Origin of the sequence: Mesorhizobium sp. B2-3-12 (assembly GCF_006442205.1) — a bacterium.
Taxonomy (GTDB): domain Bacteria; phylum Pseudomonadota; class Alphaproteobacteria; order Rhizobiales; family Rhizobiaceae; genus Mesorhizobium.
Map to the genome: position 1 here is coordinate 279,727 of NZ_VFVR01000002.1, position 113,463 is coordinate 393,189.

Sequence of the window (113,463 nt, forward strand, 5' to 3'; positions counted from 1 at the left end):
GTCGCGGTCGAAGGCGCCGGCCGCATCCGAGGCCACCATCTTGCCGTCGCGCATCACCACGATGCGGTCGGCGTTGCGCAACACCTCGCCAAGCACGTGCGAGATCAGGATGCAGCTCTTGCCGCCGGCGACGAAGCGGCGCACGAAGGCCAGCAACTGGCCTGATGTGTGCGCGTCGAGCGACGAGGTCGGCTCGTCGAGGATGACGAGGTCAAGCCGGTCCTGCGTCACCGTGAAGGCGCGCGCCACCTCGACCATCTGGCGCCGGCCGATCGACAGGTCGCCGACGATGTCCCAGGCCGAGATGCCATGGTCCGGGAAGATTTCGTCGAGCTTGGCGGCGATCAGCTCGGCCGCCTTGCGCCGCCAGCCGAAGCCGGACAGCGAAGCGTGGTTGATGCGCGTGTTCTCGGCAACGCTGAGATTGGGGCACAGCGACAGCTCCTGGAACACGCAGCGTATGCCGAGCTGCCGCGCCCGCGACACCGAGTAGCTTTCCTCGATGCCGCCATGCACGCGGATCGCCCCGCTGTCGGGCGTCAAGGTGCCGGCCACCATGTGCATCAGCGTCGACTTGCCGGCGCCGTTATGGCCGACGAGGCCGACGCATTCGCCTGATACGACATGGAAATCCACTCCGGCCAATGCCCTGACGGCGCCGAAATGCTTTTCGGCACCGTCAAGTCTCACGATGTCGCCATTGGCGGCGCCGGATCGTTTTTCGGCGCCGCTCGGTCTGATGACGTTCGTGTTACCCGCGGCCATGCTCAACGATATCCGCCCAGTGATAGCCGCGGCAACGCGTCTGCGACCCTCACTTGATGTTGGCTTTGATGGCCGCGATCGCATCTTCCTGGGTGTATTCGTGGGTGGCGACGCCGCCCTCCTTGATCTTCGGAAGGGCTGCCTCGAAATCGTCCTGGGTGAAGGCGAGATACGGCACCAAGAGATCGTGCGGAATGTCCTTGCGGCCATCGAGCACCTGCTGCGCCACCCAGAAGGCGAGCGTCGAGACGCCGGGCGCGATCGATGCCGACCATGTCTGGTAGCCGTCCTTGTCCTTCTGTTCCTTCCACCACTTCAATTCGTCCTGACGGTTGCCCATGATGATGGTCGGGCGCGGCTTGCCGGCCGCGGCGAAGGCCTGCGCGGCGCCATAGCCGTCGCCGCCCTGGTCGACGATGCCGACGATGTCGGGCAAGGACGGCAGGATGGTCGCCACCGCTTTCTGCGCCGTGGTCTGGTCCCAGTCGCCGGTCACCGAACCGACGATCTTGAATTCTGGATGCGCGGCCACGCCTTCGAGGATGCCGGCATGGATGGCGTCATCGATCGATGTGCCGGCCAGGCCACGGATTTCCAGCAAATTGCCGCCCTTTGGCTGGAACTTGGCCATCTGCTCGACTTCCTGCTTGCCCATGTCCTTGAAGTCGACGACGACGCGGTAGGCGCAAGGCTCGGTGACGGTGCCGTCGAAGGAAACGACGACGATGCCGGCGTCGCAGGCCTGCTTGATGGCGCCGTTCAACGCATCCGGCGAGGCGGCGTTGATGACGATCGCGTCATAGCCCTGCAGGATCAGGTTCTGCACCTGGGCGGCCTGCGTCGGCACCTCCTTGTCGGCGGTGGTGAAGACATCGGCCGCGCCGACGATCTTGTCATCGACCGCCTTCTTGGTGACGATGCCGTAGCTGTCGAGCATCGCCTGCCGCCATGAATTGCCGGCATAATTGTTGGAGAACGCGATCTTCTTACCGCTGGTGTCGGCAAAGGCCGTACCGGCGGCGACCATCGCCGCAAGCGTGCTGAGAACGAACAGTTTCTTCATGTCATACTCCTCCCGAGTGTTAATGGTCTGGTTGCCTGCTGATAAAAGTGCCGCGTATTGCGTTCCTGTTTTTTATCTATTGTCAGACAAAAGTGCATGAAGGGCCGGCGAGCTGTCAACTGCAATCCGCGAAGAGCCCGTGATCACTTTGCGGTGCGACGATTGAAAAAGCTTCGGCTGATGGGCTAGGCATGCGGACATGAGGCTGAAAGCATGACGGCGACGCCGATCGTTCCCCCTGGCGCACCGGGAATTCCGGCACGCTGGACGTCAAGCGCCAAGAGCGGCGTTGGAACAGCGCTTTCGCGGGCCGGCCGGGTCTGGTTCACCATCAGCCATGGCATATTGAACGAAATCTACTATCCGCGCGTCGACAGCGCCTGCACGCGCGACCTCGGCCTGATCGTCACCGGCAAGGATGGATATTTCTCGGAAGAAAAGCGCGATGCCGCGCACGCCATCGAGCCGTTCGAGGACGGCGTGCCCGCCTACAGGCTGGTCAACACGGCCGATGACGGCGCCTACCGGATCGAGAAGCGCATCGTGGCCGACCCGGCACGGCCGACGCTGCTGCAGGAGATCACCTTCACACCGCTCAAGCGGGCTGCCGAAGATTACCGCGTCTACGCGCTTCTGGCGCCGCATCTGGTCAATGCCGGCATGGGCAACACCGCCTGGGTCGGCGAACACGAGGGAAAGCCTGTCCTGTTTGCCTCGGGGCGCGGCACCTGCCTGGCGCTGGCCTCGTCGCTGCCCTGGCGTGGCTGTTCGGCCGGCTATGTCGGTTTCTCCGACGGCTGGCAGCAATTGAACCATGCCGGGATGCTCGATCCTGCATGCCGGCGCGCCGAGGACGGCAATGTCGCGCTGACCGGTGAGATCGGCTTCACCGCCACGAAGACAAAAGCCGTGCTGGCGCTGGGTTTTGGCGCGACGCCGGACGAAGCCGCCGAAAACGCCTGCGCCAGCCTGAAGCGGGGTTTTGAGCCGGCGGCGAAATCCTATGTCGAAGCATGGCGCGAATGGCAGGCGGCCCTGCTGCCGCTGGACCGCCACCGGACGCCCGGAGTGAACAGCTACCGCGTTTCAACCGCGGTGCTCGCAACCCACCGGTCATCGGCCATGCCGGGCGCGGCGGTGGCCAGCCTGTCGATCCCCTGGGGCTTCAACAAAGGCGATGACGACCTCGGCGGCTACCACCTGGTCTGGCCGCGCGATCTGGTCGAGACTGCGGGCGGTTTTCTCGCCGCCGGTGATGCCGCTTCGGCACTGCGGACTCTGGAGTACCTCGGTTCCATCCAGCAGCCCGACGGCCATTGGCCGCAGAACGCCTGGCTCGACGGCTCAGCCTATTGGCCGGGGATTCAGATGGACGAATGCGCCTTTCCCCTGCTGCTCGCCGATGCCCTGCATCGCGCCGGCCACTTGCCGGGTGCCAAGCTCAAGGCCTTCCTGCCGATGATCGAGCGCGCCGCCTCCTATGTCGTGCGCAATGGCCCCGTCACCGGCGAGGACCGCTGGGAAGAGGACGCCGGCTACAGCCCGTTCACGCTGGCCGTCGAGATCGCGGCGCTGCTTGCCGGCGCCGACCTGCTCGACGCCTGCGGCCGGACGACCGAGGCGGCCTATCTGCGCGAGACCGCCGACTGCTGGAACGATCAGGTCGAGCGCTGGACCTATGTCACCGGCACGGCCACCTGCAAGGCGGCAGGCGTCGCCGGCTACTACGTCCGCATCGCGCCGCCCAACGACCCCGATGCCGGCTCGCCGAAGGACGGCTATGTGCCCATCAAGAACCGCCCGCCGGGCGACACGGAACGGCCAGCCGAGGAAATCGTCAGCCCCGACGCGCTGGCGCTCGTGCGCTTTGGCCTGAGAGCCGCCGACGATCCGCGCATCGTCGACACCGTCAAGGTCATCGATGCGCAATTGCGCCGCGAGCTGCCGCAAGGACCGCTCTGGTACCGCTACAACAGCGACGGCTACGGCGAGCACGCGGATGGCTCGCCCTTCGACGGCACCGGCCAGGGCCGGCCCTGGCCTCTGCTCGCCGGCGAACGCGCCCATTACGAGCTGGCGGCCGGCCGCAAGGACATGGCGGCCAGCCTGCTCGACGCGCTGGAAGGGTCGGCAGGGCTTGGCGGCCTGCTGCCGGAACAGGTGTGGGACGGCGCCGACATTCCCGAGCGCGAGCTGCTGCATGGCAAGCCGTCGGGCAGCGCCATGCCATTGGTCTGGGCGCATTCCGAACATATCAAGCTGCTGCGCTCGCTGCGCGACGGCGCCGTCTTCGACATGCCGCCGCAAGGCGTGAAGCGCTACATCGAGGACAACACCCTATCGCCGTTCAGGACATGGCGCTTCAACAACAAGATCCGTGCGCTGCCTGAAGGCAAGACATTGCGCATCGAGCTGTTGGCGGCGGCGACCGTACACTGGAGCGCCGACAATTGGGCGACCGCCCGTGACAGCCAGACAGTGGAAAATGCCTTCGGCATCCACCTTGTCGATCTGCCCACGGCCGGGCTCCCCAGCGGAAGCACGCTGATCTTCACTTTTTTCTGGCCCGGCACCGGCGATTGGGAGAATGTCGACTTCTCTGTCATATCTGGCGGGCAGGATAGCCAGTAGATCCTTCTCCAGGGAAACCCCGAGACTCTTTCAGGAAACAGGGACGAAACCATGCAGATCGGAATGATGGGACTGGGCCGGATGGGCGCCAACATGGTGCGGCGCCTGATGCGCGACAACCACGAATGCGTCGTCTACGACATCAACCCGGCCAGCGTCGCCGCGCTTGTGAGCGACGGCGCCTTGGGGGCGGCATCCCTGGAGGAATTCGTCGGCAAGCTCGCCAAGCCGCGCTGTGTCTGGCTGATGCTGCCGGCGGCGATCACCGGCAGGATCATCGATCAGGTCACGGCGCTGATGGAGCCCGGCGACATCGTCATCGACGGCGGCAATTCCTACTACCACGACGCCGTCGACCAGGCCGCGAAACTGGCCACCAAGGGTATGCATCTTGTCGATGTCGGCACCAGCGGCGGTGTCTGGGGCCTGGAGCGTGGCTACTGCCTGATGATCGGCGGCCCCGACGTGGCGGTGCAGCACCTCGATTCGGTCTTTGCCACGCTGGCGCCGGGCCTCGATGCCGGCGCGGCGGCGCCGGACAAGGCCGCCGGGACCGCGCCTTTCGGCTACCTGCATTGCGGACCGAGCGGCGCCGGCCACTTCGTCAAGATGGTGCACAACGGCATCGAATATGGCGTCATGGCCGCCTATGCGGAAGGCATGAACATCCTGAAGTCGGCCAATGCCGGCAAAAGGCCGCGCACGGCGGACGCCGAGACCAGCCCGCTGGAAAACCCGCAATACTACCAGTTCGACATCGACCTTCCGCAGGTGGCCGAGGTCTGGCGGCATGGCAGCGTCATCGGCTCCTGGCTGCTCGATCTCACCGCCGGCGCGCTGAAGAGCGATCCGGGCCTCGCCCAGTTCGGCGGCCGGGTTTCGGATTCCGGCGAGGGACGCTGGACGCTGAAGGCAGCGATCGACACCGGCGTGCCGGCCCCGGTCCTGTCCTCGGCCCTGTTCGACCGCTTCTCCTCGCAAGGCGAATCCGAATTCGCCGACAAGCTCTTGTCCGCCATGCGCTACGCTTTCGGCGGCCACATCGAAAAGCCGAAGGCCGGCAAGTGACGGCGACAGGGGAGACGCGCGCATGAGCCAGGAACGGTCCGACACGCTGGTGCTCTTCGGAGCGACCGGCGACCTCGCCCACAAGAAGATATTTCCAGCCCTTTACCAGATGGTCGCCAAGGGCACGCTCACCGAACCGGTGATCGGCGTCGCCTTCGATGCCTGGGATTTGAAGCAGTTGCAGGACCGTGCCCGCGACGGAATCGTCAACGCGCTCGGCAAGATCGACGAGAAGGTGTTCGCCAAGCTGGCGTCGCTGCTGCGTTATGTCAGCGGCGACTACCGCGATCCGGCCACTTTCGAGAAGCTGAAGACCGCCCTCGGCAGCGCCCAGCGGCTGCTGCACTACATGGCGGTGCCGCCGACCATGTTCGAGACCGTCGTGCAAGGGCTGGAGCAATCGGGCACCGCGCATGGCGCGCGGCTGATGGTGGAAAAGCCGTTCGGCCACGATCTGCAGTCGGCGCGCTGGCTGAACCGGGTGCTGCACCTGGTGTTCGACGAACAGTCGATCTTCCGCATCGACCACTATCTCGGCAAGGAAGCGATCCAAAACCTGCTCTATTTCCGCTTCGCCAACGCCCTGCTCGAGCCGATCTGGAACCGCAACTTCGTCGAGAGCGTGCAGATTACGATGGCCGAGGATTTCGGCGTCGAAGGGCGCGGCCGCTTCTATGACGATGTCGGTGCGATCCGCGACGTCATCGAGAACCATCTGCTCAACATTCTGCTGCTGCTCGCCATGGAGCCGCCGGTCGGCCGCTCCGCCGACGATTTGATCGACGAGAAGGTGCAGGTGCTGCGCGCTATCAGGACATTGACGAAGGACGATGTCGTGCGCGGCCAGTTCGCCGGCTATCTCGCCGAGCCCGGCGTGGCGCCGAACTCGCCGGTCGAGACCTTCGCGGCCGTGCGTTTCTTCGTCGACACCTGGCGCTGGCAGGACGTGCCCTTCTTCATCCGCGCCGGCAAGAACATGCCGGTGCATGTCACGGAGGTGGTGGTGCGGCTGAAGCGGCCGCCCCTCGACGTCTTCGACCCAATCAAGCCCGCCGATCAGAATTACGTCCGTTTCCGCATCGACCCGCAGGTGATGATCGCCATCGGCGCCCAGCGCAAGGCGCCCGGCGACGACATGATCGGCGAACAGGTGGAACTCACCGCGCTCGACGACTCCAAGGGCGACATGCCGCCCTATGAACGGCTGATCGGCGACGCCATGAACGGCAATGGCCAGCTCTTCACCCGCCAGGACGCGGCGGAACTCGCCTGGCGCATCGTCGGTCCGGTGCTCGGCGACACCACGCCGCCGCATCTTTACGAACCCAAGACATGGGGACCGGCGGACGCCATGGCCGGCTTCGGGCCGCCCAATGGCTGGATCGACCCGGTGGCATGAGCGGAGGGAACAGGATGGCCAAGGCGGTGAAGCAGGCTGCGCCGGAGACCGGGCAGGTCGTCCTTTCGATCGACATTGGCGGCTCGCACGTCAAGATCCTGACCAGCGACGGCGGCACCGAACGCCGGACCGATTCCGGCCCGGACCTGACGCCGCGGCAAATGATCGACAAGGTCAAGACGCTCGCCGAGGGCCTGTCCTATGACGTTATCTCGATGGGTTACCCAGGCCCGGTGCGCCACAACAAGCCGGTGCTCGACCCCATGAATCTCGGCAAGGGCTGGGCCGGCTTCGATTTCGCCGCGGAGTTCGGCAAGCCGGTCAAGGTGGTCAACGATGCGCTGATGCAGGCCATCGGCAGTTATGAGGGCGGGCGCATGCTGTTCCTGGGCCTCGGAACCGGCCTCGGTGCGGCGATGGTCCTCGACAATGTCGGCCAGCCGATGGAACTCGCCCATCTTCCCTACCGAAAAGGCCAGAGTTTCGAGGACTATGTCGGCGAACGCGGTCTGGTGAAGCGCGGCAAGAAGAAGTGGCGCGGTCATGTCTTCGACGTCGTCAACCGGCTGCGCGCCGCCCTGCAGCCAGACTATGTCGTCATCGGTGGCGGCAATGTCGACAAGCTCGACGAATTGCCCGCCAACTCCAGGCGCGGCGACAACACACGCGCCTTCGAAGGCGGATTTCGTCTGTGGCGCGACAAGGCCCTGATCGTCTGATATTATTACAGTTTAGTATAGTCCTTCAAAATGCCGTGTTATGTCGCCCCGATAGATTGCATTGTGCAGATTTGCCGACTAGGTAGTCAGCCTCACTACATCGCGTCGCGCGCGACGCACAAAGACGACGCACTTTAATTTTGCGCATCATCCTTTTTGAAAACGGCCCCATTTTCGAGGTCATGCGCCATGGATGGAGGAAACAGATTGGACGACGAAAACAGCCACGCCAGCAAGACCCTCGACCTTCTCGAACTGACGGCCCATATCGTATCGGCCTATGTCGAGAAGAATCGCCTGCCCGCGTCCGGCCTTGCCGAACTGATCGCCAGCGTCAGCGCCTCGATCAGCGGGCTGAGCCAGCCGGCGGCCCCGGTGGCGGCACCGCTGGTCCCGGCCGTCAACCCGAAGAAGTCGGTAACGCCGGATTTCATCATCTGCCTCGAGGACGGCAAGAAGTTCAAATCGCTGAAGCGTCACCTCGGCGTGCATTTCGGCCTGACGCCGGACGCCTACCGTGCCAAATGGGGCTTGCCGTCGGACTACCCGATGGTTGCCCCCAACTACGCCGCTTCGCGCTCCGAACTGGCGAAGTCGATCGGTCTCGGCCGCAAGGCCGCCGTGGTGGTGCCCGTCAAGGGCAAGGGCCGGAAGGCCAAAGTCCCGGCCTGAGCAATCCCGCCTCAGGACGACTGGAACAGAAGCCTGCCGGCGAATCCGCCTTGGCAGGCTTCATGTTTTTGTGGCTTGGATAGGCCGGACAAGGTGCCTTGAGGGGGAGCTGATATGAACTACACCAGGATGGTGATCGAGAAGGAAGCGCCGGAGGAATACGGCTACGACCGTATCCGCTACAATCTCTCCGAAAGCTCGATCGCCGACCAGAAGCTTTCCGATATCGGCCTGTCGCTGCCCGACCTGACGCTTTTCTACGGCGAGCATCGCGGCGACAAGGACTTGCGCGCGCTGGTCGCGGCGCAGGATGGCGGCATCTCGCCCGATGATGTGCTGGTGACCGCGGGTGCCGCCGGCGCGCTGTTCATCATCTCGACCTCACTGCTGTCGGCCAGCGACCACCTCGTCGTCATCAGGCCCAACTACGCCACCAACATCGAAACGCCACGCGCCATCGGCTGTGCCATCAGCTTCATCGACCTCGCCTTCGAGGACGGCTTCGCCATCGATGTCGAGCGCATCAAGGCCGCGATGCGGCCGAACACCAGGCTGATCAGCGTCACCTGCCCGCACAACCCGACCGGCACCATGATGAGCCGCGCCGATCTCGACGCGCTGGTCGCGCTCGCCGACGCCAGCGGCTGCCATTTGCTGGTCGACGAGACCTATCGCGACCTCTCCTATAGCAGGCGGCTGCCCTCGGCTGCCTCGCTGAGCAAAAAGGCGATCAGCGTCTCGTCGCTGTCGAAAGCCTTCGGCATTCCCGGCATCCGCATCGGGTGGCTGGTCACCAGGGATGCCGCCCTGCAGGAAAAATTCCTCGCCGCCAAGGAGCAGATCGGCATCTGCGGCAGCGTCATCGACGAAGGCATAGCGCGCGGCATGCTGGAGCGCCGGGACGCGTTTCTGGGAAAGCTGCTGCCCGACATGGCCAGGCGCCGCGATATCGTCCAGACCTGGATCGACCGCGAACCGCTGGTCGACTGGGTGCGGCCAGAGGGCGGTGTCGTCGGCTTCCCGCGCCTCAATGTCGAGCCCGGCTTCGACCTCGACCGGTTCCATGTCAGGCTGCTGGAAGACCACGGCACCTATGTCGGACCCGGCCACTGGTTCGAAATGGAAAAGCGCTTCTTCCGCGTCGGCTTCGGCTGGCCGGCGGAGGCCGAGTTGAAAGGCGGATTGGACGCCATTTCGGCTGCGCTACGCGGGTAAATTCCGCGTGCGGAGGACGATGTGGATCGAAAGTCTCTTGATCCAGGCCTGAATTTAAAGCATATCCGCCCCGAACTTTATCCAGTTCCATTGGTCGAACAGCGCCCATCCGGGAAGTGCCCCGCGAGCCGATGCCCACCGCAACGGGGCCTCTTTCCATGATACCAGAACAAACTTTGCCGGAGCAGCGTTACGCGGCTTTCCGGCACAAGGCCTTCCTCAGCTACTGGACGGCGCGCTTTCTCACCACCTTCGCGACCATGATCGTTTCCGTCGCCGTCGGCTGGCAGGTCTATGACCTGACACGCGATCCGTTCGATCTCGGCATTGTCGGCATCGTCCAGTTCCTGCCGGCGCTGCTTCTGGTGCTGGTGACAGGTGTCGTCGCCGACCGCTTCGGTCGCCGGCTGATCATGACCCTGGCGACATTGGTCGAAGGCGCCTGCGCGCTGGCTCTGCTGGTTCTGACCCTGCGCGGCCTTACCAGCCCGCTGCCGATCTTCGCCGTGCTGGTCATGTTCGGCATTGCCCGCGCCTTCTATGGCCCGGCCTCCTCCTCCCTGTTCGCCAATCTCGTGCCGCAGCGGGATTTCGCCAATGCCATCGCCTGGAACTCTTCCGCCTGGCAGACGGCAACGATTGTCGGTCCAGTCGCCGGCGGCTTGCTCTATGGCGTGTCGGCGGAAGTGGCCTATGCCACGGCGGCAGTCCTGATGCTCGCCGCCGCGGTGCTCATCTTCACCATTCCCAAGCCCGCGCAGCAGACCGCCACGGACAAGCCGACAATGGAAACGCTGTTTGCCGGCTTCCGCTACATCTGGAGCGAGAAGATCGTGCTCGGCGCCATCTCGCTCGACCTCTTCGCCGTGCTTCTGTCCGGCGCCTCGGCACTGCTGCCGGTCTATGCCCGCGATATCCTACAACTCGGCCCCTGGGGCCTCGGCCTGCTGCGCTCGGCACCGGGTATCGGCGCCATCTGCGTCGCGGTATGGCTCGCCGGCCATCCGATCCGCGACCACGCCGGCAAGATCATGCTGAGCTTCGTCGCGGCGTTCGGCGCCTGCACTGTGCTGTTCGGCCTCTCGACCCTTACCTGGCTGTCGATAGTGGCGCTTGCCCTGCTCGGCGCCACCGACATGTTCAGCGTCTACATCAGGGAGACGCTGATCCAGCTCTGGACGCCGGACGAGGTGCGCGGCCGCGTCAACGCCGTCAACCAGGTCTTCGTCGGCGCCTCCAACGAGGTCGGCGAATTCCGCGCCGGCACCATGGCGGCGCTGATCGGCACGGTTCCGGCGGTGGTCATAGGCGGCATCGGCGCCGTCGCGGTCGCCGGCCTGTGGGCCTATCTGTTCCCGGCGCTGCGGAAGGTGCAGCATCTCAACAGCCGAAACTGATTGACATCGCGCTTCGCCGCCGGCTGCCACGGTTGGGAATTGTTTGACATCTGCCTTTGCAAGTTCGAAGCAACGCTGTAGTCGCTTTGCAAAACCGGGGCGCATCGGCGCAGCCGCGACTCTGTGCCAAGCCGCCGCCAACCAACCAAAGGACGATACAAGTGAGCGAACCGACCGTGGCCGAAGCGACTGAAAATATCTATGCGTCGCTCAGAGCGGACAATGCCGACATCGACGCCCATATCGCGGCGCTCAAGGCAGCGCTGGCGCGCGAGGGGATAAAACAGGCGGTGTTCGATCCTGCCAAATTGGCGCAGAGCAACCGCTCGGGCCGCAAGTTGATGCAGGCCTATTTTCGCCAGCGCGGCGTGAGCGTGAGCTTTTCGGACTAATTTTCCCCCTGCGAAAGCCGAAAGAGCACTGGTTCGGCTTTAACGCGCCACCGGCCCGCCAAAGATCATCCGCAAGAACTCGTCCAGCCAGCGCTTGAGGTGCATGTCCCAGATCAGCCGGCCGCCGAGATGGTCGCGGCCGGGCTGGGCGCCGGGCAGTTCGAAGCGGTGCGCGCCGCGCACCACCCAGCGCTGCATCATCACCCTGGTCAGTTCGCCATGGAACTGGATGCCCCAGGCATTGTCGCCATAGCGGAAGGCCTGGTTGGGATAGGTTTCGTTGGTGGCCAGCAGCGTCGCGTCGCCGGGCAGCGAAAAGCCTTCGCGGTGGAACTGGTAGACCATTTCGGGCCAGTGCATCAGTTTCCTGCCGGCCTCGGTCGCCTTGAGCGGATACCAGCCGATCTCGACCAGACCTTCGTCGTGCCCCTCGACCTTGCCGCCCAGATGATTGGCCAGCATCTGCGCGCCAAGACAGATGCCGAGCAGTGGCCGGTTTTCCCTGAGCGGGATTTGCAGCCAGTTGGTCTCGCGGCGAACGAACTCGTCCTCGTCATTGGCACTCATCGGGCCGCCGAACACCACCGCGCCGGCATGGCCATCCAGCGTTTCGGGCAAGGCATCGCCGAGCGGCGGGCGGCGGATGTCGAGGTCGAAGCCTTCTTCCAGAAGCATGTGGCCAACGCGTCCGGAGCTCGAATTCTCCTGATGCAGCACGATCAGGATCTTTGGCTTCGACCTCGTCTGGCGTGGCATGAGACGGCGAAAATCCTATTCGTCCGAGGATGTTCCAGTGGCGCCCGGCGCATGTGCGGCCGCCTTGCGGCGCGCCTCCACCCGGTCATGACGCTCGACACCGATCAGCTCGGCGACACGCCACACCGTATTGTCCTCGAGTTCATGCAACTCGCCATCGGCGTAGACGATCTCCCACATCAGGCCGATGAAGGCCTTGCGCCCCTCGGCATCGAGATGCCGCTTGAGCACGCTGGTGAAGGCGTAGAGGTCAATCGCTTCGTTGTCGGCGCGTTCACCGGCGGCGGCGAGCGCTTCGAGTTCGGCACCGCTGATCGAATAGCTCTGCGCCAGCACTGCCTTGAAGCGCTCCCATTCGACATCCTGGCGTACGCCATCGGCATTCATCACATGGTAGAGCAGCGCCGAAGCCGCGACGCGCGGATCGTCCGTGCTGGTATGGCTGCCGGAGCCGGCCGGCAAATCCCTGAGAAACGACAGAACGCGCTCGAACATCAATTCATTCCCAAACGGCCCGATGCCAAGTCAATCACCCGAAGGCCCAAATCAAAACAGCCGGAACCGGCGCGGCGACTTCTCCGCCTCCTCGTCCGGATCGACGCCTGGATCATCCGGCAGGCGCGCCAGCTCTTCCGCCGGCTCGACGGCCTCGGCATCCTCCGGCACCGCCGCGAACGCCGCCGCCGTGACCGGCGTGACATGATCCTCCCGATTGTCGGCTTGCTTGCTCTCGCTTTCGACGTCGGCATGATCGATGACGTCGATCGGCTTTTCCGGCTTGGCCGGCGCTTCTATGGCCACCACCGAAGCATCCGGCGCGTCGTCGCGGCTGTCGATCAACTGCCCGAGCCGTTCCATCGGCGCGCGCCACTCGAAGGCGTCGAGCCGGCCAGTGACCGGCGATACCGGCGCCCAGCGCTCCGAAACGACGCCGTCGGCGACCCAGGCCGGGTCGCGCGGCGCCCGCACCGCCTTGGAAAGCAACTGCCGCACCTTGCCCTGGTCGCCGGTCTCCGCCTCCTCGATGTCAGCGAGCAGCAGATAGGCGCCCTCGCGACGGTCCATGCGGATCGCGGCCTCCGCTTCGCGGCGGGCGGTCGACAAATCCTGCGCGTCGAGCGCGGCGCGCGCCACCGTCATCGACGATTCGGCGTGGTTCTTCTTCATTTCCTGCAGCTTCCTGGCCCGGTTGAGCCGGTCCAGCACCGCGTCGCCCGGGCGCGCGTGGGTATAGAGTTCCGCGATCTCCGGATGCGGCTCTGCTCTCCACGCCGTCTCCAGGATCTTGGAGCCCTTGCGCACGTCGTTCTGCTTGAACAGCGCGGCGGCGGCGGCAACGGCGGCTGGGGCGAAGTCGGGGGCGAGTCTGTTGGCCTCGATCGCCGCTGTCCGGGCGGCAGTGGGATCGCTGTCGGCGAGCGACTGTGCCTTGGCGGTCAACAGCACGGCGCGGCGGCGGTTGGCGGCGTCGCGTTCGATCTGCCGCGTCGACTTCTGCGCCTCGACCAGTTTCAGGGCACCGTCCCAGTCACCGCGCGCGGTCAGTTCCTCCAGCGTCGATTCGGCCGCCCACGCCAGTTGCGGCGCCACCGCGGCGGCACGGCCGGCATAGTGCCGGGCGGCGTTGCGGTCGCCCAGGCGTTCAGCCTCGAGATAGAGCCCGCGCAGGCCAAGCAGCCGCATTTCGGGGTCGTCGAGCATGCTCTCGAATTTTTGCCGCGCGCCTTCGTGGTCGCCTTCGAGCAGCGATGCCTGCGCTTCGAGCAGGTGGATCAGCGGCTCCTGGTCGGAACGGATCAGCTTGGCCGCCTCCTTGGTCTTCTTGCGGGCCAGCGCCCCGTCGCCGGCGCCGGCGGCGATCATGCCGGTCGACAGCGCCTGGTAGCCACGGTCGCGGCGGCGCACGCGGAAATAGCGCGAGATGGTGTAGGGGCTGTTCCACAGCGACTTGATCAGCCACCAGACGATCATCACCGCGGCGACGATGGCGACGACGGCGACCGCGGCAACCATCAGGCTGACCTGATACTGATAGCCGTTGAAGGTGACGACCATGTCGCCCGGCCGGTCGGCCAGCCAGGCAAAGCCCAGTCCGAGCGCGAAGACGACGACGAGGAAGGCGAGCAGGCGGATCATCGTGTTGCCCTCATGCCTTCATCGCGCCGGAGATCAGCGCGTCGACCTGGGTTTCGACCTCGATGCGCGCCTTCAGTTTGCCGGCGAAGTCGGCGCCCGCCGCCTTCGCGGCTTCCGGCAGCGTGTCATATTCACCGAGCGCCTTGGCATAGTCACCCTGGGTGACCGCGACCTCCATGCGCGCCACGGTTTCCGGCGCGCCTTTGCCTTCCACGGCCCCGATCGGCCGGACCTTGACCAGCGATTCGGCACTCGCCATCAGATTCTGCAAAAAGCCGGCATTCTGGTCTACCGGCGTGGCGGCGGCGACCATGGCGTTGGCGGCCGCATCCATCTGCGAGGCGATCTCGGTGCGGGTCGGCACGCCCTTTTCGGCATAGGGGCGCAAGGTCGCGAGCTCGGGTGCGTTGGGCGAAATCGCGGCCAGCGTATCGAGTTCGGCCGAAAACGGCGCACCACGGTCGAGCGCCGACTTCAGTGCGGAGGCCGCGATGGCGAGCGCGATCTTCGGCTGCGACGCCTGTGCATCGACCTTGCCGGAAAGCTGCGACAGCGACTGTTCGAGTGCCGAGAGACGGCCTTCCTGGTTCTTCGCCGCCTCCCCTGTCGATTTCACCAGCGCATCGAGGCCCGCCAGCTTTTCATTGAGCGGCCCGAGATCGACGGGAGCAGCACTGCCCGCCTTGCCGAGCGCCGCGACCGCGGTTTCTATTTGCTTGACCTTGTCGCCGAGAGCGGCGAGCCCGGCATTATCGCCGGCGCCGCCCTGTTCGACCGCCGATTTCAGCGCCGCGACGTCGCTCTTGATCTGATCGAGCGCCGACGACAGGCGATCGACCTTGGCCGATGCACCGCTGCCGCCGCCGGCTTCCCTCATGTCCGCGATTTCGGCCTTCAACGACGCAATCTCGCCATTGACGCCGTCGAGCGAGACACCAGCGCCAGAACCCGGCGCGCCGAGCAGGCCGGCGACTTGCAAGCCGCCCGCGCCGACCAGCGCGATGACACCACCGATGATGCCGGCGGCAATGCCGTTGAGGCCGCCACGCTTCGGCTGCCCTGCCATGGTTTCGCTCCTTGCGTCGGTTTTCCCCGTAGCCGCCTTGGTCTCTCCGGTCTTTGTGCTTGCGTCCTCGAAATTATAGTCGGAAGCCCTGGCACGGTCGGGCGGCGCGTCCGAACCGGGATAAGGCAACTCCGGCTCCTCGGATTTGCCCTGGGCATCCGCAGGCACATCCGCACCGGCCTGCGATCCGGCGGCATCGGCATGCTCCCAGGGTTCGAGATCGGTCTGGTCGGCATGCACGGGCTCTTCCGGCGTCTCTGGCCGCGAAGCGTTCGCGGCCTCCTCGGCCTTCGCCTCGTCGGTCTGGGCGGCATCCTTGGCAGCATCCTCGTCGACGATGCGCGACACGGCGCCCGGCTCCAGATCGATGGTCACCGGCTCGCGGCGGCCTTTCGAGTGTCGCATCTTCGGCGTCTTGACCATGCATGGGCTCCGCAAAATTCGCTTCGTCTCAACGCCCGGCGGCGCGTGATGGTTCTAAAAGGGTCTAGCACATCACCAAGCGGTGAAAAGGGGCGGTGTGATGACGCGGTTCAGGGCCATGCCCGCAAAAGCCTCAGCAGCGCCTCCTCGTCGGGCCGTGCGGCAATGCGCATCGCTTTGCCGGTGCTGTCCCCGAAGGCGGCTGCTATGCGCGCTGAAAGGGCGAAAACCCGTGTTCTTTGAAGGGTTTTTTGCAAGGCAGGCCGTTTGGCAAGGCTCTGCATCGCTGCCGCCGCCGTTGCCGAATAGAGCAGCACCGCATCTACCGGTTGGCCGGACAGCCGCGCGAGGATGGCCTCGTCCTGATAATCCACCGCCGCTGTGTCATAGGTCTCGATGGCCTCGACGCGGACTCCGGCCGCTTCCAGCCTCCGCTCGAACAGGGGAAAGCGCACGCGTCCGCAGAGATAGGCGATTGCCTCGCCGGGAAAAGCCGCGGCAAGGCCGTCGGCCAGCGGCCCGGCATCGCCGGGACCGTCAATGACGGACACGAAACCCGCCTCGCGCGCGGCCTCTGCGGTCCTGGCGCCCACGGCATGGCAAGGCAGCGCGGCAAGCGCCGCGACAATGCCCTTAGAGGCATGGCGCACGGCGTTGGCGCTGGTGATCGCGACCACCGCGGCATCCTTGGGGATCAGTCCGGCATCGACCGGCAAAGCCACGGTTTCGGTCAAGGGCAGGAGAAGCGGCTGAAAGCCCGCCTCCTGAAGCCGCCGCGCCGTGCGCGAGGCGCCCGGTTCCGGTCTTGTCACCAGGACGCGAAGCATTTCAGAGCCAGCCGTCGAAGAACTTCTCGCCGGCCTTGGCCCGCACCGTCCTTGCGGCCTCATCGCCGATGCGTGAAGCATCCTCGGCCGCCCCCTGCAACTCGACCGTATGCGACTGCGTGCCGTCGGGCGAGATGATCAGCCCGGCGAAAGACAGCTTTCCGGCTTCGATCGCCGCATAGCCGGCGATCGGCGTACGGCAAGAGCCGTCGAGCGCCGCCAGGAAGGCGCGCTCGCAGGCAAGAGCCTGTCCCGTCGGCACGTCGTGGATCGCCACCAGCATCCTTTCGACATCGCGGTCGCCAATGCGCGTCTCGATGCCGATCGCGCCTTGTCCGGGCGCCGGCGGAAAAATGTCAAGCGGCATCAGGTCGGTGGCGACATGCTCCAGACCCAGCCGTTTCAGCCCGGCATAGGCGAGGATGGTGCCGGCGGCGACGTCTTCGTCGAGCTTGCGCAGCCGCGTCTGCACATTGCCGCGGAACATCACCACGTCCAGATCCGGCCGCATGCGGCGGATCAGCGCCTGGCGCCTGAGCGACGAGGAGCCGACCTTAGCGCCCTGTGGCAGCCCGGCGATGGTCTTTGCCGCCTTGCCGACAAAGGCGTCGCGCGCGTCCTCGCGCGGCAGGAAAGCGGAGAGTTCCAGGCCGTCGGGCAATTGTGTCGGCATGTCCTTGGACGAATGCACGGCGAGGTCGATCGCGCCGGCGAGCAGCGCTTCCTCGATCTCCTTGGTGAACAGGCCCTTGCCGCCAGCTTCCGACAGCGGCCGGTCCTGGATGCGGTCGCCGCTGGTCGAGATGACGACGACCTCGAAGGCCTGCGCCGGCAGCCCATGCGCAGCCATCAGCCGCGCCTGCGTTTCATGCGCCTGCGCCAGTGCCAGCGGGCTGCCGCGTGTTCCTATTTTCAAGATTGTTTGCATGGCGCGCGGTCCGTGATAACCCCCGGCTGGCTTTGCGTTTCCGGGCACTCTCCTAAACAGGAACGCCCGGCTACACAATCTCTGGAGACAGCGACGAATTGATCCGCGTTCTGGGCATTGAGACGAGTTGCGACGAGACCGCCGCCAGCGTCGTGGCGCTGGAGGGCGATGCCGCGCCGAAAATCCTGTCCAACATCGTGCTCTCCCAGATCGAGGAACATGCCGCTTTCGGTGGTGTCGTGCCCGAGATCGCCGCGCGCGCCCATGTCGAGGCGCTGGACGGCATCGTCGAGGCAGCACTCGCCGATTCGGGCGTTGCGCTGGCCGATATCGATGCGATCGCGGCGACCGCCGGGCCAGGCCTCGTCGGCGGGCTGATCGTCGGCCTGATGACGGCCAAGGCAATCGCGGCCGCGACGAACAAGCCACTGATCGCCGTCAACCATCTCGAAGGCCATGCCCTGACCGCGCGGCTGACCGACGGGCTCGAATTCCCCTATCTCTTGCTGCTGGTTTCAGGCGGCCACACGCAGATCCTCGCCGTGCGCGGCGTCGGCGATTACCAGCGCTGGGCCACCACCATCGACGACGCGCTCGGCGAAGCCTTCGACAAGACCGCCAAGATGCTCGGCCTGCCTTATCCCGGCGGTCCCAATGTCGAGAAGGCGGCGCTGTCGGGCGACCCCTCGCGCTTTGCCTTCCCCCGGCCGATGAAGGGTTCGGCGCAGCCAGACTTTTCCTTTTCCGGCCTGAAGACGGCCGTGCGCCAGGCCGCGACGGCGATCGAGCCCTTGAGCGACCAGGACGTCGCCGACATCTGCGCCTCGTTCCAGGCGGCGGTCGCCGATGCGCTCTCCGACCGCGTTTCTCGCGCCCTGGCTCGATTTGCCGAGACATTTCCCGGCACGAAAAAGCCCGCACTGGTCGTCGCCGGCGGCGTCGCCGCCAACCGCACGATCAAGGCGACGCTGGAACGGCTTTGCACTGACGCCGGTTTCACCTTCGTCGCGCCACCGTTGAAGCTGTGCACCGACAATGCCGCGATGATTGCCTGGGCCGGCATCGAGCGGCTGCGCGAAGGCATGGCGCAGGAGAACGGCTTCGATTTCGTGCCGCGCTCGCGCTGGCCGCTCGACAGCATCTCGACGCCAATGATCGGCTCGGGCCGGCGCGGAGCCAAGGCATGACCGATCGAGCCGTGAAGAGCGCGGGCACGGACAGTCCCGGCAGGAGCGGCTGGCATGTCGCCGTGCTCGGCGGCGGCGCCTGGGGCACGGCGCTTGCGCTCGCCATGCTGCGCGCCGGCCATGGCGTGCGGCTGTTCGCGCGTGACCCTGAAACCGTGGCCGCGATCGCTCGCGGCGAGAACCCGCGCTATCTGCCCGGCATCGCCATCGCCTCCGGCATCGAGGCGACCAGCGCCATCGAGGCGGCGCTCGCCGGGGCCGATTGCGTGCTGGCGGTGACGCCGGCGCAGGCGTTGCGGGCGACGCTGGCGGCCGCCCGAGATCATATGCCGCCTGGCATTCCGCTCGTGCTTTGCGCCAAGGGCATCGAGCGCGACACCGGCGCCTTGCTGTCGGCGATCGCCGCGGAAATCCTGCCGCGAAACCCGGTCGCCGCCCTGTCGGGGCCGAGCTTTGCCAGCGATGTCGCCCGCGGCTTGCCGACGGCGGTGGTGGTCGCCGCCGGCGACGAGACCCTGGCCGCCGACCTTGCCGCCCGTTTCTCCGCGGAAAACCTGCGCTGCTATTCCAGCGACGACCTGATCGGCGTCGAAATCGGCGGCGCCTTGAAGAACGTCTTCGCCATCGCCGCCGGCGCTGTCACCGGGGCCGGCCTCGGCGCCAGCGCCCAGGCCGCCATGGTGACGCGCGGCTTCGTCGAACTGCGCCGCATAGGTGCTGCCTTCGGCGCCAGGCCCGAGACTCTGATGGGGCTTTCCGGCCTTGGCGACCTGTTGCTGACCTGCTCGTCGGCGCAATCGCGCAATTTCGCCTACGGGCTGGCGCTCGGGCAAGGCAAGGCGCTTGCCGGACTGCCGCTGGCCGAGGGCGTGCCGACGGCGGCCATCGCCGCCCGCATCGCCGCCGAGCGCAACATCGACACGCCCATCATAGCCGCCGTGGCGGCCATACTGGATGGCACCATCACCATCGGCCAGGCCGTGACGGCGCTGATGACCCGGCCGCTGAAGACCGAGACCAACGATTGACGACCATCAGGAGAAAGACATGCTGTTTGCACTGATTTGCAAGGACAAACCCGGAAGCCTGCAGGTGCGCGTCGATACGCGGCCCGAGCATGTTGCCTTTCTCGAGGGGCTGAACGGCGACAAGAAACTGGCCTTTGCCGGTCCGTTCCTCGATGCCGACGGCAAGCCCAATGGCAGTCTCGTGGTCGTGGAGGCGCCCGATCTGGCGGGTGCGCAGGCCCTATCGGCAGCGGACCCCTATGCCAAGGCCGGGCTGTTCGAAAGCGTCGAAATCCGCCAGTGGAACTGGACGTTCAACAAGCCTGCGGCTAGTTAAATCACGTCGCCCGCGACTGGGCCGCTAGGAGGAGAAAAAATGAACTACTGGCTGTTCAAATCGGAGCCATTCAAGTTCTCCTTCGAGATGCTGAAAGCCAAGGGCAAGGCCGGCACGCAGTGGGACGGCGTGCGCAACTACGCCGCCCGCAACAACATGAAGGCCATGCAGGTCGGCGATCTCGGCTTCTTCTATCATTCCAATGAAGGGCTCAATATCGTCGGCATCGCCGAGGTCTGCGGGCTGGCCCATCCCGACACGACGTCGGACGACCCGCGCTGGGAGTGCGTTGATATTCGCGCCTTCCAGGACGTGCCAAGTCCGCCGACACTGGGAGACGTCAAGGCCAATCCGAAGCTTGCCGAAATGGCGCTGGTGCGGCTCGGACGGCTTTCCGTGCAGCCGGTGACGCCGGCCGAATGGAAGGAAGTCTGCCGCATGGGCGGCTTGACGCCGGCGCCGTGACGGCGCTCACCCCCGACAGCGCCAGGCAGTTCATTCTCGACAACACGGCGCTGATGGCGCCGCCGCATGTGCCCGGGATTCTTCTGCATCTCGCCGACGAAGCGCACGATCTCTGGCAGCGGACCGAGGACGAACTGGTCGAAATCGGCCTGCCGCCACCCTTCTGGGCCTTCGCCTGGGCCGGCGGCCAGGGTCTCGCCCGCCATGTCATCGATAATCCCGATACGGTGCGGGGCAAGCGCGTGCTCGATTTCGCCTCGGGCTCCGGCCTCGTCGCCATCGCTGCCGCCAAGGCCGGTGCCGCGCAAGTGACGGCGGCCGACATCGACCCGTTCTGCGCCACCGCGATTCGCCTCAATAGCGAGGCCAACGGTGTTCCGATCGAATTCCTCGGCACGGACTGTATCGGCAGCGACGCCGGCTGGGACGTGATCCTGGCCGGTGACGTCTTCTATGACAAACCCTTCGCCGACCGGCTGATGCCATGGTTTTCGGCGCTCAAACGGCGTGGCGCCGAGATCCTGATCGGCGATCCCGGCCGGTCCTACCTGCCGCGATCGGGGCTGGAGCCGCTTGGCGTCTATCAGGTGCCGGTGACACGGGCTCTAGAGGATGCCGAAGTCAAGCGCACGACCGTATGGCGCCTGCTTGACGCCATCGCCGAACAAGCGTTTCCATAAACCGAACAGGAGGGGGGACTCATGGATTTTTCCGCGGTGAACTGGATAGCGGTGATTGCTGCCGCCGTGTCGCATGGCTGTTCGGTGCCGCCTGGTACATGGCGTTGAGCAAGCCCTGGCTGAAGGCCGCCAAGCTCAATCCGGCGATGATGAAGAAATCGCCGCTGCCCTTCGTCATCTCCTTCATCGCCGAGCTGCTCATGGCCACCATCATGGCGCTGGTCGTCGGCGCGATGACGGGTGGTGAACCGACCTGGCTCGCCGGGCTGATCTTCGGTTTCGTGCTCTGGCTGGGCTTTGTCGCCACCACGCTGTCCGTCAACCACCGCTACGAGAATTTCGGCTGGGACCTGACCCTGATCGATGGCGGCCATTGGCTGGGCGTCTTGCTGATCATCGGCGCGGTGATCGGCTGGTTCGGCGCCGCGGCAAGCTGAACGATGGTGATTTGATGCTGGCGGAAAATTCCGGATTTCCTCGCGACCTGGTGTTCACCCGTATCTGCCACGTCAAGAACGGCTACGAGGACAGGCGCCGCCACATCGTCAAGGAGTTCGAGCGGCGCGGTGTGCCGGTCTATTTCTACACCGACTGGGACCGGCCCGACATCACGCCGGAGATACGCGACGAATTGATCGCGCCCGGCTTTACCCATCCGGCAGCGGTCTCGCTGGCGCTCAAGCATGTCGGCATCTGGCGAGATTTCCTCGAGACCGACCAGCCCTATTGCCTGGTGTTCGAGGACGACGTGTTCCTGGCCCGCGACTTTGTCGCCAAGTTCCGGCAGGGGCTCTCCGAACTCGGCGATCCCAACCGCAAGGCCGTCATCTATCTCGGCAATGGCAGCAACTATTACACCCCGAGCTGGAAGCTGCGGAAGGGTCAAAGGCTCTATCCGGCGCTGCATGCAAGATGCGCCGATTCCTACCTGATTACGCGCCCCGTCGCCGAGGCCCGCTGCGCCTGGATCGAGCAAAACAAAATATCCACGGCGATCGATCACCAGATCGAGCAAATGGACGAAAAGCTCGGGGTTGAAATGCTCTGGTTCGAGCGGCCGATCGCCGAACAAGGCAGCGAGAACGGTGCCTTCCACACCTCCGTCGCCGGCAAGAAGCAGCCGCTGCTCTACAAAAGCCTGAAATGGAAGTGGAAGAAGTACACGAGGATGGTCTTCGGCCACAACGCCCGGTCCTGAATCGGCGTTGCCGGTCGCGGCGACCTACAGCTTGTCCGCTGTCCGCGTCCTGGCAACTTCCTCCAGTATCCACTCGCGGAAGGCAACGATGCGGGGATCGTCGGCCGTGGCCTGGGGATAGACCAGGAAATAGGCGAATTCCGGCGCAACCCTGATGCTGAGTTCGAAGGGCCGCACCAGCCGCCCCTCTGACAGGTCGTTTGCCACCATGGCGAAATCAGCGAGCGCCACTGCATTGCCGTCGAGCGCCGCCTGGACAGCATCCGTCGACGTGCCGAAGACGACTGTGCGGCTGTCGTCGAAATCGTCCACGCCGGCCGCCGCCATCCACATGCGCCAGTTCGGCCATGTCACGCCCTGGCGCGCCCATTCGATATGGGCAAGCGTGTGGTTGAACAGGTCGCGCGGTTCCCGCAGGGGCGGCCCGGAGCTCAACAGGCTTGGGCTGCACACCGGAATGATGATGTTGTCGAACAGGCGGTGCGCGCAAAGGCCCGGATATTTGCCAGCGCCGAAGCGGATCCCGACATCGACGTCGTCGAGGTCGAAATCGCGCAAGCCATAGGCGATGTCGAACCTCAGCTCGATGCCTGGGTGCTGTTTGCGGAAATTCTCGACGCGCCGCATCAGCCATTTCGCCGCGAATTGCGCGTCCAGCGTCACTTTCAGGAATTCGGTGCCGCGCGCCAGCTTGCGCGCCCGCATGACCGCCCGGCCAAGCAGGTCGAGCGTGTCGGTCGCCGCCTCGTACAGCACCGTGCCCGCCTCCGTCAGCCGGATGGTGCGGCTGGTGCGGGTGAACAGCACGAAGCCGAGCTGATCCTCGATTTCCTTGATCTGGTGGCTGACCGCGGCCGGGGTCAGCCCAAGCTCGTCGGCGGCGCGGGTGAAATTGAGGTGCCGGGCCGCCGCCTCCAGCGTCCTCAGCGCCCGCGTTCCCGGCAGAAGCGCCATCAACGCGTAACCCGACCACAGCGGCTCATGGAGCCTCGATCCTCAAATAAAACTTGACGATGAGAAAAGAACTACTCGTTTCCCGTTTGTTTTTCAATCGGGCATGATCGAAACATCAAAACACCATCAAACCGGATTTGATGTCCGGAGAGTACGGATACGATCATGTCTCACATTGCTCTTCACCCAGCATACATCGCTCGCCCCTCCTGGCTGTCGGCGGTCCGTGACTGGCTGCGTCAGGCCAGGGTCGCGGTCAACCTGCCACACCAGAATGTCGAGGACCTGTCCGATCGCCAGCTGCGCGACATCGGCGCCGCCCGCAAGGACATCGCGAAGGCCATGGACCGTGAACTCGCCGGATCGGGTTGCTGGATCTCGGTTGGCAGCAGCCAAGGAGGTAGGGGAGTAGGGGAGTAGGGGAGTAGGGGAGTATCCGGTCACTTCCGCATTCACATTTCCAGCCCTATTGGCTATTCACTGCGCACAAGTCCCCTACTCCCGTATTCCCCTACTCCCTTCTTTCAGGACGACCATGATGCAACTCAGTCTCGACCAGGCAACAGGACTGTGCCGGATGGCGGCACTTGGCGCCGGTGCCAATGAGGAAGCGGCGCAATCGCTCACGGCCTCGATCATCGCGGCCGAGGCCGAGGGACTGGCAGCCGTCGGGCTGTCGCATTTCATCGATTACCTCGAAGCGCTCGAGGCCGGGCGCATCGACGGCAATGCCGACCCCGTAATCACCCGGCCGGCGCTGGCTATCTATCTCTCGGACGCACGCGGCGGCCTGGCGCATACCGGCTTCGACCGCACCATCGACGACCTCGCCAAGGCGGCGAGACTGTTCGGCGTTGCCATCTTCTCGCAGAAGAACGCCTACACCTGCGGAGCGCTCGGCTATTTCACCGGCCGGCTGGCGACGCAAGGGCTGGTGTCCTTCGCCGCCACCAATGGACCAGCGGTTCTCGCCGGCTCGGGCTCGGTCAAGCCTGTCTACTGCACCAATCCGATGTCGTTCGCCGCGCCCGCCGCCGACGGCGCGCCGCTGGTCATCGACCAGTCGTCGAGCGCCACCGCCTTCGTCAACATCCGCAAGGCGGCGGAAGACGGCAAGAAAATCCCCGAAGGCTGGGCGCTGGATGCCAGCGGCAATTCGACGACCGACCCCGCCGCCGCCATGAAGGGCGCCATGCTTGCCTTTGGCGGCCAGCGCGGCGCCAACATCGCGCTGATGGTCGAGGTGCTGGCGGCGGGCCTGTCGGGCGCCAACTGGTCGCTCGACGCGCCGTGGTTCAGCGGCGGCCCCGACAGTCCGGGAACCGGCCTGTTCGTGCTCGCGGTCGAGCCGAAGCTGCTCGATCCAGATTTCGAGCAGCGCATGAAGGACCAGCTCGACCGGCTGCGCCGACGCTACGGCGTGCATGTGCCCGGCCGCGCCCGCGCCGAAGCGGCCGAGAAGGCCCAGGCGCGCGGCATCACCGCGCCCAAGGCGGTGATCCAGCGCATCTCCGAATTCGCCGAGCGCTATTCGGCCTGAATAATTTATTTTTTTTTAGATAGTTATCTGACCCTCCTTGCCTGCGGCGCGGTTTTTTCGCGTATGTCCTGAACCTTTTGTCACGCCCGGACGACCAACGTTTGTCCAGGGCAAGGCGAGCTTGCCCGATCCAGACCGGGGGAACAGCAAAATCAAATCGAAAGTCTGCTCCGCGTGAAAGGCATCGCCCTTCGCGTCCCGGAAAACACAACCTCAAATCAAAGGAAGATCATCATGACCAACACCAAGACCACCATCCTCACCGCCGTGCTCCTGCTCGGTTCCTTCATGGGCGCCACGCAGGCGGCCAACCTCAAGGCCGCACCGGTCAAGCCGGCCAACCCCGGCGTCATTACCGCGCCGAGCGGCGGCGCCACCGAAGACCACTATTGCAAGAACGGCCATGCCAAATTCGCCAATTGCAGCGCCGATTTCATCGCCGCCTGCAAGAAGGTTGGTGGCACCATGTCGGATGTTCAGGGCTGGGGTGGGCGTACTTGCTTCACGCCCTCCTGATACCGTCTCAGGTCAGGCCGCTCCGTCGGCCCCTGGCACCGCATGGATGTCATCCGGAAAACTCCGCTTCGGCGGGGTTTTCTGCGTTTGTCGTCCGTGACGCCAAACATGATTACGATAGTTAACTTTTGTTAACTTGACTTGGCTGGAACCCTCGGGCGTTTGCGAAAGGCACGATCACAAAACAGGAGCTCCGATGTCCGCGACCACCGACGCCCCCCATGGCAAGCTGATTATTCCGGCGCTTGGCCGCCTGTATTCCTCACTGCACGACGCCGGCGAAACAGTGATGCGCGCCGTGGCCGGCATCTTCCTGGCCGTCCATGGCTCGCAGAAGATCGTCAACCCTTTCGGCGCCGCCGAAATGGTCGAAGGCCTCGGCTTCTATCCCGGTGCCTTCTGGTCGTTGCTGCTTGCCTGCACCGAATTCTTCGGCATCCTGATCGCCATCGGGTTTTTGACGCGCCCGGCCGCCTTTGCCGGCCTGTTCGTGCTGCTGGTAACCGTCTGGTTCCACTGGGTCACCATGGGCCAAGGTTTCTCGGGCGCTGAAAAATCGCTCCTGTGGGCCGCGATCCTTCTGTTCTTCGTCATTCGCGGCGGCAACCGGCACTCGGTCGACGCCCGCCTCGGCAAGGCATTCTGACAAGCTTTGTTCGACGCAATTCCGGACGGAAAACCGCTTCTCACTTTTCCTGGAATTGCTTTTTTGTTTGACGCAATTCCGGACGGAAAACCGCCTCTCACTTTTCCTGGAATTGCTTTTTTGTTTTGACGCAATTCCGGACGGAAAACCGCTTCACACTTTTCCTGGAATTGCTTTGCGCGCAGAAGGGTGACGCGACGACGCGTCACCCTTTGCCTTTGGCGCAAAACGGACTATGAAACGGCTCAGCCAAGCCATCTGGAACGTGCGCCGGAGCCCGCCATGACCGAAATCCTGCAGACCCCGAAACTCGTCGTCGTCTTTGGCGGATCGGGTTTTGTCGGCCGCCACGTCGTGCGGGCGCTGGCCAAACGCGGCTATCGCATCCGGGTCGCCTGCCGCCGGCCCGATCTTGCCGGCCATTTGCAGCCGCTTGGCAATGTCGGCCAGATCCAGCCGGTGCAGGCCAATGTGCGCGTCCGCTGGTCCGTCGACCGCGCCGTGCAAGGCGCCGACCATGTCGTCAATCTCGTCGCCGTCCTGCATGAGAGCGGCCGGCAGAAATTCTCGGCCGTGCATGAATTCGGTGCTCGCGCCGTCGCCGAGGCGGCGCGCTCCGTCGGCGCCGGGCTTACCCATATTTCGGCGCTGGGCGCCGATCCCGACTCCGAATCGGATTATGCGCGCACCAAGGCGCTTGGCGAGAAGGCCGTGCTGGAGACGATCGCCAATGCCGTGATCTTGCGGCCGTCGATCAATTTCGGACCCGAGGACAGTTTCTTCAACCGCTTCGCCAACATGGCGCGCTATTCGCCGGTGCTGCCCCTGATCGGCGGCGGCCAGACCAAGTTCCAGCCGGTCTATGTCGGCGACGTCGCCGAGGCCGTGGCGCGCTCGGTCGAGGGCAAGATCGATGGCGGCCAGACCTACGAGCTTGGCGGCCCCAACGTGCTCACCTTCAAGGAGTGCATGCAGGAACTGCTCACCGTGATCGAGCGCAAGCGCCTGCTGGTGCCGGTGCCGTGGTGGGTGGCCAACATCCAGGCCTCGATCCTCGGCCTGTTGCCCAATCCGCTGCTGACCAAGGACCAGGTGATGCAGCTGCGCGAGCACAACATCGTCTCGGAGGAAGCCGCCAAGGCCAACCGGACATTGGCGGGGCTCGGCATCCAGCCGCAATCGATCGCGACGATCCTGCCCAGCTATCTCTGGCGCTTCCGCGCCGCCGGCCAGTTCCAGCAGCGCAAACCCGCGGTCTAATTCGGGAGAGCTGTCAGCCCTCACCGATAGCGAGGCGTGACCTGCATCGGCAGGCCACCTTGTGGCTGCGTGGTCAATTTCTGCACCGGCCAGGGCTTCGTCTCAGCGGTAACGTCGAAGCGGAAGCGTGACAACAGGATGGCGAGCGCGATGATCGCCTCCTGCATGGCGAAGCTGGCGCCGATGCAGACGCGCGGGCCGGCGCCGAAGGGCAGATACTGGAAGCGATCGATCTTCTCGCGGTTTCCCGGGTGGAAGCGTTCGGGCAGGAAGGCGTCGGGCCGGTCCCACAGCTTCCTGTGGCGGTGGACGACCCACGGCATCACCAGCACGGCGGCGTGCTTGGGGATATAAAGATCCTTCCACATTTCGGGCTCGATCGGCTCGCGATTGATCGACGGCGCCGGCGGATAGAGCCGGAGCGCCTCGTCGAAGGCGGCGCGTGTCAGTGGCATGGCATCGAGCCACTTCGTCGGTTCAGCCTCGCGCGCCAGCACTTGGTCGATCTCCTGTTCGACCCGGTCGCGCTCCCAGGGCGATTCGGCCAGGCAATAAAGCGTCCAGCCGAGCGCGCGCGCCGTGGTCTCGTGGCCGGCGCCGATGAAGGTGATGATGTTGTCCTCGACTTCCGGCCGCGTCAGCCCGTCGGGGCCTTCGGCCTTCAGCAGCAGCGTCAGGAAATCCTGCGGCACGGCATCGGGATCGCGCTTGAACTTCTCTTCGCGCATCTTGGCCGTGTCGGTCACGATCTTGCGGAAATAGGCCATGGTCTTGCGGCCGCGGATGCGGGTCAGCCGCGGCAGCCAGTCGGGCGCGCGCAACAGATCGAGCGGATCGACGCGGCCCATGGTTTCGAACAGGCGGTCGATCTCGTTGGCGAAGCTGCCCGGCTCGCCCGCGATCTCGCCGGAAAACAGCGTCTCGGCCAGGATGTCGTAGGTGAGCAGCGTCATGTCATGGGCGATGTCCGAAGTCCCGCCCGCCTCGTAACGGGTGACGAACTCCAGCGTGCGTTTCAGCATCGGCTGCGCGAAGCCGAAGATGTGGCGCGGGGTGAACACCGGCGCCATCGCCTTGCGCGACCGCTTCCACACCTCGCCCTCGGCGGTCAGCAGGCCATCGCGCAGGATTGGCCGCAAGATCTTCTGGCGCACCGTCGCCATCTTGTAGTTCTTGGCATTGTCGACCAGGACATGGCGGATCAGGCCGGGGTCATTGGCGATGACCAGAGGCCCGCCGGCGCCCTTGGCCGAAATCCAGGGTTCGTTGTAGGTCGGCTCGCCCCACAGTTCGAGCGGGTTGCGGTAGACGATGCGGATCATCTCCAGCGTCGAAGGCGGCGATGTGCGCGGCTTCGGGGCGGGAGGAACGAAGGGGGCGGGCTGTGTGTCCATGAAATGCTCCGCTGCTGGCATCAATGTAGTGGCTGGCACACCGGGCGTCCATGTGACCGAACGGCAGGCCGAACCATGACAGCTGGAACGCCAGGGCGGACAGGCTGTTCATCCGATCGTGACCGTTTCCTCAGGGGTCCGATCTTGCCCCCTTGAACGCTCTGCCGTAGTGACAGTCACCAATGGATACCGTCCGAGAAGGGAGCCTGTCTTGAAGCACCAGTTGAACATCATCATCGGCAGCACGCGGCCCGGCCGCGCCGGTCCGGTTTTTGCCGAATGGCTGGAAACGTTCGCGCGCGAGCACGGAAAATTCGAGCCGGTGCTGACCGACATCGCCGCGTTCAACCTGCCGGTGCTGGACGAACCGCACCATCCAAGGCTTGGCAACTATCAGAACGACCACACCAAGGCCTGGTCGAAGGCGATCGACGCCGCCGACGCTTTCGTCTTCGTGGCGCCGGAATACAATTATTTCGCCGCACCCGCGATCGTCAACGCGATCGACTATCTCTCCCGCGAATGGAAGTACAAGCCCGCCGCCATTCTCAGCTATGGCGGTGTCTCCGGCGGCCTGCGCGCGGCGCAGGCGCTGAAGCCGCTGCTGACCTCGGTCGGGATCATGCCGATCCCCGAAGGTGTGGCGCTGCCGCTCTACCAGAAACTGCTCGGCGAGAATGGCGCCTTCGAGGCCAGCGAGCAGGTGCGTGGCGGGACCAAGACCATGCTGGACGAGCTGTTGGCCTGGAGCGAAGCGCTGAAGCCGATGCGAGCGCGCTGAAGGGAGCTGCTTCGGCCTGGCTTGCTCGCGCCGTAAAGAGATGGAATGGTCGGCAAACGACTGAGCCGGGGGCGGTTCGACTTGCGTTTGCTGTTTGCCTTGCTGCTGATGCTCGTGACCACCACTGCCGCGGTGGCGGAGCGGCGCGTGGCGCTGGTTATCGCCGAGGACGATTACCGGCTGGTCCGGCCGCTTGCCAACCCCGTCCATGACGGCGAAGCGATGGAAACGGCGCTGAGGAAACTTGGTTTCGAGGTGGTGCTCGAAACCAATCGCGACCTCAGGCGCATGCGCCGCGCGCTGGATGATTTCCGCCAGGACGCCAAGGGCGCCGACGTGGCGCTGGTGTATTTCTCGGGCCATGGCGTCGAAATATCGGGCGACAACCGGCTGCTGCCAGTCGATGCCGACGGCTCCTCGCTCGATCAACTGGACAAGACCAGCCTGCCACTGGAAGAGGTGCGCGACGCGGTCGCCGCCACCGCCAAGGTCGGGCTGGTCGTGCTCGATGCCTGCCGCAGCGATCCTTTCTCGGGAACGGGTGGCGACGGGCGCGGCGCGACGTCCCTGGCCAAGGATGTCGCCGACAAGGTCAAGCCTGGTCTCGGGCGCGTCGGGCGGGCGGAAAACATCCTGTTCGCGTTCTCGGCCGCCCCCGGAGAGACGGCTGCCGATGGAACCGGCCAGAACTCGCCCTTCACCACGGCGCTGACCAAATATCTCGGCACCGATGGGCTTGAAATCCGCTCGGTGCTGACGCTGGTGCAGCAGGAAGTCTACGACCTCAGCCGCGGCAAGCAACTGCCCTATGTCGAGAGCGGACTGCCGACACTGTTCTTCGCCGCCGTGGCCAAGGAGCAATTGCCGGAGCGCGAAAGGCTGCTGCTGGCCATGGCCGACGTGACGCCGGACATGCGCGTCGAGGTCGAGCGGATCGCCAGCGATGCCGACATGCCGCTGGCGCCGCTCTATGGCGCGCTGATCAGCACCGATACCAGCCATCTGTCGGCGGAAAGCCTCGATGCCAGGCTGCGCGAGGCGGCGGACGCCTTCGTCAAGGTGCGCGGCGAGATGAAGACGCTCGGCTCCGACGATCCGCAAGTGACGGAACTGCGCCGGCAGGCCGAGGAACAGCTGTCGCTCGGTGCGTTCGACGGTGCGCGCGCCATCCTTGCCAAGGCTGCCGGTATCGACAACGACTCGCGTCAGGCGCTGAAGGCCAATTTCGTCAGCCGCACCATGTCGGAGGCCGCGACGCTCTATTTGTCGGGCGGCGCGGCGCGGGCCGATCTCGACTACGCCGGGGCCATCAAGGACTATGAAACGGCGCTGTCGCTCTATGGCGAGACCGGGCAGTCCTCGCTCACGCTCGAGGACGCCGACCGGCAGATCCGCACGCTGGACGAACTCGGCAAGCTCTACGTCACCACGGGTGCCATCACCGCCGCCGGACGCGCCTACGAGGCGCTGCAAGCCAATCTGGAGCTGCGCGTCAGGCGGGAGAGCGACCCCAGCGTGCAGCGCGACCTCGCGGTCAGCCACACCAAGCTCGGCAACATCAAGGTGGCGCTGGGCGACCTGCCGGCGGCGCTGCGGAACTACGAGACGGCGCGCTCCATGCTGCGCGACCTTGCCGTGGCCGAGCCCCACCGCCTGAACTGGTTCGGCGATCTTGCCAGCGTCGACGACAAGATCGGCAACGTGCTGATGACACAAGGCGACCTGGCCGGGGCCGCGCGCGCCTATCAGGAGAGCCTCGACGTCAAGCAACAGCTGGCCGCCAACGAGCCGGAGCGCGTCGACCTGCAGCGCGACCTGACCATCGCCTATGACGAGGTCGCCAACCTTGCCCGTACCTCCGGCCGATTGGACGATGCGCAGACAGCCTATGACGAGAGCCTGCGGATCCGCCTTGCGCTGGCCGCCAAGGCGCCCGACGACGCGGAGCGGCAGCGCGACGTGTCGGTGAGCCACGACACGATCGGCGACCTCAAGCGCGAGCGCAACGATCCCGCCGGCGCGCTCGCCGCCTACCAGGAGGGGCTTGCGATCGTCGAGCGGCTGGCAGGCCGCGATCCCGACAATACGGAACTGAAACGCGATCTGTCGGTCGGCAACGCCAAGATCGGCAATGCCCTCAGCGATCAGGAGAACTGGCCGGCGGCCCTTTCGGCCTACCGGAAGGCGCTGTTGCAGGCGCAGGCGCTGGCCGACAGCGATCCCGACAACAGCGACTGGCAGCGCGACCTGTCGGTCAGCCTGGAGAAGGTCGCGGGCGTGCTCGCCATCCAGGGCGACCGCAAGGGAGCGCTCAAGATCTATCTCGACAGCTTCGCCATCGCCGACAGGCTGGCCAAGCTCGATCCGGCCAATTCGGACTGGCAGCGCGACCTGTCGATCACGCTCTCGGAGATCGGCATGCTGCGGATCAAGGAACGCGACATCAAGGGCGCGCGTCAGGCGTTCGAAGATAGTCTCGGCATCCGGCAGCGGCTGGCCAGTTCCGATCCCGGGAACGCCACCTGGCAGCGCGATCTGGTGGTCGCCATGATCGATTACGCACAGGTCGCCAAGAACCCCAAGGCGGTGCTTTCCCAGGCGCTCGACATGACGCTGGAACTCGACCGGAGCGGGCGGCTGGCACCGCGATACAAGTTCATGATCAAGTTTCTCAGGGACCGCCTGGCGAAGGCCAAATAGCGGCCGGCGACGGACCGTCATGGACAGCCGGCTCAATCTCCCGGGAAATGCCTGCAAACCTTGGAAAAACCGCCTTTAGCGCCTATATCTAGACGATATCAGAAGCGCGATTCGGGGCCGATTTTTCGCGCTGTAAAAGCGGCATCTAGACAACAGGTTTTCATGAGCGACCAGACCGAGAACACCAACGGCGCTGAAGCCGAATACGGCGCCGATTCCATCAAGGTTTTGAAGGGGTTGGATGCTGTCCGCAAACGGCCTGGCATGTATATCGGCGACACCGATGACGGCTCGGGCCTGCATCACATGGTTTACGAGGTGGTCGACAACGCCATCGACGAGGCGCTGGCAGGCCATGCCGACCTGGTTTCGGTGACGCTCAATCCCGATGGTTCGGTGACGGTCACCGACAATGGCCGCGGCATTCCCACCGATATTCACTCCAGCGAGGGCATATCGGCGGCGGAAGTGATCATGACGCAGCTGCATGCCGGCGGTAAATTCGACCAGAATTCCTACAAGGTATCCGGCGGCCTGCACGGCGTCGGCGTCTCGGTGGTCAACGCGCTGTCGGCCTGGCTGAAGCTCAAGATCCGCCGCAACGGCCAGATCTTCGAAATGAGTTTCACCCATGGCGATGCCGACGCGCCGCTGAAGGCGACCGGCAGCTACGAGCAGGACAAGCGCCCGGGTACCAATGAAGGCCGCAGCGGCAGCGAGATCACCTTCTTTCCGTCCGCCGAGACCTTCACCATGGTCGAGTTCGACTTCGGCACGCTGGAGCACCGGCTGCGCGAGCTCGCCTTCCTGAACTCCGGCGTGCGCATCGTGCTGACGGACGCCCGTCATGCCGACGTCGTGAGGCATGAACTGCACTATGACGGGGGCCTGGAAGAGTTCGTGAAATATCTCGACCGGGTGAAAAAGCCGCTGATCGAGAAGCCGATTTCCATCCGGGCCGAGCGCGACGGCATCACCGTCGAAGTGGCGATGTGGTGGAACGACAGCTACCACGAGAACGTGCTGGCGTTCACCAACAACATCCCCCAGCGCGATGGCGGCACCCATCTGGCCGGTTTTCGCGGCGCGCTGACCCGGCAGATCACCGGCTACGGCGAATCCTCGGGCCTGACCAAGAAGGAAAAGGTCGCGCTGATCGGCGACGATTGCCGCGAGGGCCTGACGGCGGTGCTGTCGGTCAAGGTTCCCGACCCGAAATTCTCCTCGCAGACCAAGGACAAGCTGGTCTCCTCGGAAGTCCGTCCCGTGGTCGAAGGGCTGGTCAACGAAGCGCTCGGCACCTGGCTCGAAGAGCATCCGTCCGAGGGCAAGGTGGTCATCGACAAGGTGATCCAGGCGGCAGCGGCGCGCGAAGCCGCGCGCAAGGCGCGCGACATCACCCGCAAGACCTCGCTCGGCGTCACCTCGCTGCCCGGCAAGCTGGCCGACTGCCAGGAACGTGACCCGGCGAAATCGGAAATCTTCATCGTCGAGGGTGACTCGGCCGGCGGCTCCGCCAAGGGCGGCCGTTCGCGCCAGAACCAGGCGATCCTTCCCCTGCGCGGCAAGATCCTCAATGTCGAGCGGGCCCGCTTCGACCGCATGCTCTCGTCCGACATGATCGGCACGCTGATCACCGCGCTCGGCACCTCGATCGGCAAGGATGAATTCAACGCCGACAAGCTGCGCTACCACAAGATCATCCTGATGACCGACGCCGACGTCGACGGCGCCCATATCAGGACCTTGCTGCTGACCTTCTTCTTCCGGCAGATGCCGGAGCTGATCGAGCGCGGCCATCTCTACATCGCCCAACCGCCGCTCTATAAGGTGACGCGCGGCAAGAGCTCGCAATACATCAAGAATGAGAGCGCCTTCGAAGCGTTCCTGATCGATTCGGGGTTGGAGGAGGCTTCCCTGACGCTTGGCTCGGGGGAAGTCCGGACCGGACAGGATCTCCACGCCGCCGTCGATGATGCCCTGGCGGTGCGCCAGCTCATCAACGGGCTACACACGCGCTACAACCGCAACGTCGTCGAGCAGGCCGCCATCGCCGGCGGGCTCAATCCCGAGGTCTTCAGCGATCTTGGCGGCGCCAACGCGATGGCGGAACGGATCGCACAACGGCTCGACATCATCGCGGAGGATACCGAGCGCGGCTGGACCGGCCGCATGTCGACCTCGAATGACGGCAGCGGCGGCTATGTCTTCGAGCGCACCGTGCGCAGCGTCAAGGAATACGCCCATCTCGACATGGGGCTGATCAATTCGGCCGACGCGCGCCAGCTCGACCGTTACGCGCAGCGCCTCAGCGAGGTCTACGGCACACCGCCGGTGCTGCGCCGCAAGGAGGTGTCCGAAACCGTCTCGGGCCCGCTGGCGCTGCTCAACGCCGTCTTCGCGACCGGCCGCAAGGGGCTCACCATGCAGCGCTACAAGGGTCTCGGCGAGATGAATGCCGAGCAGCTCTGGGAAACCACGCTCGACCCGAATGTGCGCTCGCTGCTGCAGGTCAAGGTCAACGACGCCACCGATGCCGACAGCCTGTTCTCGCGGCTGATGGGCGACGAGGTGGAGCCGAGGCGCGAATTCATCCAGGACAACGCGCTATCGGTCGCCAATCTCGATATTTAAGACCTGTTCTTGTCTTTGAATATTGGCGCGCTACGAGCGTCAATATTCATTCCGGCGCCGAGAAACATTTCATAAGCCACTGGAACAGAAGGCCTTCCGGGACATTGTGACAACATCGATCACAATTTTTCACAAGGAGGCTTTCATGGGACGCGGCATATTGCTCTGGTTGCTCGGCATTCCGATTCCGATCATCATTCTCATCATGCTGTTCGTACGGTAGGGGGCTTCCATGCAGTCCACCCTATCGGCTGTCGACGTCTCCGCTTCGACGGAATCGTCCTCCACGGCTGTCAGCTGGGGACCCATCATTGCCGGCGCCTTCGCGGCCTCGACATTGACGTTCATCCTCATGCTGCTCGGCTCGGGGCTTGGCTTGAGCATGGTGTCGCCATGGTCGGGCTCGGGCGCATCGGTAACCACCTTCGCGGTTTCAACCGCGATCTGGCTGGTCATCGTACAATGGCTGTCCTCTGGCGTCGGCGGCTATCTCGCGGGACGCCTGCGCACCAAATGGGTCGGCATTCACACCGACGAGGTCTATTTCCGCGATACCGCCCACGGCTTTCTCGCCTGGGCATTGGCCACGCTTCTGGTGGCGGGAATACTTGGCTCGGCGCTTTCGGCGGCAATCGGTTCAGGCGTGCAGGCCGCGTCCACCGTCGCTTCGGGAGCCGCCATGGGCGCGTCGGCTGGCGCTTCCGCCAATGCCAGCGGCGCATCGGCCGACAATGCGACATCCTATCTGGTTGACTCGCTGTTCCGTCCGGCCGATCCGACCAAGCTCGCAGCAGCCAATCCAAACGACGAAGCCGCCGCGGCCGGGCAGGCCTCGCGCATCCTGATCGCCGGTGCCGTCGCGGGCGAGGTCTCCGCGGAAGACAAGACCTATCTCGCGCAGTTGGTCGCCGCGCGCACCGGTCTTTCCGAGGCTGATGCCAAGGCGCGTGTCGACGCGGTGCTGGCGAAGGCGCAGGATGCGAAGGTCAAGGCCAAGCAGGCCGCCGACACCGCCCGCAAGGCAAGCGCCACCTTTGCCCTTCTCGGTGCCCTGTCGCTCGTCATCGGCGCCTTCATCGCCAGTGCGGCCGCGGCTCTCGGCGGCAGGCAGCGCGATGAAGAGGAAGCGGTCTTCCTGACCCACGGTTGAAGCAGCACACCCAAAGCCAAAGAGCCCGGCATCGACCGGGCTCTTTCTATTTGACGGTTTAGATCGGCTATTCGACGATTTAGATTGGCCGGGTCAGTGGTCCATCGCCTTGACGATTTCCTCGGTCATCTTCTTGGCGTCGCCGAGCAGCATCATGGTGCCGTCCTTGTAGAACAGCGTGTTGTCGATGCCGGCATAGCCGGAGCCAAGCGAGCGCTTGACGAACAGGCAGGTGCGCGCCTTGTCGACGTCGAGGATCGGCATGCCGTAGATCGGCGAGGATTTGTCGTCGCGCGCGGACGGGTTGGTGACGTCGTTGGCGCCGATGACATAGGCGACATCGGCCTGCGCGAACTCCGAGTTGATGTCCTCCAGTTCGAAGACCTCGTCGTAAGGCACGTTGGCTTCCGCGAGCAGCACGTTCATGTGGCCAGGCATGCGGCCGGCGACGGGGTGGATGGCGTATTTGACGTCGACGCCATTGGCCTTGAGCTTGTCGGCCATTTCGCGCAGCGCGTGCTGCGCCTGGGCGACCGCCATGCCGTAGCCCGGCACGATGATGACCTTCTGCGCGTTCATCATCAGATAGGCGGCGTCGTCGGCCGAGCCCTGCTTGACCGTGCGCTCGATGCCGTCGTCAGCGGCAGCCGCGGTCTCGCCGCCGAAGCCGCCGAGGATGACCGAGATGAACGAGCGGTTCATGCCCTTGCACATGATGTAGGACAGGATGGCGCCCGACGAGCCGACCAGCGCGCCGGTGATGATCAGCGCCAGATTGCCGAGTGTGAAGCCAAGGGCCGCCGCCGCCCAGCCCGAGTAGGAATTCAGCATCGAGACGACGACCGGCATGTCGGCGCCGCCGATCGGGATGATCAGGAGGATGCCGAGCACCAGCGAGGCGGCGACGATCAGCCAGAAGACCAGCTTCGATTCCGTGGTGACCAGGAGCACGATCAGCACGATCAGGGCGATGCCGAGGGCGGCGTTGATGAAGTGGCGGCCGCCGATCATGATCGGCTTGCCGGACATGCGGCCATCGAGCTTGAGGAAGGCGATGACCGAGCCGGTGAAGGTGATGGCGCCGATGGCGACGCCGAGGCTCATCTCGACCAGGGCTTGGGCGTGGATGTCGCCATCGGTGCCGATGCCGAAGCTTTCCGGCGCGTATATGGCCGCGGCAGCCACCATGACGGCGGCGAGGCCGACCAGCGAGTGGAAGGCTGCAACCAATTGCGGCATCGAGGTCATGGCGATGCGGCGCGCGGTGACGGCGCCGACGCCGCCGCCAATGGCGAGGCCAAGCACGATCAGGCCGAAGCGGCCAGCGGACGGGGTTGCCAGCGCCAAGGTGGTGGCGATGGCGATGCCCATGCCGATCATGCCGTAGAGATTGCCCTGGCGGCTGGTCGTCGGATGCGACAGGCCGCGCAGCGCCATGATGAACAGGACGCCGGAAACCAGATAGAGGAAGGACGCGAAGTTGGCGTTCATGGCGCTCTACTTGCCCTTCTTCTTGTACATGGCCAGCATGCGCTGGGTGACGAGGAAGCCGCCGAAGATGTTGACCGAAACCAGCATCAGCGCGACGAAGCCGAAACCTGCGGCAACGCCCGAGGCCGCGATGCCGACGGCCAGCAGCGCGCCAACGACGATGACGGACGAGATGGCGTTGGTGACGGCCATCAACGGCGTGTGCAGTGCGGGGGTCACCGACCAGACGACATAATAGCCGACGAAGATCGCCAGCACGAAAATGGCGAAGCGGAAGACGAAGGGATCGATGGCGCCACCCGACAGCGCATGCGCGGCATCACCCGCCGCGTCGGCACCGCCCGGGGCATTGCCCAGGTTCTGCACCGCGAGCCGGACGGCCGCGCTTGCCTGGTCGAGTTGGTCGAGGGCTTTCTGCAAGGTCTGATCCATCACGCGGTCCCTTTCGACTTAGGCGCGGGCGACTTGGATGCGGCGGTCTTCCTGGGCGCGGACTTCTTGGACGCTGCCGAAGCATCGGCGACCATGGTCGTCGCCGGGATCGCGGCCGGCTCGACATAGGGCTGCTGGTCGGGCTTGGCGAAGGCGGGGTGGACCACCTTGCCGCCGTCGGTCAGCATCGTCGCCTTGACCAGATCGTCATCGCGGTTGATGGCGAGCGTCTTGGTGGTCTTGTCGACCAGCGTCTCGAGGAACGCGAACAGGTTTTTGGCATAAAGCAGCGAGGCCGATGCCGCGACGCGGCCGGGCACGTTGAGGTGGCCGACGATCTTCACATTGTTGGCGGTGGTGACGATCTTGCCGGGTTCGGCACCCTCGACATTGCCGCCGCGCTCGACGGCGAGATCGACGAGCACCGAGCCCGGCTTCATCGAGGCGACCATCGCCGCCGAGACCAGCTTCGGCGCCGGCCGGCCGGGGATCAACGCCGTGGTGATGACGATGTCCTGCTTGGCGATGTGCTCGGCGGTGAGCGCGGCCTGCTTGGCCTGGTATTCCTTGGACATTTCCTTGGCGTAGCCGCCAGCGGTCTCGGCCGCCTTGAACTCCTCATCCTCTACCGCCAGGAATTTCGCGCCAAGCGAGGCGACCTGTTCCTTGGCTGCGGGACGAACGTCGGTGGCCGTGACGACGGCACCGAGGCGGCGTGCGGTGGCGATGGCCTGCAGGCCGGCGACGCCGACGCCCATGATGAAGACCTTCGCGGCGGGAACGGTGCCGGCGGCGGTCATCATCATCGGCAGAGCGCGGTCATATTCCGAGGCGCCGTCGATCACCGCCTGGTAGCCGGCAAGATTGGCCTGGCTGGACAGGACGTCCATCGATTGCGCCCGGGTGATGCGCGGCATGAACTCCATCGAGAAGGCCGTGACGCCGGCTTTGGCAAGCGCCGCGACAGCGGCATCGTTGCCATAGGGGTCCATGATGGCGATCACCGCGGCGCCGGATTTATAGCTTTTCAGTTCAGCGTCCGTTGGCCGCCGAACCTTCAGCACGACGTCGGCCTTGGCGGCGTCAGAGGCCTTGCCGATGGCGGCACCCGCCTTGGCGAAGTCCTCGTCGGGGATACGCGAACGGGTGCCGGCGCCGGTTTCGACGATCGCGTCGAAACCCAGGCCCGCCAGCCGCTTCACCGTATCGGGCGAGGCCGCGACACGCGGCTCGTTCGCATCGAGCTCACGAGGGATGAAAACCGTCTGTCCCACCGCATGATCCTTTCGGCTGGAACCTGTCTGCGCAAAGTGTCGACCGGTATATCCGGCTACGTCAACCGCAAGAGGGTTTGGAAGGTCTATCGCAGAATGAAGGCGCCGACGGCCAGAATGAGCACGAACAGGATCAGCGCCGAGAAGAAGCCGCCCGCGAAGAAGCCGAAAGCCATCGCCAGAAGAAGCGCGCCGCAGAAGAGCGAGCCATATTTGGCCAGCGCCAGGAAGCCCGCATAGGTGCGGTCATGCTCGGCATAGTCCATCTTCGCGCCCAGCTCTACAGGACCAGTCGGCGTGTGCTCAGCCATAGGAATACCCCTTCGAAGACATCTTTCAGGCACATACCGAAAAGCTGGGCGCAGAGCAATGGCGCTATTGCCGCATCGCAGCCGACAACTGCCTCAAGGGAAAATTGAAAGCGGAGCGCCGGTTGCGGAGCCGCTCCGCCAGGCCAGTCTTGTTCGCCTGCTTTAGCGGACAAGATGCGGGAAAAGCCCGATCAAACCGACGACGATCAGATAGAGCGCGACGATGTAGTTCAAGAGCCGTGGCATCACGAGGATCAGCACGCCCGCGATCAGCGAAATGAGCGGGGTCAGTGCGAGGGTGGAAATGGTCATGCCTTAGTCTTCCTCTGGCTGTTGCGATGCAGACGGGGCTTGCCGCCCTTCACAACGCCGGCGCGCCAGGAAAGCTCCACCGCTGCCACCCAGCCGATTCAAAACCGCGTGATATCAGGCCGCCTCGAAGTATTTGGCCGTGGGCAGAATGGTCAGCGGCGCCAACTCGCCCCGCTTGGGGCGTTGGAAAAGCATACGCTGCTCGAACGCCGTGGAATTGAAGAACGGGAAACGGTCCAGCGTCGCCTGCATGTTCTCGGAGCATTTCGACTGGAACAGATGCACGGGAACGGTAAGGCCGGGATAGTTCCGCGGCGGCACCGCCTGCTCGGAGCGGAAGATGCGATGATAAAACGCCGAATGCTCTTCCTTGATCGCCGTAAGGCAGTAGGTCGGCTTGAAATGGCTGCAGGCGACCACCGCCAGCCTCAGCGTGATATAAGGCAGCACCCGCAGACTGCTCGACCATTCGAGGTCGGCGGCGAACCGGCTCGGGTCGACGAACGTCTCGCCGGAAGCCAGGCGCCGTGACAGCACGTCGCCGAAAACATCGGTGCTGGGTGAAACAGGATACCGCGCGCTGGCGTAGTGGATTCTGATGGTGCTGACGAGCGTGCCGTCGAAGAAGACGCCAAAGCGGTAAGAATTGGGCAGATCGTCGAAGCTGTCCTTCACCATGTGGGAAGCATCTGATTTGACCATGCCGGCGTGAAGATAGGAATTGTAGCGAAGCCTGTAGATCGCTTCCAAATCCTCGGCGCCATCGCAAAGGCGATACTCGACGTGTTCCAGAACATCCATGATGTGATCTGAAAACACCGAGGGGCGATTCTTGTCCCTGCCCGTGGCCGCCGCCAGGGGTGTACCCAACAACTTGTTTTCCATTTGGTCCTCGTACGCCGCAAAAGGACAATAGCGAAGCGCTCAGAGAACCAGAAGCGAAATTGCGAGCTTTCGTGTTTACCCTAAATTAACGTTAACAAATCGTAAACCGTGCGAATGGGAGGAGCGATGACCTAGAGGATTGATTCAGAACGATGTCAGGGGGTGGCGCGCTTCGTGACCGGCCGCAATTCGGCGGCGAAGGGCCAGGTCACATTGGACATGGTTTCGATGCCCGAGGCGCTGAGCGCGGCACCGAAAAGGAAGCCCTGTACAAGATCCGGCTTCACCGAATGCATGAGGACCTTGAGCTGCTCGAACGTCTCCACGCCTTCGATGGTCACGGTGAGCCCCAGGATGCGGGTCAGGTCGACGACGCCCTTCAACAGCTCGAGCGAACGCGGGTTCTGGGTGACGTCCATCACGAAAGACCGATCGATCTTGATCTTGTCGAGAGGCAGCTTGTGCAGATAGCTCAGGCTTGAATAGCCGGTGCCGAAATCGTCGAGGGCGATGCGAACGCCAAGCTGCTTCAGTTCCTCGATATATTGGCGCGTCAGGGACTTGTCGTCGAGCAGCGCGGTTTCGGTGACTTCGATCTCGAGGCGGCCGGCAGCGAGGCCCGAGTTCGCCAGCGCGTCGCGGACCTTCTGGATGACGTCGCGGTTGCGGAAATCCCTGGCCGAGAGGTTGACCGAGACGCTGGTCTGGTCAGGCCATTTGGCGCATTCGGTGCAAGCCGCGTGCAGCACGAAGGTGCTGATCTCGGAAATGATGCCCATTTCCTCGGCCAGCGGAATGAAGATGCCGGGCGAGATCGGCCCGAGATCGGGATGGTCCCAGCGGCAAAGCGCCTCGCAGCTGGCGATGCGCATGGTGTTCATCGCCACGATCGGCTGGTAGACGACCCGCAGGTCCTTGCTTTCCACGGCGCTGCGCAGATCCGCCTTCATCAGCTGCCGGTTACGGAACGCCGCATCCATCGCCGCCTCGAACAGCCGCCAACCGTTCTTGCCGAGTTCCTTGGCCTTGTAGAGCGCCAGATCGGCCTTGACGATCATGGCGTCGACATCGGTTCCGCCGACCTTGGACAGCACGGCACCCGCGCTGGCCTGAATTCGCAACCCATGGCCCGCGACGTCGACCTCTCCCTGCAGCTCGGAGAAAATCCGGTCGAGCAGGCTCGCCAAGTGGCTTTCGTCCTCGATGCGGTCGAAGAACAGCATGAATTCGTCGCCACCGAAGCGGCTGACGGTAAGGCCCTGGCCGGCTATCCCCGCCAGCCGCTCGGCGACGGCATAGATCAGCCCGTCGCCGACGGGATGGCCGAGCGTGTCGTTGACGCTCTTGAAATCGTCGAGGTCGATCACGGCGAGGCCGCACAAGCGATCGCGGTCGCCGGAGGCCATCGCCTCGCCGACCAGTTCGTGGAAATAGGCGCGGTTCGGAAGGCCGGTGAGGTTGTCGTAGCGCGCCATGAAGCGGATCTTTTCCTCCGCTTCGACGCGCGCCGTGACATCCTCGAAGGTGATGACGCCCAATTCCTGGTTGCCCTCGCGCGCCGAGAATTCGAAGTGCTGGCCGTTGGAAAAGGAAACCAGCACCTTGCGGTCGCGTCCCTCGCGCAAGGCACGCGTCAGCTGCGCCTCGACATAGCGGCAGTCCTTCGGTGCCAGCATGCCGCCGGCAACGCCGCGCAGGAGCAGCGAATGGATCGAGCGCCCGAGCAACTGGTCGGGCGATTTGAGCGACATCAGGCGGGCGGCTTCGGCGTTGCCGACGACCACCTTGCCATCGGGGCCGAGCATGACCAGCCCATGCGACATGGTGTTCAAGGCGCGATTGAAGCGCTGCGCGATCTGCCTTGCCTGCTTGTGTCCGACGACGGCCGAAAACAGCACGTTGCGGACATGGTCTGCGCTGCCCTTGATGATGAACATGAAGGGGATGATCAGCAGGCCCAGCACGACATAAGGAATGTCGAACCTGAGGATGAGGGCGGCGGCGATCGGCCCGACGAAGGTGACCGCGAAGATCATGACCATGCGCGGCGAGCCGTAGTTTCGGCCGACGACCGTCACCAGCGAGGACAGCGTTACCGACAGCGCGCCGATCTCGGCATAGGAATCCGAATAGACATAGATGGAAATGAAGCAGAAGAGGCCCAGCAACAAGCCTTGAAGGCTGCCCTTCAGGATGTATTCGCGCTCCCATCTGGTCGCATCGGCGGCGTCGCGCATCTCGGCGCCCGAGCGGTGGAAGCGCCGCAGGCTGAAGTAGCGCCAGACACCGATGCCCAGCAGAGCGCCGGCGAGAACCAGGAAGATGGGCTGGCCGTTGCGCCAGTAGACCATGAGGCTGATGACGGCATGGCAGAGCGCGCCGATAACCAGCATATGCGCGTTGTCGAACAACGAGCGCACAAACTGGATATAAACATCCACAGGGATGTTATCGGTTTTTGTTCTGCCCATTACTGGCGCCCAATGAGCCCCAGCCTTGGCATAGTCGCATTAAAAAACCTTTAGCTTGGGCTGAAACGCCTGATTTTCGGGCGTTTTTCGGCTCACTCGGCGGCCTGGAGTCTGGGGCTTGCCGACGCCGTCGCAAAGCGGTCGAGCAACCTGCGGCGCTCGCCCGCCGCCTTTTCGGCGCTGGCCTGGCGGACATGGCCATAGCCGCGGATCAGCGCCGGGACCGAGACCAGGGCTGTCGCGGCCTCGATCTTGCCCGGCGCGAGCGCGCTGGCGACAAGCTGCAGATCAGCCTCGTACTGCGCCAGCAATTGCCGCTCCATGCGCCGCTCGGCGGTGTGGCCGAACAGGTCGAAAGCGGTGCCGCGCAGGGCCTTCATCGCCGCCAGCAGGCGAAAACCCTTCATCATCCACGGACCGAAGCTCGACTTCCTCGGTTTGCCGTCATTGCCGCGGCGCCCCATGATCGGCGGTGCGAGATGGAATTCGAGTTTCTCGTAGCTCTGGAACTGCTTGCCGAGCTCGGCGGCAAAGGAGCCGTCGGTGTAGAGCCGCGCCACCTCGTATTCGTCCTTGATCGCCATCAGCTTGAACAGGCTCCTGGCGGCGGCTTCGGTCACGGCGGTCGACCCCGGCATGGCCTTCGTTTCCGCCGCTCGCAGCGTCGCAATCCTGTCGGCGTAGCGCTTGCCGTAAGCAGCATTCTGATAGGCGGCGAGGAAGGCGACACGGCGGGCGATGATCTCGTCGAGCGTCTCGGCGACCGGCGGGGCCTGTCCAGCCTTGTCGGCGAAGCCCGGCTTGGCGACGAGGCCGCGCACGAAGTCCGGCTGGTGTGCCGCGCGGCGGCCCCAGCGAAAGGCGGCGATGTTCATCGCCACCGCTTCGCCGTTCAATTCGATAGCCTTTTCAACGGCTTCGGCCGAGAGCGGCAGGCCGCCGTGCTGGAAGGCAAAGCCGAGCATGAACATGTTGGCCCCGAGCGAATTGCCGAACAGGGCGGTGGCGGTGCTGGTGGCGTCGAAGAAATGCGCCTTGTCGTCGCCGGCGGCGGCACGGATCGCCTTCTTCAGGCGCTCTATCGGCAGCGAGAAATCGGCCGAGCGGGCAAATTCGCCCGGCATGATCTCGGCGGTGTTGGCGAGGAAGATCGTATGGCCCTCGCGGACAGCCGTCAGCACCTTCTTGGCGCCCGACACGACGAGATCGCAGCCGAGCACGAGGTCGGACTTGCCAGCCGAAACGCGGATGGCATTGATGTCTTCCGGTTTGCGCGCGATGCGGACATGGGTGAACACCGAGCCGCCCTTCTGGGCCAGGCCGGCCATGTCGATCATGCCGCAGCCCTTGTCCTCCAGATGCGCCGCCATGCCGAGCACGGCGCCGATAGTGACGACGCCGGTGCCGCCGACGCCGTCGATGATCGCCGCCCAGCCCTCGACGCCCAGCGGGAATTGGGCTGGGGTCGGCACGCCTTCAAGCGGATCGGTCCTGCCGGCCAGGCCCTCGGCCTTGCGGATCTTGGCGCCATGCACGGTGACGAAGGACGGACAGAAGCCGTTGACGCAGGAGAAATCCTTGTTGCAGCTCGACTGGTCGATCTTGCGCTTGCGGCCGAATTCGGTCTCGACCGGCTGGATCGAGACGCAGTTCGACTGCACGCCGCAATCGCCGCAGCCTTCGCAGACCAGCTCGTTGATGAAGACCCGCTTGTCGGGATCGGGAAAGGTGCCGCGCTTGCGGCGGCGGCGCTTTTCGGCGGCGCAGGTCTGGTCGTAGAGCAGGATCGACACGCCCTTGACGTCGCGCAGCTCGCGCTGGACGAGGTCGAGGTCGTCGCGATGATGGATGGTGGCGCCGGTGGGGAATTCGGCCTTCCCGGTATATTTGCCGGGCTCGTCGGTGACGATGGCGATGCGGTCGACGCCTTCGGCGCGCACCTGTCTGGCGATCATGTCCACCGTCAGGCCACCCTCGTGCGGCTGGCCGCCGGTCATGGCGACGGCGTCGTTGTAGAGTATCTTGTAGGTGATGTTGGCTTCGCTCGACAGGGCGAAGCGGATGGCCAGCGTGCCGGAATGGTTGTAGGTGCCGTCGCCGAGATTCTGGAAGATATGGTCGCGCTTCGAGAACGGCGCCTGGCCCACCCATTGCGCGCCCTCGCCTCCCATGGCGGTGAAACCGAGCGTGTTGCGGTCCATCCAGAGTGCCATGAAATGGCAGCCTATGCCGGCGGCGGCGATCGAGCCGTCGGGCACCTTGGTCGAGGAATTGTGCGGACAGCCCGAACAGAAGAAGGGCGTGCGCGAGCCGATGTCGGTGGCATCGGCCAGCATTGCCTGGAACTGGCGTAGCTTCGCGACCCTTGCCGAAATCTCTTCGGACGGGCCGATGGTCTTGACGATCCTCTCGCCAAGCGCAATGGCGATCTCGTTGGGGTCGAGCGCGCCCTTGGCCGGGAACAGCCAGTCGCCGCGCTCGTCCTTCTTGCCGACAATGACCGGCTGCGAGACGGTGCCATAAAGGCTCTCGCGCAGTTGCACCTCGATCAGCGAGCGTTTCTCCTCGACGACGACGATGGTGTCGAGCCCGCGCGCGAATTCGGCGATGTGCTGCAGATCGAGCGGCCAGGGGCAGCCGACCTTGAACAGCCTGACACCGATACGGTTGGCGGCCGCCTCGTCGATGCCGATGTCCTCCAGCGCCTGGCGGACGTCGAGGTAGCTCTTGCCCAGCGTGATGATGCCGAGCTTGGGATTGCGGCCGCCCGGATAGACGATTTTGTTCAGCCCGTTGGCATGGATGAAGGCGGAGGCGGCCGCGCGCTTGTGCTCATGCAGCCGTTCTTCCTGGCCGAGCATATCGATCTCGTGGCGGATGTTGAGGCCGCCCGGCGGCATGTCGAACTCGGGGACGACAATGTTCAACCGCTCGAGCGAGGCATCGACCGAGGCTGTCGATTCGATGTTGTCCTTGACGCATTTGATCGCCGCCCAGGTGCCGGCGAAGCGCGACATGGCAAAGCCGTACAGGCCGTAGTCGATGATCTCCTGCACACCGGCCGGGTTGAGGATCGGCACCATTGTGTCGACGAAGAGGAATTCGGTGGCGTGGGCATTGGTCGAGGATTCGGCCATATGGTCGTCGCCCATGAGCGCAAGCACGCCGCCATGCTTCGACGAACCGGCGAGATTGGCGTGGCGGAACACGTCGCCGGAACGATCGACCCCCGGCCCCTTGCCGTACCAGACGGAAAAGACGCCGTCATGGGTGCCCTCGCCGAGCAGCTCCGTCTGCTGCGACCCCCAGCAGGCGGTGGCGGCAAGCTCCTCGTTGAGGCCGGGCTGGAAGACGATGTCGGCCCCCGCGAGCTGCTTCTTCGCCTTCCACAGCTGCATGTCGAGGCCGCCGAGCGGCGAGCCGCGATAGCCGGAGACGAAGCCTGCCGTGTTCAAGCCAGCGCGGCGGTCGCGCTCGCGCTGCATCAGCAGCATGCGGATGACCGCCTGCGCGCCGGACAGGAAGATGCGCTCCTTTCCGAGATCGAACTTGTCGTCGAGCGCGACATCGTGCAGCGTCATCAGGCATTTCCTCTGCGAAGGCCGCGCGGGGCAGCAGCCAACGTCGGGATCGGATGACGTATCCTTTCTCCCCTTGCAAGGCAGGTCAAACAAAATCGAAGGGACCAGGCGACGCGCAACAAACGGTCCGTCGGGCCTTGGACCGCGCATGAAACAGCGCGCCGACAGGGCGACGGCGCACGAAAATTCCAGTCGAAATCGATTCTGTCTGAGAGCGTCAGCCGGCTTTCGAGCAATCCGGCTTCGGCTCGCCGGGCAGCTTGCCGTCGGGATGGCCGACGAGATCGGGATTGGCCGTATAGAGCTGGTCGATGACCAGTGGCCGGTCGGGCAGGATCGACTGGTCTTCCGTCGACATCAGCGTGGTGTCGATGGTCTGCAGGACGGCACCGTCGGCGCCCTTGATGCTGATGGCGATGGCATAGGGCTTGTTCTTGACGATGCAGGTCAGCGCCGGGCTCTCCAGGCTCACCTTGTCGAGCTTGGGCCAGACCTTCTGCTCGACCACGATGGGATCACCACCGGCGGGGTTCTGGAAACTGGCGACCACGACCTGGCCCTCTCCCATCGGCCGCAAGGGTCGCAGCGTCACGACATAGGTCGCCCGGGCGAGACGGTAATTGAAGACGAATATCTTGCCGGAGACCTCGAACAGCTTGCCTTCGCCGCCGGTATCTCGGCAGGCGCCGAGCGCGATCGCCGCAACCAGCGCCACGCCAAGAATGATCGAGCGGGAAAGACGTCTAGGCATCCTTGACCTCATGGGCCGCCATGCGGCGGCGATAGTGACGGCTCGCCTTCTGCCTGTTGCCGCACACCGCCATGTCGCACCAAAGGCGGCTGGAATTGCGGCTTCTGTCGACGAACAGCCAGGTGCAGTTGGGACAAATCCGGAGCCTCGCGACCGTGTCGTCGCGCAGCAGTGAAAGGGCTGAAACCGCCAGCGCCGCCTCGAAGGCGATCGGCGTCGCCGGATCCCCGAACGGCGGTCCCGTCACGCCGATCTCGGTCGCGCTGTCGGCCAGGCCGTCGGCGCAGGCTCTCAGGAATTCAGGCAAATCCGCCGTGGCAATCGCGCCCTTCGACACCGTGCCGCGAAACAGCCGGTCGGTCGCTTCGCGGATCGACAGCACGACGGGCGCGATTGCCGCCGGCGAGGACACCGCCAGCCGCCGATCGCCAAGCTCGGCGGCACGAAAGCCGCTGGCTGCGTCGGCGAAACGGGCGATTTCGGCCGGATCGGCGAAGCGGTCGAATGTGCGTTCGGGATCGCCGCGCAACACGACGGTGTTGGCGGTGTCGAGCGCGAGGAGGCCGCCGGTGAAGCGGTGAGGAGTCCAGGCAATCGTCATTCCCAAAATCTAACCGATAAATCGCATTTGACAAGTTAGATTCGGCGATGCAAATCTCCGGTGCGTACGGTATGGTCCCCATTGTCTCGAGCATTCCGTCACCCCAAACCGCTTCGCGCTTGGGCGAGATGCGTCTGGTGTTGTTGAGCATGCTCTATTTCTTCCAGCAGGTGCTGAACGGGCTGCATTCGGGCGCGCTCTATGCGCTGCTCGCCTTCGGCTATGTGCTGACCAACGGCATCCTGCACCGCACCAACCTTGCCTATGGCGCGCTGTTCGCCTTCTGCGGCCAGGCAATGATCCTGAGCGTCGCCTTTGCCTACCAGGTGCTGTGGCTGACGCTGTTGGCTTCGGTGCTGTTCGGCGTCGTCGCCGCGTTGCTCTATGCCGCGCTCATCAGCCATGTCCTGTCGCGCAGCGTCTTCGAGCCGTTGGCCGACCGCTCGCCCAATGCCATCGTGGTAACGACGCTCGGCATCCTGCTCGTCCTGTCGGAAGCGAGCCGCATCGCCGCCGACACACATGATCTGTGGCTGCCGCCAATGCTGGCTGAGCCGATGGTTTTCGCCGAAAGCCCCGGCTTCAAGGCGACACTGACGCTGATCCAGGTGCTCGACTGCGCGGTGGTCCTGGCGGCGGTGGCGCTCGCCACAAGGGTGTTTGCCCGTTCAAATTTCGGCCGGTGCTGGCGCGCGGTCTGCGACGATCCAAGGGCCGCCGCCCTGTGCGGCGTCGACGTGCGCGCCGTGTTCCGGCGTGCCGTTCTGTTCGGTGGCTTCTGCGCAGCGCTGGCCGGCGTCATGGCCAGTCTCTACTACGGCAATGTTAGCTTCGGTTCCGGCCTCGTCTATGGGCTGAAGATCCTGTTCGTGACGGCGGTCGGCGGTTATCTCTCGCCGCCACGGGCCGCGCTGGGTGCCGCCGCGTTCGGCATGGCCGAATCACTGTGGGCCGGCTATTTCCCGATCGAATGGCGCGATGCTTGGATGTATCTGTTCCTGGTGGCCATGCTGATCCTGATCGGCACCGGCCGCGACACCGGCAAGGCGGTCTGAGCCCATCCGACTTTGGTTGCATGACGTTCCGTCAGGCCGTGGTTTTCCACCGTGCCGCATGCGCCGCCGGCCTGCTTTCTGTCTACCCGTGTTGACCAACCGGACCACGCACTGCATACGGTTGGGCCAGGCGGCGCGACGAGAAAAGGGGGATCGCGCGTCACCGCATCAGGGAGGAATGCATGGCAGGGCTGCTCGCTCTATCCAGGGCCATTGATCGCGCCAACGAATTCATCGGTAAATCGGTATCCTGGCTGATCCTGCTGGCGATCCTGGTGAGTGCGGCCAACGCCGTCATCCGCAAGGTGTTCGACACCTCGTCCAACGCCTGGCTGGAGCTGCAATGGTATCTGTTCGGCGCCGCCTTCATGCTGGCCGCCGCCTACACGCTGAAGCAGAACGAGCATATCCGCATCGACATCGTCTACGGCCTGTTCCCGCGCCGCGTGCAGCACTGGATCGACCTTTTCGGCCACCTCTTCTTCCTGATGCCGTTCGTGACGCTGATGGTCATCTATTTCGTGCCCTATGTGTCGCTGTCCTTCCACAGCGGCGAGATGTCGACCAATGCCGGCGGCCTGATCGTGTGGCCGGCCAAGGCGATCCTGCTGGTCGGCTTTTTCCTGCTGGCGCTGCAGGGCGTTTCCGAGATCATCAAGAAGATCGCCATCATGCGCGGCGACATGGATGATCCCAACCCGTTCATTTCCGTGCACGAACAGGCCGAACTCGAAGCCAAGGCGCTGGCCGAAGAGGTGCGCTCGTGATGGAGTTCATCGCCCAGAACATGGCGCCGATCATGTTCGCCTCGCTGATCCTGTTCATGCTGATCGGCTATCCCGTCGCCTTTTCGCTTGCCGCCAACGGCCTGATGTTCTTCTTCATCGGCGTGCTTTTGACGCCCTATTCCGGCGGCGCGATCAATCTCGCCTGGCCGCTGCTCTATGCATTGCCGGACAATTTCTACGGCAGCCGGGTGATGTCGAACGACACGCTGCTGGCCATTCCGTTCTTCACCTTCATGGGCATCGTGCTCGAGCGATCCGGCATGGCCGAGGACCTGCTCGACACGATCGGCCAGCTGTTCGGACCGATCCGCGGCGGCCTCGCCTACGCGGTGATCTTCGTCGGCGCACTGCTGGCCGCGACCACCGGCGTGGTGGCGGCGTCCGTCATCGCCATGGGACTGATTTCGCTGCCGATCATGCTGCGCTATGGTTATGACCGCCGGGTGGCGTCCGGCGTCATCGCGGCATCGGGCACGCTTGCGCAGATCATTCCGCCGTCGCTGGTGCTGATCGTTCTCGCCGACCAGCTCGGCCGCTCGGTCGGCGACATGTATGCCGGCGCCCTGATCCCCGGCCTGGTGCTGACAGGCCTTTACACGCTCTACATCCTGATCATGTCGATCGTCCGGCCAAAGTCGATGCCGGCGCTGCCGCTCGAGGCGCGCACGCTTGGCCATGGCGTGATGTCCTTGCTGATCGCCTTGATCGCGGCCGTGGCAATAGCCTATGCGGCCTACCGCTATCTGGTACCCGCCCATGGCGACAATGCCGACATTCTCGGCGCGACCATCGGCGTCGTCTTCATCTACATCGTCGCTATCCTCGACCGCAGCCTGAACCTCAACATGATGTCGCGGCTGGCGCAGCAGGTCGTCATCGTGCTGATCCCGCCGCTGGCGCTGATCTTCCTGGTGCTCGGCACCATCTTCCTAGGCATCGCCACCCCGACCGAGGGCGGCGCCATGGGCGCGGTCGGCGCGCTGGCGATGGCGGCGATGAAGGGCCGGCTGTCACTCGAGGTCATCAAGCAGGCGCTTGCCTCGACGACGCGGCTGTCGTCCTTCGTGCTGTTCATCCTGATCGGCGCGCGTGTCTTCTCGCTCACCTTCTACGGCGTCAACGGCCAGATCTGGGTCGAGCACCTGCTGACCTCGCTGCCGGGCGGCGAAGTCGGCTTCCTGATCGGCGTCAACATTCTCGTCTTCTTCCTCGCCTTCTTCCTCGATTTTTTCGAACTGGCCTTCATCATCGTGCCGCTGCTGGCGCCTGCCGCCGACAAGCTCGGTATCGACCTGATCTGGTTCGGCGTGCTGCTGGGCGTCAACATGCAGACCAGCTTCATGCATCCGCCCTTCGGCTTCGCGCTGTTCTACCTGCGCTCGGTCGCCGCCCGCGTGCCCTATCTCGACCGCCTGACCGGCAAGCAGATCGCGCCGGTGACAACAGGCCAGATCTATTGGGGCGCGGTGCCGTTCGTCTGCATCCAGGTGATCATGATCGGGCTGACCATCGCCTTCCCGCAAATGGTGATGCGCTACAAGGGCACGGCGGTCGATTCCGGCACGATCGACTACACAGTGCCGGGTGTACCCGGCATGTCACCGCTCGGTGCACCGGAAGGTGGCAACGCGCCCGCCAATGGCGGTACTGCCCCGGCCTCGCCCGGCACGCCAGACCTGTCGCAGCCGCCGAGCTTCGGCGATGCGCCGCCTGCCAAGCCGGCTGCACCCGCGCCGGACCTGTCGCAACCGCCAAGCTTCAATTGACGGGGACTACGCCATGAGAGCGGTGCGGCTGGAAGCAGTGGGCAGCATCTCGTTGCGCGAGGTCGACAAACCTGTTCCCGGCAACGACGACCTCCTGGTGCGGATCGAGGCCTGCGGCGTCTGCGGCACCGACCGGCATCTTTTCCACGGCGAATTCCCAAGCAGGCCGCCAGTGACGCCCGGACACGAATTCTCCGGCATCGTCGAGGCGGTCGGCTCCGGTGTGTCCGGATTCTCGGTTGGCGACCGCGTCACCGGCGATCCCAACATTGCCTGCGGACGCTGCGGCCACTGCCATGCCGGTCGCGTCAATCTGTGCAGCAATCTCACCGCCATCGGCATCCACCGCGACGGCGGCTTTGCCGACTATGTGGTGATGCCCCAGAAGCAGGCTTTTGTCCTTCCCGCGGATCTGAAGCCGATGCATGGCGCGTTCGGCGAGCCGCTCGCTTGCTGCCTGCACGGCGTCGATCTCGCAGCGATCAAACCCGGCGCTTCGGTGGCCGTGCTCGGCGGCGGCGTCATCGGCCTGCTCACCGTGCAACTGGCGCGGCTTGCCGGGGCCACCACCATCATCCTGTCGACAAGGCAAGCGTCGCGGCGCGCGCTTGCCCGGGAACTCGGTGCGACGGCGACGGTCGATCCGGGCGCCGGCGATGTGATCGATGCCGTGGCGGGGCCAGCGGGATTGGTTCCCGGCGGCGTCGACGTTGTGTTCGAATGCGCGGGCGTGCGCGACACCGTCGAGCAGTCGATGCGGATCGCGCGCGCCGGCGGTACGGTGGTCATCGTCGGCGTGGTGCCGCAAGGCATGAAGGTGACGTTCGAGCCCTTCGACCTGTTGTTCCGCGAATTGAAGGTTCTGGGCTCCTTCCTTAACCCCTACACCCATGGCCGGGCGGCCGAGCTCATCGCTTCGGGCGCGATCGAGATCGACCGTCTGATCTCCAGGCAGGTCACGCTCGAGGAGGCCCCGGCGGTGATCGCCAATCCGCCGGCGCCGGGCGAGGTCAAAGTGCTGGTGGTGCCGGGCCGGGGGTAGCTTTCCTCTCCCCGTCACTACACGTGGAGAGGATGCCGGCAGGCAGGTGAGGGGCGGCGCCAATGCTGGATTGATAAGATGCGGGGATGGGGCTTAAACCAGGAACGATCCGTCGCCGAAGCCGGCGCTGCCCCTCATCCGCCCTTCGGGCACCTTCTCCCCGTATAGTGACGGGGAGAAGGGAAGACCGGCCTACAGCTTGCCGTTGCGCTGCTGGACCATCATGAAGGTGTCGTAATTGTATTCGGCCACCTGTGCCCAGAGATAGTGCTCCTTGCGGAAGCCCTTGATCGATTCCCAGATCTTCTTGAACGGCGCGTTCGAGGCTTCCATTTCGGTGTAGACCTCGTTTGCCTTCTCGAAGCAGGCGGCCATGATCTCCTGGCTGAACGGACGCAGTTTCGCGCCGCCGGCCACCAGCCGCTTCACCGCCGGGGGGTTCACATAGTCGTATTTCTGCAGCATGTTGGCGTCCGCGGCCTGGGCGCACGTGCGCAGCAGCGACTTGTAGGTCGGCGAAAGCTCGTCGTACTTCGCCTTGTTGAACATCAGGTGGACGGTCGGACCGCCTTCCCACCAGCCGGGATAGTAATAATAGGGCGCGACTTTGTAGAAGCCGAGCTTCTCGTCGTCATAGGGGCCGACCCATTCGGCGGCATCGATGGTGCCTTTTTCCAGCGCCGGGTAGATGTCGCCGCCGGCGATCTGCTGCGGCACGACGCCGAGCTTCTGCACCACCTTGCCGGCAAAGCCGCCGATGCGCATCTTGAGGCCGGAGAGGTCGGCCACCGTGTTGATCTCCTTGCGGAACCAGCCGCCCATCTGGACCCCGGTGTTGCCGCCCGGCAGGCCGAACAGACCCTGCGTGGCGAGGAACTCGTTGAACAGGTCGATGCCGCCGCCATGGTAGTGCCAGGCATTCATGCCGCGCGCGTTGAGCGAGAAGGGAACCGCGGCACCCAGCGCCCATGTCGGGTCCTTGCCCCAGTAATAATATGCCACCGTGTGACAGGCCTCGACCGTGCCGGCCGTGGTGGCATCGGCAACCTGTAGACCGGGCACGAGTTCACCGGCGGCGAAAACCTGGATCTGGAAATTGCCGTCGGTGGCTTCCGACAACATCTTCGAGAACACTTCGGCCCCGCCATAGATGGTGTCGAGCGACTTCGGGAAGGACGATGCCAATCGCCATGTCACCTTGGGATTGGACTGAGCGATTGCCGGTGCGGCGAGCGTGGCCGCCGCCGCTGCTGCGCCGACGCCGGTGACGCTGGCCTTGCGGATAAATGAACGACGATCCATGCAGTTCCTCCCTTTTGGATCAACAGAACCGACGTTCGGGAATCCTCGGCTCCCGCATCGGTTCGCTCGAAACAATACACGGGCAAGGAGTCGAGTCCAGCACGGCGGCCGGATTTGGTGCCGAAGCCAGACGACCCTGCAACTATAGTCTAACGCGGCATGGGGTGGCCCATGCGACACACTGAAACTTGGCATGGAAAATTGCCCAGGGATGGCCTATTTTGGACGCAGGACATCACATCCAGATGGAAACCAGACCCAAAATGCAGCAGCCGCTCGTCGCCATATCGACCGACGTCCGTCAATTCGACAACTACACCTGGCATGCCGCTCCGCAGCAATATCTGGAGGCGGCGGTCACGGGTGCCGGCGTTTTCCCCCTGCTCGTGCCTTCGTTCGGCGGCCGGCTGGACTTCGACGAGCTCCTGTCGTCGGTCGACGGCGTCATGCTGACCGGCTCGAAATCCAACGTCGACCCTTCGCTCTACGGCGGCGATGCGAGCGAAGCGAATGGCCCTTACGACCCGGCACGCGACGCCACCACGCTGCCGCTGATCCGCAAGGCGATCGAGCGCGGCGTGCCGCTGCTTGCCATCTGCCGTGGCATACAGGAGCTGAACGTAGCACTGGGCGGCACGCTGGGCACCGAGATCCAGGAGCGTGAAGGTTCGCTGGACCACCGCGCACCGGTGAGCGACATCCAGGACGAGCGCTTCGCCATCCATCAGACCGTTGCGATCAAGCCGGGAAGCTGTCTTGCCGGCGTGTTCGGCGCGGGTGACATGAAGGTCAATTCCCTGCATCGCCAGGCCATCGACCGGCTCGGCCCGAAACTGCAGGTCGAGGCCGTCGCCACCGACGGCACGGTCGAGGCGGTGTCGGTGAAGGACGCCCGCGCCTTCGCCGTCGGCGTCCAGTGGCATCCCGAATATTGGGTCAAATCGGACAGCAACTCGGCCAAGATCTTTCGCGCCTTCGGCGACGCGGTGCGCCTGCACGCGGCGGCGAAGGCCGGCGCACGGGCGGCGGCGGAGTAGTCAGTCTCCCGGCTTCAAGTCACTGTCTGCCGCCAGCGACAGCAGCGGATTGGCCGGCGCGTAGGATTCGTAGCCGTCGCCATCGGCAACGGCGAAGGTGACGATCGGATCGATGCCGTTGACGCTGAAGGCGACCGTTCCGTCCTGTCCTTCGCGCCAGAATTTCGCATGTTCGATGCCCGGCAGGAGCCGGCGACAATTCGGCGCCACCGTCAGCAGCGACAGGCCATCCGAAATCGAGGCCCCGCGCTTGACCGCGCAGGCGCCCTCGTCGCCATTGGCGACCAGCCTGTAGGTGTTGGACGGCGTGGCCTCGTCGGCGGCGCTTTCAACACTGCCGCCGTGAAACAGCTGAACGCCGACAAACAAGGCGGCGGCCCCGATCAATGCGGAAAGCGTCTTCATCCTGCGCACCTACACGTATAGACAGGATGCAGAATGATTCCAAAGGGTTAAGCTGACGTTAATAAATGTGGCGGAGCCAGATGCTCAAGCGCGCGCCTTAACGCCGGCCGTCTCAGGCACCGGCGTCAGCGGCCGGCGCTCGCTGAACCAGGAGACCAGATTGTCGACGCATAGATCGGCCATGGCGCGGCGTGTGTGCTCCGAGGCCGAGCCGACATGCGGCAACAGAGAGGCGTTGGGTAAGTCGAGCAATGCCTGGGGGACATTCGGTTCTTCGGCAAAGACATCGAGGCCGGCGGCGGCAATGGTGCCGTCGGCAAGCGCTGTCGCAAGGGCTGCCTCGTCGACCGTGCTGCCCCGGCCCACGTTGACGAAGACGCCGTTGGCGCCGAGTGCCGACAGGATTTCGGCGTTGACCGCCTTCTGCGTCGAAGCGGCGCCGGGCGCCACCGAGATCAGTGTATCGACTGCTTCGGCCAGGCCCTTCAACGTGTCGTGGTATTGATAGGACAGGCCTTCGACCCGACGCCGATTGTGATAGGCGATCGGCAGGCCGAAAACCTCCAACCGGCGGGCAATGGTAAGACCGATGCGGCCCATGCCGAAAATGCCGACGCGGCGCGCCCGCAAGGTGAGCCGGCTTAGCGGGTAGTCGCCGCTGCGCGGCCAGTTGCCGTCGCGTAGCCAGGCTTCGGCCCGCGGCAGGCCGCGAATGGTGTTGATCAGCAGGCCAATCGCGGTATCGGCGACCTCTTCGCTCAACACATCGGGCGTGTTGGTGACCATGATGCCATGCGCGGCGGCATGGCGGACGTCGACCGAATCATAGCCGACGCCAAAGCTGGCGATGATTTCGAGGTTCGGCAGCGCGTCCATGAAGGCGGCGTTGATGCCGGCATAGGAAGCGATGCCACGCACCGTGCGCCGCATCTCGTCCGTGACCAGCGATGGCTCGGCGCGATCGATGCCCATAAGGCTGAACGTCCGCCCGATGCGGCCGACCGCGTGGGCGTTGAACTGGCTTGGCGTCAAAATGACGACAGGCGGTTTCTGCTCGGGCTCGATCATACACGCTCCACCGGCTTGCCGGTCGACTGGCGCACATGCAGTTCCGGCTTGATCAATTCCTGCGAGGGCCGCACCGTCTGGCCGTTGAGCTTGTCGAGCAGCGCGCTGGCGGCGCGGCGGCCAACCTCGCGCTGGCCGTTCCAGACGGTGGTGAGCGCCGGCGTGGCGATCGCCGCCTCCTCGAGATCGTCATAACCGGTGACGGAGATGTCGATGCCCGGCACCAGGCCGGCACGCGCAATGCCGTTCATCAGACCTATGGCGACGAGATCGTTCCAGCAGCAGGCGGCGGTCGGCCTGTCCTTCAGCGCCAGGAACTGCCCGGCGGCCTCGAAGCCCGCCTGCTTGGTGCGCGGGCCTGATATGCGCCAGGACGGCCTGACTTCGAGCCCCGCCGCCTCCATGGCATTGACATAGCCCTGATAGCGGTCACGGCCTGTCGAGGTCTGGTCGGTGCCGCCGATCATGGCGATGCGCTTGTGGCCGAGCGAGATCAGATGGTTGGTGGCGAGGCCTGTCCCATAAGAGTCGTCGCCGCGAAACACCGGCACGTCGGCGCCCTCGACGGTGCGCGCGATCAGCACCGCAGGCAGGCCGTTCTCCTCGGCCATCACGATGTCGGACGCGGGCGTGCCGATGGCCGGCGACATGATGACGCCGTCCGCGCCGAGCTGCAGCAGCGTGTCGATGAAGGTGCGCTGCTTTTCGAGCTGGTCGTAGTGATTGGAAAGGATGAAGGTTTGCCGGCTGCGGTCGAGCTCGCTCTCGATCGAACGCAGGATCTCGGCGAAGAACGGGTTCATGATGTCGTGCACGACGACACCGACAATGCCCGAGCGCGAGGTGCGCAGACTGGCGGCGCGACGGTTGTAGATGTAGCCGATGGCGCGCGCATGTTCCTTGATGCGGTCGCGCGTCGAGCCGGCAACCAGCGGGCTGTCGCGCAGTGCCAGTGACACGGTGGCCGTGGAGACGCCAAGCGCGTCCGCGATCGTCGACAGCTTGATCTTCTGTGCCAGCCTTTCGCTCCCCGTCGTTTTTTAAACTGTTTAAGGGCGGCCTTATGCCATCGATCGGGGCCAAATCAAAGTTTTTTTGCCAGCGCTTCCGCCTCGACGTCCGACGCCGCGCGGCTACGCAGCCTGAGCCGGTGTTCGCGATGGACGATGTAGAGGCCGCTGGCGACGATGATGGCGGCGCCGACCAGCGTCCAGCGGTCGGGGAACTGCTTGAAGACGAGCCAGCCGGAGAGAATCATCCACACCATCTGCGAATAGGGATAGGGGGCGAGCGCCGTGGTCGTCGCCAGCCGATAGGCCTGGACCAGCAGCCAGTGCCCGACGCCGCCGAACACGCCAAGCATGAGCAGCACGAACCAATGCCAGCCATCGTGCGGCAGCGAGAACGAAAACGGCAGCATGGGCAACAGCAGCACCGCTGGCGCCAGCGCCGAGAACAGGATCAGGCTTTCCGAGGTCTCGGTGGCCGACATGCGGCGCGTCATGATGACATAGAAGCAGTTCGACAGCATCGAGCCGAGCGCGAAGAGATGTCCGATGCCGAAAACACCGACACCCGGCCTCGTGATGATCAAAACCCCGGCGAAAGCGGCCAGAATGGCCAGCCAGCGCCGCCAGCCGGCCCATTCGCCGAGCAGCGGGCCGGCAAGGGCGGTGATCACCATCGGCCCGAAGAAATAGATGGATGTCGTCTCAGCCAGTTGCAGGGAGCGCAGCGCCAGGACGTTGAAGATGGTCGAGCCGAACAGGAAGGCGCCACGGATCACATGCGCCGGCAGGTTGACCGGGCGAAACCGCTCCGGCTCGCGCCAGCCACGCAGCAGCGCCCCGACCAGCACCACGTGCACGGCAAAGCGCACCCAGGCAACGATCAAGACGGAGACGCCGGCCAGGACGAGGTATTTGCTTGAAGTGTCGAGGAAGGTGAAGAAGACGTAGGTGGCCAGCATGCAGACGATCGCCACCGGCGGCGTCGCGCTTTCTGACTGTCTTTGGGAAGGACTCACGTGCAGACCGGAGGAAAAGCTGGGCTGGAGCCCACCTTTGCGGGAATTGTCGCTTGCCGGCAAGCCAATTGTCGCCCGCTGCCATGCCATGGGTCCCTGGCACAACAACAGCCGCGGTCAGGCTTAGTCCGCAGGCGCTAGGTGTGCATGCGGGCGCCCTTAGTGATCTTGTCGACCACCTTCTTCTCGGCGCGCAGCGCGATGCCGACCACCTTGGCGTCTTCGGGCGCGAATTCGGCGAAGGCGGCGCGGTTGGCGGCGTCGAAGCCGGTGGAAAACATCTCCTCGACATAGAGCGAGGTGGTGACGCCGCGTTCCAGCGCACGCCGGTGGATCGCACCGAGCGTCGCCTGGTCGGCCGAGAGCACGATGACCGGCTGGATCGAGAGCGGATTGTAGAGATTGCCTGATCGGTCTCGATAGGGCTCGCCGATGATGTCGGGAAACTGCGCGACGACGCCGCTGGTCAAAAAGGCGGTGACGTTGAGCTTCTGCCAGACCGGCAGATCTTCCCTGAGCACGATTGCAAATTTCGTATCGAACATGAGACAGTGACCAATTCCAGCTGGCGCCCCGATTTTTCGAGGCTGAAGGGGACGATGTCGTTCGAACTAGACCGCCAGGCTTTCGAGGGTCTTGGACGTTTGTGCGCCGATGCTGCGGAAAACTGCATCATTTCCGCGCCCGACCCGGCCGGGATGGAGCGTATCGAGGCTCGGTTTCACGGCAGCGCCTTCGACCTGCACCGCCACGACACCTATGCGATCGGGGTGACATTGCGCGGCGTGCAGACCTTCCGCTATCGCGGCGCGGCGCGGCTGAGCCTGCCCGGCCAGATCATCGTGCTGCATCCCGACGAATTGCATGATGGCGGCGCGGGCACGGAGGAAGGCCTGCGTTACAGGATGCTCTATCTGGAGCCGTCACTTATGCTCGATTCTCTCGGTGGCGCGGCGCTGCCTTTCGTCAGGGACGGCGTAGTGACCGACGACGCCTTCTGCGCGACGCTGCTTTCGGCGCTCGGGCCGTTGGAGCAGGAACTCGACGAGCTGTTCGTCGACGACTTCCTGGCGCAGTTGACGCTCGCCCTGGCCCGGCACGCCGGCCAGCCGGCAAAGCCAATAGCCGGCACGGCGCGGCGAGCAGCGACGCTGGCGCGCGAGTATCTGACGGAAAACCTCGACCGGCCCGTGCGTTCGGGTGAGTTGGAAGCCGTCACGGGTCTCGACCGCTATGCCCTGTCGAGACATTTCCGCGCGGCCTTCTCGACCAGTCCGCATCGTTTCCTGGTGATGCGCCGGCTTCAGCGCGCGCGCAGGCTGATCGCCGCCGGCGAGCCGCTGGCGCAGATCGCGATCGAAGCCGGCTTCAGCGACCAGAGCCACTTCAACAGGCAGTTCAAGAAAGCGTTCGGCATGACGCCGGGCCGTTGGTCGTCCTTGATCAGCGGAGCTGCCGCGGCAGTCTGATTGCCGAAGAGATCAGTCGTCGGTTTCGGCGTCGTCGTCGATCAGCACCAGTTCCTCGTTGGAGAGGTTGGCCTCGATGCGGGCGAGCAGCTTGAACAGCGCCTTCTGGTCTTTCTTGTCGAGGCCCTTCAGCGCCTGCTTTTCGGTCTTCTTCACCGACTTCTCGATGGCGCGGATGGTTTCGCGGCCGGTCTCGGTCAGGAAGATGTGCGCCTGGCGGGCGTCGGATTCCGACGCGCGTTTTTCCAGAAAACCCTGCGCCTGCAACCGGTTGATGGTCTTGGTGATGGTCGGCGGACGCACGCCGAGCCGCCCGGCAAGATTGCCCGGTGTCTGGCCGTCCTCACGGTCGAGCGCCAGCATGATCTGGTCCTGGCCGGCATAGAAGCCATGCGCCAGAAGCCGTGCCGCCAGCGCGGTCCTTGCCAGCCTTGCCGCTGAATGCAGCCGGCTCATCGTTGCAGTCTTGTCCGCCTTGGCCATGGTCATCCCTCTTCGGCCGTACCGGTGCGCACAGCATAGACGCAGCCGGCCGGTTGGCAATCGACGATCGAAAAGATTCCGGCATTCGAAACAGCTTTGCCGGCAAGCATTGCGGTGTCCGCCGTGGTGATGCCAGATGTTTATTTCAGTTAGATGACAAACGAGTTTCGAGCGGAGCGGATTTGCTGCAACCTTGCGTGGATGCGATCCGACGCCCGACAGCGCCCGACGAGACGTCTCTCTTGATCGTTCCAGCGCCGAGGCGGCGACCGGGTGCGTGGCCGTGATGCCAGGACAATCCCTTGCCGACAGCTTTGGCCCATGGTTTGCCCCGTGCAAAAGCCCGGCGCACATCCTATATGCAACCGACAATCCCCTTTCGCGGCCTGGATTTCAGGCCCAAGTCATTCGAGGCAAGCCATGAGCGACGCACAGACGCAGATCCCCGTAACCGTTCTCACCGGCTATCTCGGCGCCGGCAAGACGACCTTGCTCAACCGCATCCTGTCGGAGAGCCACGGCAAGCGCTACGCCGTCATCGTCAACGAATTCGGCGAGATCGGCATCGACAACGACCTGATCGTGGAATCGGACGAGGAAATCTACGAGATGAACAATGGCTGCGTCTGCTGCACGGTGCGCGGCGACCTGATCCGGGTCGTGGAAGGCCTGATGCGCCGGCCCGGCCGTTTCGACGCCATCGTCGTCGAGACCACGGGGCTGGCCGATCCTGTGCCGGTGGCGCAGACCTTCTTCATGGACGACGACGTGCGCTCCAAGACCAAGCTCGATGCCGTGGTGGCGCTGGTCGACGCCAAGCACCTGCCGCTCAGGCTCAAGGATTCCAAGGAAGCCGAGGACCAGATCGCCTTCGCCGACGTCGTCGTTCTCAACAAGACCGACCTCGTCACCCCCGAAGAACTGGCCAAGGTCGAGGCGACGATCCGCGCCATCAATCCGGCGGCCAGGATCCATCGCACGACGCGCGCCGGCGTGGCGCTGTCGGAGGTGCTCGACCGTGGCGCCTTCGACCTGTCCAAGGCACTGGAGAACGATCCGCACTTCCTCGAGGCGCATGACGACCATGATCACCACGACCACGACCACGATCATGATCACGACCATCATCACCACGATCACGATGGGCACGACCACCACCATCACGCGCATCCCTCCGACATCCATGACGTGACGGTGCAGTCGGTGTCGCTGCGCGGCGGCGAAATGGACCCGAAGAAATTCTTCCCGTGGATCGAGAAGATCACCCAGATGGAAGGCCCCAACATCCTGCGGCTGAAAGGCATCATCGCGCTCAAGGGCGATGACGAGCGCTATGTCCTGCAGGGCGTGCACATGATCATCGAGGGCGACCACCAGCGCGCCTGGAAAGATGGCGAAAAGCACGAGAGCCGGCTGGTCTTCATCGGCCGCGAACTCGACGCCGAGCGGCTGAAGAAGAGCTTTGACGCCTGCCAGGCGGCTTGATTTCCAAATCCCGTAGCGTTAGCGCTGCCCGGTCTGTCCTTCTCCCCTTGTGGGAGAAGGAAGAGCCGCCCCTGGCCGCGCCGGCGGCTTCCTCGAATGGAATAGCCTGCCATGCCAACCGTCGCTCCGCTCGATCTCGAAGGCCATTGCCTCGCGGCCGTCTTCCTTGGCGACGTGCCGCATTTCGCGCTGGCCGATGGCGCTATCCACCGGCTCGACAATGGCCACAAGACCGTGCAGGCCAATGATGGGCTGCTGGCGGCCTTCCATGACGCGGCGAACGACCGGCTGATCACCGGCGGCGAGGACGGCAAGGTGTTTGCCGTGAAGGCCGGCGGTGAGACCCAGGAGGTGGCGAGCGCCGGCAAGAAATGGATCACCAGCGTTGCCGCCGGGCCGCAAGGCGCCATCGCCTATGCCACGGGCAAGACCGCATTCGTGCGCTTCGCCGACGGCAAGACCAAGGAATTCTTACATCCGCGTTCGGTAGAGGGGCTCGCCTTCTCGCCCAAGGGCATGCGCTTCGGCGTCGCCCGCTACAATGGCGCGACGCTGCATTTCCCGGCCGCCGAAGGCAAGCCGGTGGAGCTCGAATGGGCCGGCGCCCACACCGGCATCACCTTCTCGCCGGACGGCGCCTTCCTCGTCACCACCATGCAGGAAAACGCCCTGCATGGCTGGAAGCTGGCCGACGGCAAGCACATGCGCATGAGCGGCTATCCCGGCAAGGTCAAGAGCCTGTCGTGGAGCGTCAAAGGCAAATGGCTGGCAAGTTCCGGCGCGCCGGCGGCGATCGTCTGGCCGTTCTCGTCCAAGGACGGGCCGATGGGCAAGGCGCCGCTGGAACTCGGCACGCGCGGCAACGCCATGGTGACGGCGGTCGCCTGCCATCCAAGCCAGGATGTCGTGGCCGTCGGCTATGACGATGGCATGGTGATGGCTGTGCGCTTCGCCGATGCCAAGGAAGTGCTTTTGCGGCGCCCGGGCAAGGGCGCCATCACCGCGATGATGTGGGACAAGGAAGAACGCCGCGTCGCCTTCGGCAGTGCCGCCGGCGACTGCGGGGTCATCGACATCACGGCCTAGTCTCGAAACAGCTGATTACTCGGCGCCGCAGGAAACCTTGCCGGTCAGATCGACCGGCTTGCCATCGCTGTCCTTGTCGGCCATGCTGTCATAGATGGCGAGCTTGTAGTCTCCATCATAGACGCCCTCGTCGCTGGCCTTGGTCAGGATCGTCAGTTCGACCGAACTGTAGTTCTGGGCCACTTCCTGCTCGTGGTAGATGTTCAGCCGCAGTTCCTTGTTGTCCAGCCAGTACTGGGTGAGGTTGGCGTTCTCAAAAATGGTCTTTCGCAACTGATCGCCGGCGGGCCTTGCCTTGATTTCGAGGTCGCCGCGGAAGTTGAAAGTCGGGCCACCCATCCCGGTGGTCACGCCGGCATCGACCTTGAATTTGACCTGTGGATCATCGACTGAGCACCAGATGCCGCCGGTGGCGAACGCCGTACCGGCCGAGAGGAACAGTATCGTCAGGCAGATGATCGTCCGCATTTTCCTTGCCCAATTGCCGTCCATATTGGCGCCGACTTCGCACGGAGCGTCAAGCGCCGCTGGCAAGGGCTGAGCCAATGCAGGACAGCCGCACGGCCAATTGCCGTCGCGGAGGTGGATTGGCTAAGAGGAATGAGACAGAGGGGTTTTCATGCACAGCAGCGACAGTTCAAGCACCATCGGCGGCATCGGCCGCGACCGCATCGCGCAATTGCGCGAGACGGAAGGGGCTGCCTTCCGCGAGGCGCGGCCGAAATCGCAGGCCAAGGTCGGCAACGGCCTGCCCGGCTTCTTCGGCGGCGTGCCGATGCACTGGATGAACGACTGGCCGACGCCGTTTCCGATCCTGGTGGACAGCGCCAGGGGCGCCACGATCACCGATATCGACGGCAACAAGCTCGACGATTTCTGCCTCGGCGACACCGGCTCGATGTTCGGCCATTCGCCGCCGCCGATGGCGCGCGCCATTCGCCGCCAGGCCGGGCGCGGCCTGACCTATATGCTGCCATCCGAAGATGCGCTGGCCATCGGGCCGCTGCTGCAACAGCGCTTCGGCCTGCCGTTCTGGCAGATCGCGACGACGGCGACCGACGCCAACCGCTTCGCGCTGCGGGTAGCCCGTGCGGTTACCTCCAGGGAAAAGATCCTCGTCTTCAACGGCTGCTATCACGGCTCGGTGGACGAGACGATGGTGCGGCTGATCGACGGCAAGGCCGTCAACAGGCCCGGGCTGGCGGGCGAATTCCGCGACCTGACCCGCACGGCCAAGGTCATCGAGTTCAACGATGTCGCCGCACTTGAAGCCGCGTTGGAGGACAGGGACGTGGCCTGCGTCATCGCCGAGCCGGTGCTGACCAATTCCTGCATGGTGCTTGCCGATCCCGGCTATCACGGTGCGCTGCGCCGACTGACCCGCGCGGCCGGCACGCTGCTTCTGATCGACGAGACGCACACCATCTCGACCGGTCCCGGCGGCTACACGAGGAAATACGGCCTGGATCCCGACTTCTTCGTGCTGGGCAAGCCGATCGCCGGCGGCGTGCCGGCAAGCGTGTGGGGCATGAGCGAGGAGGTCGCCTCGCGCTACGCCGACTACAACAGGACGAAAGAGCCGGGCTATTCCGGCATGGGCACGACGCTCTCGGCCAACCCGCTGCAGTTCGCCGCGATGCGCGCCACGCTCGAGGAGGTGATGACACAGGAGAATTACGAACGCATGGATCACCTGGCGCGGCGGCTCGACGCCGGGCTGACCGGGGTGATCGACCGTTATCGCCTGCCCTGGCATGTCGCCCGTGTCGGCGCCCGCGTCGAGTTCATCTGCGCGCCCGGCCCGCTGCGCAATGGCGCCGAGGCGGAGGGTGCGCATGCGCCGGAACTGGAGGCAGCCATCCATGTCGCCCTGGTCAATCGCGGGGTGCTGATCGCACCCTTCCACAACATGATGCTGATCTCGCCGGCGACGTCAGGCACGCAGGTCAACCGGCTGATCAGCGCTTTTGGTGCGGTTGCGGCAAAGCTTGCGGCATGAGACAAGCGGCCATGGATCATCCTAACGCCCTCGTGACCTCACCTTCGGGCTCGACGCCCGCCGAGGCGCAAGCCTTTCTCGACGCCCATCCGGAGATCGAAGCCTTCGATATCGTACTGACCGACGCCAATGGCGTCGGCCGTGGCAAGATCGTGCGCCGGCATGAGCTGAAGAGCATTTTCGAGGGTGGCCGGCATATGCCGATCTCCATCCTCGGCCTCGACATCACCGGCGAGGATGTGCACGAAACCGGGCTGATCTGGGACAGCGGCGACGGCGATCTCAGGGCTTGGCCGATTCCGGGCACGCTGGTGCCGCTTTACGGCACGAACCCGCCGCGCGGCCAGGTGCTGATGGCGATGTACCATCTCGACGGCCAGCCAATGTGGTCGGACCCGCGCCTGGCGCTTGCCCGGCAGGTCGACATACTGGCTGCCAAGGGCCTCCATCCGGCCGGCGCCTTCGAGCTCGAGTTTTTCCTGCTGGCCAATGAGCGCGATGCCGACGGCAAGGTGCAGCCGGCGCGCGCGGTGCTCGATGGCCGCGTCTCTGGCAAGACCGAGGTTTATTCCGTCGACCATCTGCATGGCATGGAGCCGCTGTTTTCGGACATCTACGCCGCCGCCAAGGCGCAAGGCATCCCGGCCGAGACGGTGATTTCCGAATATGCGCCTGGCCAATACGAATTGACGCTGAACTACCGCAAGGACGTGATGCGGGCGGCCGACGACCTCGTCATGCTGAAGCGGCTGGTGCGGGCGCAGGCGCGCCGCCACGGCGTCACCGCCTGCTTCATGGCCAAGCCGATCGAGAAATATGCCGGCTCCGGCATGCATTTTCACGTCTCGCTGCAGGACAGAGCGGGCAAGAACGTCTTCTCGGAAGCCGCGGGGGAAAACTGGTCGCTACCGCTGCTGCGTGGCCTCGGCGGCCTGATCCAGACCATGGCGGAATCGATGCTGGTGTTTGCGCCGCACGCCAATTCCTGGCGGCGCTTCGTCTCGCAATCCTACGCGCCGGTGGCGCCGACCTGGGGCGTCAACAATCGCTCGGTGGCGCTGCGCGTGCCAGCGGGCGACGCGAAAAACCGGCGCATCGAGCATCGGCCCTCCGGCGTCGACGCCAATCCCTATCTGGTAGCCGCGACGGTGCTGGCCGGCATCATCAAAGGCCTCGACGAGGGGCTCGATCCAGGCCCCGAAACGACCGGCAATGGCTATGAGGCGGCCGTCACCCGTACGACGATGCCGGCCGACTGGCGCGCGGCAATCGAAGGGGCCCGAGCGTCCAGCTTCCTGAAGGGTGCGCTCGGCGAGGACCTGCACCGCACCTTCGTGGCGATCAAGCAGTCCGAATACCTGCGCGTGGCGCGCACGGTCAGCGAGTTGGACTATCATCTCTACCTGCACGAAGTCTGACGACCGAGCGCCCCGGCGACGATCACTTTTTCGCCGCCACCATCAAATGAGGTAGCGCTTGACGTCCTAGGAACATATCATGAACATATGAGCGTGCTTCCTGTTCGTGAAAAGCTGGCAATCCTCTCCGACGCCGCCAAATACGACGCGTCCTGCGCCTCGTCGGGGGCGGCGAAAAAGGATTCGCTGAAATCCGGCGGCATCGGTTCCACCGGAGGCATGGGCATCTGCCATTCTTATGCGCCGGACGGCCGCTGCATTTCGCTGCTGAAAATCCTGCTGACCAATTTCTGCATCTACGACTGCAGCTATTGCATCAACCGTTCGTCCTCGAATGTCCGGCGCGCCCGCTTCGGCATCGACGAGGTGGTGAAGCTGACCATGGATTTCTACCGGCGCAATTATATCGAGGGGCTTTTCCTGTCCTCGGGCGTCATCCGCTCGCCAGACGAGACCATGGGCGAAATGGTCGAGGTGGCGCGGCGGCTGCGGCTGGAGGAAAAATTTTCCGGTTATATCCATCTCAAAACCATCCCGGAAAGTTCGGCGGACCTGATCGAGAAGGCCGGGCTCTATGCCGACCGCCTGTCGATCAATGTCGAATTGCCCACCGACGAGGGCGTGAAGAAGCTGGCACCGGAAAAGAAGCCGGAGACAATCCGGCTTTCGATGGCCAATCTGCGCCGGAAGATGGAGGAGAAAGCCGAGCCGACGCTGCGGTCGAAGAAACGCGAACGCTTCGCCCCGGGCGGACAGTCGACGCAGATGATCATCGGCGCGGACAAGACCTCCGACGACGGCATCCTGCACACCAGCGCCCGGCTCTATGGCAGTTACCATCTGCGCCGCGTCTATTATTCGGCGTTCAGCCCGATCCCCGATTCCTCGTCGTCGCTGCCGTTGCAAAAGCCGCCGCTGATGCGCGAACACCGGCTCTACCAGGCCGACTGGCTGATGCGCTTCTACGGATTTTCCCAGCCGGAAATCCTGGCCGGCAGCAGCGACGGCATGCTCGATCTCGCCATCGACCCGAAGCTTGCCTGGGCGCTGCGCAACCGGGAACGCTTCCCCGTCGACGTCAACCGCGCCGACCGCGAGGCGCTGCTGCGCGTGCCTGGTCTGGGGACCAAGGTGGTGGCGAAAATCCTGGAAACCCGCCGCCACCGACGCCTGCGGCTCGAGGATGTCGGCCGGCTCTGCCATTCGATCGCCAAGCTCAGGCCGTTCATCGTCGCCGAAGGCTGGTCGCCAGGCGCGCTGACCGACAGAGCCGGCCTGCGCGACAAGATCGTGCAGTCCTGCGAACAACTGGCGCTGTTTTGACCATGCGGCCCGCTGAGCTCAACCTCACCCGCTACACGGTCTGGCTTGAAAGCCAGACCGATTTCGCCGGCTGGCGCGACGCGGCTCGGCGGCTGGCGCTCAACGAGGTCAGGCCCGAGGACATCGGCTGGCATGTGGCGGCCGGTTCCGAGCGGCCGCAAAGCGATTTGCCTGACGTGCCCGAGGGCGCGCAGCTCGTTGTGCCGCGCGAGTTCATCGGTCATGCCGAAACCGCCTTCTGCCATCGTGACCCCGGCCGTTTCGCCTTTCTCTACCGGATGCTGTGGCGGTTGCGCACGGAGCCCAAGCTGCTGGCAATCGCATCGGATCCCGACACCAGGCGGCTGGAGACGATGGAAAAGGCGGTGCGGCGCGACAGCCACAAGATGCATGCCTTCGTCCGCTTCCGGAAGATCGGCGATGGCGAGGATGAACGCTATGTCGCGTGGTTCGAGCCCGACCATTTCATCGTCGAGCGCAACGCGGATTTCTTCGTCCGGCGGTTCACCGGCATGCGCTGGACGATCCTGACGCCATACGCTTCGGCCGACTGGGATGGCAAAAGATTGGCGATCGGACCGGGCGCCGCCAAGGCCGACGCGCCCGACCAGGACGACACCGAGGCGCTGTGGCGGACCTATTTTGAGAACATCTTCAATCCGGCGCGGCTGAAGGTGAAAGCCATGCAGAAGGAGATGCCGCAGAAATATTGGCGGAACCTTCCCGAGGCTTCGCTCATTCCTGACCTGATCGCGGGAGCGGACAAGGCCGCCAAGGATATGATTGCCAGAATGCCGACAACGCCCGCGCCGCACCACGCCAAGGTGCAGGCAAAGCATTGGCCGAAGCGCCAGCCGGCAGAAGCCTCGGAAGACGATGAGGCCAGCACGATTTCCGAGTTGCGCGAAGCCGCAAAAGGCTGCCGCCGCTGTCCGCTTTGGCGCGATGCGACGCAGACCGTCTTCGGCGAAGGACCCGACAATGCCAAGGTGATCTTCGTTGGCGAACAGCCTGGCGACCAGGAGGATATCGCCGGCAAACCTTTTGTCGGCCCCGCGGGCAAGGTGTTCGATGCGATCCTGGACGATGCCGGGGTCGACCGCCAGAAAGTCTATGTCACCAACGCGGTCAAGCACTTCAAATTCGAGCCGCGCGGAAAACGACGCATCCATTCCAAGCCGAATGCCGGCGAGGTCCAGGCCTGCCGCTGGTGGATCGACAGGGAGTTCGAATTGATCAGGCCGGAGCTTGCCGTGGCGCTCGGCGCAACGGCGGCGCTGTCGCTGCTTGGCAAGGCAATCCCCGTGACCAAGATGCGCGGGCAAGTGGTGGAGCGCGAGGATGGCTTGCGTGTCTTCATCACCATCCACCCCTCCTTCATCCTGCGCATCCATGAGCCGGCGGACAAGGAAGCCGAGCGCGCACGGTTTTTGCAGGATATGAAGCAGGTGAAGCGGCTTATGGCGACGTGATCGATCAGGTCCGAGCGCTGGATAAGGATCGAACGGTTGGCGCCGCCCCTCATTGTCCTGCCGAACATTTCTCCCGTATAGCGACGGGGAGAAAGGCGCTGTGCCTGCGCTTTCGCCAATCACCAACGTTGCAAGAAAAAGCGCCAAGACGCGGTTAGCTTCCTTCTCCCCGTCACTCTACGGGGAGAAGGTGCCGGCGGGCGGATGAGGGGCAGCGCTTGCGTTTGGGAGGGGGGCGCACAGGCCTTTAACGAACGAAAATGGCCCTCAAATCGTTCACATTCGTGCCCGTAGGTCCCGGCACGAACAAATCCCCCACCGCATCGAAGGCCGTCCAGGCATTGTTGCCGGCGAGCATCGCCTTGGCGTCGACACCCGCCGCCCGCATGCGCGAAACTGTCGAGCCGTCGGCGAAGGCGCCGGCATTGTTTTCGGAGCCATCTATGCCGTCGGTATCGGCGGCAAGGGCGTGAGTACCCACTAAGCCGTTGATGCCGATGGCGAAGGCGAGCAGGAATTCCGAATTGCGACCGCCCTTGCCTTTCGCGCGCAGCGTCACGGTGGTCTCGCCGCCGGACAGAATGAGCACCGGCTTCGAGAACGGCCGATTACGCGTCGCCACTTCGCGGGCGATGGCCGCATGGACGCCGCCGACTTCGCGCGCTTCGCCTTCGATGGCATCGGACAGGATGACGGCTTCGACGCCTTGCCGCCTGGCTTCCGCAGCCGCTGCTTCCAGCGACACGCCGGCCGAGGCGATCAGATGCACCTCGTTGCGCGCAAAGCGCTGATCGTCGGGATCTGGTGCGTCGGCCGCCGGCGACTGGATATGCGCTATGACCGCGTCCGGCAGTTTCATGCCATAGGCCGATATCGATGCCAGCGCATCTTTCCGGCTGCCAGCGTCCGGAACGGTCGGGCCGGACGCCACCAGGGCTGGATTGTCGCCGGGGATGTCGGAGACCACCAGCGACACCACCTTGGCCGGCCATGCGGCAGCGGCCAGCCGGCCGCCCTTGATGGTGGAGAGGTGCTTGCGGATGGTGTTCATCGCCGCGATCGGCGCGCCGGAGGCGAGCAGCGCCTCGTTGACGGCGATCTCGTCGGCCAACGTCAGGCCGGCGGCGGGAGACGGCAGCAACGCCGAACCACCGCCGGAAATCAGCGCCACGACCAGGTCGTCCGCCGTCAGTCCTTGCACCTTCTCCAGCAGTCGTCGCGAGGCTTCGAGCCCGGCGGCGTCCGGCACCGGATGCGCCGCTTCGATGATCTCGATACGTTCGCATTTGGCGCCATAGCCATAGCGGGTGACGACCAGCCCTTCTATCGGACCATCCCAGACCTTCTCGAACGCCGCCGCCATCTGCGCCGAGCCTTTGCCGGCGCCGATGACGATGGTGCGGCCCTTGGGCTTCGTCGGCAGATGGTCGCGGATAGTGCGCTCCGGGTCGGCGGCAGCAACGGCGGCGTCAAAGATCGAGGTGAGAAAGGTCCTGGGCTCGAGCACGGTCATTTGGCTTCCGCAGCCAGCGCCAGCCCGCGCTTGTCGACACCAAGATGATCGCACAGTGCATCGACCACGACGCCGTGATCTTCTCGTTCCGGCAGCCCCGACACCGCAATCACGCCAATGACGCCGGCGCCATTGACCGTCACCGGGAAACCACCGCCGGCGAGCACGTATTCCGATATGTCCAGGCCTTCGCCGATCTTGAAGGTCCGGTCGGGACGTTGCTGCTCCAGAACCAGACGGTAGGTGCTTCTGAGGTAGCGCTTCACGACATTGATCTTGCGTCGCGCCCAGTCGGGATTGGAAGCGTTGGAGCCCGGCATGGCGGCATAGAAGAGCGGCCGATCCCACAGCCTGATATCGACGATGACAGGCATGTTTTCAGCAAGTGCGCGATCGCGGATGGCGGAGCCGATCTTGAAGGCGACGGATTCGTCGAAGGCCGTGAAGACAAGGATTTCTTCCTGTCTCTTGATCAGAGCGATGTCGTCAGCAACGGCCATGTCGTTCCCCTGTCAACTTCGCCGCACGCTTTGACCGATGGCTGCCGCTGGGTCAAGCAGACAACACACCGCAGTCCTAAATTGGGATGTCGCTCTTGGCCGCCCGCCCCGAGACGTAGACCTCTCGCACGGCGCGGTCGTCGCCCAGCGTCTGCAGCAGGAACAATTCCTGCGCCAGCGTCTCGACCGTTTCCATCCTGAGCCGCATCGCCGGTGTCGCCCTGGCATCCAGCACGACGATGTCGGCATCGGTGGCTGCGTCCAATGTGCCGACCTTGTCCGCGACCGACAGGGCCTCGGCATTGCCGCGCGTGATCTGCCAGAAGGACTGGAACGGGTTGAGCTTCTCGCCGTTCAGCGCGATCACCTTGTAGCCCTCGTCCATGGTGCGAAGCATGGAATAGTTGGTGCCGCCGCCGACATCGGTGGCGGCAGCGATCCGCAGCGATTTGTCCCGACGCCGAAAGCGCTGATAGTCGAACAGGCCGGAGCCGAGAAACAGGTTCGAGGTCGGGCAGAACACAGCCACCGAACCGCTGTCCGACAGCGCGTCCGCCTCGCGTTCGCTGAGATGGATGCAGTGACCGAACAGGCTCTTTTTGCCGAGCAGCCCGTAATGCTCGTAGACGTCGGTGTAGTCGCGCGACCAGGGATAGAGTTCCTGGGTAAAGGCGATCTCGGCGTGGTTTTCCGACAGATGCGTCTGCATGTGCAGGTCGGGATGTTCACGGCACAGTGCGCCGGTCATCTCCATCTGCTCCGGCGAGGAGGTGATGGCGAAGCGCGGCGTGATGGCGTAGTGCTGGCGACCCTTGCCATGCCACTCCTTGATCAGAGCCGTGGTGTCGTCATAGGCGGATTGCGGCGTGTCGAGCACGCCTTCGGGCGCATTGCGGTCCATCATCACCTTGCCGGCGATGTTGAGCATGTCGCGTGCATGCGACTCGGCGAAGAAGGCTTCCGCCGAGGCCTTGTGCACCGAACAATAGGCGGCGACCGTCGTCGTGCCATGGCGCACCATCTCGTCGAGGAACAGCCTTGCGATGCGGCGGCCATGCTGCGCGTTGGCGAATTTCGTCTCTTCGGGAAAAGTGTAGGTGTTCAGCCAGTCGAGCAGTTCGGCACCATAGGAAGCGATGACCTGCATCTGCGGGAAATGTACGTGGGCATCGATGAACCCAGGCAACAGCAGATGCGGCCTGTGGTCGATCCTTTTAGCCCCCTCGCCGGCCTGTTTCTCGACTTCGCTATAAGCGCCTGATGCAACGATCCTGCCGTCGGTCATCAGCAGGCCGCCGTCCTCCTCGTAGCGCCAGGCGGAATGGTCGTCGATGGTTTGCGGCCAGCGCACGAAGGAAAGCGTGCGGCCGCGCAGAAGTGTCGAATTCATGCTTATTTCCCCGCGCCTTCGAACCAGGCGACCAGCAGCGCCCGTTCCTTGTCGGTGATCTGGCTGACATTGGCCGGCGGCATGGCGTGGCTGCGCCCGGCCTGCAGATAAATCTCGCGGGCATGGTCGGCAATGTTGGCGTCGGTGTCGAGCAAGACGCCCTTGGGCGCGTGGTAGATGCCCTCGTAGACCGGCTCCGATGTGTGGCACATCGAGCAGCGGCCCATCACGGTGTCGCGCACGGCCGGGAAATGCGCCGAGGCGATATAGACTTCCGCCGAGGCGGACGCCTTGGGCTCGCCGGTCAGCACTTTCGGCACGGTCGACAGCCAGATGATGATGATGAACAGGACAAGGGCGCCGAGCCAAGTCCAGTGCGGGTTGCCGGCACGTTTGTGCACGGTGTTGAAATAGTGGCGGATGAGGACGCCGATGATGAACACCAGCGAGGCGATGACCCAGTTGAATTGCGTGCCGAACGCCAGGGGATAGTGGTTCGACAGCATCAGGAACAGCACCGGCAGCGTCAAATAGTTGTTGTGGAGCGAGCGCTGCTTGGCGATCTTGCCGTATTTCGGGTCGGGCTTGCGGCCGGCGATGAGGTCGGCGACGACGATCTTCTGGTTGGGAATGATGACCATGAAGACATTGGCCGACATGATCGTGGCGGTGATGGCGCCCAGGTGCAGGAAGGCGGCGCGACCGGTGAACAGATGCGTCAGCCCCCAGGCGATGAAGACGAGCACGCCGTAGAGCACCAGCATCAGGCCGGTGTCGCTTTTGCCCAGCGGCGAGCGGCACAAGAGATCATAGACCACCCAGCCGACGCCGATCGTGGCCATCGACAACAGGATGCCGACCGGTACCGACATCGGCAGGACGTTGGGATCGATCAGGAACAGATCCGCGCCGGCATAATAGACAACGCACAGCATGGCGAAGCCGGACAGCCAGGTGGCGTAGGACTCCCATTTGAACCAGGTCAGATGCTCGGGCATCTCGGCCGGCGCCACCAGATATTTCTGGATGTGGTAGAAGCCGCCGCCATGCACCTGCCATTCCTCACCGAAGGCGCCGACCGGCATGCCAGGTCGTTGGCGCAGGCCAAGATCGAGCGCGACGAAATAGAAGGACGAGCCTATCCAGGCGATGCCGGTGACGACGTGCAGCCAGCGCACGGCAAAGCTCAGCCAGTCCCAGAAAATCGCGAAATCCATCATTGAAGTCGTCCCTGCCGATGACGCGACTTTAAGGTGTGGCGCGTAAACGGAAAGAGGCGAGGTGTGCGATGACTTTCAAAAAAAATTGGAAAATACTAGGCTGATCGCCGCAAACCGGCGAAGGTGCTCCGCATGGCCTATCTCGACAACATCGCCGTCTTCGTCCGCGTCGTCGAGCTGGGCAATCTGTCGGCGGCCGGCCGCGACATGCGCATTTCGCCGGCGGTCGCCTCCAACCGCATCAAGGAACTGGAAAAGCATCTCGGCGTGCGGCTGTTCAACCGCACAACGCGACAATTGATGCCGACGGAGCACGGCACGGTGTTTTACGCCGGCGCCAAGCAGGTCCTGGAGGCGATCACCGAGGCGGAGGCGGCCGTCTCGGCGCTGTCCGGCCAGCCGCGCGGCACCATCCGTGTCACCGCACCGCTCGGCCTCGGGCGCAGGCTGGTGGCCTCGGGCATTCCCGATTTTCACGACAAATACCCCGATATCGAGGTGCGGCTGAGGCTCTCGGACCACAATGTCGACATCATGAAGGAAGGCATCGACGTCGCCTTCCGGTTGGGGATCATCGAGGATTCCAGCCTGCGGATGCGCGGCATCATGGAATGCGAGCGCGTGCTGGTGGCCGCGCCCAAATATCTGGAGGCGCGCGGTGAGCCGATGGAGCCGCAGGAGCTGATCGGCAGGAAGCATGACTGCCTGATGCTGCGCTATTCCGGCGCGCGCGAATATGTCTGGACCTTGCAGACACCTGCCGGCCCGCAAAAATTCGAGGTGCACGGTCCCTACGACACCGACGACGGCGACGTGCTGACCGGCTGGGCGCTATCGGGGCGCGGCATCATCAACAAGCCGCGCTTCGAGGTCGAGCCGTTCATCCGCGACCAGCGGCTGAAGGTGATCCTGAGCAACACCCCGCCGACCCCGGTGCAGTTCGCCGCCGTCTACCCGCACAAGAAGCTGCAGGACCCCAAGGTGCGGCTATTGCTCGACTTCATGGCCGAGCGCTGCCAAAGGCTGATCAAGGATATTCTGGCGGGCAAATAGGCGGAACAGCGAACTGGCCGGCAAGTGAAGGCGTCGTGGCCCATGTGATCCGGTTGCCTTGCGCGAAAGCCAGCATAGGTTGGAGGCGGAATGGCTGCGCGACGTCGCCGGCAGCCAAATGGACCGCAAAATGCATCTCGCCGTTTCGCTCGATATTGCTTCTGCCCCAGGGCAGGCCGGCCTGACATTCGGTGAGATAGCCGCCTTCGTGCGGAAAACGGAGACGGCCAGGATCGACATGGTCGTCATCTCGGATTCCTCTCCGGATGGCGAGCGGTCGACCAGTCCGTTCGAGGCGACCACTCTCGTCGCCGCGCTGGCGACCGTGACCGAAAAGGTCGGCCTCGTCGCCAACGCCTCGACGATCGCCCACCAGCCCTACAATCTGGCGCGCCGTTTTGCTTCGCTCGATATCATCAGCCATGGCCGCGCCGGCTGGAGCGCGACGATGACACAGGCGCCACACGAGGCGGCGAATTTCAGCTGTCCCGACGGGTTTTCCGACGACGATTTTCGCCGCCGCGCGCAGGAATATATCGGCATCGTTCAAGGGCTCTGGCGAGGCTGGGACGCGGACGCGCTGCTCTTCGACAAAAGCGGCGGCCGCTTCCATGATCCGGAAAAGATGCACCTGCTCGACCACAAGGGCGAGTTCTTCTCGGTGCGCGGACCGCTGAACGTCGCGCGCTCGCCGCAGGACACGCCGGTGCTGGCGCTGTCGGGCCTGTCTGAGGCCGACTTCGACATCGCCGCCCGCACCGCCGACGTCATCCTATTCGACGAACGACCGGCAGAAGAAAGCAGGGCGCGCCATGACGATTTCAAGCGCAGGGTTTCAGCCTGCGGACGCAAGCCGGATGCCGTGAAGGTGCTGACCGACCTATCCCTCACCACCGACCGTATCAACGGGCTGGCTGACAGGCTGGAAGAGGCATTCCACTCGAAAAACTGCGACGGGTTCAACATCCTGATGCCCGCGCAGCCTTCGGTGTTCGACGATTTCGCCGATCGGGTTCTGCCCGACTTGCGGCGGCGTGGCCTGTTTCGAGAAGACTATCGCGGCACCACGTTGCGCTCGCACCTTGGGCTGACCGGCGGAGGTGACCGATGAGCGCGCAGATGAAGCTCGGCGCCTTCCTGTGGGCGACGGGCCATCACATCGCCGCCTGGCGCCATCCCAAGGCGCATGCCAGGGCCGGCATCGACATCGACCATTACATTCAATTGGCGCGCACGGCTGAAGCGGCGAAGTTCGATATGATCTTCTGCGAGGATGCCGCCGGCCTGCGCGAGGCCAATGTCGACATCGCCAGCCAGACGTCGCGCTCGATCGGCTTCGAGCCGATCAGCCTGCTTTCGGCGCTGGCTGTCCACACCAACCACATCGGTCTCGTGTCCACGGCATCGACCAGCTACAACGAGCCTTACGGACTGGCGCGGACCTTCCTGTCGCTCGATCACCTGAGCGGCGGCCGCGCAGGCTGGAATCTTGTCACCTCGGCCAGCCAGATCGAAGCCGCCAATTTCGGCGCAACCGGCCTCAAGCCCCATGCCGACCGCTATGAGCGGGCGCGTGAATTCGCCGAGGTGGTCACAGGGCTGTGGCAGGGAAAGGCTTCCGGCCATGACGGCCAGAGTTTTTCGGTGCGCGATCCACTCGACTTGCCGCGCTCGCCGCAAGGCGCGCCTGTCATGGTCCAGGCCGGCGCGTCGGATGTCGGCCGCGACCTTGCCGCCCGCACCGCCGACGTGGTGTTCACGGCGGCACAGACCTTCGAGGAAGCGACGGCCTTTTACGACGACCTCAAAGGGCGCATGGCGGCGTATGGGCGTGAACCCGATGAGATCAAGATCATGCCCGGTGTCTCGCCCGTGGTGGCGGAGACCGAGGCCGAGGCCCGCGAGAAATTCGAGGAATTGCAGGAGCTGATCCCCGATGAGGTCGGCGTGGCCCTGCTGTCCAGCTATCTCAGCATCTCGGATCTTTGGCGCCATCCGATCGACGGGCCGCTGCCCGAACTGCCCGAGAGCGAGGGAATGAAAAGCCGGCAGGCCCTGGTCGTCGAGCAATCGCGCCGCGACGGGCTTTCCATCCGCCAGATTGCGCGGCATTTCGCCGGCGCGCGCGGCCATTGGCGCATCGTGGGAACCGCGGCCCAGGTGGCGGACGAATTGCAGGCGCGGTTCGAAGGCGGTGCCGCCGATGGCTTCAACGTCATGCCGTCTTATTTTCCCGGCGAACTCGATGCCTTTGCCACGCTTGTGGTACCGGAGCTGCAGCGGCGCGGCCTGTTCCGCAAGGCGTATGAGGGGACGACGCTGCGCGACCATCTCGGCCTCAGGCGACCGAGCTAGCCGGCAGTCACCCTGTCCTGCGGAGCGTGACGCTCTGCATTCCAGGCCGCATTGTGGACGACCAGTGCCGTCATGATTTCGGCGGCGGCGAGCGCGGCAATAACCGGCGGGCGCTTGTCCTTGACGGTGTCGCCGCCGATCGGCGAGACGAGGCGTGCGAATTCGGCCTCCGTGCCGTCGGCCGACTTCAGGAACCAGTTCCTGAAGGTCGCCTTCTTGGTCTTCGAGCCTATCATGCCGACATAGGCCGCGTCGTCGCGTTTCAGCGCTTCGGCGACGATCAGGAAATCGAGCGCGTGGTCATGCGTGAGGATGGCGAAGGCGGTGCCGGCAGGAGCATTGCGCAGCTCGGCCTCCGGCATTGGCGTCAACCGGGTCTCGACCGTCTCCGGCATGCCCTCGAGTGCCTCGGCGCGGGTCTCGATGACGACGCCGTGGACGGGCAGAAGCGCGATCGCCGAAGCCAGCGCCTGACCGACATGGCCGCCGCCGAAAATATAGACATGCGGCAGGTGCGTTTCCTCGGCTTCCGCCGCCGCGACCAGTTCGGCAGCCAGCGCGGCATCGACCAGGCGGATCAGCACCTCGACCCGCCCGCCGCAGCACTGGCCGATTTCGGGACCGAGCGGCACGTCGAGCGTGGCGCAGACCTCTTCGACCTCGAAGCGGGCACCCCTTCCTTTCGAGGACGAGGGAAGCATCTGCCGGGCCTTGTCGATGGCCATGTATTCGAGCTGGCCGCCGCCGATCGTGCCATGGATCGCCGAAGCCGAGACGAGCATGAAGGCGCCCTTCTCGCGCGGCGTCGAGCCTTTTGTCCCGGCCACCTCGACCAAGGCAAGCCGGCCGGCGCTGCCGAGAAAGGCTTTCAGGCTTTGCACTTTCGAGTTCATCATTCGCGTTCCCGAACAGGGAATATAGGTTTTTTCGGCTCGAATTGCATCTTTGGCTGCTTCAGGCGCCGGCCTTGACCTCTTTCTTCAACCGCTCGATCGCCATCAGCACGCGTTCGGGTGTCGCCGGCGCGTCGAGGCGCGGGCAGATCTTGTGGTCGGCGACGCTCGCCACCGCGTCCGACAGCGCGTGTAAAATCGACATGCCGTGCGGCAGCGGCGGCTCGCCAACCGCCTTGGAACGATGGATGGTCGGCTCATAGGCTTGCGACCAGTCGGTCAGCTTGACGTTGAATATTTTCGGGCGGTCCGACGCCAGCGGTATCTTGTAGGTCGACGGCGCATGGGTGCGTAGCCGGCCCTTGTCGTCCCACCACAGTTCCTCCGTCGTCAGCCAGCCCATGCCCTGGATGAAACCGCCCTCGACCTGGCCGAGATCGATGGCCCGGTTCAGTGAACGGCCGCAATCGTGCAGGATATCGGCGCGCTCCACGACATATTCGCCGGTCAGCGTATCGACCGAAACTTCGGCGCAGGCCGCGCCATAGGCGTAGTAGTAAAAGGCGTGGCCCTGGCCCTTGCCGCGGTCCCAGTGGATCTTCGGCGTCTTGTAGAAGCCAGCGGCCGAGAGCTGCACGCGCGCGATATAGGCCTGCTTGACCAGATCGTTGAAGCTGACCTCCTGGTTGCCGACGCGCACCCGATTGGGCAGGAACACCACCTGGTCGACAGGCACCTGGTATTTCTCGGCGGCGAAATCGGTCAGCCGCTGGCGGATCTGGCGCGCCGCGTTCTGCGCCGCCATGCCATTGAGGTCGGCGCCGGAGGAAGCCGCCGTCGGCGCGGTGTTGGGCACCTTGGCGGTGGTGGTGGCGGTGATCTTCACGCGGTCGAGGTCGATCTGGAATTCCTCGGCCACCACCTGCGCCACCTTGAGATGCAGGCCCTGCCCCATTTCGGTGCCGCCATGGTTCATGTGCACCGAACCGTCGGCATAAACATGCACCAGCGCGCCGGCCTGGTTGGACTCGGTCTTGGTGAAGGAGATGCCGAACTTGACCGGCGTCAGTGCCAGGCCGCGCTTGACGAAACGGCTGTTGGCGTTGAAAGCCCTGATTTCGCGCCGGCGGCGCGCATAATCGGCACTCTCTTCCAGTTCCGCCACGATGCGCTGGATGATGTTGTCTTCGACCTTCTGGTGATAGGGCGTGACGTTACGGCTGCCGATCACCTCCATCGGGTCGTAGAAATTCAGCTTGCGGATTTCGAGCGAATCCTTGCCGACGGCAAACGCGATCTCATCGATGACACGTTCTGCACCGACCATGCCTTGCGGACCGCCGAAGCCACGGAAGGCGGTGTTGGACACGGTGTTGGTGTAGAGCGGCGCCGACTTGGCGTGCACGTTCGGGTAGAAATAGGCGTTGTCGCAGTGGAACAGCGCACGATCGCCGACCGGGCCGGACAGGTCGGCGGAAAAGCCGGCATTGAGGGCGAAAACATAGTCCACGCCGAGGATACGGCCCTCATCGTCGAAGCCGACCTCGTAGTCGATGGCGAAATCGTGCCGCTTGCCGGTGGCGGTCATGTCCTCGTCGCGGTCGAGCCGGACCTTGACCGCGCGGTGGAGTTTCTTGGCCGCGATGGCGGCGATCGCCGCGCACTGGTTGGCCTGGGTTTCCTTGCCGCCAAAGCCGCCACCCATGCGGCGGACCTCCACCGTCACGGCATGGCTCGGCACGCCGAGCGCATGGGCGACCAGATGCTGCGTCTCACTCGGCCCCTGTGTCGAGCAATAAACGGTCACTTCGTCATCCTCGCCGGGGATGGCGAGCGACACCTGGCCTTCGAGATAGAAATGGTCCTGGCCGCCGAGCTTCATCCGCCCCTTCACCCGGCGCGGTGCCGCGGCTATCGCGGCGGCGGCATCGCCGCGCCGCAAGGTCAGCGGCGTGGTGACCTGCTTGTCTTTCGCCGGGTCGAGATTCCAGATGCCTATCAACGCCGGAAGCTCGTCATATTCGATCCTGGCCAGGCGCGCGGCGCGGCGGGCGGCCTCGCGCGTTTCGCCAATCACCGCGAAGATCGGCTGGCCGAAGAACTGCACCTTGCCTTCCGCCAGCACAGGATCGTCATGCATGTTGCTTGGCGAGACATCGTTCTCACCCGGCACGTCGGCGTAAGTCAGCACATCGACGACACCGGGGGCCGTGCGCACCGCCGAGAGATCGACGCTTTTCAGGATGCCATGCGCCACCTTGGACAGGCCAAGGCCGACATGCAGCGTGCCCGCCGGTTCCGGCATGTCGTCGATATAGACGGCGCTGCCGCTGACATGTTTGTGCGCGGAATCATGCCGCTGGTCGGTGGCGACACCGCCGACGATCTTCTCGGCCTTGAGGTTCGGCGTGGCGTGCTTGTTCATCATGCCGCCTCGTCGCGCGACACCTGGAACGGCGCTTTCGTTCCGGTGGTTTCGACATAGAAACGCAGCAACAGGTTCTTCGCCGCCAGGGCCCGGTATTCGGCGGTCGCGCGCATGTCGGTGAGCGGCGCGAAGTCCCTGGCGTATTCGGCCATCGCTGCCTCCACCGTCGCTTCACTCCAAATCTTGCCTATCAAAGCCTGTTCAACCGCCGACGCCCGCTTCGGCGTTGCCGCCATGCCGCCATAGGCGATGCGGATATCGGCGACCGTGCCGTCCTTGGCCAAGGTCAGATGGAAGGCGCCCAGGGTCGCGGTGATATCCTCGTCGCGGCGCTTGGTGACCTTGTAGACGGCGAATTTCACGTCCTTTGCCGGCACGGGCACATGCACGGCCTCGACGAACTCGCCCGGCTGGCGGTCCTGCTTGCCATAGGCGATGAAGAAATCCTGCAGCGGGATCGTGCGCCGCTTCTTGCCCTTGCGTAGCGTCAGCCGTGCGCCGAGCGCGATCAAGGGCGGCGGCGTGTCGCCGATCGGCGAGCCGTTGGCGACGTTGCCGCCGATCGTGCCCATGTTGCGCACCTGTTCGCCGCCGATGCGGTCGAACAACGGCCCCAGTGCCGGGATGCGTTTCGACAGTATCGAAAAGGCTGCGGTGTAGGTGACGCCGGCGCCGATCGATATGACGCCATTTTCTTCCGTGATGGCGCAAAGCCCCGGCAGATTGCCGATGAAGATCGCCGGCGAGATATCGCGCATATGCTTGGTCACCCACAGGCCAACGTCTGTCGAACCAGCGACGACGGTGGCGGTGGGTTCATCCTCGAAGACAGAAGCGAAATCGTCGGCATCGGCCGGCACGACCAGCCGCGTCTTGCCGGCGCCGATCTCGACCCTGGCGCCGTCGCGCAGCGCCTGCAGCCGTGTCGTGATGTCCCGGCGCTCCACCGCCAGCGGGTCATTTGTCGCCTTCCCGTAGCTCGATATGGCGTGCGCGGCGCGCATGATTGCCTCGTAGCCGGTGCAGCGGCAGAGATTGCCTTGCAGGGCTTTTTCGATGGCGGCGTTCGAGGGGTCTGGCGACTTCATCCACAGGCCGTAGAGCGACATGACGAAGCCCGGCGTGCAGAAGCCGCATTGCGAGCCATGGAAATCGACCATGGCCTCTTGAACGGGATGCAGCTTGCCTGGCTCGCCGCGCAGATGCTCGACGGTGACGACATGGGTGCCGTCGAGCGAGCCGAGGAAGCGGATGCAGGCATTGACGCTTTCATAGACCAGCCCGTCAGCCGAAAGCTTGCCGATGAGCACCGTGCAGGCGCCGCAATCGCCTTCGGCGCAGCCTTCCTTGGTGCCACGCAGCGAACGGTCGAGCCGCAACCAGTCGAGCAAGGTCGCGTGGGGCGCCGCCGACGACAGCACGATGTCCCTGCCATTGAGGATGAAGCGGATTTCGTTGCGGATCTTGACCTTGGCCATGCTTCAGCTCCCCCTGTAGGTGGAATAGCCATAGGGCGAGATCAGCAATGGTACATGATAGTGCACCGCCTCCGCCATGCCGAAGCGGATCGGCACGCTGTCCAGGAAGGCAGGCTCCGGCAGCTTCGTTCCGTGGCCGCGCAGATAGTCGCCAGCCGCGAACACCAGTTCGTATTCGCCGGTGCGGAAGTCGGCGCCTGCCAGCAGCGGCGCGTCGCAGCGGCCGTCTGCATTGGTGACGACCGTCTTCAGAAGCGTCCGGGCGGAATCCTCCAGATGGTAGAGCGCGATCGACAATCCTGCCGCCGGCCTACCGGTCGCGGTGTCGAGGACATGGGTCGTCAGACGCCCGCCATCGGCTTTCGACGTTTCTGCCATTGGCCGCCTCCCATTTTCCAATACGAACAAATTGGCCGGTACATTCGAGCACTGCTGATGAATTGTGCGCCAATTAAAGGCGATGCATAAGTCCTGGTCGAGCGGAGTGCGACAAAAACACTTTCAAAAATTTTGAGGGGAATGCGAGAAGCACCCTTTCGATATCCTGATCATACTTCCGGTGATGCCGGGCGCGGAGGGACGATGCGTTACACCAGGGACTTGCGTGGCTACGGGGCCAATCCGCCGGATCCGAAATGGCCTGGCGGCGCGCATGTCGCCGTGCAGTTCGTCGTCAACTACGAAGAGGGCGGCGAGAACTGCGTGCTGCACGGCGACAAGGCTTCGGAAGCCTTCCTGTCGGAAATCGTCGGCGCGGCGCCCTGGGTCGGCCAGCGCCACTGGAACATGGAATCCATCTACGAATATGGCGCGCGGGCCGGCTTCTGGCGGCTGCTGCGCCTGTTCGGCGAGGCGCAAGTGCCTGTCACCTGCTACGGCGTCGCCACCGCGCTGGCGCGTTCGCCCGACCAGGTCGCGGCGATGCAGCAAGCCGGCTGGGAAATCGCCTCGCACGGGTTGAGATGGATCGACTACCGCGATCACGACGCCGAGGACGAGCGCCGCGACCTCGAAGCGGCGATCAAGCTGCATTACGAGGTGACGGGCGAGCGTCCGACCGGCTGGTATACGGGCCGCACCTCGGTCAATACGGTGCGGCTGGTCGCCGAGGAAGGCGGCTTCGACTACGTCTCGGACACCTATGACGACGAACTGCCCTACTGGTTCGAGCATGAGGCCGGCACGCAGCTCATCATCCCCTATACGCTCGATGCCAACGACATGCGCTTCGCCACGCCGCAAGGCTTCAATTCGGGCGACCAGTTCTTCGCCTATCTCAAGGATAGTTTCGACACGCTCTATGCCGAGGGCAAGGCCGGTCGGCCGCGCATGATGAATATCGGCCTGCACTGCCGCCTGGTCGGGCGCCCGGGCCGGGTGGCGGCGCTGAAGCGCTTCGTCGATTATGTCAAATCGCATGACAAGGTCTGGCTGGCGCGGCGCATCGACATCGCCAGGCACTGGCAAGAGAACCATCCCTACAAGCCGGCGGCCCTGCGCCCGTCGAAGATGGAATTCGAGACGTTCGTCCACACTTTCGGCGGCGTGTTCGAACATTCGCCCTGGATCGCCGAACGGGCCCACGAGCTGGAGCTCGGCCCGGCGCATGACAGCGCCGGCGGCCTACACAACGCGCTCTGCCGGATTTTTCGCTCGGCAAACGAGACCGAACGGCTCGGCGTGCTTAACGCCCATCCGGATCTTGCCGGAAAGCTTGCCAAGGCCAAGCGGCTGACGGCGGAATCGACCAGGGAACAGGCTTCCGCCGGCCTCGACGCGTTGACCGACAAGGAACGCGAACTGTTCTCCAAGCTCAACGCCGCCTACGTCACCACCTTCGGCTTCCCGTTCATCATCGCGGTGAAAGGCAAGACGAAAGAGGAAATCCTCGCCGAGTTCGAAGCCCGCATCGGCAACAGCCGCGGCGTCGAATTCGAAACCGCCTGCAAACAGGTCGAACGCATCGCGCTGCTTCGGCTGAAAGACATGCTCCCGCAATAGGTTCAGGGCCCCATGGATATGATCAAGACGCCAGAGCGCACTTACTATGCACCGCATGGCGGCCATCCCGGCCAGAACGAGCTTTTGACCGGGCGCGCCGTCTTCACCGAGGCCTATGCGGTCATTCCGAAAGGGGTGATGCAGGACATCGTCACCAGCCCGCTGCCATTCTGGGACGAGACGAGGGCCTGGATCATCGCACGACCGCTCTCGGGCTTTGCCGAGACGTTTTCTCAGTACATCGTCGAGGTTCTGCCGGGCGGCGGCAGCGAGCGGCCGGAACCTGACTCCGGCGCCGAAGGCGTGCTGTTCGTGGTCGAGGGGGAACTCACCGTATCGCTCGCCGGGAAGAAGCATGTGCTTGCCGCCGGTGGTTTTGCCTTCCTGCCGCCGGCAAGCGGCTGGACGGTGCGCAACGAGAGCAGCGCTGCCGTACGCTTCCACTGGATCCGCAAGGTTTATGAGGTAGTCGACGGCCTGGACGCGCCAGAAGCCTTCTTCTCAAGCGACCAGCAGGTGGCGCCGACGCCGATGGCCGGTACGGAGGGCCGTTGGGCGACGACCCGCTTCGTCGATCCGGCCGACATGCGCCACGACATGCATGTCACCATCGTCACGCTGGAGCCCGGCGCGGTCATTCCCTTCGCCGAGACGCATGTCATGGAACACGGGCTCTACGTTCTCGAAGGCAAGGCGGTCTATCGCCTCAACCAGGACTGGGTCGAGGTCGAGGCCGGCGACTTCATGTGGCTGCGCGCCTTCTGCCCGCAGGCCTGCTATGCCGGCGGCCCCGGCAAATTCCGCTATCTGCTCTACAAGGACGTCAACCGGCACGCCAAGCTCGGCGGTTATCTCGGAGGCCGCGCACGGTGAACCGCATCGTCGCACAGCCGCTGACCCGTGAGGCCTTCGCCGATTTCGGCGACGTCATCGACATGGGCGGCGACAATCACTACCCGATCAATGGCGGCAGGGCCGAGCGCTACCACGATCTGGCCTCGGCCGAGGCCGCCGGGCCCAGCGCCCGCGTGCTGATCTCGATGGTGCGCGGCACGCCCTATGAGATGCCGCTGAAGCTGACCATGGTCGAGCGCCATCCCCTCGGCAGCCAAGCCTTCATCCCGCTGTCGCCGCGTCCGTTTCTGGTCGTCGTCTGCCATGACGGCAAGGAGGGACCGGACGAGCCGCATGCCTTCATCACCGCGCCCGGGCAAGGCATCAATTACCGCCGCAATCTGTGGCACGGCGTGCTGACGCCGATCGGCGAGGAGCAGGACTTCGTGATCGTCGATCGCGGCGGCGATGGCTCCAACCTCGAAGAGTTTCACTTCTCGCACCCTTACGAAATCCACCTTCCCTGAAAGCCTGTGATTTCATCATGACCGACATTTCGTTGATCGACCGCCTGCTCGACGTCATCGAGCACGACATCGTGCCGAAGACGTCGGAGGGTGTCGCCCATGGCAATAAGCTGTTCGGTGCCGCGATCCTGCGCAAGGACGACCGTTCGCTGGTGCTGGCCGAGACCAACAACGAGATCGAAAATCCGCTCTGGCATGGCGAGGTGCATTGCCTGAAGCGCTTTTACGAGATGCCCAGGGCCGAACGCGTCGACACGAAAGACGCCATCTTCATTGCCACGCACGAGCCTTGTTCGCTCTGCCTGTCGGCGATCACCTGGACGGGCTTCGACAATTTCTACTATTTGTTCAGCCACGAGGACTCGCGCGACAGTTTTGCCATCCCGCATGATCTCAAAATTCTGAAAGAGGTCTTCACGCTCGACCCCGGCGGCTACAATGCCGAGAACGCCTATTGGAAGAGTTTTTCGATCCGCCGGCTGGTGCGAGGGCTGTCCGAGGCCGAGCGCGCGCGGCTGGAGGCGCGCATCGGCAGGATTTCAGCGCGCTATGACGAGTTGTCCCGTGTTTATCAGAGCAGCAAGGCCGACAACGACATTCCACTGAGCTGAGGCGTAGGGCCAGTCTAGAGCGGTTCAGCGTTTGGTAGAACCGCTGACCCGCTCTAACTCTTTGTTTTTACGCAATTCCCAAGGGGAAGCGCTACGCGCTTCTCCCGGGAAAACCGCTACGCACTTTTCCTGGAATTGCTCTAGCCCAGCTTCGCGTTTTTCAGCACCTCGTTTATCTTCGCTTGCCAGCCTTTGCCAGTTGCCTTGAACTTGTGGATGACATCCTGATCAAGACGGATGGAAACCACTTGCTTGGGCTTGTCCATGGCAGGTCGACCGCGTGCGCGCTTTATGCTCTCGAAGAGCTCTGGGAAGGCTTCGGAAAACGGCTTGGCTTGCGCCAACTCTTCGTCGGTCGCCTCGACGTCGTCAGGATCGGCGGCGATTTGCCTTTGAAGTTCCGCTTCCTCCGCGTCGGTAAGCGGTGGAATGTGCGGTTTAAGATTGCTCATATACAGCTCTTTCCTTTCGGCTGGCACGACGCATCGAGATCACCGAAATTGCCTCGGACCAAGCGGCCTGAAAATGACGGCGAGAATAGTTCCCCTGAATTCGCCGATCGCCTTAAGTCTGCCGATCTTCGTCGGGAGAATCACGGAGGCCGCAAAGAACTCGATATCGAGTTCGGCAAAGTCGAGACCTCTGTTTTCGAGGTTCGTCGCACGCTTCGGCTCATCCCAGATGATTTTCAGGCGAGCCTCGATAATTTAGCCTTGGCAGAATAAACGTAATACACAAATTGACGATGGAACACAAGGCCCTGGCCGAATGAGCCACCCACCCACCGGCGCGTCGTCCCAGCGACATGAGCTGTCGTCCGTTTGGCTTGATGATGTATGCACTTCATGCGTCATTGGCGCATCGGAGAATGCCACATGAAAACCATCACCGAATTTCCCCGCACGGTCGTCGAATTTCCCGACATGGGCATCGTCATGCCCGATGGCTGCCGGCTGTCGGCGCGGGTGTGGATGCCGGACGATGCCAATGATGATCCGGTGCCTGTCATCCTCGAGCACCTGCCCTACCGCAAGCGCGACGGCACCATCTTTCGCGATCAGCTTACCCATCCCTATTTCGCCGGCCACGGCTACGCCTCGGTCCGTGTCGACATGCGCGGCAATGGCGATTCCGAAGGGCTGATGGACGACGAATATTCCGAGCAGGAACTGCAGGACGCCTGCGATGTCATTGCCTGGGCGGCGGCGCAGCCCTGGTGCAGCGGCAATGTCGGCATGATGGGTATTTCCTGGGGCGGCTTCAACTGCCTGCAGGTGGCGGCCAAACAGCCGCCGGCGCTCAAGGCGGTGATCAGCCTGTGTTCGACCGTCGACCGCTATGCCGACGACATCCACTACAAGGGCGGCTGCCTTTTGAACGAGAATTTCGGCTGGGCCTCGACCATGTTGTCCTATTCGTCGCGGCCGCCGGATCCGGCGATTGCCGGCGACAACAGGTGGCGCGATCTGTGGATGAACCGGCTGGAGAACCAGCCTTTTCTCTTGCCGCTGTGGCTCAGCCACCCGCATCGCGACGCCTATTGGAAGCGCGGTTCGATCCGCGAGGATTTTTCGGCTGTCAAGGCGGCGGTGCTGTCCATCGGCGGCTGGCATGACGGCTACCGCAACACGATCTCGCACCTCGTCACCAACATCGAGGCGCCGGTGAAGGGCATCGTCGGCCCGTGGATCCACAAATACCCGCATTATGCCGGCCCGCAGCCGGCCATCGGCTTCCTGCAGGAGGCGTTGCGCTGGTGGGACCACTGGCTGAAGGGCGCCGAGACCGGCGTCGAGGCCGATCCCGACTACCGCGCCTATGTGATGGACAGCGTGCGCCCCGCCCGTTGGCACCCGGAGCGGCCCGGCCGCTGGGTGGCCGAGCAGGAGTGGCCGTCGTCCAACATAGCGATTGAAGCGGTAGACCTCATTTCCGCCGATGCGGGACCTTTCACCGTCGCTTCGCCGCAGACCTGCGGGCTGGCGGGCGGCGAATATTTTCCCTTCACCTTCGGCCCGGAATTGCCTGGTGACCAGCGCCTTGACGATGGACTGTCGGCGTGTTTCGACCAGCCTGAACTCACCAAGCCGATCGAGATCGTCGGCGCGCCGGAGCTGGAGGTCCAGCTTGCCTCCGATCGGCCCCAGGCCAACATCGCGGTCCGGCTTTGCGACGTGCATCCCGACGGCGCCTCGGAACTCATATCCTATGGCGTGCTCAATCTGACGCATCGCAACTCGCATGAATTTCCCGAGGCGCTGGTCCCCGGGGAGACAGTTTCGGCGCGTGTCGTGCTCGATCAATGCGCCTACCGCGTTCCGGCCGGACACCGTCTGCGCATCGCCGTTTCGACCGCCTACTGGCCCGCCATCTGGCCCTCGCCGGAGCCGGTAAGACTGGCCTTGTCGTCGGCCACGCTATCAGTGCCGTTGCGGCCGCTGGCAACGGGCGACGAAGCCGTTTTCGGCGAACCGGAAGGTGCCACGCCCTGGGCGACCGAGACCATTCGGCCCGCCAATTCCGAACGCCATGTCGACCGCGACGAAAAGACCGGGATTGTCACGCTGTCGATCACGGACGACTTCGGCGAGGTGCGCGATCTCGAGCACGGGCTTGTCAATGGCAGCATCGTGCGCGAGACGTGGACGATCCATCCCGATAATCCATTGTCGGCCTCCGGCAAGACGCACTGGACACAGACCCTGTCGCGAAATGAATGGTCGGTGCGTACCGAGACATGGGCGCAGATGCGATCGGATGCGCAAAACTTCATCGTCAGCGCCAGAATCGAGGCCTACGAAGGCGAAAGCCTCGTCTTCGAGCGCAATTTCGACGAAAAGGTTCCGCGCGCGCTGGTTTGAGCGCTGAAATCGTTGGTCCAAATGCGACGTGCGATTTACGCCACGGCATGTCGCATTCGGTCTTGCTTACCGGTTTCCCTTGCGGTCATTATTCCCTTCAACAACAAGCAAGAAAATCGACCGCAGAGTCGAACCAACAGAGTGAGGAACTCAAATGTCAAACGAACTGGAATTTCTTAGCCGGCGTGTTGCGTCCGGCAAACTGAGCCGTCGCGATTTCCTTGGCCGGGCGGCAGCGCTCGGCATCACCGCACCCTTCGCCAACGCGCTGCTTTCAAGCGCGGCGCGCGCGGCCGGTCCGGTCAAGGGCGGCACGCTGAAAGCCGGCCTCGTCGGCGGCGAATCCACCAACAGCCTCGATCCGGCGCTGATGATGACGCAGGTGCCGTTCGCCTTCGGCAAGTGCTGGGGCGAAATGATCGTCGAGCTGTCTCCCGAGGGCAAGCTCGAGAACCGCATAGCGGAAGACATCGGCTCGTCCAAGGACGCCAAGACCTGGACGCTGAAGATCCGCGACGGCGTCGAATTCCACAACGGCAAGACGGTGACCGCCGAGGACGTGGCCGCCACGCTGGAGCGCCATTCGGACGAGAAGTCGAAATCCGGCGCGCTCGGTTACATGAAGGGCATCGAGACCATCAAGGCCAGCGGCAAGGAAGTGGTGTTGACGCTGAAGGAGGCCAATGCCGACCTTCCCTACCTGCTCAGCGATTATCACCTGATCGTCCAGCCGAACGGCGGCAAGGACAAACCCGATGCGGGCATCTCGGCCGGCCCCTACGTCGTCAAGACCAACGAGCCCGGCGTGCGCCATGGCGCAGAACGCTTCGCCAATTACTGGCAGGGCGACAAGATGGGTCACGCCGACCAGATCGAGGTCATCGTCATCAACGACGCGACGGCGCGCACGGCGGCCCTGCAGGGCGGCCAGGTCAACATGATCAACCGCGTCGAGCCGAAGATCGTCGACCTGATCAAACGCGTGCCGGGCGTCACCATCCGCAACCATGCCGGCCCGGGCCACTATGTGTTCATCATGCATTGCAACACGGCGCCGTTCGACAACAACGACCTCAGGATGGCGCTGAAGCTCGCGATCGACCGTGAGGAGATGCTGAACAAGGTGCTGCGCGGCTATGGCTCGCTCGGCAACGACTTCCCGATCAATGCGTCCTATCCGCTGTTCTCCGAGATCGAGCAGCGCAAGTACGATCCCGACAAGGCCAAGTTCCACTACAAGAAATCAGGCCATGACGGCACCGTTCTGCTTCGCACCTCGGACGTCGCCTTCCCGGGCGCCGTCGATGCGTCCCAGCTCTTCCAGCAGAGCGCGGCCAAGGCCGGCATCAAGATCGAGCTCAAGCGCGAGCCCGGCGACGGCTACTGGAACGAGGTCTGGAACAAGCAGCCCTTCTGCGCCTCCTATTGGGGTGGCCGCTCGACGCAGGACCAGATGTATTCGACCGCCTATCTGTCGACGGCCGACTGGAACGACACGCGTTTCAAGCGCCCGGACTTCGACAAGATGGTGCTGGCGGCGCGTGCCGAGTTGGACGAGGCCAAGCGCAAGCAGATGTACCACGACATGGCTGTCCTGGTGCGCGACGAAGGCGGCCTGATCCTGCCGATGTTCAACCAGTTCATCGACGCGACCGGCGCCAAGGTGGACGGCTGGGTGGACGATCCGCATCAGGAACTGATGAACGGCTACGCCCTCGCGAAGTGCTGGCTGCAGGCCTGAGTGCGGCTTTGCAGAGATGTCGTCACCCATTCTGAAACTAATCGCCCAGCGCATTGCGCTGGGCATCCTCCTTTTGTTGGCCATCTCGGTCCTGATCTTCGCCGGCACGCAGATTCTGCCCGGCGACGTCGCGCAAGCCATTCTGGGACAATCGGCGACACCGGAGTCGCTGGCCAATCTGCGCGAGCAGCTTGGGCTGAACGATCCGGCCTATGTCAGGTATTTCCACTGGCTCGGCGGCGTCTTGACCGGGGACCTCGGGACCGCGATGTCGAGCGGGCAGGATATCGCCACCTCGATCAAGGGCCGGCTGTGGAACACGCTGTTCCTCGCCTTCTGGGCGGCGATCGTGGCCGTGCCGCTGGCGATCATCCTCGGCCTGATCGCCGTGCGCTACCGCAATGGCTGGGTCGACAAGCTGATCTCCGGGCTGGCGCTCGCCTCGACCTCCTTCCCGGAATTCTTCATCGGCTATCTCCTGGTCTATTTTTTCGCGGTGAAATGGCAGATTTTCCCCGCCATCTCGACCGTCTATGACGGCATGCCTTTCGGCGAGCGCATGCAGGCCATCGCGCTGCCGGCGACGGCGCTGACGCTGGTCGTGCTCGCCCACATGATGCGCATGACGCGCGCGGCGATCCTCAACGTCATGCAGTCGGCCTATGTCGAGACGGCGGAACTCAAGGGGCTTTCGGCCTTCTCGGTCATCCGCAAGCATGCTTTTCCGAACGCGATCGCGCCGATCATAAACGTCGTCATGCTGAACCTTGCCTATCTCATCGTCGGCGTCGTCGTGGTCGAGGTCATCTTCGTCTATCCCGGCATGGGACAATATCTGGTCGACCACGTCACCAAGCGCGACGTGCCGGTGGTGCAGGCGGTCGGCCTGATCTTCGCCGCCGTCTACATCAGCCTCAACATCATCGCGGACATAGCGGCGATCGTCGCCAATCCGCGTCTCAGACACCCAAAGTGAGGGGGCGGGTATGCTCGATATTAAACGCATCCCCATCCCCGCCCTGATCGGCCTGGTGCTGACCGCCCTGTTCGTGCTGGCGGCGATCTTCGCGCCGTGGATTTCACCACATGACAATGCCGAGATCGTCGGCGACGTCTGGGAACCGATGTCGGCGGTTCATTGGCTGGGCACCGACAATCTCGGCCGGGATCTGTTGTCGCGCATGATCTACGGCGCCCGCATCACCCTGTTCATCGCCGTGCTGGCCACCGCGCTGTCGTTTTCGCTCGGCGCCATACTGGGCTTTTCGGCCGCCGTGTTCGGCGGCTGGTTCGACACCATCCTGTCGCGCCTCGTCGATCTCCTGATGTCGATCCCGACATTGATCATGGCCCTGGTCGTGCTCTCCGTGCTGCCGACGAACCTGGTGACGCTGATCCTGGTCATGGGCGTCCTCGATTCGACCCGCGTCTATCGCCTGTCGCGCGCGGTCGCCGTCGACATCAACGTCATGGACTATGTCGAGGCCGCCAAGCTGCGCGGCGAAGGCAGCGCCTGGATCATCTTCCGCGAGATCCTGCCCAATGCGCTGTCGCCGCTGGTCTCGGAACTCGGCCTGCGCTTCATCTACGCGGTGCTGTTCCTGTCGACGCTGTCCTTTCTCGGCCTTGGCGTACAACCGCCGGACGCCGACTGGGGCGGCATGGTCAAGGAGAACAAGGACGGCATCGTCTTCGGTATCGCCGCCGCGCTCATTCCGGCTGCCGCGATCGCGGCCCTTGCCATCTCGGTCAACCTTGTCGCCGATTGGATTCTCAACCGCACGACAAGCCTGAAGGGAGGACGCGGGTGATGGCTGACGGCAAGGCAAAGTCCACCCCTCTGCTCGACATCCGCAATTTGCGCATCGAGGCCACTGTCTATCCCCCCGGCGAGGCGCCGAAGAACATTGTGTTGGTGCACGATGTCTCGCTGACGCTGGAGAAGGGTAAAGTACTGGGCCTGATCGGCGAATCCGGCGCCGGCAAATCAACCATCGGCCTGTCGTCCATGGGCTATGGCCGTGGTGGCGTGCGCATCACCGGCGGCGAGGTGATCCTCAACGGCCGCGACATCCTGAAGGGCGGCAAGGAAGGTTTTCGCAAGCTGCGCGGCCGCGAGGTCTGCTACGTCGCGCAGTCGGCGGCGGCCGCTTTCAATCCGGCGCACAGGCTGATGGACCAAGTGGTGGAAGCCACGCTGCTGCATGGTACGGCAACCCGCGCGGAGGCCGAGAAGCGGGCTGTCGCGCTGTTCAGGAAGCTCAGCCTGCCCAATCCGGAAACCATCGGCGAACGGTTTCCGCACCAGGTTTCGGGTGGCCAGCTGCAACGCGTCATGACGGCGATGGCGCTGTGCTCCGAACCGGACCTGATCGTCTTCGACGAGCCGACCACGGCGCTCGACGTGACGACGCAGATCGACGTCTTGGCGGCGATCAAGGACGCCATCCGCGACACCCATGTGGCGGCGCTCTACATCACCCACGACCTTGCCGTCGTCGCCCAAGTGTCGGACGAGATCATGGTGCTGCGCCACGGCCGCCTGGTCGAATGGGGCGGCACCCGCCAGATCATCAAGGAACCGCGCCAGGAATACACCAATGCGCTGGTCTCGGTGCACGAGATCGAACACCAGGAGCAGAACCCGGGCGCCACGCCGTTCCTGTCGGTCAAGAACGTCACCGCCGCCTATGGCGGCGGCCAGGTCAAAGTGCTCAAGAACGTCTCGGTCGACATCTATCCGGGCCAGACGCTGGCCGTGGTTGGCGAGTCCGGTTCCGGCAAGTCGACGCTGGCGCGAGCCATCACCGGCCTGTTGCCGCCCGAACAGGGCACGGTAACCTTTGACGGGCGCCCGCTCGCCAACCGGCTTGCCGACCGGCCGAAGGAGGACCTGCGGCAGTTGCAAATGATCTACCAGATGGCCGACGTGGCGATGAACCCGCGCCAGACTGTCGGGACCATCATCGGCCGGCCGCTCGAATTCTATTTCGGCATGCGCGGCAGGGAACGCGACAAGCGCGTCGCCGAACTGCTCGACGAGATCGAGATGGGCAAGGGCTTCGTCGACCGCTATCCGGCGGAGCTTTCGGGCGGCCAGAAACAGCGTGTCTGCATCGCCCGCTCGCTCGCGGCCAAGCCGAAGCTGATCATCTGCGACGAGGTGACATCGGCGCTCGACCCGTTGGTCGCCAACGGCATCCTCAAGCTGCTGCTCAACCTGCAGCAACACGAAAAGGTCGCCTACCTCTTCATCACCCACGACCTGGCGACGGTGAAGTCGATCGCCGATTCGATCGCGGTGATGTATCGCGGCGAGGTGGTCCGCTACGGCTCCAAGAGCAAGGTGCTGACACCGCCCTTCGACGCCTATACCGACCTTCTCTTGTCGTCCGTTCCGGAAATGGAGATCGGCTGGCTGGAAAAGGCGATCAAGGGGCGGCGCATGGCCAGCGCAGGGAATTAGTTAGCGGCTGGCCCTCAAGCGGCCATCGTCATCCGTGTGCAACACTAGGACGCCATGTCCTTCCGGACAGGCGTCGCTGGTGTGACGTTGTTTCAACAAAGGGGTAGGACATGAAGACTGAACTCGACCATCTCGCCGATCTCGCGGGCCAGGGCCGGATATCGCGTCGCGACTTCCTTGGCCGCACAGCGGCACTGGGTGTGTCGGCGGCGCTGGCAACGACGCTGGCCGGGAAAGCCTTCGCACAGAGCCCGGTCAAGGGCGGCATCCTCAAGGCCGGCCTGCAGGGCGGCGAGTCGACCAACAGCCTCGACCCGGCGCTCAACCTCAGCCAGGTCACCTACAGCTTCGGTAAGCAGTGGGGCGAATATCTGGTCCGGCTGATGCCCGACAACAGCCTGACAAACATGATCGCCGAGGAGATCGGAGCCTCCAAGGACGCCAAGACGTGGACGATCAAGATCCGCGACGGCATCGAATTCCACAATGGCAAGACCGTCAACGCCGAAGACGTTGCCGCCACCATCGAGCGCCATGCCGACGAGAAGTCGAAGTCGGGCGCGCTCGGCATCCTCAAGAACATCAAGGGTGTCAAGGCCAGCGGCAAGGAAGTCATCGTCACGCTCGGCGATGCGGACGCCGATTTCCCCTATCTGATGGCCGACTACCACCTCGTCATCCAGCCGAATGGCGGCAAGGACAATCCGAACGCCGGCATCAGCGCCGGTCCCTACAAGGTCACCGTCAACCAGCCGGGCGTGCGTCATGGCGGCGAGCGCTTCGCCAACTACTGGCAAGGCGACAAGTTGGGCCATGCCGACCAGGTCGAGATCGTCGTCATCAATGACGCGACGGCGCGGCTTGCCGCGCTGCAGGGCGGCCAGGTGCACATGATCAATCGCGTCGAGCCGAAGGTTGTCGACTTGGTCAAGCGTATTGCCGGCGTCAGCATCGAGAACGTCTCAGGCAAGGGCTACTATCCCTTCAACATGTTCTGCGACACCAAGCCCTTCGACAACAACGACCTGCGCATGGCGCTTAAGCTCGCCATGGACCGCGACGAGTTGTTGGAGAAGATCCTGCGCGGCTACGGCTCGGTCGGCAACGACTTCCCGATCAACGAAGCCTATCCGTTGTTCACTGCCATCGAACAACGCAAGTTCGATCCCGAGAAGGCGGCAGCACTGTACAAGAAATCCGGACACAGTGGCTCAATCGTGCTGCGCACGTCAGACGTCGCCTTCCCGGGTGCCGTCGATGCGGCCCAGCTTTACCAGCAGAGCGCGGCCAAGGCCGGCATCAAGATCGAGATCAAGCGTGAGCCCGGCGACGGCTACTGGTCCGAAGTCTGGAACAAGCAGCCTTTCTCGCTCTCCTACTGGGGTGGACGCGCCACCCAGGACCAGATGTATTCCACCGGCTATGTCTCGACCGCTGACTGGAACGACACGCGCTTCAAGCGGCCGGAATTCGACAAGATGCTGTTCACGGCGCGCGGCGAGCTCGATCAGGACAAGCGCAAGGCGATCTACCACGACATGGCGATGCTGATGCGCGACGAAGGCGGCCTGATCGTGCCGTTCTTCAACCAGTTCATCGACGCCGCCGCCACCAACAAGATCAGCGGCTTCGTCAAGAGCCCAATCGGCGAAATGATGGACGGCTACGCGCTAGGCGAGTGCTGGCTGAACGCCTGATGCTTGCCTGCCACTGAAAAGCGCCGCGTGTCCGTGCGACACGCGGCGCACTCGATTCAACAGACAATCGCATGGAGCTGCCCGTGGCGCTCAAGACCAAGCTTCTGCTGATCATCCTCGATGGCGTGCCCTACCGGAACTGGCGCCGGCTGATGGGCAATCTCGAAGGCTGGGTGCAATCGGGCGAGGCGCGGGTCTGGAAAATGCGCTCGGTACTGCCGTCGACCTCGGCCTGCTGTTATGCCTCGATCCACACCGGCGTGTCGCCGCAGGTGCACGGGATCCTGTCCAACGAGAACCGCTTCCGCGTCGCGCAGCCGGACATTTTCTCGGAAGTCAGCAAGGTCGGGGGCAAGACAGGTGCCGTCACCCATTCCTACTGGTCGGAATTCTTCCGCTCCTACCCTTTCGACCTTGTCGAGGACATGGAGTATGACGAGCCTGGCGGGCCGATCACGCATGGCCGCTTCCACACCATGACCGGCTACAATCTCAAGAACCAGATGACGCCGAGCGACGTCGACCTGTTCGCGACGCTGACCATGCTCACCCGGCGCCACGGCATCGACTACGGCATCCTGCACACCTGCACGCTGGATTCGATGGGCCATCGCTTCGGCCATGACTGTCACGAGATGGACCATGCCTGCTACGCCATGGACGCCATGTTGGCGGCCTTCCTGCGGGGCTGGATCGACGCCGGCTACGAGGTCATGGTCACCGCCGACCACGGCCAGACCGACCGCGGCCACCATGGCGGCCATGACGACGAGATGCAGGATTTCGCCCTTTATTATTTTGGCCAGGGCAAGGGGCCGGAGGCGGATGTGCTGCTTGATCAGTTGCAGCTCGCGCCGACCATTTTGAGCCGGCTTGGCGTGCCGGTGCCGGCGACGATGAAGGCGAAGCCGTTTCTGGGATGAGCGGCCGCCCGTCCTCCTCCCCACAGGGGAGAAGGGAAAAAACCGCACCACTGGCCACGTCCCCACTCTTCGGTTAGCCTCCGCAAATTCCTTGGCGGAGGATGAACCTTTTTGGACCGATCGGCGACAGAGCAGACAGGAGCCAGGCGGCTCAACCGGCCATGACGGCGGCGGCGGAGACCGATCGCGCGCTTGTCGACCGGGTCGCGAAGGGCGACCGTGCCGCCGTGCGGCTCCTGTTCATGCGTCACCACGCGCGGATCTACCGCTTCGTGGCGCGCCAGACGGGATCGGAAATGATGGCTGACGATATCGCGAACGAGGTGTTTCTCGAACTGTGGCGCCAGGCGCCGGGCTTCGAAGGGCGCTCCGAAGTCTCGACATGGCTGCTCGGCATCGCCCGCTTCAAGGCGCTCTCGCTGCTGCGCAAGAAGAAGGAAGACTGGATCGACGACGAGGCCGCCGCTGCGGTGCCCGACAGCGCCGATACGCCCGAGGTCGTCACCATGAAGGAGGACAAGGCCGCCGCCTTGCGCCGCCTCATCGACGCTCTGCCCGAGGAACACCGCACGGTGATCGACCTCGCCTATTATCAAGGGCAATCGGTGACCGAGATCGCGCAGGTGCTCGACATCCCGGTCGCGACCGTCAAGACCCGGATGTTCTACGCCCGCAAGAAACTCGGCGAAGCCCTGAAGGCCGCCGGTTACGACAGGGGGTGGCCATGAGCGCCGCTGAAAAGATGTCGCGCCGCGACGAAATGGAAACGCTGCTGCCGTTCTACCTGAACGGTTCGCTGGAAGGCTCCGACCTCGAAGCCATCGAAGAGTGGCTGGCCAGCGATCCGGCGGCACTTGCGGCACTTGGCGAGGCGGAGGCCGAATTCTCCGGCACGTCGGCGGCCAATGAGGCGATCCGCCCGCCGGCCGATGCGCTCAGCCGCTTCGCCAAGGCGCTCGACGCCGAGGCAGGGCCCGCACGCAAGCCGGCAAGCGCGTCCTGGCTGGCGCAGGCCTGGGGCCGCTTCATGGCGGTGCCGGTCGGGGTCGCCTGGGCGACGGCCGCGGTGCTGCTTGGCTTGATGGCGGTGCAATCGCTGGTGCAGCCTGGCGGCAAGGGCGGAAATTTCGAGATCGCCGGCACGGAAGAGGATCTGGCCAAGATGCCGTTCGCGCTGGTCAAATTCAAGCCGGATGCCAGGATGGCCGACATCGCCGTCTTCCTCGACGCCAACAAGCTCAAGATCATCGGCGGACCGACCGCCGACGGTGTTTTCAAGCTCGCCATTCCGGCGACGACCGCCGCCGACTACGACAAGGCGCGCGGCCTTATTGCCGCCCAGCCTTTCGCGGAAACTGTGATCGAGGGAAGGAAACCGGCCGATGGCGGCTGAGGCGCTCGTTCGATTTGCGGCGATCCTTGCGGCGGCGATGACAATCGCCGCCGTGCCTGCATCGGCGCAGACCAACGCCACCAATCCCGACCGCGCGAAAATCGATTGTAGCAACGAGGCCAATGCGACAGCGGCCGACTGCGTCAAGGACGGCGGCGGCGCCAAGGGCGGGTCGGGTGCGGCAGAGGCCGGCGCTGTTTTTCTGCCCGCCCTGATCGTCGACCTCTTCCCCAACCCCATCGCCCCTCCGGCACCGGTACCGACACCACGGCCGGGACCCGCCACACCGCCCGGAGGCAACCAGGCCGGCCCGCCGCCGGGTGGGCCGATCGTCTCGCCGACCGATCTCATCGCCGTCCAGCCGCGGCGCGCCGTGACCGGCGAATTCGTGCCCGACGAGGTGCTGGTGACCGTCGATGGCGATGCCGGTGCCGTGCAGCAGATCGCCGCCTCCTTCGGCCTTGAAGTGCGCTCGCAGCGCCAGTCCCGTCTGCTCGGCACCACTTTGGTGCGTTTCGGCATTCCCGATGGCCGCCCGGTCGGCGTCGTGTTGGCGCAGCTTGCCGCCGATGGCCGCACGCAACGCCGCGAGCCCAACCATATCTACTCGCTGCAACAGGCCGCCGGTATCGTCAACTATGCCTTCGACCGCATCGCGCTCGACGCCAAACAGGCGAGCGGCGAGAACGTGCGCATCGCCGTCATCGATACCGGCATCGACGACACCAACCCGGCACTTGCCGGCGTCATCGCCGGACAGTTCGACGCCATGCCGGACGTGCCGATCGAGAAGCGCGATCACGGCACTTCGATCGACGGTCTGATTGCCGGCGTCGGCGCGCTGGAAGGCATGGCGCCGGGCGCCAGAATCTACCACGCACGCGCCTTCGAGGGCGGCAAGTCGACCATGGACGTCATCCTGTCGGCGCTCGACTGGGCGGCGGACCAGAATGTCAGCATCATCAATATGAGCTTCGTCGGCCCGAAAAACGACCTGCTCGGCACCGCCTGCCGCAATGCCCGCGCGCTCGGCATGGTGCTGGTTGCGGCGGCCGGCAACAACGGGCCGAAGGCGCCATACGGCTACCCGGCCGCCTTCGACGGCGTCATTGCGGTAACGGCCACCGACGCCAAGGACGGACTGATGCCGCAGGCCAATCGCGGCGCCTATGTCTTCATCTCGGCGCCCGGCGTCGAGATGGTGGCGCCGAGCGGCGCCGGCTCGGACGTCGTCACCGGCACCTCGTTTGCCGCGGCGATCGTCAGCGGTGCCATCGCCAATCTCATTCACGCCGATCCGAACCGCTCGGCCGACGACATCGAGAAGGCGCTTGCCGCGACAGCCAAGGATCTCGGCCCCAAGGGGCGGGATAATGATTTCGGTTTTGGGCTGCTGGATACGAAGGCGGCGGAAGCGGCTAAGGAATAGCCGGCTCAGGCCACGCTTTGCCGGGGACGGAGCAGGAACCAGAACGCGGCGATGTGCGTGATCATCAGCAGCGGCACATAGATGATCGGGATCGCATAGGTAGCACCCAACTGCTCCGCGTGCTCCGGAAGGCCAGCCTGGATGGCGTGGTAATAGTCGACGACGAGGTCGACCATGCCTGTCACATTGAAGGCGACGACCAATGTCCAGAAGAGCGGGCGAACTCGCACCGTGAGCAATGCCAGCATGGCCAGCACGCCGGTGGCGAAGTCGCCATAGGCGGCGAACACGGCGAAGCCGGCGGGCAGATCGGGACCGACGACGCCCGGAAGCAGGAAGACGAGCCCGAAGAAGCGGAAGCTGTGCAGCGTGGCAATGGCGCGTAGCGCCGCCACGCGATCCATGCTGCTCAACCAAGGCAGGCCATAGGCACGGAAGCAGAGCAGCCATGCGAGATAGCCGAGAACGAGCTGGACCTGGAACAGTATTTGCGTCGACATCTGGTTTTCTCGCACAGGTGGTCGCGCGGTTCCGCGCGCTTCGACCCTTAGCTAAACCTGCTTCCAGAGTTCGGCCATCCGCTGTAATCAGAACAACCCATGAAGCAGAGCTACACAATACGGCACGGCGCGCTGGACGGAGTCGAGGTGTTCCTGGCTGTCGCAAGGCACCGGAATTTCCGCCGTGCCGCCGCCGAGCTTGCAGTAACGCCGTCCGCCGTGAGCCAGGCGGTGCGCGCGTTGGAAGCGCGCTTGGGAACCGCGCTGTTCGTCCGCACGACGCGCAGCGTCGGCTTGACCGAACCCGGTCAGAGGTATCTTGACCGCGCCGGCCCGGCCTTCGAAGAACTCGTCTCGGCCGGCGAGGCCGCCCGCGATGTAGGCCAGCGGCCCACAGGGCTTCTGCGCCTGTCGGTGCCCCGCGCCGTCGTGCCGTTGATCCTGGAGCCGATGATCGCGTCGTTCTGCCGGGCTTATCCCGAGATCGAGCTGGAGATCGCCGCGAGCGACGAGATGGTCGATCTCGCGGCCGGCGGCTACGATGCCGGCATCCGGCTTGGCCAGTTCATCGCGCCCGACATGGTCGCGGTGCGGCTGACGCCGCCATTCTCCTTCGTGGTCGTTGGCAGCCCGGACTATCTCGAGCGCCACGGCACCCCCGAACAGGTCAGCGATCTCAGCCGCCATGCCTGCCTGCGCCTGCGCCGCGCGAACGGCGCCATCGCGCACTGGTCCTTCGCCGATGGCAACGGGGCGATCGAGGCGGCGGTCTCAGGCCCACTGATCGCGCACGACTATCCGACCTTGCTGGGAGCCGCGATCCAGGGCGTCGGCCTGGCGCAGGTGCCTCGGCCCGTCGCCGACGGCGCCATCGCTCAGAGAAAGCTCGAGCCGGTGCTGGAGGGCTTTGCCGGCGCGACGCCGGGCGTCTTCCTCTATCATCCCGGCAAACGCCAGGTCCTGCCGAAGCTGCGCGCCTTCATCGATCATCTCAAGTCCGCGGACTGAACGCCTCGCCCCAGGAGGCGGTGTCGATCAACCCGCCGCGAGGGACCCGGTCCGACGGACGAGCAGAAACGCCGCGCATCCGAACCCGGCAATGGCCAAGGCGACGATCGACAGCCAGCGTATCAATACCGCCTGCTCATCCCGACCGATAACCCGGTAGAGGCCATTGATCTCGACCATTTCCGAGCTGGACAAGCGCTTCTTGGGCAGCGTTCGATCGGTGTAGAAGTATTTGGTCATGGCATTGAATTCGAGTTCGCTGCCGTTGAACATTTCGGTGGGGTTCAGGTCGGAGGTGACATGGCCCGCATAGTTGCGTTCCTGCGTGGAGCGTATGTCAACGGTGTTGAAGTCCGGCTTGGCGGCGCCCGCATGAAACCAGCCGGGCGAAAACACGTCCACCGGCCCGGAGCGCGGCAGGTGCGTGATCGGCTGGTTGACGATTTCGATCACTTTCCGCTCTGCCCGCGCGGCTTCCGCGTTTGCTGTTTCGATGCCTGGCAACGTCCAGAAGGCAGCGCCGGCAACGGTCAGCAAGAGCGCCGCCAGGCCAATCAGAGGCACGAGACGGCCGGGCGTGCGCGCCGGTGTCGCGATGCGGCCAACCGAGGCAGCCGGAGCGCCGCTCGCGCGCCCGCGCCGGCCGAAAGCCGTGCCTGGCTGATCGATTTTCATCGACCTATGTTGAGATAAGCGGGCTAACGCAGGGTTAAAGAGGCACTCGATTTGGGGCTGACCTTAGCCCGGCGCCCCGGCCACCGAGCCCCTGATCACCAGGTCGACCGGCCAGACCTCGCCGCGCGCGCCGTCCTCCAGTCCCGAGATCCGCGCTGCCAGCCGCTCGGCGATGCGCGCGCCGGCCAGCCGGATGGAGGAGCGTGTCGTCGACAGCGGCACGGAAAAATTTTCCGGCTTCAGCCAGGGAAAGACATCGTCATGGGCAATCAGCGAGACGTCGCCGGGAATGCTGAGCCCGAGATCGCGCACCGCGCGCACGACGCCGAGCGCCATGATCAGGCTGGAGCAGGCGATTGCCGTCGGCGCGCCGTCCTGTTCGAGCAGGCGCCGGGCGGCGCGATAGCCGTTCTCCTCGGTCATGACGACGGAAGAGACATGGCGATCGTCCAACATCAGGCCGCTCGCGGCCAGCGCCCGGCGCATGCCGCGCTCGCGATGAATGGCGAAGGTTTCCCTGTCATCGCCGTTGATCAGCGCCAGCCGCCGGTGACCGAGCTGGACGAGCAGCCGGGCCGCCTCGTGGAAAGCACCCTCATTGTCGATATCGAGATAGGGATAATCGAAACCGCAGCCCTCGCTGCGGCCGTGGACGATAAAGGGAATGCCCAACGTATTGACCAGCGCCACGCGCCGGTCGGTAGGCCTGGGCGAGGAGATGTAGACGGCATCGACCTGCCGATTGGCGACGATGCGCCGATAAGTGGTCTCCTGATCGTCGGCGTCAGCCGGCGACAGGACGAGGTCGAGCTCGTGCGAGCGGGCATAGTCGCCAAGACCGGAGAGGAATTCAACGAAATGGGGATCGATATCAACCGCGGCACCCGTCGGCAGGACGTAGCCGATCATTCCGGACTTGCCGGTGGCCAGCCGGCGCGCGCTCGGATTAGGGCGATAGCCGTGGCGCTTGGCGGCATCCATGACGCGCCTGCGGGTTTCCTCGTTGACTTCGGGATAGCCGTTCAGCGCCCGGCTCACGGTTGTCTGCGAAAGCGCCAGCATATGCGCGAGTTGCTTGAGGTTCACGAGAGGCCTCCTGCCTCAAAGCGCTTTCAAATTGAATCGACCCAAACACCATCCGGGACGCAGCCATATCGCAGGAACCATATGCGTGCCGAGGCAGGGTTTGAAACAAAAATTGCTGTTGCAGTGCCGAAAAAGCATGCTGCGGTGCACTTCTATGGCCCGGGCGGCTGCGAATTAAATCGATTAGTTCGCCAGCCCCCTTGACTCCCCACCGATTAAATGGCCAGATCACCAAAGCCAAAGCGCTTTGGAAGACTCTTCGAAAGGTTGCGGTTCCTTTGCGACTGAGTCACAGTCCTGCGGCATCGGCGGGCGGAATGGAGGTTCCGTCCGGTGTATGTGACCCACTGGGAGGAATACCGATGAAGAGAATGCTTTTGCTGGGTGTTGCGTCCGCCGCATTCGCCCTGAGCGCGCCCGCGCATGCCGAACTGAAGTTCAAGCCGGGCGAGGATTCGAAGTTTCACTGGGCGAATTACGACGACCTCAAGAAAGTCGACCTCAAGGGCGAAACCCTGTCGATCTTCGGACCATGGCGCGGCGAGGACGAGACGCTTGTCCGGTCCGTACTCGATTATTTCTCCGAGGCCACCGGCGCTGAGGTCAAATATTCCTCGTCCGAGAATTACGAGCAGCAGATCGTCATCGACACCCAGGCCGGTAGCCCGCCCAACATCGCCGTGCTGCCGCAGCCGGGCCTCATCCAGGACCTTGCTTCCAAGGGCGTGCTGACCCCGCTCGGCGACGACGTCGCGGCCTGGGTGAAGGAGAATTATGCCGCCGGCGACTCCTGGGCCAAGCTTGGCACCTACAACGGCAAGGACGGCAAGCCCGGCTTCTACGCGCTTCCCTACAAGATCGACGTGAAAGGGCTGGTCTGGTACTCGCCCGACAATTTCGAGGAAGCCGGCTACAAGGTGCCGAAGACGCAGGAAGAACTGGCCGAGCTCGAGAAGAAGATCATCGCCGATGGCGGCAAGCCGTGGTGCATCGGGCTTGGCTCGGGCGGCGCGACCGGCTGGCCGGCGACCGACTGGGTCGAGGACATCATGCTGCGCACGCAGCCGCCCGAAGTCTATGACAAGTGGGTGAAGAATGAGATCCCGTTCACCGATCCGGCGGTGGTCAACGCCATCGACATCTTCGGCAAGATCGCCACCGACGACGAGATGGTCGACGGTGGCGCCAAGGCGGTCGCGGCGACCGACTTCCGCGACAGCCCGAAGGGCCTCTTCACCGTGCCGCCGAAGTGCTACATGCACCATCAGGCGTCGTTCATCCCCTCCTTCTTCCCCGAGGGCACAAAGCTCGGCCAGGACGCCGACTTCTTCCCCTATCCGCCCTATGCCTCCAAGCCGGAACTGGGCACGCCGCTCGAAGTCGCCGGAACGCTGGTGATGATCACCAAGGATTCCAAGGCGTCGCGCGAATTCATCAAGTTCCTGCAGATGCCGCTCGCGCATGAATTGTGGATGGCGCAGAAGAGCTTCGTCACCCCCTTCAAGGGTGCCAACAAGGACGCCTATGGCAGCGACGCGCTGAAGAAGCAGGGCGAAATCCTGGTCGGCGCCACGACGGTGCGCTTCGACGGCTCAGACCTGATGCCAGGCAAGGTCGGCGCCGGCTCCTTCTGGACCGGCATGATCGACCTGGTCGGCGGCAAGTCCGCCCAGGACGTCGCCGCCGACATCCAGAAGAGCTGGGACGCCATCAAATAGGCCGCCGCGGCGACCTGATCCTTCCTGATCTTCTTACTGGATCCGGGCTTCGGCCCGGATCCGACCGGCGGCGCACGCCGAAGCCTTCGCGTTTCGATTGTTCCGAACAACTGAAAGTCGGTGCATCCGATCGCCAGCATTCGCCTGGCCGGTCATGCGCAGGGAGAGGGACCCATGGCGACTCAGATTTTCTCGGCAATATTCGTCATCATCATCGGCGTCGGCGGCTGCGTCGCCTATTTCTGGGGCGCCAACAAACTGCTCGACCTGATCTTCCCCGCGCGCGGAGTGTCCGGGACGGCCGCCGTCAACAATCTGCGCCGGCAGGGATTGGTGCGGCCCTGGCTGTTCGTTGGTCCGGCGCTGATCATCCTGACCATCTACCTGGTCTATCCGGTGATCGCGACGTTGTGGCTGTCTTTCTTCGACCGCGGCGGCACGAGTTTCGTGGGATTCGCCAACTATGAATGGGCGCTGCGCGATCCGGATCTGCGGAACGCGATCCGCAACAACATATTGTGGCTGGCGGTGGTGCCGGCGGCCTGCACCTTCCTCGGCCTCATCATCGCCGTGCTTACCGACAAGATATGGTGGGGCACGATTGCCAAGAGCCTGATCTTCCTGCCGTTGGCCATCTCGTTCGTCGGCGCCAGCGTGATCTGGAAGTTCATCTACGAATATCGCGGCGAGGGCCAGATCCAGATCGGCCTGCTCAACGCCATCATCCAGTATTTCGGCGGCCAGCCGCAGGTCTGGATATCGCTGCCGTTCTGGAACAATTTCTTCCTGATGGTCATCCTGATCTGGATCCAGACCGGCTTCGCCATGGTCATCCTGTCATCGGCGCTGCGCGGCATCCCCGAGGAAACACTCGAAGCCGCGGTCATCGACGGCGCCAACCCGTTCCAGATCTTCTGGAAGATCATGGTGCCGCAGATCTGGGGCACCATCGCGGTGGTATGGACCACCATCACCATCCTGGTGCTGAAAGTCTTCGACATCGTCCTGACCATGACCAACGGCCAATGGAACAGCCAGGTGCTGGCCAATCTGATGTTCGACTGGATGTTCCGCGGCGGCGGCGATTTCGGCCGCGGCGCGACCATAGCCATCATCATCATGATCGCCGTCATTCCGATCATGATCTGGAACATCCGCCAGGCCAACAAAGAGACGGGAGGGCACTGAGATGGCCGTCGCGACCGGAAATTCCTTCGCCAGCCGTTTCGGCGTCCATATCGCGGTGCTCGTCTTCGTGGTGATCTGGACCATTCCCACGCTCGGCATCCTCGTCTCGTCGCTGCGCGACAAGGACCAGATCATCGCCTCGGGCTGGTGGAATTCCTTCGCCAGCTCCAGCCAGACGGAAGCCGGGCGGCTGCCCGCCGCCTCGGCGCAGACCCAAAAAGACGGCAAGTTCGTTCTCGAGGGCAACATTTTCGGCGACGGGGCCAAGCGCAGCATCAGCGCCTTCGGCGTCAAGGCGGCGGCACCGACGCAGTATCCCGCCGGCACATCGGCCGATCTCGGCGACGGCGTGACCCTGCAGGTCAATGCCGACGGCAGCTTCGTCATGGCCTCGCCCAAGGCGTTCGAGGGCGACCGGGGCCAGCGCGTCTACTACGCTTCGTCGGCGCCGCCGAAATTCACCACCGACAACTATCAGACCGTGCTGTTCTCCGAAGGCATCGGCCGCTCCTTCATGAATTCGCTGACGGTCACCATCCCGGCGACCGTCATCCCGATCCTGATCGCGGCCTTTGCCGCCTATGCGCTTGCCTGGATGCGTTTTCCAGGCCGCGCGCTCTTGATCGCGGTCGTCATCGGCCTGCTGGTGGTGCCGCTGCAGATGTCGCTCATCCCGCTGCTGAAGCTCTACAACGGCGTCGGCACGTTCTTCGGCGTGCCGTCCAAGACCTATCTCGGCATCTGGCTGGCGCATACCGGCTTCGGCCTGCCCTTCGCCATCTACCTCCTGCGCAGCTATATTGCCGGGCTGCCGCGCGAGATCATGGAATCGGCGCGCATCGACGGCGCCAGCGATTTCGAGATCTTCGTCAAGATCGTGCTGCCGCTGTCCTTCCCGGTGCTTGCCTCCTTCGCCATCTTCCAATTCCTGTGGGTATGGAACGATCTGCTGGTGGCAATGGTTTTCCTCGGAACGGCGCCCGACCAGATCGTGCTGACGGCCAAGCTCAATGCGCTGCTCGGCTCGCGTGGCGGCAACTGGGAAATCCTGACGACATCGGCCTTCATCACCATCATCGTGCCGCTGATCGTCTTCTTCTCGCTGCAGCGCTATTTCGTCCGCGGGCTGCTGGCCGGCTCGGTGAAAGGAGGTTGAGACTATGCAATCGGCTTTGAAGGCGACTTCGAACCCAGACCCCGCCGTCGACCGCGACTGGTGGCGGGGCGCGGTGATCTACCAGATCTATCCGCGCAGCTATCAGGACTCCAATGGCGACGGCATCGGCGATCTCAAGGGCATCATCGGCAGGCTGCCCTATATCGCCGCCCTTGGCGCGGATGCGATCTGGATCTCGCCTTTCTTCAAATCGCCAATGAAGGATTTCGGCTACGACGTCTCGGATTATTGCGACGTCGACCCGATGTTCGGCACGCTGGCGGATTTCGATGCGCTGACGGCGGAGGCGCACCGGCTGGGCCTCAAGGTGATGATCGACGAGGTGCTGTCGCATACAGCCGACATCCATCCCTGGTTCAAGGAAAGCCGCTCGAGCCGCGCCAATGCCAAGGCCGACTGGTACGTCTGGGCCGACGCAAGGCCTGACGGCACGCCACCCAACAACTGGCTGTCGATCTTCGGCGGCTCGGCCTGGCAGTGGGACACCAGCCGGCAGCAATACTACCTGCACAATTTCCTGGCCGAGCAGCCGGACCTCAACTTCCATAACGCGGAAGTCCAGGACGCGCTCCTCGACGTCACCCGCTTCTGGCTGGAGCGCGGCGTCGATGGCTTCCGCCTCGACACCATCAATTTCTACTTCCACAGCCAGGGGTTGGAAAACAACCCGCCGCTGCCGCCGGAAGAGCGCAACGACCAGACCGCGCCGGCGGTCAACCCCTACAACTACCAGGACCATATCTACGACAAGAGCCGGCCGGAGAACCTCGCCTTCCTGGAGCGCTTCCGGGCGCTGCTCGACGAATATCCGGCGACCGCCGCTGTCGGCGAGGTCGGCGATTCGCAGCGCGGGCTGGACGTGGTCGCCGCCTACACCGCCGGCGGCAAGCGCGTGCACATGTGCTATTCCTTCGACTTCCTGGCGCCGGAAAAGATCAGCGCCGCCAAGGTCCGCTCGGTGCTGGAAGCTTTCGGCAGGGTGGCCAGCGATGGCTGGTCGTGCTGGGCGTTTTCCAACCATGACGTGATGCGCCCGGCCTCGCGCTGGGCCACCGGCGAAGCCGACCCGACGGCCTATCTCAAGGTGATCTCGGCCTTGCTGATGTCGCTGCGCGGCTCGGTCTGCATCTACCAGGGCGAGGAACTCGGGCTCGGCGAGGCCGAACTGCGCTTCGAGGATTTGCAGGACCCCTACGGCATTCGCTTCTGGCCGGAATTCAAGGGCCGCGACGGCTGTCGCACACCCATGGTGTGGGATGGCAGCGCCAGGAATGGTGGCTTCTCGCAAGCGAAACCCTGGCTGCCGGTGCCTGCAAAGCACCTGTCGCAGGCGGTCAACGTGCAGCAAGGTGACGAAACTTCCCTGCTCGAACACTACCGGCGCTTTCTTGCCTTTCGGCGCGCGCATCCGGCGCTGGCCAAGGGTGACATCGCCTTCATCGAAAGCCAGGGCGACACCGTCGCCTTCACCCGCCGGGCGGGCAATGACGAGATCGTCTGCGTCTTCAATCTGGGCGCCGCGCCGGCGAAGGTTGACCTCGGCAGCCGAACCCTTCAACCTTTGCCGGGACACGGATTTTCCGGGCAGGCAAGCACCGGTTCGGTCGAACTCGGCGGTTACGGCGCCTGGTTCGGGCGCATAGGCTAAAAACATCTGAGGAACCACTGGGAGAAAATCAATGGCCGATGTCAATTTGAGACAGGTGAAGAAGTCCTACGGCAATCTCAACATTCTCCACGGCATCGACCTCGACATCAAATCGGGCGAGTTCATCGTCTTCGTCGGCCCGTCGGGCTGCGGCAAGTCGACCTTGCTGCGCTCGATCGCCGGGCTCGAGGAAATCACCTCGGGTGAACTCAAGATCGACGGCGAGGTGGTCAACGACGTGCCGCCGTCGAAGCGCGGCATCGCCATGGTGTTCCAGTCCTACGCGCTCTATCCGCACATGACCGTCTACGACAACATGGCCTTCTCGATGAAGATCGGCAAGGAAAGCAAGGCCGAGATCGACAAGCGAGTGCGGCAGGCCGCCGAGATCCTGCAACTGACCAAATATCTCGACCGCCTGCCCAAGGCGATGTCGGGCGGCCAGCGCCAGCGTGTCGCCATCGGCCGCGCCATCGTGCGCAATCCGAAAGTGTTTCTGTTCGACGAACCGCTATCGAACCTCGACGCGGCACTGCGCGTCGCCACGCGTATCGAGATTGCCAAGCTCAAGGAATCGATGCCCAGCACGACCATGATCTATGTCACGCACGACCAGGTCGAGGCGATGACGCTGGCCGACCGCATCGTGGTGCTGAAGGACGGCCATATCGAACAGGTCGGCACGCCGATGGAGCTCTACAAGAGGCCGGGCAACCTCTTCGTTGCCCAGTTCATCGGCTCGCCCGCAATGAACATCTTGCCGGCGACGGTCGACAAGACGGGCAATCCGACCGTCATCAGCCATATCGGCGGCCGCAAGGCGACGGTGCCGATCGCGACGCCGGCTTCGGCGAAGGGAACGGCGGTCAGCTTCGGCGTGCGGCCGGAAGATCTCGCGATCGCCGACGGTACGGAGTATCTGTTCGAGGGGACGGTCGACTATGTCGAACAGCTCGGCGAGGTCCAGCTGGTCTATGTCGACATCGGCCGGGCCGACCTGCCGCTGGTGACCAAGCTGCCGGGCAATGTCGAGGTCAAGCGCGGCTCGACGCTGCGGCTGACCGCCAATGCCGGCGACCTTCATATTTTCGATGCGGACGGCCGCTCCTTTGCCCTCCACGAAGCGGAAGCAAAGGCGGCCTGAAGGAGAGGCCGGTTCCGATAATGCAAAACAAAAGCGGCGGGCAAGGCCCGCCGCTTCTGTTTTCAGATATCGCTTCGGCCGTTAGCGACCAAAGAGGTTCCGGTCGGCGCCCTGAGGAGCCGACTTCTGCACGTCGCCCGAAGAATTGAGCAGCTTGTAGACCGGCGAGTCACTGTTGCGGATCGAAGCCGTATTCGACGTGTCGACATTGACGGTCGACGAAGCCGTGGGTTGGCTGGCGCCGTTGGCGCCATAGTTGTCGCTGCCGGCGAAAGCGCTGCCGGACAGAGCCAGGACGGCGGCGGCAGCGATGAGGATCTTGTTCATTTTAAACTCCTGAATTTTTGAAGTCCGGCGGGCCGGCGGGCGAACCCACCGGCCGCGGGATTGGGATTAGTGACCGAAGAGGTTTCGGTCGCTGCCCTGCTGAACGGGCGCCTGGGTGGCCGGAGCCGACTTGCCGATCGACGCGGTGGCGGCGTTGTCGGTCGAAGTGACAACCGCCTGGTTGGCACCGTTCGAACCAAAGTTGTCGCTACCGGCGAAGGCGCTGCCGGAAAGGGCCAGAATGGCGGCGGCAGCAATGAGGATCTTGTTCATCTTAAATACTCCTGAATTTGTGGCGTCCACCGGCGCGACAGGGCAACCCCGCCGCGTGCCGGGGAGCGGCTGTTAGTTGTTGCCGAAGAGGTTGTGATCGGCACCCTGGACAGGCGTCTGAGCAGCCGGCTGCGACTTCTTGGTCGAAGCGGTGTACGAGCTGTCGACAGAGGTGGCAGCGGGGGTCGCGGCGCTCGAACCATAATGGTCGCTACCAGCAAAGGCGCTGCCGGAAATAGCCAGAAGGGCTGCGGCAGTGAGAACAATCTTTTTCATTTTGGGTACTCCAGTATTTTTTTCCGTCCGTCTAGCGGCGTGTCTTGGGATTAAAAATCGCGTCGTTCGGACAGCCCCGATGTGGGAGAGCACCTTTGCCGTTTCCAATCACGAAGTTGTTCCGTGTGGACCATGACTCAACCACTTGAAATTGTACCAGGCCCTTTTACGTCCATTGTTTTTCTTCGCTATATCAACCGGTTAACTGGAACCACCGCTTCGATCACCGACTGTGTCGGAGGCCCTGCGTTCACACCGTCCTGCACGCACCGTCAACAGAAACGAACCGTTCGGTTCGATTAGAATCTGCTAATAGTCACTTTTCGTAACCGTTAACCTTTTTCGCCGCCGGCAACGGGTCGAAAACGGTGCCGGCGCGGCTTCCCCGTAAAGACGCTTCCATCCGCCGGAACCATCCAGCATCAGTGTCGCGCCGCATGGAGGCGATGTCGCTTTCATGCCGATGTTGCAAACCCTGTCGTGATTAAATCATTCCATCTCAGGTGCCGCTGCGTGACGACGGAGCGGAGAATTGGGAAGCCGGTCAGATTCCGGCGCTGCCCCCGCAACGGTGGTGGAGTTCAAGTCGCAACGGGAGACCACTGGGCGAAGGCCTGGGAAGGTGTCGCGATGGTCCGCAAGGACGACTCCAGAGCCCGGAAACCAGCCCGAGATCGCTAGAACTCGACTGATCGCGGTGGGCGGTCAAGGGGCGGATGATGTTTGTCCGGCTTTTGCCGGCTTGCGCTCAATCCTTCCTCCATCACCACCAGTTCAGTCCTTGAAAATGAGGACAGGACATGGATGCGCGCAACGACATGCTGAGGCTCTTGAACAGCCGCAGACAAGGCTTTTCGCTGGAACAGCCCTTTTATACCGACCCGGACTACTTCAAGCTGGACATGGAGCTGATCTGGTATCGCGACTGGCTGTTCATAGGCCATGATTGCGAGTTGCCCAAGCCGGGCAGCTTCATCACCGTGCAGATCGGCGACTATCCGGTCGTGCTGGTGCGTGACCAGCAGGGCAAGATCAACGCCTTCCATAATTCCTGCCGTCATCGCGGCAGCCGCGTCTGCAACAGCGACAAAGGCATGGCCGCCAAACTGGTCTGTCCTTACCACCAGTGGACTTACGAGCTTGACGGTCGGCTGCTGTTCGCCCGCCAGATGGCCGACGGGTTCGACAAGAGCCAGTTCGGGCTGAAGCCAGTCGCCTGCGAAAGCGTCGCCGGCTATGTCTTCATCAGCCTGGCCAAGGAGCCGGCGGACTTCGCGCCGATGCGGGGGATGATCGAGCCCTATCTGCAGCCGCACCGGCTCAGCGAGGCCAAGATCGCCTTCGAGAGCACCATCATCGAGAAGGGCAACTGGAAGCTGGTCTGGGAAAACAACCGCGAATGCTACCATTGCGCCGGCAATCATCCGGAATTGTGCAAGACCTTCCCGGAAGCGCCGACCGTGACCGGCGTGCAGGGCGCCGACAGCGATCCGGAAATGCTGGCGCATTGGGCCAAATGCGAGGCTGTTGGCCTGCCCAGCAAATTCCGCATCGACCCGGCTGGACAATACCGTGCCACCCGCGCGCCGTTGCTGCGCGATGCCCAGAGCTACACGATGACGGGCAAGCGGGCGGTGAGGAAGAACCTGTCCGACAGCGTCTCGGCCGACCGGATCGGCACCTTGATGCATTACCACTATCCAACGACCTGGAACCATATCCTGGTCGATCATGCCGTCACCTTCCGTGTGCTGCCGGTCAGCGCCACAGAAACGGCGGTGACGACGAAATGGCTGGTGCACAAGGACGCGGTCGAGGGCGTCGACTACGATCTCGCCGACCTTACCCATGTCTGGACCGAGACCAACGACCAGGACCGGCGCATCGTCGAGGAAAACGCCTTCGGCATCCTGTCACCGGCCTATGAGCCCGGCCCCTATTCGGAGCTGCATGAAGGCGGCGTCATCCAGTTCGTCGACTGGTACGCGCGCTTCATCGGCCCGCGCCTTGCCGAAGGCGGCCGGCCGGCGTTGCGCAGCGTGGCATGAGAGGCTGAGGGATGAATGCCATAACCGACCTTGGCCTCTATCGCCATCTCGACCAGATGGCGCCGTGGAACGACAGGCTGCAGGTGCTGGAAGTGACCGGCGTCAGCGATGAGGCGCCCGGCGTCAAGACCTTCACCTTCCGCTCCGACAACCAGACCTGGTTCCGTTACAAGCCGGGCCAGTTCGTGACGCTGGAACTGCCGACGCCGGACGGTCCGCTGATGCGCACCTACACGCTGTCGTCGTCACCGTCGCGGCCGTTCTCCATCGCGGTGACGGTGAAGGCGCAGGCAGGCAGCATCGGCACACGCTGGATGTTCGATCACCTGACGCCCGGCTCGCACGTCAAGGCCTATGGACCGAGCGGCGATTTTTCGTTGCACAGCCATCCGGCGGCGAAATATCTTTTCATCTCGGCCGGCTCCGGCGTCACGCCGATGATGTCGATGCTGCGCTGGCTGAACGATTGCGCGCCCTGGACCGATGTCGGCTTCGTTAATTGCGCGCGGCGTCCCGAAGAGATCATTTTCCGCAAGGAGCTCGAACTTTTGGGCGGCCACATGCCGGGCCTGTCGCTCGGCTTCATGATCGAGGAGCGGTCGAGCCGCGAGGGCTGGTACGGCCATATGGGCCGCATCGATGCCATCCGGCTGCCGCTGCTGGCGCCCGATTTCCGTGAACGCGAGATCTTCTGCTGCGGCCCCGATCCCTTCATGCGTGCTGTGCGCGGCATGCTGGAGGCCGCCGGCTTCGACATGGCGAGATACCATCAGGAAAGCTTTGCCGCGCCGACCGTCGAGGAAATCCAGGCGCCGTTCGCCTCGCCGGAGCAGGACGGTGCGG

Annotated in this window: 103 protein-coding genes, 3 pseudogenes and 1 riboswitch (2 of these 107 cut by a window edge); of the genes and pseudogenes, 62 read left to right on the top strand and 44 right to left on the bottom strand. The window is 64.1% G+C overall.

Annotation, left to right across the window (positions count from 1 at the left end; genetic code table 11):
* Together FJ948_RS06650 and FJ948_RS06655 are read right to left on the bottom strand one after the other, a co-directional pair.
* On the bottom strand, nt 1-765 hold the 5' portion of the coding sequence (locus tag FJ948_RS06650; protein ID WP_246677465.1) for a sugar ABC transporter ATP-binding protein. The gene continues 753 nt to the left of window position 1, outside the view; 765 of the gene's 1,518 nt are visible here — the first part of the coding sequence; its start codon is at nt 763-765; its stop codon lies off the left edge, out of view.
* A 49-nt stretch (nt 766-814) separates the two neighbouring features.
* The gene (locus FJ948_RS06655; RefSeq protein WP_140702738.1) at nt 815-1,828 is read right to left on the bottom strand and encodes an ABC transporter substrate-binding protein; all 1,014 of its coding nucleotides are present in this window, start codon (nt 1,826-1,828) and stop codon (nt 815-817) included.
* A gap of 213 nt (nt 1,829-2,041) precedes the next feature.
* On the opposite strand from FJ948_RS06655, the gene FJ948_RS06660 reads away from it, so the two are divergent.
* The 8 genes from FJ948_RS06660 (at nt 2,042) to FJ948_RS06695 (ending at nt 11,321) form a co-directional block, all read left to right on the top strand.
* Nucleotides 2,042-4,459, top strand: coding sequence for a glucan 1,4-alpha-glucosidase (locus FJ948_RS06660; protein WP_140702740.1), 2,418 nt, complete (start codon nt 2,042-2,044; stop codon nt 4,457-4,459).
* Nucleotides 4,460-4,510: 51 nt separating this feature from the next.
* Nucleotides 4,511-5,527 (top strand): phosphogluconate dehydrogenase (NAD(+)-dependent, decarboxylating), encoded by a 1,017-nt coding sequence (gene gnd / locus FJ948_RS06665; RefSeq protein WP_140702742.1) that lies wholly within the window; start codon nt 4,511-4,513, stop codon nt 5,525-5,527.
* Between the two features lie 22 nt (nt 5,528-5,549).
* The gene (zwf, locus tag FJ948_RS06670; protein ID WP_140702744.1) at nt 5,550-6,926 is read left to right on the top strand and encodes a glucose-6-phosphate dehydrogenase; all 1,377 of its coding nucleotides are present in this window, start codon (nt 5,550-5,552) and stop codon (nt 6,924-6,926) included.
* Nucleotides 6,927-6,940: 14 nt separating this feature from the next.
* Nucleotides 6,941-7,645, top strand: a complete 705-nt coding sequence (locus FJ948_RS06675; protein WP_140702746.1) for an ROK family protein — start codon at nt 6,941-6,943, stop codon at nt 7,643-7,645.
* Between the two features lie 207 nt (nt 7,646-7,852).
* Complete coding sequence (locus FJ948_RS06680) at nt 7,853-8,317, top strand: MucR family transcriptional regulator (protein ID WP_140702748.1); 465 nt, start codon at nt 7,853-7,855, stop codon at nt 8,315-8,317.
* Nucleotides 8,318-8,431: 114 nt separating this feature from the next.
* Nucleotides 8,432-9,532, top strand: a complete 1,101-nt coding sequence (locus FJ948_RS06685) for an aminotransferase class I/II-fold pyridoxal phosphate-dependent enzyme (RefSeq protein WP_140702750.1) — start codon at nt 8,432-8,434, stop codon at nt 9,530-9,532.
* Nucleotides 9,533-9,690: 158 nt separating this feature from the next.
* A complete protein-coding gene (locus FJ948_RS06690) occupies nt 9,691-10,929 on the top strand; it encodes an MFS transporter (RefSeq protein ID WP_140702752.1) in 1,239 nt (412 codons plus the stop codon).
* Nucleotides 10,930-11,090: 161 nt separating this feature from the next.
* Entirely contained in the window at nt 11,091-11,321 is a 231-nt protein-coding gene (locus FJ948_RS06695) for a hypothetical protein (protein WP_140702754.1), read from the top strand.
* Between the two features lie 39 nt (nt 11,322-11,360).
* Here FJ948_RS06695 and FJ948_RS06700 read toward each other — a convergent pair whose 3' ends face one another.
* The 6 genes from FJ948_RS06700 to hemC form a co-directional block, all read right to left on the bottom strand.
* Entirely contained in the window at nt 11,361-12,077 is a 717-nt protein-coding gene (locus tag FJ948_RS06700) for a glutamine amidotransferase (protein ID WP_140702756.1), read from the bottom strand.
* A gap of 15 nt (nt 12,078-12,092) precedes the next feature.
* A complete protein-coding gene (locus FJ948_RS06705) occupies nt 12,093-12,572 on the bottom strand; it encodes a TerB family tellurite resistance protein (RefSeq protein ID WP_140702758.1) in 480 nt (159 codons plus the stop codon).
* A gap of 51 nt (nt 12,573-12,623) precedes the next feature.
* Complete coding sequence (locus FJ948_RS06710; protein ID WP_140702760.1) at nt 12,624-14,213, bottom strand: heme biosynthesis protein HemY; 1,590 nt, start codon at nt 14,211-14,213, stop codon at nt 12,624-12,626.
* A gap of 10 nt (nt 14,214-14,223) precedes the next feature.
* Nucleotides 14,224-15,702 carry a COG4223 family protein gene (locus FJ948_RS06715; RefSeq protein ID WP_140702762.1) on the bottom strand — a complete coding sequence of 493 codons (1,479 nt, stop codon included), beginning with the start codon at nt 15,700-15,702 and terminating at the stop codon, nt 14,224-14,226.
* 110 nt (nt 15,703-15,812) lie between these two features.
* Complete coding sequence (locus FJ948_RS06720; protein WP_140702764.1) at nt 15,813-16,529, bottom strand: uroporphyrinogen-III synthase; 717 nt, start codon at nt 16,527-16,529, stop codon at nt 15,813-15,815.
* Between the two features lies 1 nt (nt 16,530).
* Nucleotides 16,531-17,457 carry a hydroxymethylbilane synthase gene (hemC, locus tag FJ948_RS06725; RefSeq protein ID WP_140702766.1) on the bottom strand — a complete coding sequence of 309 codons (927 nt, stop codon included), beginning with the start codon at nt 17,455-17,457 and terminating at the stop codon, nt 16,531-16,533.
* Between the two features lie 101 nt (nt 17,458-17,558).
* Here hemC and tsaD point away from each other — a divergent pair, with 101 nt between their 5' ends.
* The 7 genes and pseudogenes from tsaD (at nt 17,559) to FJ948_RS06760 (ending at nt 22,331) form a co-directional block, all read left to right on the top strand.
* Nucleotides 17,559-18,644, top strand: a complete 1,086-nt coding sequence (tsaD, locus tag FJ948_RS06730; RefSeq protein ID WP_181173622.1) for a tRNA (adenosine(37)-N6)-threonylcarbamoyltransferase complex transferase subunit TsaD — start codon at nt 17,559-17,561, stop codon at nt 18,642-18,644.
* Nucleotides 18,641-19,672 carry an NAD(P)H-dependent glycerol-3-phosphate dehydrogenase gene (locus FJ948_RS06735; protein ID WP_140702770.1) on the top strand — a complete coding sequence of 344 codons (1,032 nt, stop codon included), beginning with the start codon at nt 18,641-18,643 and terminating at the stop codon, nt 19,670-19,672. The genes tsaD and FJ948_RS06735 overlap by 4 nt, the downstream gene beginning before the upstream one ends.
* 19 nt (nt 19,673-19,691) lie before the next feature.
* Nucleotides 19,692-19,988 (top strand): YciI-like protein, encoded by a 297-nt coding sequence (locus FJ948_RS06740; RefSeq protein ID WP_140702772.1) that lies wholly within the window; start codon nt 19,692-19,694, stop codon nt 19,986-19,988.
* A gap of 39 nt (nt 19,989-20,027) precedes the next feature.
* A complete protein-coding gene (locus FJ948_RS06745; RefSeq protein ID WP_140702774.1) occupies nt 20,028-20,453 on the top strand; it encodes an EVE domain-containing protein in 426 nt (141 codons plus the stop codon).
* The gene (locus FJ948_RS06750; RefSeq protein WP_181173581.1) at nt 20,408-21,133 is read left to right on the top strand and encodes a methyltransferase; all 726 of its coding nucleotides are present in this window, start codon (nt 20,408-20,410) and stop codon (nt 21,131-21,133) included. The genes FJ948_RS06745 and FJ948_RS06750 overlap by 46 nt, the downstream gene beginning before the upstream one ends.
* Before the next feature lie 21 nt (nt 21,134-21,154).
* Nucleotides 21,155-21,570 (top strand): annotated as a pseudogene (locus tag FJ948_RS06755) (DUF1761 domain-containing protein).
* 14 nt (nt 21,571-21,584) lie between these two features.
* Nucleotides 21,585-22,331, top strand: a complete 747-nt coding sequence (locus FJ948_RS06760; protein ID WP_246677466.1) for a glycosyltransferase family 25 protein — start codon at nt 21,585-21,587, stop codon at nt 22,329-22,331.
* Between the two features lie 24 nt (nt 22,332-22,355).
* Here FJ948_RS06760 and gcvA read toward each other — a convergent pair whose 3' ends face one another.
* A complete protein-coding gene (gcvA, locus tag FJ948_RS06765) occupies nt 22,356-23,288 on the bottom strand; it encodes a transcriptional regulator GcvA (protein WP_140702776.1) in 933 nt (310 codons plus the stop codon).
* 162 nt (nt 23,289-23,450) lie between these two features.
* On the opposite strand from gcvA, the pseudogene FJ948_RS06770 reads away from it, so the two are divergent.
* From FJ948_RS06770 to FJ948_RS06790, 5 genes and pseudogenes are all read left to right on the top strand, one after another.
* Nucleotides 23,451-23,689 (top strand): annotated as a pseudogene (locus FJ948_RS06770) (hypothetical protein).
* Between the two features lie 134 nt (nt 23,690-23,823).
* A complete protein-coding gene (locus FJ948_RS06775; protein WP_181173623.1) occupies nt 23,824-24,825 on the top strand; it encodes an Ldh family oxidoreductase in 1,002 nt (333 codons plus the stop codon).
* A 234-nt stretch (nt 24,826-25,059) separates the two neighbouring features.
* Nucleotides 25,060-25,341 (top strand): hypothetical protein, encoded by a 282-nt coding sequence (locus FJ948_RS06780; protein ID WP_140702781.1) that lies wholly within the window; start codon nt 25,060-25,062, stop codon nt 25,339-25,341.
* A gap of 196 nt (nt 25,342-25,537) precedes the next feature.
* The gene (locus FJ948_RS06785) at nt 25,538-25,987 is read left to right on the top strand and encodes a DoxX family protein (protein WP_140702783.1); all 450 of its coding nucleotides are present in this window, start codon (nt 25,538-25,540) and stop codon (nt 25,985-25,987) included.
* 282 nt (nt 25,988-26,269) lie between these two features.
* Nucleotides 26,270-27,247, top strand: coding sequence for a complex I NDUFA9 subunit family protein (locus FJ948_RS06790; protein ID WP_140702785.1), 978 nt, complete (start codon nt 26,270-26,272; stop codon nt 27,245-27,247).
* 20 nt (nt 27,248-27,267) lie between these two features.
* Here FJ948_RS06790 and FJ948_RS06795 read toward each other — a convergent pair whose 3' ends face one another.
* On the bottom strand, nt 27,268-28,641 hold the full coding sequence (locus FJ948_RS06795) for a cytochrome P450 (protein WP_140702787.1): 1,374 nt from the start codon (nt 28,639-28,641) through the stop codon (nt 27,268-27,270).
* Between the two features lie 211 nt (nt 28,642-28,852).
* Here FJ948_RS06795 and FJ948_RS06800 point away from each other — a divergent pair, with 211 nt between their 5' ends.
* The 4 genes from FJ948_RS06800 to FJ948_RS06815 all read left to right on the top strand — a co-directional run bounded on the left by FJ948_RS06800 (nt 28,853) and on the right by FJ948_RS06815 (nt 35,906).
* The gene (locus FJ948_RS06800; RefSeq protein ID WP_140702789.1) at nt 28,853-29,422 is read left to right on the top strand and encodes an NADPH-dependent FMN reductase; all 570 of its coding nucleotides are present in this window, start codon (nt 28,853-28,855) and stop codon (nt 29,420-29,422) included.
* Nucleotides 29,423-29,503: 81 nt separating this feature from the next.
* Nucleotides 29,504-32,122 (top strand): caspase family protein, encoded by a 2,619-nt coding sequence (locus FJ948_RS06805; protein WP_140702791.1) that lies wholly within the window; start codon nt 29,504-29,506, stop codon nt 32,120-32,122.
* A 162-nt stretch (nt 32,123-32,284) separates the two neighbouring features.
* A complete protein-coding gene (gene gyrB / locus FJ948_RS06810; protein ID WP_140702793.1) occupies nt 32,285-34,756 on the top strand; it encodes a DNA topoisomerase (ATP-hydrolyzing) subunit B in 2,472 nt (823 codons plus the stop codon).
* A gap of 232 nt (nt 34,757-34,988) precedes the next feature.
* Nucleotides 34,989-35,906 (top strand): hypothetical protein, encoded by a 918-nt coding sequence (locus tag FJ948_RS06815; RefSeq protein ID WP_140702795.1) that lies wholly within the window; start codon nt 34,989-34,991, stop codon nt 35,904-35,906.
* Nucleotides 35,907-35,999: 93 nt separating this feature from the next.
* Here the strand turns inward: FJ948_RS06815 and FJ948_RS06820 are convergent, their stop codons facing one another.
* From FJ948_RS06820 to FJ948_RS06865, 10 genes are all read right to left on the bottom strand, one after another.
* Nucleotides 36,000-37,397 carry an NAD(P)(+) transhydrogenase (Re/Si-specific) subunit beta gene (locus FJ948_RS06820; RefSeq protein ID WP_140702796.1) on the bottom strand — a complete coding sequence of 466 codons (1,398 nt, stop codon included), beginning with the start codon at nt 37,395-37,397 and terminating at the stop codon, nt 36,000-36,002.
* 6 nt (nt 37,398-37,403) lie between these two features.
* Complete coding sequence (locus tag FJ948_RS06825; protein WP_181173582.1) at nt 37,404-37,832, bottom strand: proton-translocating transhydrogenase family protein; 429 nt, start codon at nt 37,830-37,832, stop codon at nt 37,404-37,406.
* Nucleotides 37,829-39,103, bottom strand: a complete 1,275-nt coding sequence (locus FJ948_RS06830; RefSeq protein WP_140702798.1) for a Re/Si-specific NAD(P)(+) transhydrogenase subunit alpha — start codon at nt 39,101-39,103, stop codon at nt 37,829-37,831. Before FJ948_RS06830 ends, FJ948_RS06825 begins: the two co-directional genes overlap by 4 nt.
* Nucleotides 39,104-39,189: 86 nt before the next feature.
* Nucleotides 39,190-39,414: an aa3-type cytochrome c oxidase subunit IV gene (locus FJ948_RS06835; protein WP_140702800.1), complete on the bottom strand. Its 225-nt coding sequence runs from the start codon at nt 39,412-39,414 to the stop codon at nt 39,190-39,192.
* A 162-nt stretch (nt 39,415-39,576) separates the two neighbouring features.
* Nucleotides 39,577-39,726: a DUF3096 domain-containing protein gene (locus FJ948_RS06840; RefSeq protein WP_140702801.1), complete on the bottom strand. Its 150-nt coding sequence runs from the start codon at nt 39,724-39,726 to the stop codon at nt 39,577-39,579.
* 114 nt (nt 39,727-39,840) lie between these two features.
* Nucleotides 39,841-40,611: a hypothetical protein gene (locus tag FJ948_RS06845; RefSeq protein ID WP_140702802.1), complete on the bottom strand. Its 771-nt coding sequence runs from the start codon at nt 40,609-40,611 to the stop codon at nt 39,841-39,843.
* Between the two features lie 155 nt (nt 40,612-40,766).
* The gene (locus tag FJ948_RS06850; protein WP_140702803.1) at nt 40,767-43,082 is read right to left on the bottom strand and encodes an EAL domain-containing protein; all 2,316 of its coding nucleotides are present in this window, start codon (nt 43,080-43,082) and stop codon (nt 40,767-40,769) included.
* A 92-nt stretch (nt 43,083-43,174) separates the two neighbouring features.
* Complete coding sequence (locus FJ948_RS06855) at nt 43,175-46,663, bottom strand: indolepyruvate ferredoxin oxidoreductase family protein (RefSeq protein WP_140702805.1); 3,489 nt, start codon at nt 46,661-46,663, stop codon at nt 43,175-43,177.
* A 217-nt stretch (nt 46,664-46,880) separates the two neighbouring features.
* Nucleotides 46,881-47,414: a hypothetical protein gene (locus FJ948_RS06860; RefSeq protein WP_140702806.1), complete on the bottom strand. Its 534-nt coding sequence runs from the start codon at nt 47,412-47,414 to the stop codon at nt 46,881-46,883.
* The gene (locus FJ948_RS06865) at nt 47,407-48,015 is read right to left on the bottom strand and encodes a CGNR zinc finger domain-containing protein (protein ID WP_140702807.1); all 609 of its coding nucleotides are present in this window, start codon (nt 48,013-48,015) and stop codon (nt 47,407-47,409) included. The genes FJ948_RS06860 and FJ948_RS06865 overlap by 8 nt, the downstream gene beginning before the upstream one ends.
* A 149-nt stretch (nt 48,016-48,164) precedes the next feature.
* Here FJ948_RS06865 and FJ948_RS06870 point away from each other — a divergent pair, with 149 nt between their 5' ends.
* The 4 genes from FJ948_RS06870 (at nt 48,165) to FJ948_RS06885 (ending at nt 52,666) form a co-directional block, all read left to right on the top strand.
* Nucleotides 48,165-49,070 carry a branched-chain amino acid ABC transporter permease gene (locus FJ948_RS06870; RefSeq protein WP_140703891.1) on the top strand — a complete coding sequence of 302 codons (906 nt, stop codon included), beginning with the start codon at nt 48,165-48,167 and terminating at the stop codon, nt 49,068-49,070.
* A gap of 182 nt (nt 49,071-49,252) precedes the next feature.
* On the top strand, nt 49,253-49,837 hold the full coding sequence (locus FJ948_RS06875) for a TRAP transporter small permease subunit (RefSeq protein ID WP_140702808.1): 585 nt from the start codon (nt 49,253-49,255) through the stop codon (nt 49,835-49,837).
* Nucleotides 49,837-51,624: a TRAP transporter large permease subunit gene (locus FJ948_RS06880; protein WP_140703893.1), complete on the top strand. Its 1,788-nt coding sequence runs from the start codon at nt 49,837-49,839 to the stop codon at nt 51,622-51,624. The genes FJ948_RS06875 and FJ948_RS06880 overlap by 1 nt, the downstream gene beginning before the upstream one ends.
* A gap of 13 nt (nt 51,625-51,637) precedes the next feature.
* Nucleotides 51,638-52,666: a zinc-dependent alcohol dehydrogenase family protein gene (locus tag FJ948_RS06885; protein WP_140702809.1), complete on the top strand. Its 1,029-nt coding sequence runs from the start codon at nt 51,638-51,640 to the stop codon at nt 52,664-52,666.
* Nucleotides 52,667-52,858: 192 nt separating this feature from the next.
* Here the strand turns inward: FJ948_RS06885 and FJ948_RS06890 are convergent, their stop codons facing one another.
* Nucleotides 52,859-53,968 (bottom strand): TRAP transporter substrate-binding protein, encoded by a 1,110-nt coding sequence (locus FJ948_RS06890; RefSeq protein ID WP_140702810.1) that lies wholly within the window; start codon nt 53,966-53,968, stop codon nt 52,859-52,861.
* A gap of 263 nt (nt 53,969-54,231) precedes the next feature.
* Between FJ948_RS06890 and FJ948_RS06895 the strand changes: the two genes are divergently transcribed.
* Nucleotides 54,232-55,005: a gamma-glutamyl-gamma-aminobutyrate hydrolase family protein gene (locus tag FJ948_RS06895; RefSeq protein ID WP_140702811.1), complete on the top strand. Its 774-nt coding sequence runs from the start codon at nt 54,232-54,234 to the stop codon at nt 55,003-55,005.
* Here FJ948_RS06895 and FJ948_RS06900 read toward each other — a convergent pair whose 3' ends face one another.
* From FJ948_RS06900 to FJ948_RS06915, 4 genes are all read right to left on the bottom strand, one after another.
* Nucleotides 55,006-55,410 (bottom strand): hypothetical protein, encoded by a 405-nt coding sequence (locus tag FJ948_RS06900; protein ID WP_140702813.1) that lies wholly within the window; start codon nt 55,408-55,410, stop codon nt 55,006-55,008.
* A gap of 84 nt (nt 55,411-55,494) precedes the next feature.
* Nucleotides 55,495-56,478: a 2-hydroxyacid dehydrogenase gene (locus tag FJ948_RS06905; protein ID WP_140702815.1), complete on the bottom strand. Its 984-nt coding sequence runs from the start codon at nt 56,476-56,478 to the stop codon at nt 55,495-55,497.
* Complete coding sequence (locus tag FJ948_RS06910) at nt 56,475-57,497, bottom strand: LacI family DNA-binding transcriptional regulator (RefSeq protein WP_140702817.1); 1,023 nt, start codon at nt 57,495-57,497, stop codon at nt 56,475-56,477. The genes FJ948_RS06905 and FJ948_RS06910 overlap by 4 nt, the downstream gene beginning before the upstream one ends.
* A gap of 65 nt (nt 57,498-57,562) precedes the next feature.
* On the bottom strand, nt 57,563-58,447 hold the full coding sequence (locus tag FJ948_RS06915; protein WP_181173583.1) for a DMT family transporter: 885 nt from the start codon (nt 58,445-58,447) through the stop codon (nt 57,563-57,565).
* Between FJ948_RS06915 and FJ948_RS30220 the strand changes: the two genes are divergently transcribed.
* On the top strand, nt 58,446-58,631 hold the full coding sequence (locus FJ948_RS30220) for a hypothetical protein (protein ID WP_181173584.1): 186 nt from the start codon (nt 58,446-58,448) through the stop codon (nt 58,629-58,631). The genes FJ948_RS06915 and FJ948_RS30220 overlap by 2 nt on opposite strands.
* A gap of 10 nt (nt 58,632-58,641) precedes the next feature.
* Here FJ948_RS30220 and FJ948_RS06920 read toward each other — a convergent pair whose 3' ends face one another.
* Complete coding sequence (locus FJ948_RS06920) at nt 58,642-59,049, bottom strand: DUF2000 family protein (protein WP_140702820.1); 408 nt, start codon at nt 59,047-59,049, stop codon at nt 58,642-58,644.
* A 54-nt stretch (nt 59,050-59,103) separates the two neighbouring features.
* Between FJ948_RS06920 and FJ948_RS06925 the strand changes: the two genes are divergently transcribed.
* Nucleotides 59,104-59,973: an AraC family transcriptional regulator gene (locus tag FJ948_RS06925; protein ID WP_140702822.1), complete on the top strand. Its 870-nt coding sequence runs from the start codon at nt 59,104-59,106 to the stop codon at nt 59,971-59,973.
* A gap of 12 nt (nt 59,974-59,985) precedes the next feature.
* On the opposite strand, the gene FJ948_RS06930 is transcribed toward FJ948_RS06925, so the two are convergent.
* Entirely contained in the window at nt 59,986-60,456 is a 471-nt protein-coding gene (locus FJ948_RS06930) for a MarR family transcriptional regulator (RefSeq protein ID WP_140702824.1), read from the bottom strand.
* Nucleotides 60,457-60,876: 420 nt separating this feature from the next.
* On the opposite strand from FJ948_RS06930, the gene FJ948_RS06935 reads away from it, so the two are divergent.
* Together FJ948_RS06935 and FJ948_RS06940 are read left to right on the top strand one after the other, a co-directional pair.
* Nucleotides 60,877-61,941: a GTP-binding protein gene (locus FJ948_RS06935; RefSeq protein ID WP_140702826.1), complete on the top strand. Its 1,065-nt coding sequence runs from the start codon at nt 60,877-60,879 to the stop codon at nt 61,939-61,941.
* Between the two features lie 111 nt (nt 61,942-62,052).
* The gene (locus tag FJ948_RS06940; RefSeq protein WP_140702828.1) at nt 62,053-63,027 is read left to right on the top strand and encodes a WD40 repeat domain-containing protein; all 975 of its coding nucleotides are present in this window, start codon (nt 62,053-62,055) and stop codon (nt 63,025-63,027) included.
* A gap of 15 nt (nt 63,028-63,042) precedes the next feature.
* Here FJ948_RS06940 and FJ948_RS06945 read toward each other — a convergent pair whose 3' ends face one another.
* A complete protein-coding gene (locus tag FJ948_RS06945; protein WP_140702830.1) occupies nt 63,043-63,495 on the bottom strand; it encodes a hypothetical protein in 453 nt (150 codons plus the stop codon).
* 151 nt (nt 63,496-63,646) lie between these two features.
* On the opposite strand from FJ948_RS06945, the gene FJ948_RS06950 reads away from it, so the two are divergent.
* From FJ948_RS06950 to FJ948_RS06965, 4 genes are all read left to right on the top strand, one after another.
* Nucleotides 63,647-65,026: an aspartate aminotransferase family protein gene (locus FJ948_RS06950; RefSeq protein WP_140702832.1), complete on the top strand. Its 1,380-nt coding sequence runs from the start codon at nt 63,647-63,649 to the stop codon at nt 65,024-65,026.
* Between the two features lie 11 nt (nt 65,027-65,037).
* Nucleotides 65,038-66,444: a glutamine synthetase family protein gene (locus FJ948_RS06955; protein ID WP_140702834.1), complete on the top strand. Its 1,407-nt coding sequence runs from the start codon at nt 65,038-65,040 to the stop codon at nt 66,442-66,444.
* Between the two features lie 87 nt (nt 66,445-66,531).
* A complete protein-coding gene (locus FJ948_RS06960; protein WP_140702836.1) occupies nt 66,532-67,767 on the top strand; it encodes a putative DNA modification/repair radical SAM protein in 1,236 nt (411 codons plus the stop codon).
* A gap of 2 nt (nt 67,768-67,769) precedes the next feature.
* Nucleotides 67,770-69,239, top strand: coding sequence for a UdgX family uracil-DNA binding protein (locus FJ948_RS06965; RefSeq protein ID WP_140702838.1), 1,470 nt, complete (start codon nt 67,770-67,772; stop codon nt 69,237-69,239).
* A 247-nt stretch (nt 69,240-69,486) separates the two neighbouring features.
* Here the strand turns inward: FJ948_RS06965 and FJ948_RS06975 are convergent, their stop codons facing one another.
* The 4 genes from FJ948_RS06975 to FJ948_RS06990 form a co-directional block, all read right to left on the bottom strand.
* Entirely contained in the window at nt 69,487-70,752 is a 1,266-nt protein-coding gene (locus tag FJ948_RS06975; protein ID WP_140702839.1) for a glycerate kinase, read from the bottom strand.
* Nucleotides 70,749-71,252: a heme-degrading domain-containing protein gene (locus FJ948_RS06980; RefSeq protein WP_140702841.1), complete on the bottom strand. Its 504-nt coding sequence runs from the start codon at nt 71,250-71,252 to the stop codon at nt 70,749-70,751. The genes FJ948_RS06975 and FJ948_RS06980 overlap by 4 nt, the downstream gene beginning before the upstream one ends.
* Nucleotides 71,253-71,328: 76 nt before the next feature.
* Nucleotides 71,329-72,642 carry a guanine deaminase gene (guaD, locus tag FJ948_RS06985; RefSeq protein ID WP_140702843.1) on the bottom strand — a complete coding sequence of 438 codons (1,314 nt, stop codon included), beginning with the start codon at nt 72,640-72,642 and terminating at the stop codon, nt 71,329-71,331.
* A 2-nt stretch (nt 72,643-72,644) separates the two neighbouring features.
* Nucleotides 72,645-73,862, bottom strand: coding sequence for a urate hydroxylase PuuD (locus FJ948_RS06990; protein WP_140702845.1), 1,218 nt, complete (start codon nt 73,860-73,862; stop codon nt 72,645-72,647).
* A gap of 132 nt (nt 73,863-73,994) precedes the next feature.
* On the opposite strand from FJ948_RS06990, the gene FJ948_RS06995 reads away from it, so the two are divergent.
* The 3 genes from FJ948_RS06995 (at nt 73,995) to FJ948_RS07005 (ending at nt 77,270) form a co-directional block, all read left to right on the top strand.
* A complete protein-coding gene (locus tag FJ948_RS06995) occupies nt 73,995-74,915 on the top strand; it encodes a LysR family transcriptional regulator (protein WP_140702847.1) in 921 nt (306 codons plus the stop codon).
* 130 nt (nt 74,916-75,045) lie between these two features.
* Nucleotides 75,046-76,026 (top strand): LLM class flavin-dependent oxidoreductase, encoded by a 981-nt coding sequence (locus FJ948_RS07000; RefSeq protein ID WP_246677467.1) that lies wholly within the window; start codon nt 75,046-75,048, stop codon nt 76,024-76,026.
* Entirely contained in the window at nt 76,023-77,270 is a 1,248-nt protein-coding gene (locus tag FJ948_RS07005) for an LLM class flavin-dependent oxidoreductase (RefSeq protein WP_140702851.1), read from the top strand. Before FJ948_RS07000 ends, FJ948_RS07005 begins: the two co-directional genes overlap by 4 nt.
* On the opposite strand, the gene xdhC is transcribed toward FJ948_RS07005, so the two are convergent.
* From xdhC to uraH, 4 genes are all read right to left on the bottom strand, one after another.
* Nucleotides 77,267-78,163 (bottom strand): xanthine dehydrogenase accessory protein XdhC, encoded by an 897-nt coding sequence (xdhC, locus tag FJ948_RS07010; RefSeq protein WP_140703895.1) that lies wholly within the window; start codon nt 78,161-78,163, stop codon nt 77,267-77,269. The two genes, FJ948_RS07005 and xdhC, sit on opposite strands and share 4 nt — an antisense overlap.
* A gap of 61 nt (nt 78,164-78,224) precedes the next feature.
* On the bottom strand, nt 78,225-80,588 hold the full coding sequence (gene xdhB, locus FJ948_RS07015) for a xanthine dehydrogenase molybdopterin binding subunit (protein WP_140703897.1): 2,364 nt from the start codon (nt 80,586-80,588) through the stop codon (nt 78,225-78,227).
* Nucleotides 80,588-82,069 carry a xanthine dehydrogenase small subunit gene (gene xdhA, locus FJ948_RS07020; RefSeq protein WP_140702853.1) on the bottom strand — a complete coding sequence of 494 codons (1,482 nt, stop codon included), beginning with the start codon at nt 82,067-82,069 and terminating at the stop codon, nt 80,588-80,590. The genes xdhB and xdhA overlap by 1 nt, the downstream gene beginning before the upstream one ends.
* Before the next feature lie 3 nt (nt 82,070-82,072).
* Nucleotides 82,073-82,447: a hydroxyisourate hydrolase gene (uraH, locus tag FJ948_RS07025; protein WP_140702854.1), complete on the bottom strand. Its 375-nt coding sequence runs from the start codon at nt 82,445-82,447 to the stop codon at nt 82,073-82,075.
* Between the two features lie 204 nt (nt 82,448-82,651).
* On the opposite strand from uraH, the gene puuE reads away from it, so the two are divergent.
* The 4 genes from puuE to FJ948_RS07045 are packed head-to-tail and all read left to right on the top strand — an operon-like array spanning nt 82,652 to nt 86,042.
* A complete protein-coding gene (gene puuE, locus FJ948_RS07030; RefSeq protein WP_140702855.1) occupies nt 82,652-84,070 on the top strand; it encodes an allantoinase PuuE in 1,419 nt (472 codons plus the stop codon).
* Between the two features lie 12 nt (nt 84,071-84,082).
* The gene (locus tag FJ948_RS07035; RefSeq protein WP_140702856.1) at nt 84,083-84,943 is read left to right on the top strand and encodes a bifunctional allantoicase/(S)-ureidoglycine aminohydrolase; all 861 of its coding nucleotides are present in this window, start codon (nt 84,083-84,085) and stop codon (nt 84,941-84,943) included.
* On the top strand, nt 84,940-85,431 hold the full coding sequence (locus tag FJ948_RS07040; RefSeq protein ID WP_140702857.1) for an ureidoglycolate lyase: 492 nt from the start codon (nt 84,940-84,942) through the stop codon (nt 85,429-85,431). Before FJ948_RS07035 ends, FJ948_RS07040 begins: the two co-directional genes overlap by 4 nt.
* A gap of 17 nt (nt 85,432-85,448) precedes the next feature.
* Entirely contained in the window at nt 85,449-86,042 is a 594-nt protein-coding gene (locus FJ948_RS07045; RefSeq protein WP_140702858.1) for a nucleoside deaminase, read from the top strand.
* A gap of 140 nt (nt 86,043-86,182) precedes the next feature.
* Here FJ948_RS07045 and FJ948_RS07055 read toward each other — a convergent pair whose 3' ends face one another.
* A complete protein-coding gene (locus FJ948_RS07055) occupies nt 86,183-86,494 on the bottom strand; it encodes a BrnA antitoxin family protein (RefSeq protein WP_140702860.1) in 312 nt (103 codons plus the stop codon).
* Nucleotides 86,481-86,734, bottom strand: a pseudogene (locus FJ948_RS07060) (BrnT family toxin). Before FJ948_RS07060 ends, FJ948_RS07055 begins: the two are co-directional and overlap by 14 nt.
* 183 nt (nt 86,735-86,917) lie before the next feature.
* On the opposite strand from FJ948_RS07060, the gene FJ948_RS07065 reads away from it, so the two are divergent.
* The 10 genes from FJ948_RS07065 (at nt 86,918) to FJ948_RS07110 (ending at nt 99,552) form a co-directional block, all read left to right on the top strand.
* Nucleotides 86,918-88,903, top strand: coding sequence for a CocE/NonD family hydrolase (locus FJ948_RS07065; protein WP_140702862.1), 1,986 nt, complete (start codon nt 86,918-86,920; stop codon nt 88,901-88,903).
* 154 nt (nt 88,904-89,057) lie between these two features.
* Nucleotides 89,058-90,644, top strand: coding sequence for an ABC transporter substrate-binding protein (locus tag FJ948_RS07070; RefSeq protein ID WP_140702864.1), 1,587 nt, complete (start codon nt 89,058-89,060; stop codon nt 90,642-90,644).
* Nucleotides 90,645-90,660: 16 nt separating this feature from the next.
* Nucleotides 90,661-91,620 (top strand): ABC transporter permease, encoded by a 960-nt coding sequence (locus FJ948_RS07075; protein WP_140702866.1) that lies wholly within the window; start codon nt 90,661-90,663, stop codon nt 91,618-91,620.
* A 10-nt stretch (nt 91,621-91,630) separates the two neighbouring features.
* Nucleotides 91,631-92,455, top strand: a complete 825-nt coding sequence (locus FJ948_RS07080; protein WP_140702868.1) for an ABC transporter permease — start codon at nt 91,631-91,633, stop codon at nt 92,453-92,455.
* Nucleotides 92,455-94,110, top strand: a complete 1,656-nt coding sequence (locus tag FJ948_RS07085; RefSeq protein ID WP_140702869.1) for an ABC transporter ATP-binding protein — start codon at nt 92,455-92,457, stop codon at nt 94,108-94,110. The genes FJ948_RS07080 and FJ948_RS07085 overlap by 1 nt, the downstream gene beginning before the upstream one ends.
* 110 nt (nt 94,111-94,220) lie before the next feature.
* Nucleotides 94,221-95,807 carry an ABC transporter substrate-binding protein gene (locus FJ948_RS07090; protein ID WP_140702871.1) on the top strand — a complete coding sequence of 529 codons (1,587 nt, stop codon included), beginning with the start codon at nt 94,221-94,223 and terminating at the stop codon, nt 95,805-95,807.
* 83 nt (nt 95,808-95,890) lie between these two features.
* Nucleotides 95,891-96,730 carry an alkaline phosphatase family protein gene (locus FJ948_RS07095; protein WP_140702873.1) on the top strand — a complete coding sequence of 280 codons (840 nt, stop codon included), beginning with the start codon at nt 95,891-95,893 and terminating at the stop codon, nt 96,728-96,730.
* 161 nt (nt 96,731-96,891) lie between these two features.
* Nucleotides 96,892-97,458: a sigma-70 family RNA polymerase sigma factor gene (locus FJ948_RS07100; RefSeq protein ID WP_127275725.1), complete on the top strand. Its 567-nt coding sequence runs from the start codon at nt 96,892-96,894 to the stop codon at nt 97,456-97,458.
* Nucleotides 97,455-98,123: an anti-sigma factor gene (locus FJ948_RS07105; protein ID WP_140702875.1), complete on the top strand. Its 669-nt coding sequence runs from the start codon at nt 97,455-97,457 to the stop codon at nt 98,121-98,123. The genes FJ948_RS07100 and FJ948_RS07105 overlap by 4 nt, the downstream gene beginning before the upstream one ends.
* Nucleotides 98,113-99,552, top strand: coding sequence for a S8 family serine peptidase (locus FJ948_RS07110; protein WP_140702876.1), 1,440 nt, complete (start codon nt 98,113-98,115; stop codon nt 99,550-99,552). The genes FJ948_RS07105 and FJ948_RS07110 overlap by 11 nt, the downstream gene beginning before the upstream one ends.
* A 5-nt stretch (nt 99,553-99,557) precedes the next feature.
* Here FJ948_RS07110 and FJ948_RS07115 read toward each other — a convergent pair whose 3' ends face one another.
* Nucleotides 99,558-100,052 (bottom strand): hypothetical protein, encoded by a 495-nt coding sequence (locus FJ948_RS07115; protein WP_140702877.1) that lies wholly within the window; start codon nt 100,050-100,052, stop codon nt 99,558-99,560.
* Between the two features lie 99 nt (nt 100,053-100,151).
* Here FJ948_RS07115 and FJ948_RS07120 point away from each other — a divergent pair, with 99 nt between their 5' ends.
* The gene (locus tag FJ948_RS07120; RefSeq protein WP_140702879.1) at nt 100,152-101,060 is read left to right on the top strand and encodes a LysR family transcriptional regulator; all 909 of its coding nucleotides are present in this window, start codon (nt 100,152-100,154) and stop codon (nt 101,058-101,060) included.
* 27 nt (nt 101,061-101,087) lie between these two features.
* Here FJ948_RS07120 and FJ948_RS07125 read toward each other — a convergent pair whose 3' ends face one another.
* On the bottom strand, nt 101,088-101,597 hold the full coding sequence (locus FJ948_RS07125) for a hypothetical protein (RefSeq protein ID WP_140702881.1): 510 nt from the start codon (nt 101,595-101,597) through the stop codon (nt 101,088-101,090).
* A gap of 201 nt (nt 101,598-101,798) precedes the next feature.
* Nucleotides 101,799-102,821, bottom strand: coding sequence for a substrate-binding domain-containing protein (locus FJ948_RS07130; protein WP_140702882.1), 1,023 nt, complete (start codon nt 102,819-102,821; stop codon nt 101,799-101,801).
* Nucleotides 102,822-103,183: 362 nt separating this feature from the next.
* On the opposite strand from FJ948_RS07130, the gene FJ948_RS07135 reads away from it, so the two are divergent.
* The 5 genes from FJ948_RS07135 (at nt 103,184) to ugpC (ending at nt 109,696) form a co-directional block, all read left to right on the top strand.
* Nucleotides 103,184-104,539, top strand: coding sequence for an ABC transporter substrate-binding protein (locus tag FJ948_RS07135; RefSeq protein WP_140702883.1), 1,356 nt, complete (start codon nt 103,184-103,186; stop codon nt 104,537-104,539).
* 174 nt (nt 104,540-104,713) lie between these two features.
* Nucleotides 104,714-105,727: a sugar ABC transporter permease gene (locus FJ948_RS07140; RefSeq protein ID WP_140702885.1), complete on the top strand. Its 1,014-nt coding sequence runs from the start codon at nt 104,714-104,716 to the stop codon at nt 105,725-105,727.
* Nucleotide 105,728: 1 nt separating this feature from the next.
* Entirely contained in the window at nt 105,729-106,883 is a 1,155-nt protein-coding gene (locus tag FJ948_RS07145) for a carbohydrate ABC transporter permease (protein WP_140702887.1), read from the top strand.
* 4 nt (nt 106,884-106,887) lie between these two features.
* Complete coding sequence (locus FJ948_RS07150; RefSeq protein ID WP_140702889.1) at nt 106,888-108,552, top strand: alpha-glucosidase; 1,665 nt, start codon at nt 106,888-106,890, stop codon at nt 108,550-108,552.
* A gap of 31 nt (nt 108,553-108,583) precedes the next feature.
* Nucleotides 108,584-109,696 carry a sn-glycerol-3-phosphate ABC transporter ATP-binding protein UgpC gene (gene ugpC / locus FJ948_RS07155; RefSeq protein ID WP_140702891.1) on the top strand — a complete coding sequence of 371 codons (1,113 nt, stop codon included), beginning with the start codon at nt 108,584-108,586 and terminating at the stop codon, nt 109,694-109,696.
* Nucleotides 109,697-109,777: 81 nt separating this feature from the next.
* Here ugpC and FJ948_RS07160 read toward each other — a convergent pair whose 3' ends face one another.
* The 3 genes from FJ948_RS07160 to FJ948_RS07170 form a co-directional block, all read right to left on the bottom strand.
* The gene (locus FJ948_RS07160; protein ID WP_140702892.1) at nt 109,778-110,023 is read right to left on the bottom strand and encodes a DUF680 domain-containing protein; all 246 of its coding nucleotides are present in this window, start codon (nt 110,021-110,023) and stop codon (nt 109,778-109,780) included.
* Between the two features lie 66 nt (nt 110,024-110,089).
* Nucleotides 110,090-110,296 carry a DUF680 domain-containing protein gene (locus FJ948_RS07165; RefSeq protein WP_140702894.1) on the bottom strand — a complete coding sequence of 69 codons (207 nt, stop codon included), beginning with the start codon at nt 110,294-110,296 and terminating at the stop codon, nt 110,090-110,092.
* A 72-nt stretch (nt 110,297-110,368) separates the two neighbouring features.
* On the bottom strand, nt 110,369-110,572 hold the full coding sequence (locus FJ948_RS07170; protein ID WP_140702895.1) for a DUF680 domain-containing protein: 204 nt from the start codon (nt 110,570-110,572) through the stop codon (nt 110,369-110,371).
* A 484-nt stretch (nt 110,573-111,056) separates the two neighbouring features.
* A riboswitch (cobalamin riboswitch) is annotated at nt 111,057-111,259 on the top strand.
* A gap of 113 nt (nt 111,260-111,372) precedes the next feature.
* On the opposite strand from FJ948_RS07170, the gene FJ948_RS07175 reads away from it, so the two are divergent.
* On the top strand, nt 111,373-112,620 hold the full coding sequence (locus FJ948_RS07175; RefSeq protein WP_140702896.1) for an aromatic ring-hydroxylating dioxygenase subunit alpha: 1,248 nt from the start codon (nt 111,373-111,375) through the stop codon (nt 112,618-112,620).
* Nucleotides 112,621-112,631: 11 nt separating this feature from the next.
* Nucleotides 112,632-113,463, top strand: partial view of a hybrid-cluster NAD(P)-dependent oxidoreductase gene (locus FJ948_RS07180; protein ID WP_181173586.1) — the 5' portion only. It continues 278 nt past the right edge of the window; only the first 832 of its 1,110 coding nucleotides appear in the window; its start codon is at nt 112,632-112,634; the stop codon falls past the right edge of the window.

Excerpts from the sequence above, each read along its gene's own strand:
- FJ948_RS06655 (WP_140702738.1), bottom strand. The coding sequence starts at position 1,828 with ATGAAGAAACTGTTCGTTCTCAGCACGCTTGCGGCGATGGTCGCCGCC.
- FJ948_RS06660 (WP_140702740.1), top strand. The coding sequence starts at position 2,042 with ATGACGGCGACGCCGATCGTTCCCCCTGGCGCACCGGGAATTCCGGCA.
- gnd (WP_140702742.1), top strand. The coding sequence starts at position 4,511 with ATGCAGATCGGAATGATGGGACTGGGCCGGATGGGCGCCAACATGGTG.
- zwf (WP_140702744.1), top strand. The coding sequence starts at position 5,550 with ATGAGCCAGGAACGGTCCGACACGCTGGTGCTCTTCGGAGCGACCGGC.
- FJ948_RS06675 (WP_140702746.1), top strand. The coding sequence starts at position 6,941 with ATGGCCAAGGCGGTGAAGCAGGCTGCGCCGGAGACCGGGCAGGTCGTC.
- FJ948_RS06685 (WP_140702750.1), top strand. The coding sequence starts at position 8,432 with ATGAACTACACCAGGATGGTGATCGAGAAGGAAGCGCCGGAGGAATAC.
- FJ948_RS06690 (WP_140702752.1), top strand. The coding sequence starts at position 9,691 with ATGATACCAGAACAAACTTTGCCGGAGCAGCGTTACGCGGCTTTCCGG.
- FJ948_RS06700 (WP_140702756.1), bottom strand. The coding sequence starts at position 12,077 with ATGCCACGCCAGACGAGGTCGAAGCCAAAGATCCTGATCGTGCTGCAT.
- FJ948_RS06705 (WP_140702758.1), bottom strand. The coding sequence starts at position 12,572 with ATGTTCGAGCGCGTTCTGTCGTTTCTCAGGGATTTGCCGGCCGGCTCC.
- FJ948_RS06710 (WP_140702760.1), bottom strand. The coding sequence starts at position 14,213 with ATGATCCGCCTGCTCGCCTTCCTCGTCGTCGTCTTCGCGCTCGGACTG.
- FJ948_RS06715 (WP_140702762.1), bottom strand. The coding sequence starts at position 15,702 with ATGGTCAAGACGCCGAAGATGCGACACTCGAAAGGCCGCCGCGAGCCG.
- FJ948_RS06720 (WP_140702764.1), bottom strand. The coding sequence starts at position 16,529 with ATGCTTCGCGTCCTGGTGACAAGACCGGAACCGGGCGCCTCGCGCACG.
- hemC (WP_140702766.1), bottom strand. The coding sequence starts at position 17,457 with ATGCAAACAATCTTGAAAATAGGAACACGCGGCAGCCCGCTGGCACTG.
- FJ948_RS06735 (WP_140702770.1), top strand. The coding sequence starts at position 18,641 with ATGACCGATCGAGCCGTGAAGAGCGCGGGCACGGACAGTCCCGGCAGG.
- FJ948_RS06740 (WP_140702772.1), top strand. The coding sequence starts at position 19,692 with ATGCTGTTTGCACTGATTTGCAAGGACAAACCCGGAAGCCTGCAGGTG.
- FJ948_RS06745 (WP_140702774.1), top strand. The coding sequence starts at position 20,028 with ATGAACTACTGGCTGTTCAAATCGGAGCCATTCAAGTTCTCCTTCGAG.
- FJ948_RS06750 (WP_181173581.1), top strand. The coding sequence starts at position 20,408 with ATGGAAGGAAGTCTGCCGCATGGGCGGCTTGACGCCGGCGCCGTGACG.
- FJ948_RS06760 (WP_246677466.1), top strand. The coding sequence starts at position 21,585 with ATGCTGGCGGAAAATTCCGGATTTCCTCGCGACCTGGTGTTCACCCGT.
- FJ948_RS06775 (WP_181173623.1), top strand. The coding sequence starts at position 23,824 with ATGCAACTCAGTCTCGACCAGGCAACAGGACTGTGCCGGATGGCGGCA.
- FJ948_RS06780 (WP_140702781.1), top strand. The coding sequence starts at position 25,060 with ATGACCAACACCAAGACCACCATCCTCACCGCCGTGCTCCTGCTCGGT.
- FJ948_RS06785 (WP_140702783.1), top strand. The coding sequence starts at position 25,538 with ATGTCCGCGACCACCGACGCCCCCCATGGCAAGCTGATTATTCCGGCG.
- FJ948_RS06790 (WP_140702785.1), top strand. The coding sequence starts at position 26,270 with ATGACCGAAATCCTGCAGACCCCGAAACTCGTCGTCGTCTTTGGCGGA.
- FJ948_RS06795 (WP_140702787.1), bottom strand. The coding sequence starts at position 28,641 with ATGGACACACAGCCCGCCCCCTTCGTTCCTCCCGCCCCGAAGCCGCGC.
- gyrB (WP_140702793.1), top strand. The coding sequence starts at position 32,285 with ATGAGCGACCAGACCGAGAACACCAACGGCGCTGAAGCCGAATACGGC.
- FJ948_RS06815 (WP_140702795.1), top strand. The coding sequence starts at position 34,989 with ATGCAGTCCACCCTATCGGCTGTCGACGTCTCCGCTTCGACGGAATCG.
- FJ948_RS06820 (WP_140702796.1), bottom strand. The coding sequence starts at position 37,397 with ATGAACGCCAACTTCGCGTCCTTCCTCTATCTGGTTTCCGGCGTCCTG.
- FJ948_RS06835 (WP_140702800.1), bottom strand. The coding sequence starts at position 39,414 with ATGGCTGAGCACACGCCGACTGGTCCTGTAGAGCTGGGCGCGAAGATG.
- FJ948_RS06840 (WP_140702801.1), bottom strand. The coding sequence starts at position 39,726 with ATGACCATTTCCACCCTCGCACTGACCCCGCTCATTTCGCTGATCGCG.
- FJ948_RS06845 (WP_140702802.1), bottom strand. The coding sequence starts at position 40,611 with ATGGAAAACAAGTTGTTGGGTACACCCCTGGCGGCGGCCACGGGCAGG.
- FJ948_RS06850 (WP_140702803.1), bottom strand. The coding sequence starts at position 43,082 with ATGGGCAGAACAAAAACCGATAACATCCCTGTGGATGTTTATATCCAG.
- FJ948_RS06855 (WP_140702805.1), bottom strand. The coding sequence starts at position 46,663 with ATGACGCTGCACGATGTCGCGCTCGACGACAAGTTCGATCTCGGAAAG.
- FJ948_RS06860 (WP_140702806.1), bottom strand. The coding sequence starts at position 47,414 with ATGCCTAGACGTCTTTCCCGCTCGATCATTCTTGGCGTGGCGCTGGTT.
- FJ948_RS06865 (WP_140702807.1), bottom strand. The coding sequence starts at position 48,015 with ATGACGATTGCCTGGACTCCTCACCGCTTCACCGGCGGCCTCCTCGCG.
- FJ948_RS06870 (WP_140703891.1), top strand. The coding sequence starts at position 48,165 with ATGCTCTATTTCTTCCAGCAGGTGCTGAACGGGCTGCATTCGGGCGCG.
- FJ948_RS06875 (WP_140702808.1), top strand. The coding sequence starts at position 49,253 with ATGGCAGGGCTGCTCGCTCTATCCAGGGCCATTGATCGCGCCAACGAA.
- FJ948_RS06880 (WP_140703893.1), top strand. The coding sequence starts at position 49,837 with ATGGAGTTCATCGCCCAGAACATGGCGCCGATCATGTTCGCCTCGCTG.
- FJ948_RS06885 (WP_140702809.1), top strand. The coding sequence starts at position 51,638 with ATGAGAGCGGTGCGGCTGGAAGCAGTGGGCAGCATCTCGTTGCGCGAG.
- FJ948_RS06890 (WP_140702810.1), bottom strand. The coding sequence starts at position 53,968 with ATGGATCGTCGTTCATTTATCCGCAAGGCCAGCGTCACCGGCGTCGGC.
- FJ948_RS06895 (WP_140702811.1), top strand. The coding sequence starts at position 54,232 with ATGCAGCAGCCGCTCGTCGCCATATCGACCGACGTCCGTCAATTCGAC.
- FJ948_RS06900 (WP_140702813.1), bottom strand. The coding sequence starts at position 55,410 with ATGAAGACGCTTTCCGCATTGATCGGGGCCGCCGCCTTGTTTGTCGGC.
- FJ948_RS06905 (WP_140702815.1), bottom strand. The coding sequence starts at position 56,478 with ATGATCGAGCCCGAGCAGAAACCGCCTGTCGTCATTTTGACGCCAAGC.
- FJ948_RS30220 (WP_181173584.1), top strand. The coding sequence starts at position 58,446 with ATGCAGACGATCGCCACCGGCGGCGTCGCGCTTTCTGACTGTCTTTGG.
- FJ948_RS06915 (WP_181173583.1), bottom strand. The coding sequence starts at position 58,447 with ATGCTGGCCACCTACGTCTTCTTCACCTTCCTCGACACTTCAAGCAAA.
- FJ948_RS06920 (WP_140702820.1), bottom strand. The coding sequence starts at position 59,049 with ATGTTCGATACGAAATTTGCAATCGTGCTCAGGGAAGATCTGCCGGTC.
- FJ948_RS06925 (WP_140702822.1), top strand. The coding sequence starts at position 59,104 with ATGTCGTTCGAACTAGACCGCCAGGCTTTCGAGGGTCTTGGACGTTTG.
- FJ948_RS06930 (WP_140702824.1), bottom strand. The coding sequence starts at position 60,456 with ATGGCCAAGGCGGACAAGACTGCAACGATGAGCCGGCTGCATTCAGCG.
- FJ948_RS06935 (WP_140702826.1), top strand. The coding sequence starts at position 60,877 with ATGAGCGACGCACAGACGCAGATCCCCGTAACCGTTCTCACCGGCTAT.
- FJ948_RS06940 (WP_140702828.1), top strand. The coding sequence starts at position 62,053 with ATGCCAACCGTCGCTCCGCTCGATCTCGAAGGCCATTGCCTCGCGGCC.
- FJ948_RS06945 (WP_140702830.1), bottom strand. The coding sequence starts at position 63,495 with ATGCGGACGATCATCTGCCTGACGATACTGTTCCTCTCGGCCGGTACG.
- FJ948_RS06950 (WP_140702832.1), top strand. The coding sequence starts at position 63,647 with ATGCACAGCAGCGACAGTTCAAGCACCATCGGCGGCATCGGCCGCGAC.
- FJ948_RS06955 (WP_140702834.1), top strand. The coding sequence starts at position 65,038 with ATGGATCATCCTAACGCCCTCGTGACCTCACCTTCGGGCTCGACGCCC.
- FJ948_RS06960 (WP_140702836.1), top strand. The coding sequence starts at position 66,532 with ATGAGCGTGCTTCCTGTTCGTGAAAAGCTGGCAATCCTCTCCGACGCC.
- FJ948_RS06965 (WP_140702838.1), top strand. The coding sequence starts at position 67,770 with ATGCGGCCCGCTGAGCTCAACCTCACCCGCTACACGGTCTGGCTTGAA.
- FJ948_RS06975 (WP_140702839.1), bottom strand. The coding sequence starts at position 70,752 with ATGACCGTGCTCGAGCCCAGGACCTTTCTCACCTCGATCTTTGACGCC.
- FJ948_RS06980 (WP_140702841.1), bottom strand. The coding sequence starts at position 71,252 with ATGGCCGTTGCTGACGACATCGCTCTGATCAAGAGACAGGAAGAAATC.
- guaD (WP_140702843.1), bottom strand. The coding sequence starts at position 72,642 with ATGAATTCGACACTTCTGCGCGGCCGCACGCTTTCCTTCGTGCGCTGG.
- FJ948_RS06990 (WP_140702845.1), bottom strand. The coding sequence starts at position 73,862 with ATGATGGATTTCGCGATTTTCTGGGACTGGCTGAGCTTTGCCGTGCGC.
- FJ948_RS06995 (WP_140702847.1), top strand. The coding sequence starts at position 73,995 with ATGGCCTATCTCGACAACATCGCCGTCTTCGTCCGCGTCGTCGAGCTG.
- FJ948_RS07000 (WP_246677467.1), top strand. The coding sequence starts at position 75,046 with ATGCATCTCGCCGTTTCGCTCGATATTGCTTCTGCCCCAGGGCAGGCC.
- FJ948_RS07005 (WP_140702851.1), top strand. The coding sequence starts at position 76,023 with ATGAGCGCGCAGATGAAGCTCGGCGCCTTCCTGTGGGCGACGGGCCAT.
- xdhC (WP_140703895.1), bottom strand. The coding sequence starts at position 78,163 with ATGAACTCGAAAGTGCAAAGCCTGAAAGCCTTTCTCGGCAGCGCCGGC.
- xdhB (WP_140703897.1), bottom strand. The coding sequence starts at position 80,588 with ATGAACAAGCACGCCACGCCGAACCTCAAGGCCGAGAAGATCGTCGGC.
- xdhA (WP_140702853.1), bottom strand. The coding sequence starts at position 82,069 with ATGGCCAAGGTCAAGATCCGCAACGAAATCCGCTTCATCCTCAATGGC.
- uraH (WP_140702854.1), bottom strand. The coding sequence starts at position 82,447 with ATGGCAGAAACGTCGAAAGCCGATGGCGGGCGTCTGACGACCCATGTC.
- puuE (WP_140702855.1), top strand. The coding sequence starts at position 82,652 with ATGCGTTACACCAGGGACTTGCGTGGCTACGGGGCCAATCCGCCGGAT.
- FJ948_RS07035 (WP_140702856.1), top strand. The coding sequence starts at position 84,083 with ATGGATATGATCAAGACGCCAGAGCGCACTTACTATGCACCGCATGGC.
- FJ948_RS07045 (WP_140702858.1), top strand. The coding sequence starts at position 85,449 with ATGACCGACATTTCGTTGATCGACCGCCTGCTCGACGTCATCGAGCAC.
- FJ948_RS07055 (WP_140702860.1), bottom strand. The coding sequence starts at position 86,494 with ATGAGCAATCTTAAACCGCACATTCCACCGCTTACCGACGCGGAGGAA.
- FJ948_RS07065 (WP_140702862.1), top strand. The coding sequence starts at position 86,918 with ATGAAAACCATCACCGAATTTCCCCGCACGGTCGTCGAATTTCCCGAC.
- FJ948_RS07070 (WP_140702864.1), top strand. The coding sequence starts at position 89,058 with ATGTCAAACGAACTGGAATTTCTTAGCCGGCGTGTTGCGTCCGGCAAA.
- FJ948_RS07075 (WP_140702866.1), top strand. The coding sequence starts at position 90,661 with ATGTCGTCACCCATTCTGAAACTAATCGCCCAGCGCATTGCGCTGGGC.
- FJ948_RS07080 (WP_140702868.1), top strand. The coding sequence starts at position 91,631 with ATGCTCGATATTAAACGCATCCCCATCCCCGCCCTGATCGGCCTGGTG.
- FJ948_RS07085 (WP_140702869.1), top strand. The coding sequence starts at position 92,455 with ATGGCTGACGGCAAGGCAAAGTCCACCCCTCTGCTCGACATCCGCAAT.
- FJ948_RS07090 (WP_140702871.1), top strand. The coding sequence starts at position 94,221 with ATGAAGACTGAACTCGACCATCTCGCCGATCTCGCGGGCCAGGGCCGG.
- FJ948_RS07100 (WP_127275725.1), top strand. The coding sequence starts at position 96,892 with ATGACGGCGGCGGCGGAGACCGATCGCGCGCTTGTCGACCGGGTCGCG.
- FJ948_RS07105 (WP_140702875.1), top strand. The coding sequence starts at position 97,455 with ATGAGCGCCGCTGAAAAGATGTCGCGCCGCGACGAAATGGAAACGCTG.
- FJ948_RS07110 (WP_140702876.1), top strand. The coding sequence starts at position 98,113 with ATGGCGGCTGAGGCGCTCGTTCGATTTGCGGCGATCCTTGCGGCGGCG.
- FJ948_RS07115 (WP_140702877.1), bottom strand. The coding sequence starts at position 100,052 with ATGTCGACGCAAATACTGTTCCAGGTCCAGCTCGTTCTCGGCTATCTC.
- FJ948_RS07120 (WP_140702879.1), top strand. The coding sequence starts at position 100,152 with ATGAAGCAGAGCTACACAATACGGCACGGCGCGCTGGACGGAGTCGAG.
- FJ948_RS07135 (WP_140702883.1), top strand. The coding sequence starts at position 103,184 with ATGAAGAGAATGCTTTTGCTGGGTGTTGCGTCCGCCGCATTCGCCCTG.
- FJ948_RS07140 (WP_140702885.1), top strand. The coding sequence starts at position 104,714 with ATGGCGACTCAGATTTTCTCGGCAATATTCGTCATCATCATCGGCGTC.
- FJ948_RS07145 (WP_140702887.1), top strand. The coding sequence starts at position 105,729 with ATGGCCGTCGCGACCGGAAATTCCTTCGCCAGCCGTTTCGGCGTCCAT.
- FJ948_RS07150 (WP_140702889.1), top strand. The coding sequence starts at position 106,888 with ATGCAATCGGCTTTGAAGGCGACTTCGAACCCAGACCCCGCCGTCGAC.
- ugpC (WP_140702891.1), top strand. The coding sequence starts at position 108,584 with ATGGCCGATGTCAATTTGAGACAGGTGAAGAAGTCCTACGGCAATCTC.
- FJ948_RS07160 (WP_140702892.1), bottom strand. The coding sequence starts at position 110,023 with ATGAACAAGATCCTCATCGCTGCCGCCGCCGTCCTGGCTCTGTCCGGC.
- FJ948_RS07165 (WP_140702894.1), bottom strand. The coding sequence starts at position 110,296 with ATGAACAAGATCCTCATTGCTGCCGCCGCCATTCTGGCCCTTTCCGGC.
- FJ948_RS07170 (WP_140702895.1), bottom strand. The coding sequence starts at position 110,572 with ATGAAAAAGATTGTTCTCACTGCCGCAGCCCTTCTGGCTATTTCCGGC.
- FJ948_RS07175 (WP_140702896.1), top strand. The coding sequence starts at position 111,373 with ATGGATGCGCGCAACGACATGCTGAGGCTCTTGAACAGCCGCAGACAA.